Annotated in this window: 88 protein-coding genes, 5 pseudogenes and 1 riboswitch (1 of these 94 running past the window's edge); of the genes and pseudogenes, 36 read left to right on the forward strand and 57 right to left on the reverse strand. The window is 68.7% G+C overall.

Translation table 11 applies throughout. From position 1 onward, the window contains the following. Positions 1-87 carry the 5' portion of a cyclic nucleotide-binding domain-containing protein gene (locus tag YS110_15035; GenBank protein UJB65979.1) on the reverse strand. 408 nt of this gene lie to the left of the window's left edge, so 87 of the gene's 495 nt are visible here — the first part of the coding sequence; its start codon is at positions 85-87; its stop codon lies off the left edge, out of view. 127 nt (positions 88-214) lie between these two features. On the opposite strand from YS110_15035, the gene YS110_15040 reads away from it, so the two are divergent. Next, the gene (locus YS110_15040) at positions 215-751 is read left to right on the forward strand and encodes a hypothetical protein (GenBank protein UJB65980.1); all 537 of its coding nucleotides are present in this window, start codon (positions 215-217) and stop codon (positions 749-751) included. A 1-nt stretch (position 752) separates the two neighbouring features. Here YS110_15040 and YS110_15045 read toward each other — a convergent pair. From YS110_15045 to rpmH, 9 genes and pseudogenes are all read right to left on the reverse strand, one after another. Then, positions 753-990 (reverse strand): annotated as a pseudogene (locus tag YS110_15045) (DUF3387 domain-containing protein). Positions 991-1,002: 12 nt separating this feature from the next. Next, entirely contained in the window at positions 1,003-2,064 is a 1,062-nt protein-coding gene (locus tag YS110_15050; protein ID UJB65981.1) for a virulence RhuM family protein, read from the reverse strand. Then, positions 2,054-2,290, reverse strand: a pseudogene (locus YS110_15055) (SAM-dependent DNA methyltransferase). The gene YS110_15050 and the pseudogene YS110_15055 overlap by 11 nt, the downstream one beginning before the upstream one ends. A gap of 125 nt (positions 2,291-2,415) precedes the next feature. Then, a complete protein-coding gene (gene mnmE, locus YS110_15060) occupies positions 2,416-3,843 on the reverse strand; it encodes a tRNA uridine-5-carboxymethylaminomethyl(34) synthesis GTPase MnmE (GenBank protein ID UJB65982.1) in 1,428 nt (475 codons plus the stop codon). Positions 3,844-3,952: 109 nt separating this feature from the next. Beyond that, positions 3,953-5,544, reverse strand: a pseudogene (locus tag YS110_15065) (ABC transporter substrate-binding protein). Between the two features lie 210 nt (positions 5,545-5,754). Further along, entirely contained in the window at positions 5,755-7,461 is a 1,707-nt protein-coding gene (gene yidC, locus YS110_15070; GenBank protein ID UJB65983.1) for a membrane protein insertase YidC, read from the reverse strand. Then, positions 7,458-7,748 carry a membrane protein insertion efficiency factor YidD gene (gene yidD / locus YS110_15075; protein ID UJB65984.1) on the reverse strand — a complete coding sequence of 97 codons (291 nt, stop codon included), beginning with the start codon at positions 7,746-7,748 and terminating at the stop codon, positions 7,458-7,460. The genes yidC and yidD overlap by 4 nt, the downstream gene beginning before the upstream one ends. Continuing rightward, a complete protein-coding gene (locus YS110_15080) occupies positions 7,745-8,203 on the reverse strand; it encodes a ribonuclease P protein component (GenBank protein ID UJB65985.1) in 459 nt (152 codons plus the stop codon). The genes yidD and YS110_15080 overlap by 4 nt, the downstream gene beginning before the upstream one ends. Before the next feature lie 55 nt (positions 8,204-8,258). Continuing rightward, entirely contained in the window at positions 8,259-8,393 is a 135-nt protein-coding gene (gene rpmH, locus YS110_15085; protein ID UJB65986.1) for a 50S ribosomal protein L34, read from the reverse strand. A 369-nt stretch (positions 8,394-8,762) separates the two neighbouring features. Between rpmH and dnaA the strand changes: the two genes are divergently transcribed. From dnaA to YS110_15140, 11 genes and pseudogenes are all read left to right on the forward strand, one after another. Then, positions 8,763-10,142, forward strand: a complete 1,380-nt coding sequence (dnaA, locus tag YS110_15090; GenBank protein ID UJB67470.1) for a chromosomal replication initiator protein DnaA — start codon at positions 8,763-8,765, stop codon at positions 10,140-10,142. 69 nt (positions 10,143-10,211) lie between these two features. Next, entirely contained in the window at positions 10,212-11,318 is a 1,107-nt protein-coding gene (locus tag YS110_15095; protein ID UJB65987.1) for a DNA polymerase III subunit beta, read from the forward strand. A gap of 74 nt (positions 11,319-11,392) precedes the next feature. Continuing rightward, complete coding sequence (gene gyrB, locus YS110_15100) at positions 11,393-13,954, forward strand: DNA topoisomerase (ATP-hydrolyzing) subunit B (protein ID UJB65988.1); 2,562 nt, start codon at positions 11,393-11,395, stop codon at positions 13,952-13,954. 27 nt (positions 13,955-13,981) lie between these two features. Next, a complete protein-coding gene (locus tag YS110_15105; GenBank protein UJB65989.1) occupies positions 13,982-14,575 on the forward strand; it encodes an NAD(P)H-dependent oxidoreductase in 594 nt (197 codons plus the stop codon). Positions 14,576-14,715: 140 nt separating this feature from the next. Then, positions 14,716-14,933, forward strand: a pseudogene (locus YS110_15110) (GNAT family N-acetyltransferase). Positions 14,934-15,276: 343 nt separating this feature from the next. Then, on the forward strand, positions 15,277-16,197 hold the full coding sequence (locus YS110_15115) for a DUF4007 family protein (GenBank protein UJB65990.1): 921 nt from the start codon (positions 15,277-15,279) through the stop codon (positions 16,195-16,197). Between the two features lie 532 nt (positions 16,198-16,729). Continuing rightward, a complete protein-coding gene (locus tag YS110_15120) occupies positions 16,730-19,540 on the forward strand; it encodes an ATP-binding protein (GenBank protein UJB67471.1) in 2,811 nt (936 codons plus the stop codon). After that, positions 19,533-20,375, forward strand: a complete 843-nt coding sequence (locus tag YS110_15125) for a phosphoadenosine phosphosulfate reductase family protein (protein UJB65991.1) — start codon at positions 19,533-19,535, stop codon at positions 20,373-20,375. Before YS110_15120 ends, YS110_15125 begins: the two co-directional genes overlap by 8 nt. Continuing rightward, positions 20,372-21,022: a GIY-YIG nuclease family protein gene (locus tag YS110_15130; GenBank protein ID UJB65992.1), complete on the forward strand. Its 651-nt coding sequence runs from the start codon at positions 20,372-20,374 to the stop codon at positions 21,020-21,022. Before YS110_15125 ends, YS110_15130 begins: the two co-directional genes overlap by 4 nt. Position 21,023: 1 nt before the next feature. Continuing rightward, positions 21,024-23,282, forward strand: a complete 2,259-nt coding sequence (locus YS110_15135; GenBank protein UJB65993.1) for a hypothetical protein — start codon at positions 21,024-21,026, stop codon at positions 23,280-23,282. A 157-nt stretch (positions 23,283-23,439) separates the two neighbouring features. After that, the gene (locus YS110_15140; protein ID UJB65994.1) at positions 23,440-23,769 is read left to right on the forward strand and encodes a hypothetical protein; all 330 of its coding nucleotides are present in this window, start codon (positions 23,440-23,442) and stop codon (positions 23,767-23,769) included. Here the strand turns inward: YS110_15140 and YS110_15145 are convergent. Both YS110_15145 and YS110_15150 read right to left on the reverse strand, forming a co-directional pair. Beyond that, positions 23,766-24,536, reverse strand: coding sequence for a phosphatase PAP2 family protein (locus YS110_15145; protein UJB65995.1), 771 nt, complete (start codon positions 24,534-24,536; stop codon positions 23,766-23,768). The genes YS110_15140 and YS110_15145 overlap by 4 nt on opposite strands. Positions 24,537-24,597: 61 nt before the next feature. Beyond that, positions 24,598-25,944, reverse strand: coding sequence for a D-amino acid dehydrogenase (locus tag YS110_15150; GenBank protein UJB65996.1), 1,347 nt, complete (start codon positions 25,942-25,944; stop codon positions 24,598-24,600). A 78-nt stretch (positions 25,945-26,022) separates the two neighbouring features. Between YS110_15150 and YS110_15155 the strand changes: the two genes are divergently transcribed. Next, positions 26,023-26,937, forward strand: coding sequence for a LysR family transcriptional regulator ArgP (locus tag YS110_15155; protein ID UJB65997.1), 915 nt, complete (start codon positions 26,023-26,025; stop codon positions 26,935-26,937). Positions 26,938-26,973: 36 nt separating this feature from the next. On the opposite strand, the gene YS110_15160 is transcribed toward YS110_15155, so the two are convergent. The 3 genes from YS110_15160 to YS110_15170 all read right to left on the reverse strand — a co-directional run bounded on the left by YS110_15160 (position 26,974) and on the right by YS110_15170 (position 29,542). Next, positions 26,974-28,200 carry a hypothetical protein gene (locus YS110_15160; GenBank protein ID UJB65998.1) on the reverse strand — a complete coding sequence of 409 codons (1,227 nt, stop codon included), beginning with the start codon at positions 28,198-28,200 and terminating at the stop codon, positions 26,974-26,976. A 79-nt stretch (positions 28,201-28,279) separates the two neighbouring features. After that, positions 28,280-28,936: a cyclic nucleotide-binding domain-containing protein gene (locus YS110_15165; GenBank protein ID UJB67472.1), complete on the reverse strand. Its 657-nt coding sequence runs from the start codon at positions 28,934-28,936 to the stop codon at positions 28,280-28,282. 339 nt (positions 28,937-29,275) lie between these two features. Further along, positions 29,276-29,542: a midcut-by-XrtH protein gene (locus YS110_15170; GenBank protein ID UJB65999.1), complete on the reverse strand. Its 267-nt coding sequence runs from the start codon at positions 29,540-29,542 to the stop codon at positions 29,276-29,278. 110 nt (positions 29,543-29,652) lie between these two features. Here YS110_15170 and YS110_15175 point away from each other — a divergent pair, with 110 nt between their 5' ends. Continuing rightward, positions 29,653-29,892, forward strand: a complete 240-nt coding sequence (locus YS110_15175; protein ID UJB66000.1) for a hypothetical protein — start codon at positions 29,653-29,655, stop codon at positions 29,890-29,892. Here the strand turns inward: YS110_15175 and YS110_15180 are convergent. The 14 genes from YS110_15180 to YS110_15245 form a co-directional block, all read right to left on the reverse strand. Further along, positions 29,865-30,434, reverse strand: coding sequence for a midcut-by-XrtH protein (locus YS110_15180; protein UJB66001.1), 570 nt, complete (start codon positions 30,432-30,434; stop codon positions 29,865-29,867). The two genes, YS110_15175 and YS110_15180, sit on opposite strands and share 28 nt — an antisense overlap. 73 nt (positions 30,435-30,507) lie before the next feature. Then, positions 30,508-30,993: a hypothetical protein gene (locus YS110_15185; GenBank protein UJB66002.1), complete on the reverse strand. Its 486-nt coding sequence runs from the start codon at positions 30,991-30,993 to the stop codon at positions 30,508-30,510. A gap of 68 nt (positions 30,994-31,061) precedes the next feature. Further along, on the reverse strand, positions 31,062-32,066 hold the full coding sequence (locus YS110_15190; GenBank protein ID UJB66003.1) for a collagen-like protein: 1,005 nt from the start codon (positions 32,064-32,066) through the stop codon (positions 31,062-31,064). A 42-nt stretch (positions 32,067-32,108) separates the two neighbouring features. Next, the gene (locus YS110_15195) at positions 32,109-35,570 is read right to left on the reverse strand and encodes an IPTL-CTERM sorting domain-containing protein (GenBank protein UJB67473.1); all 3,462 of its coding nucleotides are present in this window, start codon (positions 35,568-35,570) and stop codon (positions 32,109-32,111) included. Between the two features lie 406 nt (positions 35,571-35,976). After that, positions 35,977-37,044, reverse strand: coding sequence for a helix-turn-helix domain-containing protein (locus tag YS110_15200; GenBank protein UJB66004.1), 1,068 nt, complete (start codon positions 37,042-37,044; stop codon positions 35,977-35,979). A 9-nt stretch (positions 37,045-37,053) separates the two neighbouring features. Next, positions 37,054-37,596: a DUF2799 domain-containing protein gene (locus tag YS110_15205; GenBank protein UJB66005.1), complete on the reverse strand. Its 543-nt coding sequence runs from the start codon at positions 37,594-37,596 to the stop codon at positions 37,054-37,056. A gap of 26 nt (positions 37,597-37,622) precedes the next feature. Further along, positions 37,623-37,949, reverse strand: a complete 327-nt coding sequence (locus tag YS110_15210; protein UJB66006.1) for a hypothetical protein — start codon at positions 37,947-37,949, stop codon at positions 37,623-37,625. Positions 37,950-37,963: 14 nt separating this feature from the next. Then, a complete protein-coding gene (locus tag YS110_15215; protein ID UJB66007.1) occupies positions 37,964-39,424 on the reverse strand; it encodes a trypsin-like peptidase domain-containing protein in 1,461 nt (486 codons plus the stop codon). Between the two features lie 234 nt (positions 39,425-39,658). Then, positions 39,659-40,081, reverse strand: a complete 423-nt coding sequence (locus tag YS110_15220) for a universal stress protein (GenBank protein ID UJB66008.1) — start codon at positions 40,079-40,081, stop codon at positions 39,659-39,661. Positions 40,082-40,107: 26 nt separating this feature from the next. Beyond that, the gene (locus tag YS110_15225; protein UJB66009.1) at positions 40,108-40,980 is read right to left on the reverse strand and encodes a metallophosphoesterase; all 873 of its coding nucleotides are present in this window, start codon (positions 40,978-40,980) and stop codon (positions 40,108-40,110) included. Positions 40,981-41,228: 248 nt separating this feature from the next. Then, positions 41,229-43,097, reverse strand: coding sequence for a phosphoenolpyruvate carboxykinase (GTP) (locus tag YS110_15230; protein ID UJB66010.1), 1,869 nt, complete (start codon positions 43,095-43,097; stop codon positions 41,229-41,231). 335 nt (positions 43,098-43,432) lie between these two features. Beyond that, positions 43,433-43,573 carry a hypothetical protein gene (locus YS110_15235; protein UJB66011.1) on the reverse strand — a complete coding sequence of 47 codons (141 nt, stop codon included), beginning with the start codon at positions 43,571-43,573 and terminating at the stop codon, positions 43,433-43,435. Positions 43,574-43,826: 253 nt separating this feature from the next. Continuing rightward, the gene (locus YS110_15240; protein UJB66012.1) at positions 43,827-45,026 is read right to left on the reverse strand and encodes a threonine ammonia-lyase; all 1,200 of its coding nucleotides are present in this window, start codon (positions 45,024-45,026) and stop codon (positions 43,827-43,829) included. Between the two features lie 47 nt (positions 45,027-45,073). Beyond that, positions 45,074-47,524 (reverse strand): TonB-dependent siderophore receptor, encoded by a 2,451-nt coding sequence (locus YS110_15245; protein UJB66013.1) that lies wholly within the window; start codon positions 47,522-47,524, stop codon positions 45,074-45,076. Between the two features lie 206 nt (positions 47,525-47,730). Here YS110_15245 and YS110_15250 point away from each other — a divergent pair, with 206 nt between their 5' ends. Continuing rightward, a complete protein-coding gene (locus YS110_15250; protein ID UJB66014.1) occupies positions 47,731-48,300 on the forward strand; it encodes a Uma2 family endonuclease in 570 nt (189 codons plus the stop codon). Positions 48,301-48,314: 14 nt separating this feature from the next. On the opposite strand, the gene YS110_15255 is transcribed toward YS110_15250, so the two are convergent. The 13 genes from YS110_15255 to YS110_15315 form a co-directional block, all read right to left on the reverse strand. Continuing rightward, a complete protein-coding gene (locus YS110_15255; GenBank protein ID UJB66015.1) occupies positions 48,315-49,265 on the reverse strand; it encodes a FecR domain-containing protein in 951 nt (316 codons plus the stop codon). After that, positions 49,255-49,764, reverse strand: a complete 510-nt coding sequence (locus YS110_15260) for a sigma-70 family RNA polymerase sigma factor (GenBank protein ID UJB66016.1) — start codon at positions 49,762-49,764, stop codon at positions 49,255-49,257. The genes YS110_15255 and YS110_15260 overlap by 11 nt, the downstream gene beginning before the upstream one ends. A gap of 68 nt (positions 49,765-49,832) precedes the next feature. Next, a complete protein-coding gene (locus YS110_15265; GenBank protein ID UJB66017.1) occupies positions 49,833-52,259 on the reverse strand; it encodes a TonB-dependent siderophore receptor in 2,427 nt (808 codons plus the stop codon). 243 nt (positions 52,260-52,502) lie between these two features. Continuing rightward, a complete protein-coding gene (locus YS110_15270) occupies positions 52,503-53,483 on the reverse strand; it encodes a FecR domain-containing protein (GenBank protein ID UJB66018.1) in 981 nt (326 codons plus the stop codon). After that, positions 53,480-53,989, reverse strand: coding sequence for a sigma-70 family RNA polymerase sigma factor (locus tag YS110_15275; protein ID UJB66019.1), 510 nt, complete (start codon positions 53,987-53,989; stop codon positions 53,480-53,482). The genes YS110_15270 and YS110_15275 overlap by 4 nt, the downstream gene beginning before the upstream one ends. A 103-nt stretch (positions 53,990-54,092) precedes the next feature. Further along, positions 54,093-56,408: a TonB-dependent siderophore receptor gene (locus YS110_15280; GenBank protein UJB67474.1), complete on the reverse strand. Its 2,316-nt coding sequence runs from the start codon at positions 56,406-56,408 to the stop codon at positions 54,093-54,095. Between the two features lie 166 nt (positions 56,409-56,574). Beyond that, positions 56,575-57,585 carry a FecR domain-containing protein gene (locus tag YS110_15285; GenBank protein UJB66020.1) on the reverse strand — a complete coding sequence of 337 codons (1,011 nt, stop codon included), beginning with the start codon at positions 57,583-57,585 and terminating at the stop codon, positions 56,575-56,577. Further along, complete coding sequence (locus tag YS110_15290; GenBank protein UJB66021.1) at positions 57,564-58,079, reverse strand: sigma-70 family RNA polymerase sigma factor; 516 nt, start codon at positions 58,077-58,079, stop codon at positions 57,564-57,566. The genes YS110_15285 and YS110_15290 overlap by 22 nt, the downstream gene beginning before the upstream one ends. A 97-nt stretch (positions 58,080-58,176) precedes the next feature. Continuing rightward, positions 58,177-60,603, reverse strand: a complete 2,427-nt coding sequence (locus YS110_15295; protein ID UJB66022.1) for a TonB-dependent siderophore receptor — start codon at positions 60,601-60,603, stop codon at positions 58,177-58,179. Positions 60,604-60,711: 108 nt separating this feature from the next. Further along, positions 60,712-61,728, reverse strand: coding sequence for a FecR domain-containing protein (locus tag YS110_15300; GenBank protein UJB66023.1), 1,017 nt, complete (start codon positions 61,726-61,728; stop codon positions 60,712-60,714). Then, positions 61,725-62,234: a sigma-70 family RNA polymerase sigma factor gene (locus YS110_15305; GenBank protein UJB66024.1), complete on the reverse strand. Its 510-nt coding sequence runs from the start codon at positions 62,232-62,234 to the stop codon at positions 61,725-61,727. Before YS110_15305 ends, YS110_15300 begins: the two co-directional genes overlap by 4 nt. 130 nt (positions 62,235-62,364) lie before the next feature. Further along, positions 62,365-63,879 carry an AMP-binding protein gene (locus YS110_15310; protein UJB66025.1) on the reverse strand — a complete coding sequence of 505 codons (1,515 nt, stop codon included), beginning with the start codon at positions 63,877-63,879 and terminating at the stop codon, positions 62,365-62,367. A 17-nt stretch (positions 63,880-63,896) separates the two neighbouring features. After that, entirely contained in the window at positions 63,897-65,567 is a 1,671-nt protein-coding gene (locus YS110_15315) for an acyl-CoA dehydrogenase family protein (protein ID UJB66026.1), read from the reverse strand. Positions 65,568-65,610: 43 nt separating this feature from the next. On the opposite strand from YS110_15315, the gene YS110_15320 reads away from it, so the two are divergent. Continuing rightward, positions 65,611-66,282 (forward strand): TetR/AcrR family transcriptional regulator, encoded by a 672-nt coding sequence (locus YS110_15320; protein ID UJB66027.1) that lies wholly within the window; start codon positions 65,611-65,613, stop codon positions 66,280-66,282. A gap of 979 nt (positions 66,283-67,261) precedes the next feature. Here YS110_15320 and norR read toward each other — a convergent pair. Next, on the reverse strand, positions 67,262-68,821 hold the full coding sequence (gene norR / locus YS110_15325) for a nitric oxide reductase transcriptional regulator NorR (protein ID UJB66028.1): 1,560 nt from the start codon (positions 68,819-68,821) through the stop codon (positions 67,262-67,264). A gap of 139 nt (positions 68,822-68,960) precedes the next feature. Between norR and YS110_15330 the strand changes: the two genes are divergently transcribed. The 5 genes from YS110_15330 (at position 68,961) to YS110_15350 (ending at position 74,055) form a co-directional block, all read left to right on the forward strand. Beyond that, positions 68,961-69,392, forward strand: a complete 432-nt coding sequence (locus YS110_15330; GenBank protein UJB66029.1) for a hemerythrin domain-containing protein — start codon at positions 68,961-68,963, stop codon at positions 69,390-69,392. Between the two features lie 180 nt (positions 69,393-69,572). Beyond that, positions 69,573-71,594: a ribonucleoside triphosphate reductase gene (locus tag YS110_15335; GenBank protein UJB66030.1), complete on the forward strand. Its 2,022-nt coding sequence runs from the start codon at positions 69,573-69,575 to the stop codon at positions 71,592-71,594. An 82-nt stretch (positions 71,595-71,676) separates the two neighbouring features. After that, the gene (locus YS110_15340; GenBank protein UJB66031.1) at positions 71,677-71,877 is read left to right on the forward strand and encodes a hypothetical protein; all 201 of its coding nucleotides are present in this window, start codon (positions 71,677-71,679) and stop codon (positions 71,875-71,877) included. A gap of 19 nt (positions 71,878-71,896) precedes the next feature. Beyond that, positions 71,897-72,559 (forward strand): anaerobic ribonucleoside-triphosphate reductase activating protein, encoded by a 663-nt coding sequence (locus YS110_15345; GenBank protein UJB67475.1) that lies wholly within the window; start codon positions 71,897-71,899, stop codon positions 72,557-72,559. Between the two features lie 326 nt (positions 72,560-72,885). Beyond that, positions 72,886-74,055 carry a prolyl oligopeptidase family serine peptidase gene (locus YS110_15350; protein UJB66032.1) on the forward strand — a complete coding sequence of 390 codons (1,170 nt, stop codon included), beginning with the start codon at positions 72,886-72,888 and terminating at the stop codon, positions 74,053-74,055. Positions 74,056-74,077: 22 nt separating this feature from the next. Here YS110_15350 and YS110_15355 read toward each other — a convergent pair whose 3' ends face one another. The 3 genes from YS110_15355 to YS110_15365 all read right to left on the reverse strand — a co-directional run bounded on the left by YS110_15355 (position 74,078) and on the right by YS110_15365 (position 77,933). Beyond that, entirely contained in the window at positions 74,078-74,665 is a 588-nt protein-coding gene (locus tag YS110_15355) for a Uma2 family endonuclease (GenBank protein UJB66033.1), read from the reverse strand. Positions 74,666-74,704: 39 nt separating this feature from the next. Further along, positions 74,705-76,561: a DNA helicase RecQ gene (recQ, locus tag YS110_15360; protein UJB66034.1), complete on the reverse strand. Its 1,857-nt coding sequence runs from the start codon at positions 76,559-76,561 to the stop codon at positions 74,705-74,707. A gap of 301 nt (positions 76,562-76,862) precedes the next feature. Continuing rightward, a complete protein-coding gene (locus tag YS110_15365) occupies positions 76,863-77,933 on the reverse strand; it encodes a linear amide C-N hydrolase (protein UJB66035.1) in 1,071 nt (356 codons plus the stop codon). A gap of 147 nt (positions 77,934-78,080) precedes the next feature. Here YS110_15365 and YS110_15370 point away from each other — a divergent pair, with 147 nt between their 5' ends. Both YS110_15370 and YS110_15375 read left to right on the forward strand, forming a co-directional pair. Beyond that, on the forward strand, positions 78,081-79,109 hold the full coding sequence (locus tag YS110_15370) for a homocysteine S-methyltransferase family protein (protein UJB66036.1): 1,029 nt from the start codon (positions 78,081-78,083) through the stop codon (positions 79,107-79,109). Positions 79,110-79,395: 286 nt separating this feature from the next. After that, entirely contained in the window at positions 79,396-80,454 is a 1,059-nt protein-coding gene (locus tag YS110_15375; protein ID UJB66037.1) for a hypothetical protein, read from the forward strand. Positions 80,455-80,523: 69 nt separating this feature from the next. Here the strand turns inward: YS110_15375 and YS110_15380 are convergent, their stop codons facing one another. The 6 genes and pseudogenes from YS110_15380 to YS110_15405 all read right to left on the reverse strand — a co-directional run bounded on the left by YS110_15380 (position 80,524) and on the right by YS110_15405 (position 90,731). After that, complete coding sequence (locus YS110_15380; protein UJB66038.1) at positions 80,524-81,828, reverse strand: Glu/Leu/Phe/Val dehydrogenase; 1,305 nt, start codon at positions 81,826-81,828, stop codon at positions 80,524-80,526. Positions 81,829-82,076: 248 nt separating this feature from the next. Further along, positions 82,077-83,687 carry a hemagglutinin gene (locus YS110_15385; GenBank protein UJB67476.1) on the reverse strand — a complete coding sequence of 537 codons (1,611 nt, stop codon included), beginning with the start codon at positions 83,685-83,687 and terminating at the stop codon, positions 82,077-82,079. Between the two features lie 114 nt (positions 83,688-83,801). Beyond that, on the reverse strand, positions 83,802-84,152 hold the full coding sequence (locus tag YS110_15390; protein ID UJB66039.1) for a DUF2149 domain-containing protein: 351 nt from the start codon (positions 84,150-84,152) through the stop codon (positions 83,802-83,804). Next, a complete protein-coding gene (locus YS110_15395) occupies positions 84,149-84,682 on the reverse strand; it encodes a MotA/TolQ/ExbB proton channel family protein (protein UJB66040.1) in 534 nt (177 codons plus the stop codon). The genes YS110_15390 and YS110_15395 overlap by 4 nt, the downstream gene beginning before the upstream one ends. Positions 84,683-84,686: 4 nt before the next feature. Further along, positions 84,687-88,760, reverse strand: coding sequence for a cobaltochelatase subunit CobN (gene cobN / locus YS110_15400; protein ID UJB66041.1), 4,074 nt, complete (start codon positions 88,758-88,760; stop codon positions 84,687-84,689). A 56-nt stretch (positions 88,761-88,816) separates the two neighbouring features. Continuing rightward, a pseudogene (locus YS110_15405) lies at positions 88,817-90,731 on the reverse strand (TonB-dependent receptor). A 256-nt stretch (positions 90,732-90,987) separates the two neighbouring features. On the opposite strand from YS110_15405, the gene YS110_15410 reads away from it, so the two are divergent. Both YS110_15410 and YS110_15415 read left to right on the forward strand, forming a co-directional pair. After that, on the forward strand, positions 90,988-93,033 hold the full coding sequence (locus tag YS110_15410) for a S8 family serine peptidase (GenBank protein UJB66042.1): 2,046 nt from the start codon (positions 90,988-90,990) through the stop codon (positions 93,031-93,033). Positions 93,034-93,043: 10 nt separating this feature from the next. Beyond that, positions 93,044-93,517, forward strand: a complete 474-nt coding sequence (locus YS110_15415) for a hypothetical protein (GenBank protein UJB66043.1) — start codon at positions 93,044-93,046, stop codon at positions 93,515-93,517. A gap of 145 nt (positions 93,518-93,662) precedes the next feature. Here YS110_15415 and ccoG read toward each other — a convergent pair whose 3' ends face one another. Together ccoG and petA are read right to left on the reverse strand one after the other, a co-directional pair. Further along, positions 93,663-95,075 (reverse strand): cytochrome c oxidase accessory protein CcoG, encoded by a 1,413-nt coding sequence (ccoG, locus tag YS110_15420; GenBank protein UJB66044.1) that lies wholly within the window; start codon positions 95,073-95,075, stop codon positions 93,663-93,665. A gap of 44 nt (positions 95,076-95,119) precedes the next feature. Then, positions 95,120-95,740 carry a ubiquinol-cytochrome c reductase iron-sulfur subunit gene (gene petA / locus YS110_15425; protein UJB66045.1) on the reverse strand — a complete coding sequence of 207 codons (621 nt, stop codon included), beginning with the start codon at positions 95,738-95,740 and terminating at the stop codon, positions 95,120-95,122. A 220-nt stretch (positions 95,741-95,960) separates the two neighbouring features. Between petA and YS110_15430 the strand changes: the two genes are divergently transcribed. Then, complete coding sequence (locus YS110_15430; GenBank protein UJB66046.1) at positions 95,961-97,289, forward strand: sigma-54-dependent Fis family transcriptional regulator; 1,329 nt, start codon at positions 95,961-95,963, stop codon at positions 97,287-97,289. A gap of 58 nt (positions 97,290-97,347) precedes the next feature. Continuing rightward, a complete protein-coding gene (locus YS110_15435; protein ID UJB66047.1) occupies positions 97,348-98,091 on the forward strand; it encodes a hypothetical protein in 744 nt (247 codons plus the stop codon). A gap of 20 nt (positions 98,092-98,111) precedes the next feature. Here the strand turns inward: YS110_15435 and YS110_15440 are convergent, their stop codons facing one another. After that, on the reverse strand, positions 98,112-99,038 hold the full coding sequence (locus YS110_15440) for a response regulator (protein UJB66048.1): 927 nt from the start codon (positions 99,036-99,038) through the stop codon (positions 98,112-98,114). Beyond that, positions 99,025-102,465: a response regulator gene (locus tag YS110_15445; GenBank protein UJB66049.1), complete on the reverse strand. Its 3,441-nt coding sequence runs from the start codon at positions 102,463-102,465 to the stop codon at positions 99,025-99,027. Before YS110_15445 ends, YS110_15440 begins: the two co-directional genes overlap by 14 nt. Before the next feature lie 197 nt (positions 102,466-102,662). Here YS110_15445 and urtA point away from each other — a divergent pair, with 197 nt between their 5' ends. From urtA to YS110_15490, 9 genes are all read left to right on the forward strand, one after another. After that, a complete protein-coding gene (gene urtA, locus YS110_15450) occupies positions 102,663-103,928 on the forward strand; it encodes an urea ABC transporter substrate-binding protein (GenBank protein UJB66050.1) in 1,266 nt (421 codons plus the stop codon). 146 nt (positions 103,929-104,074) lie between these two features. Then, on the forward strand, positions 104,075-104,989 hold the full coding sequence (urtB, locus tag YS110_15455; GenBank protein ID UJB66051.1) for an urea ABC transporter permease subunit UrtB: 915 nt from the start codon (positions 104,075-104,077) through the stop codon (positions 104,987-104,989). 49 nt (positions 104,990-105,038) lie between these two features. Continuing rightward, the gene (gene urtC / locus YS110_15460; GenBank protein UJB66052.1) at positions 105,039-106,229 is read left to right on the forward strand and encodes an urea ABC transporter permease subunit UrtC; all 1,191 of its coding nucleotides are present in this window, start codon (positions 105,039-105,041) and stop codon (positions 106,227-106,229) included. A 20-nt stretch (positions 106,230-106,249) separates the two neighbouring features. Continuing rightward, complete coding sequence (urtD, locus tag YS110_15465; protein ID UJB66053.1) at positions 106,250-106,993, forward strand: urea ABC transporter ATP-binding protein UrtD; 744 nt, start codon at positions 106,250-106,252, stop codon at positions 106,991-106,993. A 20-nt stretch (positions 106,994-107,013) separates the two neighbouring features. Then, on the forward strand, positions 107,014-107,703 hold the full coding sequence (gene urtE, locus YS110_15470; GenBank protein UJB66054.1) for an urea ABC transporter ATP-binding subunit UrtE: 690 nt from the start codon (positions 107,014-107,016) through the stop codon (positions 107,701-107,703). 33 nt (positions 107,704-107,736) lie between these two features. Continuing rightward, positions 107,737-108,966, forward strand: a complete 1,230-nt coding sequence (locus YS110_15475) for an acetamidase/formamidase family protein (protein ID UJB66055.1) — start codon at positions 107,737-107,739, stop codon at positions 108,964-108,966. Positions 108,967-108,980: 14 nt separating this feature from the next. Next, the gene (locus YS110_15480; GenBank protein UJB66056.1) at positions 108,981-109,340 is read left to right on the forward strand and encodes a zinc ribbon domain-containing protein; all 360 of its coding nucleotides are present in this window, start codon (positions 108,981-108,983) and stop codon (positions 109,338-109,340) included. Positions 109,341-109,416: 76 nt separating this feature from the next. Then, a riboswitch (S-adenosyl-L-homocysteine riboswitch) is annotated at positions 109,417-109,507 on the forward strand. A 50-nt stretch (positions 109,508-109,557) separates the two neighbouring features. Next, a complete protein-coding gene (metH, locus tag YS110_15485; protein UJB66057.1) occupies positions 109,558-112,272 on the forward strand; it encodes a methionine synthase in 2,715 nt (904 codons plus the stop codon). Between the two features lie 93 nt (positions 112,273-112,365). Then, positions 112,366-113,280: a YihY/virulence factor BrkB family protein gene (locus YS110_15490; protein ID UJB66058.1), complete on the forward strand. Its 915-nt coding sequence runs from the start codon at positions 112,366-112,368 to the stop codon at positions 113,278-113,280. Positions 113,281-113,316: 36 nt separating this feature from the next. Here YS110_15490 and YS110_15495 read toward each other — a convergent pair whose 3' ends face one another. Beyond that, complete coding sequence (locus YS110_15495) at positions 113,317-115,341, reverse strand: TonB-dependent receptor (protein UJB66059.1); 2,025 nt, start codon at positions 115,339-115,341, stop codon at positions 113,317-113,319. Positions 115,342-115,343: the final 2 nt, after the last annotated feature.

Raw genomic sequence — 115,343 nt, forward strand, 5'->3', positions numbered from 1 at the left:
CAGGCTGTCCTCGGCGTGGGCCTGGGCGATGGCGCCGATCAGGCCCTGCAGGTCGTACTGGGGGGCGGCGTGGGGCATGGCGTTCATAGAGGGCCGAAGCTAACCCCGTTGCAGGCGCGGCACAAGCGGTGCTTACCAGCCATTACACCTGCAATGTCGCGCGTTACAGGCACAATCGCGCGGCGTTTCACTTAATTCCCCTATTCCCCACACCATGTCGATCGCTTTGTCCAAGCCTTGGCCTGTGGCCCTGGCCTGTCTGCTGGCCTGTGCCGGCGCAGGCGCCGAAACCGCCAGCGAGGCGCCGTCGCGCCTGTCCGGCTGGACCTTCGGCTACGCGCCCTACACCCTGCATTACTCCGACGCCAAGAAAGAGCACGATTGGGAGCCCGACGAGCAGAAGCATTCCTACGTGTGGCTGCTGCAGGCCGAGAAGGCGCTGGACGAGCGCCACATCGCCGGCCTGGCGATTTTCAACAACTCGTTCGGGCAGTTCACGCAGTACGCGTACTACGGCTGGCAGTTCCGTCCGTTCGACAGCATGCCCCGGTTCTACGCCAAGCTCACCGGGGGCATCATCCACGGCTACAAGGAGCCGTACGAGAAGAAGATTCCGCTGAACCACAAGAGCGGCTGGGGCATCACGGCGATTCCCGCCATCGGCTACGACTTCACGCCGAACTGGGGCGCGCAGCTCAATGTGCTGGGCAACGCGGGGCTGATGTTTCAGGTGAACTACACGGTGCGCTGAGTCACTGGGCGTTCCACGTCGCCGCCAATGCCTCGGCCTGCTGCAATACCGTCTGCACCGCCGCGTCCTGCAGGTCGGGCGGATGCCGTACTTGCGCACAATGCGCTTGACCAGCACGCGCATGCGCGCACGGGCCGAATCACGGCGCGCCCAGTCCACAGAAATGTTGCCTTTGAGGCTTACCAGCAATTCGCGGGCAACTTGTCATCGCCCAGCATCTGCACGGCTGATGCGGATTTGCCTTCAACCGTCTAACTTTTCTTCGTGGAGACCACGCGCACGCGAGTTGACGTTTCCAGCCGCTTCACCTCATCCACCGCGCGATCAAAGTCGCTGCCCGTTTGCGCTTCCAAACGGCGGCATTCGGTGTCGTGCTTCTCGAATTCGGCATGGGCGTGCCGCTCGGCTAGCGCATGCGAAATCTTGCCCGCATGGGTGAGCACGTTGCGCTCATTGAATTCCAGAAAGGCGTCCAGCCGTGTGATCCAGTCCGCCATGTGCATGGTCTTTCGGCGGCGCGCCTGGTCTTCGGCGAAGTCCAGGTACATGGAGACGATGCGGTTGAGTTCGCGCAGTTCTTCTTCACCCAGGTAGTTTTTGGCGACGGTGACGTCGACTTTGCGGATGGGGCCATTGGGGGCGTTCTTCCACGTCGCCAGGCCCATGTTGGGCTGTGCGGCATCGGCGCGCAGCTTGACCAGTTCGGCGGCCGTGTGGCCATGCACGGCCCAGTGCAGCTTGTTCTGCACGGTGGCGTAGAAGTTCTGGCTCAGCTCGTGCCTCGGGTCGTAGTCGATGCTGGTGGCATAGATGTCGGTGATCTTTTGGTAGAACAGCCGCTCCGAGGCCCGGATGTCGCGGATGCGCTCCAGCAGTTCGTCGAAGTAGTCAGTGCCCAGCGTGCGCCCGGCCTTGAGGCGCTCGTCGTCGAGGGTGAAGCCTTTGGCCAGCAGTTCCGACAGGCGTGCCGTAGCCCACTGGCGAAAGGCTGTGCCCCGATGTGAGCGCACCCGGTAGCCGACGGCGAGGATAGTGTCCAGGTTGTAATGCTCCACCGTGCGGGAAACGTCCCGGCTGCCCTCGCGTTGAACTATTCGGAAACTCCGAATAGTTGTCTCCGGGCTGAGTTCGCCGTCGGTGTAGATGCCCGCCAGGTGTTCATTGATGGTTGGAACCGATACCTGATACAGCTCGGCCAGCAGGCGCTGGGACAGCCACACCGTCTGGCCTTCCAGCCGCACCTGCACATTGGCTGCACCGTTCTCATAGATGAGGATCTGGCCGGGTTGCTCGTTCGGGTCGTCAAATGCCATAGCCCAAGTGCTCCAAATTCTTGTGGATGAGCGCATCCAGCTTCGATGCCTCCACCTGCTGTTCTCGCCACAATGCCGCTAGCCGCTGCATCTTCTCGTCGAACGGCGCACCGTTGTCCTCCTGCGCCGCCGCGCCCACATGGCGCCCTGGCGTGAGCACATGGCCGTGCTTGCGCACTGCATAAAGCGGGGCGGATTTGCAGTAGCCGGGCACGTCGGCGTATTCACAGGCTGCCACCCCCGCCGCGCACCATCCACATTCGAGCCATGGGGTTCTCCCTTGTATTTGCGTCATCCGCTCAGCACGGCCAGTCATTCCGTTGCCAATGTCGTTGGCTGGGCATCCTGGGATTACTTGCCGATGCAGAAGCTGGAAAAGATCACGCCCAGCAGGTCGTCGGCGCCGAATTCCCCGGTGATGGCGCCCAGCGCGTTCTGCGCCAGGCGCAGTTCCTCGGCCAGCAGGTCGAGCGCCGGGCCGCTGCTTTCGAGCTGCGCGGCCGCTTCCATCAGGTGCGCATCGACGGCGCGCAGCGCCTCGGTGTGGCGCGCGCGCGCGATGTAGAGGCCCTCGGCCGCCGGCTGCCAGCCCGCCGCCTCCAGCAGCAGGCGGCGCAGCGTGTCCAGGCCCGCGCCGGTGCGCGCGGACAGGCGCACGGCGCCGTGGCCGGGGGCGCTGCCGGGCTGCACGCCGGGCGCGGCATCGGTCTTGTTCCACACGTCGATCACGGGCACGCCCGGCGGCAGGCGCTCGGCCAGGGCCTGGGCGATGGCGGCGTCGGCGGCCACGTAGCCGGACTGGTTCTGGCGCGTGAGGTCGTGCAGGAACAGCACGGCGTCGGCGCCAGCGATCTCGTCCCAGGCGCGCGCGATGCCGATCTTTTCCACCTCGTCGCTGCTGTCGCGCAGGCCGGCGGTGTCGATCACGTGCAGCGGCACGCCTTCGATCTGGATGGTCTGCTGCACTTTGTCGCGCGTGGTGCCGGCGATGGGCGTGACGATGGCCAGCTCGGCGCCCGCCAGGGCGTTGAGCAGCGAGCTCTTGCCGGCGTTGGGCTGGCCCGCGATCACGGCCTTGATGCCTTCGCGCAGCAGCGCGCCCTGCTGCGCGCGCTGCATCACGGTGGCCAGGGTTTGCTGCAGTTTCGATAGCTGCCCGCGCGCGTCCGCCTTGCGCAGGAAGTCGATTTCTTCCTCGGGGAAGTCGAGCGTGGCCTCGACCAGCATGCGCAGGTGCACGAGCGCGTCGCGCAGGCCGTGGATTTCCTCGGAGAACGCGCCCGAGAGCGAGCGGCCCGCGCTGCGCGCGGCGGCGGCGGTGGAGGCGTCGATCAGGTCGGCGATGGCCTCGGCCTGCGCCAGGTCGATCTTGCCGTTGAGGAAGGCGCGCTCGGTGAACTCGCCCGGCGCGGCCAGGCGCAGGCGCGGCAGCACGCCGGCCGCGGCCCCTGCGGCCCCTGTCGCGCCCTGGGCCGCTTCCAGGCAGCGCGCCAGCAGCAGCTGCAGTACCACGGGGCCGCCGTGGGCCTGCAGCTCCAGCACGTCCTCGCCGGTGTAGCTGTGCGGCGCGGGAAAGAACAGGGCCAGCCCCCGGTCGATGGGCTGGCCCTGGGCGTCGGGAAAGGGCAGGTAGTGCGCCTCGCGCGGGCGCAGCGCGCGGCCGAGCAGGGCCTGCACGAAGGGCGCGAGCCCGTGGCCCGATACGCGCACGATGCCCACGGCGCCGCGCCCCGGCGCGGTGGCGATGGCGGCGATGGGGTCGTGGTGGCGGGCAAGCATGGGCGCTATTGTGCTATTGAAAAAGAAGCTGCCAGCGCTTGCCAGAAAAGCATTTCATGGCGAAAAGTGCCTGAAACCTTTTCCTGGAAAGCGCTGGCAGCTATCGTTTTTACTTGATGGTGGTCCAGGTGGGCATCGGGCGGTCGTCCGCGCGGTGCGGGGTTTCCACGTTCTTGCGCATGGCCCAGGGGCGGATCTGGTGGTGCAGCGGGATGTAGTAGTACGCGTCCTTCACCCGCTGCAGCGCCTGCGCGAGCAGCGCGTCGCGCTTGGCGGCGTCCATCTCGACCTTGATCTGGCCGATCATGCCGTCGAGTGCGGCGTCGCTGAAGCGGCCGCCGTTGTAGTTGCCGGCCGAGGTCTTGCCGTCCTTCGTGGCCATGAGGGCTTCGAGCGAGTACAGCGCGTCGAACGTGGCCACGCCCCAGCCGAACAGGTAGGCGCTGACGTCGTTGTTCATTACGCGCGTGACGAACTGCGCCATGGGCGCGGCCTGCAGTGTGGTCTTGACGCCGATGCGCGTCCACATGGCGGTGACGGCCTGGCAGATGGCCTCGTCGTTCACGTAGCGGTCGTTGGGGCAGTCGAGCTTGAGCGCGAAGCCGTTGGGATAGCCCGCGTCGGCCAGCAGCTTCCTGGCGGCTTCGACGTCGTACTTGGCGGCGCGTTCGTCCAGCGCCTTGCTCCAGCCATGCACCATCGGGGCCACCATGGTGCCCGCGGGCACCGACAGGTTGCGCATGGTGCGGCCGTGCAGGCCGGCGGAGTCGATGGCCTGGTACAGCGCCTGGCGCACGCGCTGGTCCTTGAGCGGGTTCTTGCCGGGCGTGCCGGCGCCGGGCAGCTCGTCGCGGAACTGGTCCAGGCCCAGGTAGATGGTGCGGTTCTCGGCGCCCTCGACCAGCTTGAGATCGGCATTGGCCTTCATGCGCGCCAGGTCCTGCGGCGGCGGATCGACGACGAAGTCCACCTGGCCCGAGATCAGCGCGGCCGAGCGCGTGGCGGCGGACTTGATGGGGGTGAACACCACGGTGTCGATGTTGCCCTGCGGCTTGTCCCACCAGTTCGGGTTCTTCTTGAGCGTGACCTTCACGTCGGGCTGCCAGCCTTCCATGACGAAGGGGCCGGTGCCGTTGGCATTGCGCGAGGCGTAGTTCTCGTCCTTGGCGGCGTAGTCCTGTGACTTGGCCGCGTTGTGCTTCTCGGCCCAGGCCTTGTTCATGATGCGCGCCTCGGTCAGCTCGCGCAGCAGGATGGGGTTGGGGCCCTTGAGGAGCAGGTCCACGGTGAAGTCGTCCACCTTCCTGACTTCCTTGAGGCTCTGCACGGCGGATGTCATGTTGGACGGCGGCGTCATGGCGCGCGTGAGCGAGAACACCACGTCATCGGCGGTGAACGGCGCGCCGTCGTGGAACCGGACCCCCTTGCGCAGCGCGAAGCGCACCTGCGTGGGCGACACCTGCGTCCACTGGGTCGCCAGGGCAGGCTCGATCTGGTACTTGGCGTCGTAGCGCACCAGGCTCTCGTACACCTGCTGCAGGAAGGCGTGCGTGGTCTGGTCTGGTGGTTCTGCGCGTGCGGATCCACGGTGAGGATGTCGTTGGCGCCCGCCCAGCGCAGCGTGGCCGCGCCCGCGCTGCCGAGGCACAGGCATACCGCCGCCCCCACCATGCCCAGTTTCAAGGTCTTGCGCTGCATCATCTGCCGGCTCCTTTCGGGTTGCGTTGCCAATCGGCCATGGTACCCAAAACGGAGAAGGGCGCGCGCCCGGTGCGCAGCCTTTGATACGGGCGCGGCCCATGCCAGCGGACGCCGCGCAAGGGCCGCCCCGCCGCGCGGGCGTCGTCCCCCTTCCCGGAGCGCGCAGCGCGCAGAGAGAAGGGGGAAGCGGCGTAGCCGCTCAGGGGGTTGTCACCTGAACTTCGGCAGATTGAACTGCGGCGGCACGCCCATGCGCTTGTTGATGATCCACTGCTGGGCGATGGACAGGATGTTGTTCGTCAGCCAGTACAGCACCAGGCCGGCGGGGAAGAAGAAGAACATCACGCTGAACATCAGCGGCATGATCCACATCATCTTGGCCTGCATCGGGTCGGGCGGCGCCGGGTTCAGCGCGGTTTGCAGCAGCGAGCTGGCCGTCATCAGCAGCGGCAGGATGAAGAACGGATCGGGCGCCGAGAGGTCATGGATCCAGCCCAGCCAGGGGGCGTTGCGGATCTCCACGCTGGACAGCAGCACCCAGTACAGGGCGATGAACACGGGGATCTGGATCATGATGGGGAAGCACCCGCCCATCGGGTTGACCTTCTCCTCGCGGTAGATGCGCATCATCTCCTGCTGCATCTGCTGCGGCTTGTCCTTGAGGCGCTCGCGCATCTCCATGATCTTTGGGTTGATGGCCTTCATCTTGGCCATGCTGGCGTAGGCCTTGGCGTTGAGCCAGTAGAAGGCGATCTTCAGCAGCAGCACCAGGCCGATGATGGACCAGCCCCAGTTGCCCAGCACGCCGTGGATCTTGTCGAGCAGCCAGTACAGCGGCTTGGACAGGATGGTGAACATGCCGTAGTCCTTCACCAGCTCCAGGCCGGGGGTCAGGCTCTCCAGCGTCTTTTCCACCTGCGGGCCGGCGAACAGGCGCGCATCGACCGCCTTGGCCTGGCCCGGGGCGATCTCGCCCACAGGGGTAATCATCTGCACCCGGTAGCAGCAGTCGGGCGTTGACGCGCCAATATCGGTGGCTTCCATGTTCAATTGGCGCGGCACACCATCAGGCAGCAGCCAGGCCGAGGCGAAGTAGTGCTGCACCATGGCGATATAGCCATTGGTGGATTCAGAGGGGATATCGAACTTCTTGGCCTTGATGTCCTTGAACTCGACCTTCTGGTACTTCTTGGCCTCGGTGTAGACCGCGGGGCCGGTGAAGGTGGAGTAGAACGACGACTCGCCCGCGGGTTTGTTGCCGTCGCGCACCAGCTGCAGGTACAGCTGCGGCGACACCGCGGCCGTGCCCGTGTTCACCACCTCGTGCTTCACGGCGATGTCGTAGGCGCCACGCTTGAGGGTCCAGGTCTTGGCCAGCTTCACGCCGCCCAGGTCGGGCGACTCGAAGCGTACCTGCAGGGTGTCCTCGCCGTCCTGGAGTTCACGCGGGCCGGGCACCAGCGCCATGTTGGTCTTGTGCGTGGGGAAGGCGCCGCCGATCAGGCCGGTCTGGGCCTGGTACACGCGGCTGGCGCTGTCGTCGAACAGCACGAAGGGCTTGGCCTTGTCCTCCATCGCCGGGTACTTGAGCAGCTCGCCGTGCACCAGCGAGCCACCCTGGCCGTCGAACTCCAGGCGCAGCACGTCGGAGGTGACCGTGACGCGCTCGCGCGCCACGGGCGCCGCGGCCTTGCCGCCGGGCCCCTGGGCCGTCCCGGCGGGCGCTGCCGCCGGGGTGCTGGCGTGGGCGGCCGGCGCCGAGGCGGTGGCAGCGCCTTCGGGCGCGCTGGCCGTCACGGCGGCAGGGGAAGGGAAGAAGGTGGCCTTGTGGCCGTTGTGCACCTGCCACTTGTCCCACAGCAAGACCATGGAAAAGCCAAAAATCACCCACAGGATGGTGCGGCGAATGTCGTTCATGAAGACTTCTTTGCAGATGAAGGTTGTTGGGGGGGCGGTGTCTTGACCAGGCGCGAGAACAGCCGGGGCGGCTCCTGCGGCACGGGATCATGGCCCCCATCGCACCAGGGATGGCAGCGCACCAGGCGCCGCAGTGTGAGGTAGCTGCCCGCGGCCGCGCCATGCTGCTGCAGCGCCTGCAGCGAATACTGCGAGCACGTGGGCTCGAAGCGGCAGGCCGACCCCAGCCAGGGGCTGAGCAGCAGGCGGTAGCCGCGCACCAGCGCGATCAGCAGGGACTGCATCATGCCAGCGCCTCCGGGCGGGCTGGGTGGGCCGGATGGGCCACACGCGCCAGCAACTGCTGCAGCTCGGCGCGCACGGCCTGGCGCAGCGGCTCGGACCAGGCGCTGGGAAACTGCCGCCGGTCGAACCCGGCGCGCAGGCGCACCACGAAAGCCGCCGGCGGCAGGCGCGGCTCCAGCGCCGTGCCCAGGGCATAGACCTGGCGCTTGATGGCGTTGCGCGTGACCGCGCGGCGCGCCCAGCGCTTGGGCGCCATGGCGCCCATCCACACGCCGGGAACGCCAAACAGGGCCTGCGGCCCTTGCTCTGCAGGCAAGGAACCGGGCCCTGGCGGATGCGCGGCTGCGCTGGCGGAAACCGGAAGCACCAAGCGGTGCAAGGCGAAATGCGCTGTGCGGGAAACCACGCCCCCGGCCATGGCGGCCTGGAACTGCGCGCGCGTCTTCAGCCTGTGCATGGCAAGTGCTGCACTGGGAGCAACCCCGGCGGCAAGCCACCGGGCTGCGCGGCCATCAGACGGCCAGACGCTTGCGGCCCTTGGCGCGGCGCGCGTTGATCACGGCGCGGCCGCCGCGGGTCTTCATGCGCACCAGGAAACCGTGGGTGCGGGCGCGGCGGGTCTTGGAGGGTTGGTAAGTACGTTTCATGGTGTGGTTCCTTGAGGGTTCAGTTCCTGGCCGGCCCCGGCGCCGCCCTGGCGGTGTAATTCGTCAGGCGCCGGGCGGCCTGCGCAGCCTGTTCAGCCGCACGGCCCGCCAGGCGCAAAAACGATGGCCGGGTCATATCACCCTGAACACATTCAGGGAAACCCGCGATTGTCGCAGCGTCATCCCCGTATTGCAATACCCCCACAACCCGCCCGAGCCGGAAAATGGGCCGCCGCGGTTTGTGGATAAGTTCTTGAAAAGCTACAATCCGGCGCCTTGTCCGTTCCTCCTATCCACAATAAGAACACCTTTGCCATGACCGAGGAACTCCTCCCCGACCCCCACGCTGCCGACGCTGGCGATGCCGCCATGGGGCTGTGGGTGGCCTGCGTCGAGCAGCTGGCGCAAGACCTGCCCGAGCAGCAGTTCAACACCTGGATCAAGCCCCTCACGGCGCAGGTGGCCCCCGACTTTTCCAAGGTCACCCTGCAGGTGGCCAACCGCTTCAAGCTCGACTGGATCCGCGCGCAGTACGCCGGCCGCATCGCCGCCATCCTGGAGGGCCTGTACGGCCAGGCCGTGGCCGTGGAGTTAGTCATCGCTCAGCGCGCGAGCGTTGCCAGGACTTACGTACGCCCCGCCGCGGTGCCGCCGCCCGGCGATGCCGCGCCCGCCGCCGAGAGCCCCGCGCCCATGGCTCCGGGGGACGACGGCGCCTCGGGCGCCTTCCGCACCCGGCTCAATCCGGCGCTGACGTTCGAGACCCTGGTGGAAGGCTCGGCCAACCGCATGGCGCGCTCGGCCGCGATGCACGTGGCGGGCTCGCCCGGCCACATGTACAACCCCCTGTTCATCTATGGCGGCGTCGGCCTGGGCAAGACCCACTTGATGCACGCGGTGGGCAACAAGCTGCTGCAGGACCGGCCGGACGCCCGGGTTCTCTACATCCATGCCGAGCAGTTCGTCTCGGATGTGGTCAAGTCGTACCAGCGGCGCACGTTCGACGATTTCAAGGCGCGCTACCACTCGCTCGACCTGCTGCTGATTGACGACGTGCAGTTCTTCGCCAACAAGGACCGCACGCAGGAGGAGTTCTTCAACGCCTTCGAGGCGCTGCTGGCCAAGAAGAGCCACATCGTCATGACCTCGGACACCTACCCGAAGGGCCTGGCCAACATCCACGACCGTCTGGTCTCGCGCTTCGACTCGGGCCTGACGGTGGCGCTGGAGCCGCCCGAGCTGGAAATGCGCGTGGCCATCCTGATCAACAAGGCGCGCGCCGAGCATGCCGAGATGCCCGAGGAGGTGGCCTTCTTCGTCGCCAAGAACGTGCGCTCCAACGTGCGCGAGCTCGAAGGCGCGCTGCGCAAGATCCTGGCCTATTCGCGCTTCAACCAGAAGGAAGTCTCGATCCAGCTCGCGCGCGAGGCGCTGCGCGACCTGCTGTCGATCCAGAACCGCCAGATCAGCGTGGAGAACATCCAGAAGACCGTCGCCGACTACTACAAGATCAAGGTGGCGGACATGTACAGCAAGAAGCGCCCGGCCAGCATCGCGCGGCCGCGCCAGATCGCCATGTACCTGGCCAAGGAGCTGACGCAGAAGAGCCTGCCCGAGATCGGCGAGCTGTTCGGCGGGCGCGACCATACGACGGTGCTGCACGCGGTGCGCAAGATCGCCGCCGAGCGCCAGACCAACACCGAACTGAACCAGCAGCTGCACGTTCTGGAGCAGACGCTCAAAGGCTGACCCTCGCGGCGAGAGGGCACAATGGCAGGCTGTGCATGACCTGCACCGCACCACATACAAGAGGTTGACATGATTGTCCTGAAGGCAACACAAGACAAGGTACTCGCGGTTCTGCAATCGGTATCCGGCATCGTCGAACGCCGCCACACGCTGCCCATCCTGGCCAATGTGCTGATCCGCAAGACGGGCAACGCCCTCCAGCTCACCACGAGCGACCTGGAAATCCAGATCCGCACCACCGCCGAATTGGGCGGCGACGTGGGCGACTTCACCACCACGGTGGGCGCGCGCAAGCTCATCGACATCCTCAAGACCATGCCCGCCGACCAGACGGTGAGCCTGGAGTCGAGCCAGTCCAAGCTCATCCTCAAGGGCGGCAAGAGCCGCTTCACGCTGCAGAGCCTGCCGGCCGAGGACTTCCCGCTGGTGCAGGAGTCGCCCGCCTTCGGCCCGGCGTTCAGCGTGCCGCAGAAGGTGCTCAAGGGCCTGCTGGGCCAGGTGTCGTTCGCCATGGCGGTGCAGGACATCCGCTACTACCTCAACGGCATCCTGTTCGTGGCCGAGGGCAAGACCCTGAGCCTGGTGGCCACCGACGGCCACCGCCTGGCCTTCGCCAGCAGCGAGCTCGACGTGGAGGTGCCCAAGCAGGAAGTCATCCTGCCGCGCAAGACGGTGCTGGAGCTGCAGCGCCTGCTGTCCGACGCCGACGGCGCCATCGAGATGCAGTTCGCCAACAACCAGGCCAAGTTCTGCTTCGGCGGCATGGAGTTCGTCACCAAGCTGGTCGAGGGCAAGTTCCCCGACTACAACCGCGTGATCCCGAAGAACCACCACAACAGCGTGACCCTGGGCCGCGCGCCGCTGCTGGCCAGCCTGCAGCGCACCGCCATCATGACCAGCGACAAGTTCAAGGGCGTGCGCCTGAACATCGAGCCGGGCACGCTGCGCGTGGCGTCGAACAACGCCGAGCAGGAAGAGGCCGTGGACGAACTCGACATCGACTACGGCGGCGACGCGATCGAGATCGGCTTCAACGTCACCTATCTTCTGGACGCGCTGGCGAACATGGGCCAGGAGATGGTGAAGATCGACCTGGCCGACGGCAACAGCTCGGCTCTGGTGACGATTCCCGAGAACGACAGCTTCAAGTACGTGGTCATGCCCATGCGCATCTGACCTGATTTGCTACTGATTCAATAGCTTCCAGCGCTTGTCCCATAAGCGCTGGAGGCCATTTTGGCTATAAATCCATGACCCAAGAGAACACACCCGCCCCCGAGGGCACCGACCCCAGCAGCGGCTACGGCGAGGGCGCGATCCAGATCCTCGAAGGGCTGGAGGCGGTGCGCAAGCGCCCCGGCATGTACATCGGCGACACGTCCGATGGCACCGGCCTGCACCACCTGGTGTTCGAGGTGGTGGACAACTCCATCGACGAAGCCCTGGCCGGGCACTGCGACGACATCGTCGTCACCATCCACACCGACAACTCGATCTCCGTCACCGACAACGGCCGCGGCATTCCCACCGGCGTGAAGATGGACGACAAGCACGAGCCCAAGCGCTCGGCCGCCGAGATCGCGCTGACCGAGCTGCACGCGGGCGGCAAGTTCAACCAGAACAGCTACAAGGTCTCGGGCGGCCTGCACGGCGTGGGCGTCTCGTGCGTGAACGCGCTCAGCAAGTGGCTGCGCCTGACGGTGCGCCGCGATGGCAAGGTGCACCAGATCGAGTTCGCCAAGGGCTTCGTGCAGAACCGGCTGCTGGAGACGGTCGACGGCTTCGAGGTCTCGCCCATGAAGGTGACGGGCGCGACGGAAAAGCGCGGCACCGACGTGCACTTTCTGCCCGATACGGAAATCTTCCAGCAGAACCACGAGTTCCACTACGAGATCCTGGCCAAGCGCCTGCGCGAGCTTTCGTTCCTGAACAACGGCGTGCGCATCCGCCTCAAGGACGAACGCAGCGGCAAGGAAGACGACTTCTCCGGCGCGGGCGGCGTCAAGGGCTTCGTGGAGTTCATCAACGGCACCAAGAAGGTGCTGCACCCCACGGCCTTCCACGCGACCGGAACGCGACCGGCCGAGAGCTACGGCGGCATTCCCGGCACCGAGATCGGCGTCGAAGTCGCCATGCAGTGGAACGACGGCTACAACGAGCAGGTGCTCTGTTTCACCAACAACATCCCGCAGCGCGACGGCGGCACCCACCTGACCGGCCTGCGCGCCGCCATGACGCGCGTGATCGGCAAGTACATCGAGAGCAACGAACTGGCCAAGAAGGCCAAGGTCGAAGTCAGCGGCGACGACATGCGCGAAGGCCTGTGCTGCGTGCTGAGCGTGAAGGTGCCCGAGCCCAAGTTCAGCAGCCAGACCAAGGACAAGCTGGTCAGCAGCGAAGTGCGCGCGCCGGTGGAGGACATCGTCGCCAAGGCGCTGACCGAGTACCTAGAGGAAAAGCCGCAGGATGCCAAGATCCTCTGCGGCAAGATCGTCGAGGCCGCGCGCGCGCGCGAGGCCGCTCGCAAGGCGCGCGAGATGACGCGCCGCAAAGGCGTGCTCGACGGCATGGGCCTGCCCGGCAAGCTGGCCGACTGCCAGGAAAAAGACCCGGCGCTGTGCGAGATCTACATCGTCGAGGGCGACTCCGCAGGCGGCTCCGCCAAGCAGGGGCGCGACCGCAAGTTCCAGGCCATCCTGCCGCTGCGTGGCAAGATCCTGAACGTGGAGAAGGCGCGCTATGAGAAGCTGCTGTCCAGCAACGAAATCGTCACCCTCATCACCGCGCTGGGCACGGGTATCGGCAAGGCAGCGATCGAGTCCGGCAAGAGCGGCGCCGACGACTTCGACGTGGCCAAGCTGCGCTACCACCGCATCATCATCATGACCGACGCCGACGTGGACGGCGCGCACATCCGCACCCTGCTGCTCACGTTCTTCTACCGCCAGATGCCCGACCTCGTTGAGCGCGGCCACATCTACATCGCGCAGCCGCCGCTGTACAAGGTGAAGAACGGCAAGGAAGAGCTGTACCTGAAGGACGGCCCCGCGCTCGACCAGTACCTGCTGCGCATCGCCCTCAACCACGCCAGCGTGCACACCGGCACGGGCCAGACCCTCACCGGCGACACCCTGGCCGAGCTGGCGCGCAAGCACCAGGTGGCCGAGAGCGTGATCGCGCGCCTGTCGGCCTTCATGGACCTGGAGGCCCTGCGCGCCATCGCCGACGGCGTGGCCGTGCAGCTCGACACCGTGGAGCAGGCCGAGGCCAGCGCCATCGCCATGCAGGCCAAGCTGGCCGAACTCTCCGCCACCGGCGTGCCGCCCGAAGTGGCGGGCGAGTTCGACGCGCGCACCGACAAGCCCATCCTGCGCATCAGCCGCCGCCACCACGGCAACGTCAAGAGCAGCATCCTCACGCAGGACTTCGTGCACGGCGCCGACTACGCCGCCTTGGCCGAGGCCGCCGAAACCTTCCGCGGCCTGCTGGGCGAGGGCGCCAAGGTCACGCGCGGCGAGGGCGAGAAGGCCAAGGAAGAAAAAGTGGGCGACTTCCGCCAAGCCATGGCCTGGCTCATCTCCGAAGCCGAGCGCACCACCGCGCGCCAGCGCTACAAGGGCCTGGGCGAAATGAACCCCGAGCAGTTGTGGGAAACCACCATGGACCCCGAGGTGCGCCGCCTCTTGCGCGTGCAGATCGACGACGCCATCGAGGCCGACCGCGTGTTCACCATGCTGATGGGCGACGAGGTGGAGCCGCGCCGCGACTTCATCGAGACCAATGCGCTGCGGGCGGGCAACATTGACGTATGAGGCGTGCAGGCCGCGCTGCAGCCTGCAATGAAAGCCCTCGTTGTCATCGCCCATCCCAGCGGCGATAGCCTGTGCCATGCGCTGGCGCAGTCCGCCGTTACGGCGCTGGCCGCTGGCGGCCATGCGGTGCAAACGGAGGAGCTCTACCACGGCGGTTTCGCTCCCGCCCTCACGGCCGGTGAGCGCCACAGCTACTACGGCCCGCGCTTCGACGCCACTGCGGTGCAGGCGCAAATCGACCGCCTGCTGTGGGCCGAGGCGCTGGTGCTGGTATTCCCCACCTGGTGGTTCGGCTTTCCCGCCATCCTGAAAGGATGGTTCGACCGCGTCTGGGCGCCGGGCGTGGCCTACGACCATGCCAGCGACCTGGGCCCCATCCGGCCCCGGCTTCACCACCTCCGAAGAACGCTGGCCGTCACCACGCTGGGTTCGCCGTGGTGGGTGGACCGTTTGGTGCTCCGGCAGCCCGTGAAGCGCGTGCTGAAGACGGCGCTGCTCGGCACCTGCGCACCGGCCTGCCGCCTGGAGATGCTGTCGCTGTACCAGGCCGAGCGCCTGGCCCCGGCCCAGGTCCGGCAGTTCAGCGCCCGCATAGAGCGCACGATTGCCCGGTGGCCATAGCGCAATCTGCCGCTCGGCGAAAAGTATCCAAATACCCACACTGAGCCAGCAGCGCACGCAGAAATACATCGCGCCCGCCAGCAGCACCCTGCTTGGCTGCTGCTGGCTTCGCGCCGTGCGCCGCTGATGTTGAGCGGCCTGGGTTTGCCGACTTGCAGGCCTGCTACATCGACCAGTTCTTCGTGGTCCCGGCCTTTGCCGGCAGGGCGTGGCCCGCGCGCTCATGGCGCACCTGCATGCGCAGGCTGCGCAGCGCAGCATCGCGCGGTTGTCGGCGCACGTGAGCCTGGTGGCAGAACCCTGCTTCGCCGTCCAGGGCTTTGCCGTGGAGGCCCGCTGGGAAGTAGGGCGCACAGGCGCGCATGTCTACATCGGTTTTGCTATCAAATATGTAGCTACTTGCGCTTGCTGCATAAGGCCTAAGCCGGAAAATATTTCAAGTATTGAGAGCACCGATGCCGCCACCGCAATGAGAACTGCTTGCGCCAAGGCACTGCAAGAATGTGCCAACAGAGGCTCTCAACAAAAGCTTAATTCGCTACATGCCTGAACTTAGTGATGCTGTATAAAATCACATGCTCAAGTCGTAGTCGGCATCTTGCCTACGAGCGGTTGCCCGGCGAGGCAGAGGGCGATTTGTGGAACGCTCAACGGAGTCAACCTGATCGGGCTGGCGATATCGTCCAGTTAAACTACTTCAAATGATTCAGCTACCTACCGAAGCTCCACCGCAGTTCAGTGGGCACGAGACCTTCCCCTTGCGTCAGCTATGGCTTCGCAAGGCCTATGACGCCGTGACGCAGTTTGATGAACCCGCACCTCGATCCGTCTTTGCAGACGAAGTCGCCATCGTTCGCTTCGGGGTAGGCAAGAACATGGCTATGTCCATCCGCTTTTGGGCTACCGCCTGTGGGATTATCGAAGACGAGGGCGGATATGTGCCGACCCGCCTCGGCAATCTGCTTTTTAATAAAGAAACCGGGCTTGATAAGTATTGTGAGTGCACAGCCACCACATGGCTGATGCATTGGCAGGTCGCTAGCACGCACGAGAAGACCACAACATGGTGGTTTCTGTTCAACCACGTTGTACAACAAATCTTCGACCGCGAGTTCATCGTCAACTCACTTACCGGATTGGTGACCGAGCACAAGCTTCGCATCTCCATGGCCACACTTAAGCGGGACGTGGAGTGCTGTATCCGCAGCTATGTGCCGCGCCTCGGCGGCGACTCGCCCGAAGAGATGAGCGAACCGTTACTCGGGGAACTCGGGCTTATTCAGCAGAATGCGAAGGGCACGTTTGAGTTTCGACGTGGATCGAAGCGTTCCCTGCCTGATGGTATCTTCGCCTATGCACTGTTGGACTATTGGGAGCGCCTGCCCCACGCAGGGTCTGTCATGGCATTCGACCGCGTGGCCTATGACTACGGCTCGCCCGGTCGAGTATTCAAGCTCGACGAAAACGCAGTAGCAGACAGATTAATGGCTTTAGAGGATTTGACGAGGGGGCAAATCCAGTGGACGGAACAAGCGGGCATTCGACAGGTTACGAGAAAAGAATCCGCGCTGAAGAGCCTGACGGAATACAAATATAAGCTGCTTGAAAGTGCCTATGCGTAAGCAGACTCAACTCGTAGGCGCCGAGAAATTGATGCTTTCTGACGTCGTCACTATTTCCCGTCAGTTTCTCCGCTCAGTTCGCATCGATACGGACATTGGACGAGAAGACGCACTCTCTGGCTATATCTGCCAAGGTACGGCGATCTCTCTATTGGAAAGCATGGCCCACCAGATCACAGAGACCCGCCAGCGAGCGTTCACTTGGACTGGCCCCTACGGGGGAGGGAAGTCCTCCCTGGCGCTAATGCTGTGTTCGCTGGTCGGTGCCCAAACTGAGATCCGCACGAAAGCAAAGCAGTTACTCGGACTGCCCGAGGGTAGTCTCGTTCACAAGGTATTTGAGGCAAAGGGTGATGGCTGGCTGGTCGTGCCTGTCGTTGGGAAGCGTGCCGACGTAGCCCATGAATTGAGTGCTGCTTTGGCAAAGGCCAAGAGCCTGCCCGCAAGTCGCAAGAAGCAACCCGATGTCGTTGGTGAACTTGTCGAAGCGGCAGAACGCCATCCCCAAGGAGTTTTGGTCGTCATCGACGAATTGGGCAAGCTACTTGAGGCATCCGCTCAAGACGGCGGAGATATCTACTTCTTCCAAGAACTGGCGGAGGCGGCGAGCCGTTGTTCAGGCAAGCTTGTTATCGTCGGAATCCTGCATCAGGCTTTTGATGCTTATGCCTCGCGCCTTGGCAGGCAGTCCCGCGACGAGTGGGCCAAGGTGCAAGGCCGTTTCGTGGATATTCCGCTCGTCGCGGCTACTGACGAGGTCATCGAACTGGTCGGTAAAGCGATTAACGTGGAGAATCCACCGCCCCTCGGGGAGGCATCGAAGTTTGCGGACAGGATTGCCACTACCATCCGAACTCGGCGTCCTGGCACACCTGTAACGCTGGCGGATTCTTTACGAGCCTGCTGGCCGCTGCACCCGGTCACGGCTGCGTTGTTGGGACCCATCTCGCGACGCCGATTCGGGCAAAACGAGCGCAGCACGTTCGGCTTTCTTGCCTCTCGCGAGCCACTGGGCTTTGTCGAGTTCCTCAATGGCTATGAGGCGCAGTGGTTCCGCATGTATGGTCCCGCGCTCTATTGGGACTACTTGCGGGCCAACCTCGACCCGGCCATCGTCGCCTCTCCCGACGGACATCGTTGGGCTCAATGTTGCGACGCGGTTGAGCGCGCAGAAGCGAAAGGTACTGCCGTCCACGTTCAGTTGACCAAGACCATTGCGCTGATCGAGATGTTCCGCAACGGCTCCGGCTTGGTCGCGGAGGAGTCGATTCTGGTGGTCTCGACCCCGGGTGTGGACGGGCTACAGATTCGCAAGGCGCTTGAGGAGTTGTCCGAATGGAAGATCCTTATTGAACGGAAGCACCTTGGAGCCTGGGGCATCTTCGCCGGTTCAGACTTCGATATCGAAGGTGCCATCAATCTGGCGCGAGGAGAGATTGGCGAACCTGACCTCGAGCACATCTCTACGCTTAGTGACCTTCAGCCTGTTCTAGCCAAGCGCACTTATCAGACAACCGGGACCATGCGGTGGTTCACGCGCGGTATCGTTCGTCTGGAAGACATCGAAAAGATCGTCGAGAAGTTCTCGCTCAAGGGCGCGAGCGCAGGTGCTTTCCTCTTGTGTCTTCCCCCGCTCGGCCAGTCGGTCAAATCTGCCGAACACCGTGTGCGTTACGCCAGCAAGAACACGGCGGTTGAAACACTGCTGCTCGGCACACCCAATAACGCGGAGCGCATCATTGAACTGAGCCTTGAGCTGGCGGCTTCTGAGCGAGTGATGAAGACCAGCCCCGAACTGCATGGGGACTCTGTTGCACGTCGAGAAGTTGTCGGTCGTATTGAGGCTGTGCGTGCCGCGCTTGAAGAGGAACTGGCGGACGCTTTCGAACTCTCGAAATGGTATAGCCATGGCACGGCTATTGAGGCCAAAGGGAATACGATCCTTTCGGTCATCGCCTCCGACATTGTCGAGCAGGTCTACGACAAGGCCCCGCACATCTTCAGCGAGCTCATCAACCGAGAGGATCCGTCGAGCAATTCTGTCAAGGCTCGCAAGGATCTGATGAATCGCATGGCGAGTCATGCCCACCTTCCTAAGCTAGGTTATGAAGGCTTTTCCGCAGACGCGGGCCTGTACTACACAGTGCTGAACGATTCTGGCCTGCATTGCGCTCGCGGTCATGACGGTTGGGGCTTTGGTGGGCCGAACTTAAACGCCCGAGGCAGAACCTACGAATCCTTTTGGTGGAGAACCAATGTCGGGCTACTGACTGAAGGAAAATCACTCACCCTAAAGGAACTTTATGCCGCTTGGGCGATGCCGCCGTTTGGCATCCGGTCAGGGGTCATGCCGATCTTGTCGCTCGCGTTCTACCTGGCCAATCGGTCATCGCTAGCGCTGTACGTTAACGGCGCCTTCACACCTGATTTGACTGATGCAGTTGTCGATGAGTGGACGCTGGATCCAAGCCGCATTCGCTTCCAGCACGTAGAAGCTTCGAAGGACAAGGCCAAGTTAGTTGATGCGTTGGCGAAAACTGTCTCTGGCCGGTCGAAATCGGAGGTCGGTGCCGCGCCTTTGGATGTGGCCCGCGGATTGGTCGGGCTTGTCGTTGGACTTCCTGGCTGGACGAAGCGCACGACGACCGTCTCGTCGCAGGCGCAACAGGTTCGCGCAATGTTGCTGAAAGCGAGCGATCCGTTACGCGTTCTGTTCTCGGACTTGCCAACGTTGCTTGAGGCACAAGACCCGGCGACCTTGAACTCCCGTCTTCAGGCCGTGACCGATGAACTGTCGGGCGCTTACCACCGTATGCTGTATGGCGTACACGCGCATCTTCTCGGCGCGCTCGACCACACGGGGCGGTCGCTGGACGATTTGCGCAAACGTGCGGCCACAGTGAAGGGAATGACAGGGGATTTCAAGCTGGATGCTTTCGCCACACGGCTTGAGAGCTACGACGAGACCGACGAAACTGCCGAATCGCTCATCAGCCTCGCTGTCGACAAACCCCAAGCAGCATGGGTGGATCGCGACATTGATGCAGCGATGGCAAAACTCGCCGAGTGGGCAGTGGACTTCCGCAAGGCAGAGACGATGGCACCTCTCCGGGGCCGACCGTCAACACGCCGCGTGATCGGCGTTGTTTTTGGAGCAAGCCACGGGCAGGACGCCACTGGCTTCGTTGATATCGCTGACACAGATACCCCCGCAATTGACCGATTGGTGAAACAGTTTCTGGCCGAAGCCCAAGGCGAACGCAGGGAGGTCATCTTGGCCGCCCTGGCGGAAACCGGTGCCATGCTGGTCAAGCAACAGGTTAAGGAGCACAAGAATGGCTGAACGTCATGTCCTGGGTCTATCCGGCGGCAAGGACAGTGCGGCGCTGGCCGTGTACATGAGCCTGAACCATCCTGAGATTCCTCTGGAGTATTACTTCACCGACACCGGCAAAGAGCTGCCGGAGGTCTACGAGTTCCTGGGGAGGCTTGAGGGGTTCGTCGGTCGCAAGATTCACTACCTCAATCCGCACCGCGACTTCGACTTCTGGCTTCGAACTTACAACAACTATCTTCCGTCACCGAAAACTCGTTGGTGCACAAGGAAGTTGAAGCTAGAGCCCTTCAAGATGTGGATTCGACCATCCCTGGAGGCGGGCGACACCGTCTACAGCTACGTAGCCATCCGCGCCGACGAAGAGCACCGTGAAGGTATGGTCGCTCAACATAAGAACCTCATCGTCAAGATGCCGTTCCGTGAGCACGGCATCGACAAGCCAGGCATATTTGAGCTTCTCGAAGGTTCTGGTCTTGGCCTGCCGAAGTATTACGACTGGCGGTCGCGCTCAGGATGCACTTTTTGCTTTTTCCAGCAAAAGATTGAATGGGTGCGTTTGAGAGAAAACCATCCAGAAGCTTTTGAGGCTGCCAAGGCCTACGAAAAGAACGCCCTTGAGCATGGGTCGCCATTTACCTGGAGCCAGGGCGAGCCGTTGACAGACCTGGAGAAGCCCGAGCGAGTGGCCGAAATCATGACCGATTTCGAGATTCGCAAGCAGCGCGAGCTGGCTCGCCGCAAACCCAATCCGCTCCGCATCATTCCTATCGAGCCGATTGACATTGATGATCTCTACCTCGAAGACGAGGGCGGCGGTGCCTGCCTCGTTTGCCACAAATGAAAGCTCCCGCAGGCCGCTCCCTTACTTGGTCGGAGATTGATTTGGCACCCGAAACGCCAGGGATCTACGCTTGGTACTCCCGTCTTGTCATCTCGAAGGCGGACATTGACGCGGTCATCAAGCGCATCTATGAGGCGAAGCGGCAAGGTGAAGCACAGTCGCGGGCTGAGGTTGAATACGCGCTCGACCAATTCATCTTCAGTCCATATCGGGAGACTCCGTACCAGGTTGCCTTGCGCGGGCAACTGAAGCCGAAGTTCAGCGGTGAAGTCATGCATGAACCCAGCAAGTCCGAGTCGCTCGTGGGTCGGCTGGTGTCGAACCCTGATCGCTTCCGAACCGTCGCCGAAGTGCTGAAGACTGCTGCACCTTGGTTTACGGCACCCCTCTACATTGGCATGGCTATCAACCTTCGTAGCCGACTGAGGCAACATCGGAACAAAATCGTCGAACTGCGGGATTTGCAGGGGCAAGGCTCCATCGACGACGTTATCGAGGCCGGGTTCGCCAACCAGGTTGTTGCTCGGAATTTCGACCCAACCAATTTGTTCGTGCATATTGCCGAAGTCAATGTTGACACCGGCGAGCACAACGACCTCGAGAACATTCTCAATCGAATCAACTACCCCATCTTTGGGAGGAACTGATATGGCAACGCTGATCAGCGGCGGCAAAAGTGCGCTCGACGTACACCTGAATGGAACCATCGGGACGTTCCGGGTGAGTTCCGACGACGGGAAGTCGGCCGGCGTGGAAGTCCGATACCTCCTGACGCACGTCACGCTCTCCGAAAAGGCGGGGCAGGCGCAATTGCTGAACATGCTGGCTCCAGTCAGAGAGGTATTTGACTTGAAGCAGCTTGGCTTCGACGAAATCATGCAAAGGGACATCGACGATGCCCGGGTTTCCTTGGAGCTGATTCCCTATCTGCTGGACACCTCCACGTCCGGCCTCATCAAGCTCTTCCCGCCCATCGTCGCCGTTGCACTGCCGCTAAAACCGAACAGCCGCGTCCCCGACATCAACTACCGCAAGGTAGAGCGCACGGAAGTCGAGTCGTCGGAACACCCTGGCGTCAAGGATCACCGCATCACCGCCGGCGCGGTGGGCGAAGAGCAGTTCGAGTTCTTCCAGCACTACCGTAACGGTGCCCCTCTGCCAGAGGGGGCTCAACTGAGGCTGGCCCGGGACAACTGCACATTGGCCATCGTCGATGGACAGCACCGTGCGATGGCGCTGCTTGCACTGTATCGGAACTTGACTGGCGGATGGTCGGATGCCAAACGCAGTCCATACGAGGGCTATTACAAGGTCTGGCCCGAAAAGGAAATCCGTTCCTACAACCTGAATGAGCTACAGCTTCCGGTTCTGATCTGCACCTTCCCCCAGCTTGATGGGACGATGTCGCAAGACATTGACGTAGTGAGGGCTGCACGCAGGGTATTCCTGACCCTTAACAAAACCGCGAAGAAGGTCTCTGACTCTCGCAACAAGCTGCTCAACGACCAAGACATCGTCGCCGAATGCCTTCGGACGACGCTGTCACACATCAAGGCGCTTGATGTCAAGGATGACACCGGTCTGCGTATCTGGAACGTCGAACTCGATCAAGAAGGCGACCGAGTCAAGATCGTTAGCGATGCAGCCTTTAGCGGTGTCAGTCACCTGTATCACCTGACCGAGCAACTACTCATGAATGTCCATGCGCGAGGGATTGAGGCTCGCCCCAAGGTGGGAGCTCCCCGCAAGCGGCTGGATGAAGCGTATGAGCGACTGGGACTGAAGGATGAACTGACCACTGATCAACGTTCGGTGAACACCCGAACGAACTACTCCGACGAAATTGCGGACGTCTTCAAGAAGCGGTGGGAAGCGTTGTACGTCCCCATTATCGACCGCGTTTTCGGCAAGCTCCATCCATACGCTGCTTTCGCTCGCGCGACCATCAATTTGAACCAGGAACTCGTCGGTAAGCGAGATGCTGAACTCGAAAAGATGCTATTCGATGGTCAGGCCACGTCGCGCACGTTCGACGACTTTCGCGAAGGGCTGAACCGCCGCGTTCAAGACAAGGAACCCAATTGGACGACTCCTGAAATCAAGGAGACGCTCGCTCGGGTCAATGGGTTGATGACAAGCCGGAAGGCGATGGTCGAATCCATGAAAGCGACCAGGGCGTTGTTTCTGCTGGACTCTATGTCCGGTCCGGCAAAGAAAGAGGTCATTATCGAGGGGGTCGTTGCGAAACCAGTGCGGGACGCCATCGACCGCATGTTTAGCGATGTATTCTCAACGGTCGCTTTCCAGACGGCGGTGGTATGCACATATGCCGAAGCCATCCAGATCGCGTTCGGTAGCGTACAGCATTCAACGCTTAAGCTGCTTGATGAGTACATCGAGGCCGTCAATGATTTGCTGAGGCCGAAGAATATTAGCAATCTGAAGGCACTGCTGCATACCTTCGAAGGTGCATTGGTAACTGAGCCCGAAATCAAGTTGACCAGCGGCGGACCAACTTTCCGCAATATCGTTTTGCCCGGCGAATTGCAGCCCGCAGAATGGCCAAAATATCGCTATCTCTTGTTGGAACTCTGGAAACCAAGCGCTACTGAATTGAAAGTCGTCGTAGATGGCGACCGGATCCGCGCCCGGTCGACAGTGGCGCACTCGCTTTACCGTCGCCGGCTTGCGAGGTACTGTGAGGACAACCGTATCGACGAAACAAGCCTCACGCTCGAAATAAAAACTGAAATCCTAACCAGGGCGAAGGCGATGTATGAGGAATTCCTTACGACAATCGCTGGGAAAAAGGTGACGTTGGATAAGTCACTTTTCGAACAGTCTTCGGTGGGTACGGAAATTTCCACCGGCGATGTAGGTGAGGACGAAGCAGCCACAGACGAATAGTTCGATTGACGGAGAATGCACATCTTCGCTTACTTGCCTGGGCCTACTTTTGGGCAACGCGCATTGCATTGTTGAAACCTTCTATTTGAAGCGCTGAAAACGCCGATGCCCGCGAGCACGTTGCTCACTACGCCGCTGTGCGCCCCACATTCTGCTGGTGGAAAACGAACGCTGCCTGCACCAGTTGCCCCAACCGCTGGCGGATACCATTGCTGTGCTGGGCAGCGGTCTGGATCTGAACTGGCTGGCCGCGCGTTGCCACCTGCCCGGCCTGCACGCGCTGCTGATGGATCGCGCCACGTTCGATGCCCACCAGCACCTGGCCGTGGCTGAGCCGGTACAGGCCCCCGCGCCGCCGCCTGGTCTGCTGTTGCCGGAAGAGGCAGCGCTGGATCAGCACCTGCGCGCGCTGGAGCGGGAGCGGCTGGAGCAGGAATTCCTGCCTGCAGCGTACACTTGCCGCGCGTTTCGCGCCGGGCTGCCCTAAAGCTGGCGCCGCTGCGCATGGCGCAGCCCCAGGATGCACAGCCCCAGCCACACCGATCCGCTGGCCAGCCCGGCCAGCACGTCGCTGGCGTAGTGCACCTGCAGCAGCACCCGGCTGCACGCGCCCGTCCAGGCCAGCCAGGCGGCGCCGAGCAGGGCGGGCATGTGCCAGGCCGGCGGCGCCAGGCGCAGCGCCACGTAGGCCAGCATGCCGTAGGCCGCCAGCGTGCCCGAGGCGTGGCCGCTGGGAAAGCTGTAGCCGGTTTCGTTGACGATGCCATGCAGGTGCGGCGGGCGCGCGCGCTCGAACAGGTGCTTGAGCCCCTTGTTCAGCAACGCGTTGCCCACCACCGCCGCCACCCAGGCCAGGGCCAGCAGGCGCTCGCGCCGCCACAGCAGCCAGGCACCCACGGCGGCCACCAGCGCCACCACCACGGGCGGGTTGCCGGCCCAGGTGGGCACGGTGGCCCAGTGCAGCAGCGTGGTGCTGGCCTGCGCCTGCAGCGTGCGGGCCAGGGCGGCGTCGAAGTGGGTGATGCCGGCGCCTGCCGCCACCTGCGTGGCCAGCAGCGTGAACAGGGCCAGGGCGGGCAGGGCGCAGCACAGGGCCCAATGGCGCGCGCCCAGGGTGCGGCGCTGGCGCCACCGGGCGCCCAGCCAGCCGGCCAGGGCGAGCGCCAGGGCCAGGCCCAGCAGCCACAGCACCAGGGCGTGCTGGCCTGCGGCGGCGCCCAGGGCGCTGGCGGTGTCGGAAAAGCGAGGATCCATGGCGGCCGTTGTGTCTTGCTCGGGCCGCGATGGTAATGCGCCCCGGGGCGCTGGCCCGTGTTCAGGCCGCCACGGGCTCGGTGTGGCGGCGCTGGCGCCCTTCGCCCAGGAAGTCGAAGGCCATGGCCGGGCGCTCGCCGCTGATCAGCTCGGCCATGGCCTTGCCCGAGCCGGCGCCGTGCGTCCAGCCCAGCGTGCCGTGGCCGGCGTTGACCCACAGCCGGCCCACGCGCGTGCGGCCGATGAAAGGGATGTTGGTCGGCGTGGCCGGGCGCAGGCCGGTCCAGTACTGCGGGTCGCCGCCTTCCTCGGGCGTGCGCGTGTCGCACACGCCGGGCAGGATGGTTTCGATGCGGCGCGACAGCATGTGGCAGCGCGCGCGCGCCAGGGGGCTGTCCAGCGTCAGGTCCCAGCCGTTGAGCTCGATGGTGCCGGCCACGCGCAGGACGTTGCCCAGGCGGCTCATGGCGATCTTCTTGCCGTCGTCGATGGCCGAGACCATGGGCGCGGCCTCGGGGCGCAGCAGCGGGAAGGTGGCGCTGTAGCCCTTGCCCGGGTAGATGGGCAGATCCACGCCCACGCTGCGCAGCAGCGGCGCGCTGTAGCTGCCGCAGGCCACCACCACGGCGTCGGCCTGGAGGTTCTGGGTTTTGGGGTCTTTTTGGCCTCCAGCGCTTTCCTGGCAAGCGCGAACAGCTACCGATTCGATAGCGCCACCGGCCTGGTTCAGGCGCACGATGTCATGGCTCCAGAGGAACTGCGCGCCGCGCTCGGCGCAGCGGCGTGCCAGCTGCTGCGTGAACACGCGCGCATCGCCGCTCTCGTCGGTGCTGGTGTAGGTGCCGCCGGTGATGTGCGCGCCATAGGCCTGGAACGCGGGCTCGATCTGGAACAGCTCCTCGCGGCTCACCAGGCGGCGCTGCACGCCGTAGCGGCGCATCACTTCCACGGCGCGGCCCGCGTCCTCGAACGACTTCTGGTCGGTGTAGAAGTGGGCGATGCCGCGCTCCAGCCGGTGGTATTCGATGCCCGTGGCGCGCACCACGTCCTTGAGCGCGGCGTGGCTGTAGGCGCCCAGCGCCACGAGCTGCGCCACGTTGCGCTCGAACGCCGCGTCGTTGCACTGCGCCAGGAACTGCAGGCACCAGCGCCATTGCTGCGGATCCAGCTGCGGGCGAAACAGCAGCGGCGCTTCCTTGTCGAACATCCACTTGAGCGCCTTCCACGGCGCCTCGCGGTTGGCCCAGGGCTCGCAGTAGCTCACCGAGATCTGCGCCGCGTTGGCGAAGCTGGTCTCCTGCGCCGCATCGCCCTGGCGATCGACGACGATGACTTCGTGGCCGCGCTCCAACAGGTGCCACGCGGTGCTGATGCCGATGATGCCGGCGCCGAGGACGATGGTTTTCATGCCGCGCAGTGTGCGCCGCGTTGCGCTTTTTCAAAAGCAAAATTAAACTCTTTGGCAAATCATCAGATGTATTAATAAATGAGTGCCTACGATCCCGCCGCGCTGGAGTGCCTTGCCGCCATCGTCGAGGAGGGCGGCTTCGAGCGCGCGGCGCAGCGCCTGAACGTCACCCAGTCCGCCGTGTCGCAGCGCCTGCGCGCGCTGGAGGCGCAGGTCGGCTCGGTGCTCATCGTGCGCACGCGCCCGCTGCGGCCCACCAACGCGGGGCAACTGCTGCTCAAGCACACCAAGCAGCTGCGCCTGCTGCGCGCCGACCTGGAGCGCGACCTGCAGGAGCTGGCGCCCAGCGCCCCGGGCGCCACGCGCGAGGACGAGCGCATCGCCATCGCCATCAACGCCGACAGCATCGCCACCTGGGCGCTCGACGCGCTGGGCGACCTGGTGCGCCAGCGCCTGCCGCTGGAGATCATTGCCGACGACCAGGACTTCACCCAGGAATGGCTGCGCTCGGGCCAGGTGCTGGGCTGCGTCACCACGCTGGCGCAGGCGCTGCGCGGCTGCAAGGTGGTGCCGCTGGGCGCCATGCGCTATGTCGCCGTGGCCGAGCGCGGCTACGCCGCGCAGCACCTGCCGCAGGGGCTGACGGCGCACAACTTCCGCAGCGTGCCGTTCCTCTCGTTCAACCGCAAGGACGACATGCCGGCGGAATTCATCGCGCGTGGCTTCGGCCTCAAGCGCGTGGCGCTGCACCACGTCTACGTGCCCAGCTCCGAAGGCCAGGTGCGCGCCGTGCTGGCGGGCTGGGGCGCGGGCGTGGTGCCCGAGCTGCTGGCGCGCGCGGCGCTGGCCGACGGGCGCCTGGTGGACCTGGCGCCCGGGCGCTGGCTGCCGATCCAGCTCTACTGGCACTGCTGGAACCTGGAGTCGGCCGTGCTGGACGCGCTCACCGCCGCGTTGAAGGCGGCGGCGCGCGGCGCGCTGGACGAAGGGTGATGGCCGCGCCGCCGTGGCGCGGCGCGCGGCACACCCTCAGCCGCCCGCGCCCAGCCAGCGCAGCAGCGCGGCAATCACCAGCGCGTTGGCCGTGTCGGGGAACAGCGACGCCGCCAGCGTGAACGCCAGCATGGCGCGCGGCGCATCGCCATAGGCGGTTTGCAGCCGCCGCATCACCGCCAGGCCGATCGGCATGGCCCCGATGCCGAAGCCGATGAAGCCGCCGCAGGCCACCGCGCCTTCGTGCCCGCGCCCGAACAGCACATAGACCAGCCCGATGCCGATGGCGCAGGTGATCGCCGCCTGCACCAGCGCGCCGGACAGCAGCAGCGGCAGGTGTTCGGCCAGCTCCGCCCAGTCCAGCGTGAGCATCGCCATCGCCAGGAACACGCGCAGCGCCACCGTGCCCACGAGGTCGCTGGCCTGCGTGTCGAACGGGCGGCGCAGCAGGTCGGCGGCGTTGGTCAGCGCCACGGCGGCGAGCAGCACCACGAGGAACGTGGGCACCTGCCAGCCCGCCGCGTGGCCCAGCCACGCCGTCAGACCTGGCCCCGCCGCCACGCACACCAGCAGCCCCAGCAGCGGGGGCAGCCAGCGGTCGGACGAGAACGGCGCGCCGCGCACGGGCGCGGCGGCGTCGTGGGCGTCGGGCATGGTGTCCTGGCCTCCTGCCCGCGCTGCGGGCGCGGGGTGCGTGGCGCTCGCCGCCTGCCCGCGCATCAGCCACGCTGCCACCGGCCCGGCCAGCAGGCTGCCCAGCACCAGCCCCAGCGTGGCGCCACCCAGCCCCACCTCCAGCGCGCCCGCCACCGGCACGGCGCTGGCCCAGGCCGTGGCCGTGCCGTGCCCGCCGATGTAGGCCGCGCTGCCCACGAACAGCCCCAGCGCCGCAGGCTGGCCGAACGCCTTGGCCAGCAGCAGCCCCGCGGCGTTCTGCGCCACGATCGCCAGCAGCACGGCCAGGCAGATCACCAGCGCGCCCTTGCCCGCCTTCGCCAGTCGCCCCAGGTGCGCGCCAAAGCCCAGCGAGGCGAAGAACACCAGCAGCAGCACGCCGCGCGGCTCCGGGGCCAGCCGCACGTCGGCCACCCCGCCCGCGCGCAGCAGCGTCAGCAGCACCGACAGCAGCAGCCCTGCCGACACCGAGGGCGGAATGTTGGCGCGCTCCAGCGCCGGCCAGACGCGGTGCAGGCGCATGCCCAGCAAGATGGTCGCCACGGCGGCCGCCAGCGTCCAGGCCGAATCGAGGTGGAAAGTGCTCATGGGGGCGAGACTACCGCATGGCGGGGCCTGGCCTTGCCGCGCGCGGCCGGGCGCTGCTGGCGGCCTGGAGTGCTCGGTGCTATGACGCCGGGCGCGGCTGGCTGGCCGCCAGGCTGGCGCTCACGGCGCGCAGGCGCTGCGACAGCTTGCGTGCCAGCAGGGCCGCGAGGCTGGCGGCCAGGCGCGGCTCGTGGACCAGCATCTCGTCCATGGCCGGGGCGTCGAGCACGGCCAGCTCGCAGTCGGCCAGCGTGGTGCAGGCCGAGTGGCGCAGGCCGCCGTCGAGCAGCGACATTTCGCCCATGATGTCGCCGGGGCGCAACTGCGCCAGGTGCAGGCACTCACCCCAGGGCTGGGTGCGGTTGACCGACATGTCGCCCGCGAGCAGCACGGCCATGAAGTCGCCGCGCTCGTCCTGGCGGATGACTTCGCACTGCGGGCCCACGCGCACCAGGGAGAAGAAACGCACCATGTGCTGCACGGCGTCGGCGTCGAGCAGCGCCATGTGCCGGTTGCCGGCCCACAGCGCCTGGAGCCGCGCGGCCACGCCGTCGGCGGGCAGGCGGCGCGCGCCGATCTCCACCGCGCGCGCCTCCCAGGGCGCGAAGGGCGCGTTGCCCTGCGCGTCCGGGTTGGTGAAGGCCGCGCTGAACAAGACCGAGTCGCCGCCTTCTGGCGCGCCATGGGGCGCATGGGGGTCGGCGGCGGGCCGCAGAGGGCGCAGCAGGTGGCGCAAGGGGGTGTTCACAAGTCCTCCGTTTCTCGCCGGGGATTCCTGGCAGGTATGAAGGGCGAAAGTCTAGGCGTCCCTGGCACGGGTGTCCATCGCGCAAATGGGTGAGGCGCCAGTTTGTGCATGCATGCGATGTCGCGTGACTGCTCGCGTTGCGTGTTGCCTCGTTCGGTTGGCAGACGGCGCAGTCCACAGTGCATGAAACCTGTGCACCCCAAGCGCTGGTCGCCTTGCCGGGGCCGCTCCGCCTCGCCGGGCTGGCGGCGCCCCCTCTCGGAGTGCGCAGCGTGCAGAGCGAGGGGGCAAGGCGCTGAAGGCAACCCGGGCGGTGTTTCATTGCGATCACTGGGGGGTGCTCAAGCCCATGGAGCAGGTGGCGTCAGGCTGCAGCACCATGCCCGGCTTGCAGGTGTCTGCGTCGTCTGGGTCCAGCAGGCGGTAGCCTCGGATGTCGGTCGTGCGGATCTGCTGGGGCTTGCCCGATGTGTTGTGCAAGGTGTGGCGGTAGTAGTAATCGCCCCAGTCCAGCGCGGCCTGCCACAGCAGTTGCGCCGTACCACCGCCCGGTTGGTCGAGTGCCGCGGTGTCATCGTCGGCGCTGACACTCATGCCGATTTGCGCCAAGGCCAGCCTGTACAAGCACTTCGCTGGCAAGGACGATCTGTGCACCGCCGCGATGCTGCGCGCGGTGGAGCGCCTGCGCACCCTACCAGGCGGCCATGCGCGAGGTGCAGGCCCGCGCGCTCGGCTGGATCGCCGAGGCCCAGGCCGCGGGCCATCTGCGGTGTGACCTGCCGGCCGAGGTGGCGCTGTGCGTGCTGCTGGCGCGCTCGGCTGACCCGCTTCCGGGCCTGCTGCGCGAGCGCGGCCACGCGGACGCGCAGATCATCGACTGGGCCATGGATACCTGCCTGCAGAGTCTGGCCACCGCTCAGTGCGGCTTGCTCACCAGCAGATAGCAGCTTTCCCCCGCCGGCAGCACCAGTCCGGCCGTGCAGCGCGGCGTGTCCATGGGCGCCCGGTCGGTGTGGCCCGGCGTGAGGGCGATGCCCGTGATGCGCAGCGGCCGGCCGGTGGTGTTGCCTACCTCGTATCCGCACATGAAGTCGGCGAAGTGGCTGTCCAGCGCGGCGCAATAGGGGATGTCCGCCGTTCCTCCGGCGGGGTTGTCCAGCAGCACGTCGCCGGGTGCCGTGGGCTGCGCCTCCACCTGGCCGCTCCAGCCTGCCGCCAGCAGCAGCGCGGCGGCCAGCAGCCCCGGCCCGGCCAGCGCCAGGCAGGCCAGGCGGCCGCGCGCCGCGCGCCAGGCCAGCGGCGCCAGCAGCAGTGAAAGCAGCAGCACGCCCCACTGCGTCAGCGTGGGCACCGGCTGCGCGGCCGCCAGGCCGGCATAGGTGATGGCGCCCACCGGGGGCTGCGCCTGGGCCCAGGCGGCGGGCGTGCAGGCGGCACTGGCCAGCAAGGCGGCCGTGGAGCGAAGGGTGTAGAGAGTCCGTTTCATGACAGGTCCTAGGTAGGTTGTAAATCAATAGGAAGGCAAGGAGAGGGGCGGGTGTCTTGCGTGCATGGAGCGGTCAACGGGAGGAAGGTGTTTTGCGCGCCCGGCCCGCCAGCGCGGGCACGGCCAGTGCCAGCAGCGCCAGCGCCCACGGCTCCAGCGCGGGCACGGGCACGGGCGTGGAAGCGGGTGCGCCGCCCAGGGGCACGGGGCCTGCCCGGCCGGCCACGGGGCAGCCGGGGCTGGCGGTGCGCAGCACCTGAGCGCCGCCGCTGGCGCTGACCTGGCCTGCGGCGGTCCATTGGCCGGCCAGTTCCAGCCGGGCGCCGTCCAGGTCCAGCAGCGCCCCGGCCTGTGTGGCCACGTCGCGCGCCGCCGCCAGCGTGGCGCCCGTGCCCAGGTGCAAGGCGCCGCCGTTGGCCACGTCCGCGCAGCCGAGCGACACGGCGCCGCTGCCCAGCGCGGCCTCTGCGCCGGGCGGCAGCACCCACGCGGCGCTGGCGGGCAGGGCGGCCAGCAGCATGAGCAGCCCGGCCAGGGCAGGGGGTGTTCGTGGAGACATGGGATTCCTTTTTTGATAGCTGCCAGCGCTTGCCAAACAAGCGCTGGAGGCCGATTGGGCTTGCACGGCTAACGGTTGATGCAGGTGATGAAGACGCGCCCGAAGTCACCGAGATCCCAGTTGCCCGAGGGCGGCGGGGCAATCGCCGCGATCCAGCCTAGGTAGATCTCGGGCGGGGTGCCGAGCAATGGGTAGCTCGGCGCGCACCGCAGCAGGCGGGCGTTCTGGTTGCTTACATCGCAGTTGCCGGCAATGGCGTGCTTGCCGGCGGGGCACTGCCCGGCGACGTAGGTCAAGACGCCCGGCGGCAAAGTGGTGGGCGTGATCCGGTGCTCCACTATCTCCAGCCCCGAGAAGCCAGCAGGGCCTTGCGAACCGGTGGCGCCCGTGTCGCCCTTCGGCCCCATGGGTCCGGTGGCGCCCTGCGCGCCGTCCGCGCCTGTGGGGCCTGCCGGGCCCGGCTGTCCAGCAGCACCGGCTAGGCCTGCCGGTCCCTGCGCGCCGCTAGCGCCCGTGTCCCCCTTTGGCCCTGCGGGGCCCGCCGGGCCCGGCTGTCCAGCAGCGCCGGCCGGGCCTACCGGTCCCTGCGCGCCGCTAGCGCCCGTGTCCCCCTTTGGCCCTGCGGGGCCCGCCGGGCCCGGCTGTCCAGCAGCGCCGGCCGGGCCTACCGGTCCCTGCGCGCCGCTAGCGCCCGTGTCCCCCCTTGGCCCTGCGGGGCCCGCAGGGCCCGTGCTGCCTGTGCTGCCCTGCGGCCCGATGGGGCCAGGGTCGCCTTGCGGGCCTTGGGCTCCGGGGTCGCCCTTCGGCCCCACGGCGGCCAGCGGGTCGCAGCGGGTCAGCGTGCCGGCCGCGTCGTGGCACACGGCGCCGGTGGCCGTGGCCAGGGTGGCGGGTAGCGCGGGCAGGCGCACCTCGCCCGTGGGCAGCACGGCCAGCGCGGGCGCGCCCGGGGCGGAGTGGATGACCACGCCGCCCCCCGCAGCGGGCGTGAAGCTCATGTCCGCCGCGCCCACAGGCGCTGCGGCCAGCAGCAGGGCGGCAAGATGGCTCCGGAATAGGGTTGTTTTTTGCATGAAATATTCCTCCAGCGCTTGTCTGGCAAGCGCGAGCAGCTATCAAAAAAGATGCTTTCTGCGCCCGGCCAGCAAAGCCAGCGCCGCCGCCAGCAGCGCCAGTGCCCAGGTGGACAGGATGGGAATGGGCTGGGCGCCGTGCGGCGCGGCCAGCAGCACGGGCAGGCCGGGGTCGGTGATGCGGCCATCGGCGGCGCCGTCGCTGTCGCCGTCGCCGCCATCGGTCAACGTCAAAGTCACCTGCGTGCGGTCGGCCGAGAAAACGGCGCCCGGCAGCGCGTACCAATGCGGCTGCGTGCAGGCTGTAGAGCCCGTGCAGCCGAGGCCTTCACGGCTGGGGCCGTATTTGAGATAGACGGCGCCTGCGGGCGCGGGCTCGGTGAACGTCACTGTGACCTGCGCCGGGCCGTTGCCGCCGTCCAGCATCAGCGCCAGCGGGGCGTGCGCGGTGTGCGCGCCGGGCGGCAGCGGCGCGGGCAGGGTGGCGGTGAAGGCCGCGCTGGCGATCTGCCAGCCGCCATGCACTTGCACCATGCCCGTACCCGTGCCCGCGTTGGCCCAGGGCGCGCTGCACTGCTGCGCCGTGCCGCCGTGTTCACCCGCGCATTCCCAGCCGTACTGGCCGTTGGCCGACAGGACGCTGCCCGGCGTGCCCGTGGCGCACAGGTGGGTGGTGGGCACCGTGACGGCTGGGGCGTCGGCCGCCGCGCCGCAGGTGGCATCGATGGGGTCCCGCACGAATGTGGCCGAGACGCTGCGCGCTGCGGTCACACTGGCCATCGCGCATGCGCCGCTACCCGAGCAATCGCCCGTCCATTCGGAGAAGTGGTAGCCGCCGTCCGCCGTGGCGGTGCAGTGGGCGTCTTGCCCGTGGGTGACGGGGTTGGGCGTGCAGGTCACCGTGCCGTTGCTGGCATGGGTGGTGATGGCATAGGTGTTGAGCGCGAAGCTGGCCGACACGCTGCGCGGGCCGGTCACGTCCCACAGGGTGCATGCGCCGCTGCCCGTGCAGTCGCCCGACCAGCCGGTGAAGTGGAAGTTGTCATGCGCCGTGGCCGTGCAGGCGGCGGCTTGCCCGTGGGTGACGGGGTTGGGCGTGCAAGTCGCCGTGCCATTGGCGGTGTGGATGGCGATGGGATAGACGTTGAGCGCAAAGCTGGCCGAGACGCTGCGCGGCCCGGTCACGTTGGTGAGCTGGCACACACCAGTGCCTGAGCAATCGCCCGACCAGCCGGTGAAGTGGTAACCCGCGTCGGGCGTGGCGGTGCAGCTTGCGTCCTGCCCATGGTTGATGGGGTTGGGTGCGCAGGTGACCGTGCCGTTGGCGGCGACGGGGGTGATGCTGATGGGGTAGGTGTTGAGCGCAAAGGTGGCGCTCACGCTGCGCGGGCTGGTCACGTTGGTGAGCTGGCACACACCAGTGCCTGAGCAATCGCCCGACCAGCCGGTGAAGTGGTAACCCGCATCGGGCGTGGCGGTACAGCTCGCGCTTTGCCCATGGGGCACGGGGTTGGGGCTGCACGCCACGCTGCCACCGGTGGCAGCGGGAGTGGCGATGGCGTAGGTGTTCAGAGCGAAGGTGGCCGACACGCTGCGCGGCCCGGTCACATTGGTGAGCTGGCATGAGCCCGTGCCCGAGCAATCGCCTGTCCAGCCGGTGAAGTGGTAGCCCGCATCGGGCGTGGCGGTGCAGCTTGCATCCTGCCCATGGTTGACGGGGGTGGGCGAGCAGGTGACCGTGCCGTTGGCGGCGGCGAGGGTGGCGATGGCGTGGGTGTTGGGCGTGAAGGTGGCTGAGACGGTGTGCGACGCGGTCACGTTGGTGAGCTGGCATGAGCCCGTGCCCGAGCAATCGCCCGACCAACTGGTGAAGTGGTAGCCCGCATCGGGCGTGGCGGTGCAGCTTGCGTCCTGCCCATGGGTGACGGGGTTGGGCGAGCAGGTGACCGTGCCGTTGGCGGCGGCGGGGGTGATGCTGATGGGGTAGGTGTTGAGCGCAAAGGTGGCGCTCACGCTGCGCGGCCCGGTCACGTTATGGAGCATGCACGCAGTAGCAGTGCCTGCGCAATCGCCCGACCAACTGGTGAAGTGATGGCCTGCATCGGGTGTCGCGATGCAGATCGTGTCTTGCCCATGGGGCACGGGGTTGGACGTGCAGTACACGCTGCCGCCGGTGGCAGTGGGGGTGGCGATGGGGTAGGTGGTTTGCGCAAAGGTGGCGCTCACGCTGCGCGGGCTGGTCACGTTGGTGAGCTGGCATGCGCCCGTGCCCGAGCAATCGCCTGCCCAGCCGGTGAAGTGGTAGCCCGTATCGGGCGTGGCGGTGCAGCTTGCATTCTGGCCGCGGGGCACAGGGTTGGGCGTGCACGCCACACTGCCGCCGGTGGTGGAGGTGGTGGCGATGGCGTAGGTAATGGGTGTCGAGTGGGCCGAGACGGTGGTCGGGCCGAAAACCAGGGGCATGCAAGCCCCCGTGCCGTTGCATGCACCGCCCCAGCCGCTGAAGGGGCGGGCGACAGGGTCGGATACCGTGGCCGTGCAGACGGTGGTGAAGCCATAGGTCACGGGGTTGGGGGTGCATTGCGCGCTGGCGATGCCCTCATCCATATTGACTGTCACCGTGTATTGGCGCGGCGCCTGGCAGGCAGCCGTGGTGCCGCCGTGGGTGCCTGCGCAATTCCAGCGGAAGGCATCGGACGTGGCAAATTGGTTGGTGGGCGAACCGGCGCTGCACAAGTTAGTGGGCCAGTTGAGTGAGGGCGCCGTGTCGCCGCATGCGCCGTTGGCGGGCGGCGGGGTGAAGCTGGCGCTGACGGTGCATGGCCCGGTAATGGCTGCGGTGGTGTAGGTGCTGCCCGAGAGCGCGCCCCCGCAGCCGCTGGCCTGGGCCGTGTAGCCTGGCGGAATGGTGAGCGTGAAGCTGGCCTGTTGCCCTGCGGTCACTTCGCGCCCGGGCTCAATGCCGCCGCCGCCCGTGGCCTGGGTGGTGACGAAGTGGGCACGGGGCGCAGAGCATTCCGGTGACGGGTTGCCGCCGTATTCGCCCTGGCACTGCCAGGCAAAGCGGTACTCCTCTCCCCAAAGACCGTTCGCCGTACCTATGCTGCACAGCGAGGCCCCCTCCGGCGCGTAGCGCAAAGGCGTGCTGCCGCTGGCGCTGCCGCAAACGCCATCCAGTTGCACAGACGCGCCGTTGACCGCCATGCCGAGGGACGTTTGGGGCTCGGCGACCCAGTTCGGGTTGTGGCTGGCACCCGAATACCAGGTCAGCCCGTCGTTGTTGACGTTCGTGATCTGAAGGCGAATCTTGCTCCAGCCCGTGCTGCGCATTACCACCCAGGCGAAGTCGCCCGCCGCAACGACGCGGTTGCCCGTGAACACGCGCCGGCCCGGGGTGGTTGCATCGGGGGTGAAGGGGGCGCAGGTACCCATAAACGGCGTGTTGGCACTGGCGCTGGTTGCGCACACTTGCAGCTCGAAGCCGTCGAACTGGTCCAAGTCCATCGTCACCTGGTTGATGCGCAGCGACTCGGTGCCGATGGGGATGCGGTTGGCCACCCACAGGTTGGTGTTGTACTGGGACGTAAAAGTGATGAGCCACGGGTCATTGGCCGCATTCAGGTTGTCGAACACCGTGACTGCGCCAGCAGACACTGAAGCCGCCGCTGTCAGTAGTAGCGTGGCAATCCGAAGGGCAAAGGGTTTCATGGGCGTGTGGTCCGGAGGGCAATACGCGATCCATCGCACCGGCGTTGCACATGAAAAACGCCCGTAGCGCTTTTGTATCAAGCGCTAGCAGCTATCTTTATGGAAGCCGTGCGGCACGGGGGGATGCGCACTGCCGGCCATCTTGCGGGCGCGAAGCCCTGGCGGCTTGACTGTGCGTTCGCGCAGCGCTTGACTGGGCGTTTCAGACGTGCAGGCTGAGCAGCCAGTCGGCGTACTCGACCGACGCGGTTGTGGAGGGCGTGGGCGGCGCCATGCCGGTGGCGCGCGCTGCCTCGGCCATGGCGCGCACGTCGCTGGGGGGGTGGCCGAATGTGCTGCGGAAGACGCGGCTGAAGTGCGCCTCGCTGGAAAAGCCCAGGCGCGTGGCCACGTCGGCCACGCGCAGGCGGCGGTAGGCCGGGTTGCTGAGGGTCTGGAATGCGCGCTGCAGCCGCCGCTGCAGCACGTAGCGCGCCACGCCGCCGAGCGGCTCGAAGAGTTGGTAGAGCCGGTGGCGCGAGATGTCAAAGGCTTGGCAGAGCGCCTCGGGCGTGAGCGGCGCGCCCAGGTGGCGCGCGATGTGGCGCTGGATGCGCCCCAACGTGACGGCCTCTATGCCACCCTGGGCCTCGGCCAGCGTGCGCTGGCTGGGGCGCAGGCAGGCTGCCAGCATGTGGGTGGTGACACGCACCACGTCGTCAGCCTGCGCCATGCCGATGGTGGGCAGGCGCCGGTGCAGTGCTGCCAGGTGGTCGGCCAGCAGGCCGCCGAACACGCTACCCGCGCGCAGCACGCAGCCGTGCAGCCGTGCGGCGTCGGTGCCCACCACGGCGCCGAAGGCGGCGTCGCCCAGTGCGCGCGGCACGATCAGCGAGAGCACGTGCGACTTTTGCGCCACGGTGTGCTGGGTGCGCGCCATGTCGAAGAACACCACGTCCCCAGGGGCTACGCGCAGGTCGTCGTCGCTGCCGTGCTGGCCGACGAAGCCGCCTTCGCGGTACCACTGCACGAGGTAGTGGTCCAGCCCGTCATGCGCAGCGCGGGCGCTGCTGCGCGCGAAGCGCTGGGCGCCGAAGTGCAGGTCACCCAGCAGCAATTGGCCCAGATGCGTGGCGTGCACGCTGGCGTGAAAGCCCTCCAGCGTGTCGCGCGCCAGCGGCGCGGTGTCGAACAGCACCGAGATGCTGGCGCGCCACGCCTCAAAGCGGTTGGCGCCGCCAGGCCCGGCGGTGGCGAAGAAGGTGGCTGGCAGCGGTTCGGCAGGTGCCATGGCAGGGGCTCAGTACCCCTGGCGCAGGCGCCATTCGGCCCGGTCGAGGTCGTCGCGGGCGTTGCGCAGGCGCCAGTCCATGTCACGCAATTGCTCGCGCAGGCGCTTGCGCTGGTTGTCGTCCTTGGTGTTGTCCAGCTCGCGCTGCTTGTTGCCCTGCTCGGTTTGCAGGCGGCGCAGGGTCTGCTCGGCGTCCCAGGCGGTGCGGCCGTCGCGGTAGCGCGCCAGGAAGCCCATTTCCAGCTCGGGCGGGCAGGAGTTGTGGTAAGTCTTGCCGTCGCGGCCCCAGCGCACGCCGTTGGCGGGGGTGCAGAACTGGCCGATGCCCTGGTTCCAGCCCTCCCAGTACATCGATTCGGAAGGCCGCACGCCGGCCTCGGCGCAGGCCTCGCGGATATCGCCCAGGTGCGTGCGCGGCTGGCCGGCCAGTGCGTCGCGGTAGCCCTGGTCGCGCCAGTTGGCCGTGCGGCATTCCTCGGCGCTCATGGTGGCGCAGCCCGCCAGCACGAGCGCGGCGGCCAGGGGAGCGAGGCGGGTGAGGGTGCGGCGCATGGTGGTGTTTCCTTGGTCAAACGGGGTCAAAAGCTGGAGAGTTCGAGGATTTCCTGCCCCATCAGCAGGCATTGGCCGGGGCTGGCCGCGTAGAGCATGCGCATGCGGTAGTTGGCTTTGTAGACGTGGCCGATGACTTCGAGCACGTGCAGCTTCTGCGCCTTGTTGGCGGGGTTGGCCAGCGGCGGCAGGGCCCTGGCCTGCGGCTCGACGGCGGCGCGGTCGTCGCCTTCGCTGTGCCAGGCGAGCAGTTTCTGCGCCTGGGCCAGGGCCTCCTTGGCGCAGGGGGGCTCGGCGGCCAGGCTGGTGCCGGAGGCGCCGAGCAGGACGAGGGCTGCAAGGGTGGTTTTCATGGGGTGGCGGCGGTTCAGGGGTTGAGCCATTTGGACAGCGCGTTGCGGTACGACACGTCGAAGCGGCCGTAGTCGTCCGTGCCCTGGGGGTTGTCGCAGCTCGACGAGCCGCGGAACAGCTGGCCGACCACGTAGCGCTTGCCCTGCAGCGTCAGGAATGCGGCGGAGCCGCTGCTGCCTTGTTCGACCACGCCCTGCTGCCACGACAGGCGGATGAAGTTGGCGTCGGTGGTGCTGCCGGTCTGGCACAGCTCGCCGCCGTTGGGGCAGTTCTGGTAGCTGCCGAGCGTGCCCAGGCTGATCTTTTGCCGGTCGCCTGCGGGGTGGTGCACGGCCACGAGCGGCGTGCCGGTGGCCGCCGGCGTGCCGAAGTACGAGCCTGCATAGACCGCGCCCGCGGGCGGTGCGTCGTTCAGGCGCAGCAGGCTCACGTCGGTATTGGCGTTCGCGCTCAGCAGCGTGGCGCCGCCGGTCAGTTGCCGGGTGGCGGGGTTGGTGTTCGGCGTGCCGCAGGCGCTGGCGCGGTAGAACCAGTCGGTGACGAGCGAGGAGGCCTCGGACTGGGTGGAGATGCAGTGGTTGGCGGTCAGGAAGTGGGGCGTGCCGGAGCTGCGCGCGTCGTTCAGCAGCGTGCCGGTGCACCAGTAGGATTTGCCATTGCTGCGTGTGTACGACATGCGTGCCACGGCGCGGCTCTGGTCGAGGTATTCAGGGGTGCAGATGGCATCGCGGTTGCAGGCACCCGCGTCGCCGGCTGCCTTGGTGGTGGAGGCCGCGGCGCTCTCCCAGTGCGCGGGGGCGATGGTGTAGTGCGACAGGCGCGGCACGGCGACCTGCACGGCGGCGGGGCTGGCACCTGCGGGGATTTCTATTTCCAGCGTCGTCTCGGGCGCGGCGAAGTCGGGGCTCCACCAAGTGTGCGCCTCGGCATCGCTGGCGCCGCCTTCGGCGTTGCGCTGGGCCATGGCCTGGAGCTGGGCGGCGCTGATTTGCGCTGCCGCGCCGTCCGTGCCGTAGCTGCGCAGCACGGCGCCTGCGGGCAGGGCCTGCACCCACACGCCCAGGCGCACGCCGTAGGCGCCGGGCGAGACGAAGCGCAACGCGGCCACTTGCGTGCCCTGCGCCGTGGGCTGCCACTGCAGCAGCGCGGCGGTGGCGCTGGCGCTGGCGGTGGCGGCCACGTCGCGCGGCTGGCCGACTTGCAGGGGCTGGCCGCTCTTTGGCGCGGCGGGCGCGCTCTTTGGCGCGGCGAAGGGCGGCAGCGCCACGGTGCGCGCGCTCTGGGCCACGGGCTGGACGCTGGCGGGGTCGGTGGTGGCCGCGGCCTTGCCGGCGCTGGGGTCGTAGGGCTCGATCCGGTCGAGCGTGCCCGGCGGCGTTGGCGTGGGGCTGTCGGAGGAGCCGCCGCCGCAGGCAGCAAGGATCAACGGCAGGCAAGCGCCGCCAAGAATGCGGGCGGCAGTGGAAGAGCGCATGGGGAATGCCTTTCGTGCAACAAGGTAGTGAGCGCTGCGATTGTCCGGAAGGCGTGGGGAAAGGCGCAAGTTCTAAATGGCCGCTCGCACCTCGGCCGTGTCGGTACACGGCAAGGGTAGAGGCGACCCCCTCCCCCGCGAATCTGAGCAAATCTGAGCACGCAGAAAAAAGGATTTGGAGCCAAATCGGCCCCAAACCCTTGCTGAGCGAGCGCTGGCAGCTATGGTTTTTGGTTAGCGCACCAGCAGCACCGGCACCTGGCAGCTCGCCAGCACCTGCGTGCTGACGGAGCCCATCACCAGCTTGCCCAGCGCGCCGTGGCCCTGGGTGCCCATCATGATGAGGTCGAACCCGCCGGCCTCGGCCACCTTGGCGATGGTCTCGCCCGCCGGGCCCACCTTCACCAGGGTGGTGAAGTGGATGTCGTGGCGCTTGAGGTACTTGTCCACGGGGCCGAGCACCTTCTCGCCCTGCTCGGCGTAGTACTGGTCCACCACGGCCTTGCCCAGCGCGGCGCGCGCGCGCGGGGGCAGCGGGGTCTGCACGGTCAGCGCGGTGTATTCGTGCGTGCCGGCCATGAGCTCCTCGTGCGTGGTCAGGTAGGCCAGCATCTTCTTGGTGTAGGGGCTGCCGTCGATGGCGAGCAGGATCTTCATGGCGGATCTCCTCAGTTGCGATGCGGCTATGTTAGCGGGGCCGCGTCCAGCGCCACCGTTTCCTCGGGCATGAAGCGCGCCTGCTCGCCCTTGCGCGCGTAGCCCAGCGGGTTGGCCACGACATGGCAGCGCCAGGGCGTGCCGTCGGCATGCCGGCCCTGCGCCACGTAGTCGCTGGGCGCGTGCAGGTGGCCGTGCAGCCACAGCCGGGCGTGGGGCAGCAGCTCGTCGAGCGCGTTGCAGAAGCCCGCCGTGCCGGGCACCAGGCCGTAGCGCGGGTCGGCGCTCTGCAGGCTGGGCGCGAAATGCGTCACCACCACCGTGGGGCCGTCGAAGGGCGCTGCCAGCGCCGCGCGCAGCCACGCCTGGCACGTCAGCGCCTGGGCGCGCATGGGCTCGGCCAGGAAGGGGGCGCCGCCGCGTGTGCCGCCGGTCTTGCGCAGGTAGTAGTTGGCCGCGCGGTAGGCCTTCTCGCGCTGCGCGTGCAGCCGCGTGGCGTCGGTGCAGCCGGCATGCACGGCCAGCGCGTCGAAGTCGGTCCACAGCGTGGTGCCGACGAAGCGCACGCCACCGAGCTCCACGCTTTCGCGCTCCAGCCAGACCAGGCCCAGGCGTTCGCAGGTGGCGCGCAGGCGCGCGTGCGCGGCGTCGAAGTCCTGCGCGTCGTACTCGTGGTTGCCGGGCACGAACAGCACCGGCACGGGCCAGCCCGCGCCGCCCTGCGCGCGCGGCAGCGGGGAAAAGCGCGCCAGCCCGAAGTCCTCGTCGGCCAGCAGCGAGCCCGCCTGGTACGAGCCGATGTCGCCCGCCAGCACCAGCACGTCGGCGCCTGGCGCATGGCGCGGCTGGAACTGCGGGTGGACTTCGAGGTGCAGGTCGGACAGGAGCTGGATCTTCATGGCCCCGACTATAAAGAAAAACCGCCCGAAGGCGGCTTGCAGAAAGCGCTGACAGCTATCAAAAAATGAGTGAAGCCATGCGTTCCCCGGGTCGGGCAATTACTCAGGGCGCTGCGCTTGAAGCTGCCGCGGCCCAGGCGAGGGCAGCCGCGCAAGGGCCGCCCCGCCGCGCTGGCTGCGTCCCCCTGCCCGCAGTGCGCAGCACTGCGAGAGCGGGGGGAAGCCGCGCAGCGGCTCAGGGGGGGGCGTCAAGCAGCCAGGCGCTTTTCCAGGGCGGCCTGGGTGTCCAGCAGCGCTTGCGGCAGGTGGTAGGCCAGCTTGTCGAAGTGCTCGGTGTGCAGCTTGAACTCATCGGCCCACGCGGCCTTGTCGATGCTGGTCACGGTGGCGAACTGCTGGGCCGTGAAGTCCAGGCCCTTCCAGTTGATCTCGGCATACGCCGGGGCCACGCCGAACATCGTGTCCTGGCCCTGGGCCTGGCCTTCGATGCGGTCGATCATCCACTTGAGCACGCGCATGTTCTCGCCGTAGCCGGGCCAGACGAACTTGCCCGCTTCGTCCTTGCGGAACCAGTTCACGCAGTAGATGCGCGGCAGCGTGGCGCCCTGCGCCTGCAGCTTGGCGCCGAGGTCGAGCCAGTGCTGGAAGTAGTCGCTCATGTTGTAGCCCATGAAGGGCAGCATGGCGAACGGGTCGCGGCGCACCACGCCCTGCGCGCCGAAGGCGGCGGCGGTGGTCTCGCTGCCCATGGTGGCGGCCATGTACACGCCCTCGGTCCAGGTGCGCGCCTCGGTCACCAGCGGCACGGTGGTGGAGCGGCGGCCGCCGAAGATGAAGGCGTCGATCTTCACGCCCTTGGGGTCGTCCCAGGCGTCGTCCAGCGCCGGGTTGTTGGTGGCGGCGACGGTGAAGCGCGCGTTGGGGTGCGCGGCCTTGGCGCCGGTTTCCTTGGCGATCTGCGGCGTCCAGTCGCGGCCCTGCCAGTCGATCAGGTGGTCGGGCAGCTTGCCGTCGTCCTTCTCCAGGCCTTCCCACCACACGTCGCCGTCATCGGTCAGCGCGACGTTGGTGAAGATCACGTCCTTGTCCAGGCTGGCCATACAGTTGGGGTTGGTGAGCGTGTTGGTGCCGGGGGCCACGCCGAAGTAGCCGGCCTCGGGGTTGATGGCGCGCAGGCTGCCGTCGGCCTGGGGCTTGACCCAGGCGATGTCGTCGCCGATGGTGGTGACCTTCCAGCCCGCGAAGCCGGCCGGCGGCACGAGCATGGAGAAGTTGGTCTTGCCGCAGGCGCTGGGGAAGGCGCCGGCCACGTGGTACTTCTTGCCCTCGGGCGAGGTCACGCCCAGGATCAGCATGTGCTCGGCCAGCCAGCCCTGGTCGCGGCCCATGGTCGAGGCGATGCGCAGCGCCAGGCACTTCTTGCCCAGCAGCGCGTTGCCGCCGTAGCCCGAGCCGTAGCTCCAGATCTCGCGCGTCTCGGGGTAGTGCACGATGTACTTGGTGGCCGGGTTGCAGGGCCAGCTGGTCTGGTCCTTCTCGCCAGCGGCCAGCGGTGCGCCCACGGTGTGCATGCAGGGCACGAACTCGCCGTCCACGCCCAGCACGTCGTATACGGCCTTGCCCATGCGGGTCATCAGCTTCTGGTTCACGGCCACGTAGGCGCTGTCGGTCAGCTCCACGCCGATGTGGGCGATGTCGCTGCCCAGCGGGCCCATGGAGAACGGCACCACGTACATGGTGCGGCCGGCCATGCAGCCGTCGAACAGCGGCTGCAGCGTGGCGCGCATCTCGGCCGGGTCCTTCCAGTTGTTGGTCGGGCCCGCGTCTTCCTGCCTGGCCGAGCAGATGAAGGTGCGGTCCTCCACGCGCGCCACGTCCGACGGGTCGGAGCAAGCCAGGAAGCTGCCCGGGCGCTTGGCGGGGTTGAGCTTCTTGAAGGTGCCAGCCTGAACCAGCAGCTGGCACAGGCGGTCGTACTCTTCCTGCGAGCCGTCGCACCACTGGATCTGGGCGGGCTTGCACAGGGCGGCCATATCGGCCACCCAGGCGATCAGCTTGGCATTCTTGACGTAGGCGGGGGCCTGGATGTCCAGGCCTTGCATCGTGGGTGCGTTCATCGGAGCGTCCTCAAGTTGAAAAACCATCTTTTCAAAGGAAGCGAACCGGCGGCGCGCAAGGAATGCGGCCGGTGCGGGAGCTGCCCGGCGCTGCTTTTGAAAAAATGGCTCGGGAGATTCAGTCGGCGGCCGCGCGGGGTGGTGGCGGCTTGCCATGGGGCGGCGGATTGCGCCCGGGGCTGCCGACTGGGGTGTCGATTTTATGAAACCGACCCGGAACTGTGTTACCACAAGGTGGTAAATTCATGCAAACGATGCATAACTTTATGTTTGATTGTGCATGGGGTGCAAAAAAAGCCCCGGCGGCCGGGGCGGTGCGGAACGCGGGCGGGTGTTCACGCCATGTTCACGGCAATGAAGGCCAGCAGGAAGATCATGACTGCGCCAAAGGCCGGCAGCACGAGAGGCACGACGTCGATCACGTCCTCGAGCGGGTCGGTCGCGTGGGCCTCGGTGGCGGGAGGAGTCTGGGACATGGCTTTCTCCAGTCGTTCAACGTGAAACCATTCTAGGGCGCGCGCCCCGGGCGTGCCATTGGCGCTTTCACCCAGCCCGGCCGCGTTTTCTCAGAGCGTGTTCACGATCTCGCGCGAAGGGGTGCGGGATGCGGATCGGGATGGGCTGCTAGGCGCAAACCGCAGCAATAGCCTTGCTATTGCGAGGATTTGCAACAACGCAGACCGCCCGATTCCGCGCCTGCACACCCGCGGGGAGATCGTGAACACGCTCTCAGTGCGCCTCGGCCTGCATGCCCGCCGCGCGCAGGGCGGCCAGCACCTCTTCCACATGGGCCTTGCCGCGCGTCTGCAGCACCAGGTCGATCTCCACGTTCTGCGCCGCGAGCATGGTGAAGGCGCGCTGGTGGTGCACTTCCTCGATGTTGGCGCCCGCCGCCGCCACCGTGGCGGTGATCTGCGCCAGCACGCCGGGCACGTCGCGCGCGCTGACCTGGATGCGCGCCAGCCTGCCCGAGCGCACCATGCCGCGCTCGATGATGGCGGCCAGCAGCAGCGGGTCGATGTTGCCGCCCGACAGCACCAGCCCCACCTTCCGGCCCGCGAAGCGCGCGGGGTGGCGCACCAGCGCCGCCAGCCCGGCGGCGCCCGCGCCCTCGACCAGCGTCTTCTCGATCTCCAGCAGCATCAGCACGGCCTGCTCGATGTCGCCTTCGTCCACCAGCAGCAGGTCGTCCACCAGGCGCGCCACCACCTCCTGGGTGATCTTGCCTGGCGTGCCCACGGCAATGCCCTCGGCAATGGTGGCGGTGCCCATGGGGTGGCGCGTGCCCTGCACGGCGTTGACCATGGAGGGAAAGCGCTGGGTCTGCACGCCCACCACCTCGATCCCCGGCTTCAAGGCCTTGGCCGCGGTGGCCACGCCCGCGATGAGGCCGCCGCCGCCCACGGAGACCACGAGCACGTCCAGCCCGGGCTGCTCGCGCAGCATCTCCAGCGCCAGCGTGCCCTGGCCCGCGGCGATGGCCTCGTCGTCGTAGGGGTGCACGAAGGTCAGGCCCTGTGCCTCGGCCAGCTGGTAGGCGTGCTGGCGCGCCTCCTCCAGCGTGTCGCCGTGCAGCACCACTTCGGCCCCGAAGCCGCGCGTGCGCTCCACCTTCACGCCGGGCGTGAAGCGCGGCATCACGATCACCGCACGCACGCCCAGGCGCTGCGCGTGGTAGGCCACGCCCTGCGCGTGGTTGCCCGCGCTCATGGCCACCACGCCGCGCGCGCGCTCTTCAGGTGAGAGTTGCGCCAGCCGGTTGCAGGCGCCGCGCTCCTTGAACGAAGCGGTGAACTGCAGGTTCTCGAACTTGAGGAACACCTGCGCGCCGACGATCTGCGAGAGCGTCTTGGATTCGACGCAGGGTGTTTCGAGCACCTGGCCGCGCAGGCGGGCGGCGGCGTCCTGGATGGTCTGGAGCGTGAGCATGCGGCATTGTGGCGCATGGGCTACCACGCCCCCAGTCCCGCCAGACGTCAATCGAACTTGTAGTGGAGCGTCACGCGGAAGCTGCGCGGCGCGCCGTAGATGTTGTAGTAGCCGCCGTCGTACAGCTCGGTCAGGTAGGTGCGGTCGAACAGGTTGTCGATGTCGAAGCTGACGCTGGCGTTGCGGTTGATGCGGTAGCCCAGCCTGGCGGATACGACGGCATGGCTGCCTTGCTGCACGCGTTCGGAGTCGTGCAGTCCGCTTTGCGCGATCACGCCGCCGCCCACCGTCCACCCGGAGAGCGCGCTGGCGTCCGCCGCGTCGGCAAACCGGTATTGCGCCCACAGCTTGAGCAGGTGCCGGGGGTTGCGGTAGGCATCGACTCGCTGGCCTACCCTGGCCGGATCGGCGTCAGTCAGGTAGATGCTGCGGTTGTTCGTGTAGCTCGCCGACAGGTTCAGACCGGGCATCGGTGTGCCCGAGACCTCGGCCTCGAAGCCGCGGCTCTGGATCTTGCCGGCGGCGGTGGAGCAGCGGCCCGACCAACTGTCGGAGCAGACGTGCGCCGGGTCCATGTCGTCCATGGCGCGGTTCTCGTCGCGCAGCTGGAAGACGGCCAGCGATGCGTTCAGCCGGTCGTTCAGGAAGGAGCCCTTGACGCCCAGCTCCACCTGCCCGCCGACGCGCGGCTTGAGCATCGCGCCCGTGTGGTCGCGCGCGCTTTGCGGCACGAAGATTTCCGCATAGCTGCCGTAGAGCGACAGGTGTTGGCTCACGTCCCACACCACGCCTGCGTAGGGCGTGAACTCGCCGCTGGCCTTCTGGCCGTCCACCCACGGCGTGGTGTAGCGGCTGCGCGAGCGGTACTCATAGTGCGAATACCGGCCGCCCAGAATCACGGCCAGCGGCTCCTGCACGCGCAGCCGCACGTTGCCGTAGAAGCCGGACTGCCGCGTGTCGGTGGCGTAGCCATAGGAGTTCCATTCGGCCCGCGATCCGCCCCAGTCGTGCTGGCGCAGGATGTCGCCGCCGGTGAAGACCGTCGAATAGCGCCGGTCGTTGTTCGACTGGCCGACGCTGTGGTTGTAGCCCAGGCTGGCCTCATGCCGCCGCCCCAGCCACTGGAAGGGGCCGGACACGTTGAAATCCATGTAGCGGTAGTCCTGCGTGGGCGCCGAATGCGACGCCTCGCCGTCGGCCAGACCCGTCACCGGATCGGCGAAGCCATAGCCGTACACACCCGCCCAGGTCATCTTCTCCTTGCGCTGGCCCAGCGCGGCCTTGGCGCGCCAGCCGTTGCCGAAGCGGTGCTCGTAGTCCAGCAGAACCTCGGTGATGTTCTGCGCGGAATCCACATCGGTCACGCCGACGAAGGTTCTGCGCCCGGGGAGCGTGCCGTCGCTGTAGCGCGGCAGGCCCCAGAAGGCGTTGCCCCGGTTCCGCATGTGCGTGACCGACAGCCCCGCCGTGCCGTCGGGGCTGGGGTCCAGCTCCAGGATGCCGTAGAGCACCTGGCGCTTTTCGTGCGCTGCCTCGTAGAACTGGTCTTTGTCCTGCAGCACCGCCACGGCGCGGCCGCGCAGCGTGCCATCGGCGTTCAGGGGGCCGCCCGCGTCCAACTCGGCGCGCGCGTTGTTCCAGGAGCCGTAGGACAGATTGCCCGAGAGGGCGAAGCCGTTCGCCGGCCGCTTGCGCACCAGGTTGATCGAGCCGCCCGGTTCGCCGCTGCCCGCGAACAGGCCCGAAGGGCCGCGCACCATCTCCACGCGGTCGTAGAGGGCCGGGTCCAGGCGGAACAGGCCCGACCCCGCGGCCGGGATGCCGTCCACCTGCGTGCTGACCTCGAAGCCGCGCGCCATGATGCGCCCTTCGTTCGTGTAGCCGTCCAGCCGCACGCCCGCCATCTGGGTGTAGGCCGCGTCCAGCCGCGTGATGCCCTGGTCGTCCATCTGCTCGCGCGTCAGCACCGAGATGGACTGCGGGATCTCGCGCAGCGAATGGGCGCCCTTGAAGAGCGTTGCCGCCTGCGCGGCATAGGTGCCCGTGCCCTCGCTGGTGGCCGAGCGCTCGGCCTCGGCGGTCACGCGCACCTCCGCCAGCGAAGCGGCGCCAGCGCCGGTGGACGGCCGGGCCTCGGGCACGCGCCGCAGCGTATAGGCGCCGCCCGGGCCGGCCGTGGCCTCCAGACCCGTACCGGCCAGCAGCGCGGCCAGCGCCTGCGCCACGGTCAGGCTGCCGCTGGCGCCGTGTGTCTGCACGCCCGCGACGAGTTCGGGCGTGAAGGTGATGAGCGCGCCCGACTCGCGCCCCAGCCGGTTCAGCGCAGGGCCGAGCGGCCCGGCGGGAATGGCGTAGCTGCGGGCGGCGGCTGGGGCCGGCTGGGCCAGGGCAGTGCGCGGCAGGGCCGCGAAGGCGGCGCACGCGGCCAGGCAGGCGCACAGCAGGCGCGCGGCAAAGGCGGTGCCGCGTGGCGCGACGGGGAATGGGGGGTGGTGCATGGTGCCTCTCGGATGCTGGGTTGATGGATGGTTCCGCAAGGCTTGACACGCAGGGCGGCGCGAATGGCCGCCTTTTTGGGTATTCATGATGAAATTGGCCTCCAGCGCTTGTCCAGCAAGCGCTGACAGCTATGAAATCGGGAGTTTCTGGCGTTGCCTGAGCCGAGTGCTGATAATGGCCGCTTCCTTTTTTGGGATGCACCGCGATGGCACAGCTCCTCATGACTGCCGCTGACTATCTGGCCTGGGAGCAGGCCCAGACCGAGCGCCATGAGTACATAGACGGCCAGTTACGTGCCAGGATGCCTGTCGAGGATCGGCACGTGACGGTGGCGGGCAATCTGGCTATCGCCTTGCGCCAGCACCTGCGCGGCACGCCGTGCAGGGTCTACATGAGCGCCATGCATCTGCATGTGCCCGTCTTCAACGCCTACTTTTTCCCCGATGTGATGGTGACCTGCGACGCAGGCGACCACGCAAGCCGCCTGTCCAAATCGGCCCCGGTGCTGGTGGCCGAGGTGCTGTCGCCCAGCACGGCGCACTACGACGCGGGCGCCAAATTCGCCCACTACCGCCAGATCGCCAGCCTGTGCGAGTACGTGCTCATCGACATCGACCGGCGCAGCGCCGACGTATACCGCAAGGGGGCGGACGGCCTGTGGGTGCTGCACCCGTTCATCGGCGGCCAGGACGTTGAACTGGCGAGCGTCGGGCTGACGCTGCCCGCCGCCGAGCTGTTCGCCGACCTCGAAGGCGACGGCGAGGCGGCGCAGTAGCCGCCACCAGCCATCTATCCCCGCCGCTCCACCACCACCCACCAGCGCGTGCGGCTGCGCACCTGCACGGGCAGCGAGAGCGTGAGCGCAGCCAGCACGCGGTCGGTGTCGGCCAGCGGGTAGGTGCCCGACACGCGCAGGTCTGCCGCGTCGGGTGCGCAGCGCAGCACGCCGGGACGGTGGCGGCCCAGTTCGGCAAGGAAATCGGGCAGGGGCATGCCGTCGGCCACCAGCATGCCGTCGGCCCAGGCGGCGGCGCCGTCCTGCAGCGGCGCGGGCGGGCTGGCGGCGGTGGCGGTAAAGCGGCTCTGTTCCCCGGCCGACAGGCGCTGCGCGGCGTGCGGGGCGTGCATGGGGGTGAGTTCCACCGCGCCCTCCAGCACGGCCACGGCGGTCTGGCCGCCCTGCTGGCGCACGGTGAAGCGCGTGCCGATGGCGCGCACCGTGCCCTCGGCGGTGCGTACGCGCAGGGGGCGTCGGGCGGCGTCCGGTGCGCTGCGCACGAGGATCTCGCCCGCGCGCAGCACGATCAGGCGCTCGGCGGCGCTGTAGCGCACGTCCACGGCGCTGGCGGTGTTGAGCTGGATCCGCGTGCCGTCGGCCAGCACGGTCTCGCGACGCTCGCCGGTGGCGGTGGAGAGGTCGGCGGCCAGTTGCTGCCAGGTGCTGGTCTGCCGTGCGGCCAGCAGCCCGCCCGCGCCGGCCGTCAGCAGCACGGCCAGCCGCACCGCATGGCGGCGGCCCAGGCCGGGCGCGGCCAGCGTTTGCAGGGCCAGGGGCGTGGGCACGCTGCGCAGTTGCCCGTCCACCTCGGCGATGCGCTGCCAGGCGCGCGCGTGCAGCGGGTCGGCGGCCAGCCAAGCCTGCCATTGCTGGCGGGCGCCTTCGTCGTCGCCGCCGTCCAGCGCCAGCAGCCAGTGCACGGCGGCGCGGGCGACGTGCGGGGGGATGGGTTCAGTCGGCATGGTGGAAGTAGCAGCGCTCGGCCGCCGCCGCCAGGTGCCGGCGCACGCTGGTGCGCGAAATGCCCAGCTGCGCCGCGATCTGCTCCTGCGTCAGCTCCTCCAGCCGCCACAGCAGGAAGGCCTTGCGCGCCGCCACGGGCAGGCCGTCCAGCAGGCGGTCGATGGCGCACAGCGTCTCCAGCACCATCAGGCGCGCGTCGGGCGGGGGCGCCACGGGCTCGGGCAGGGTGGCGAGCGCGTCAAGATAGGCCCGCTCGATCTGCCGGCGCCGCAGGTGGTTGGCCAGCAGGCGCTGGGCGATGGTGGTCAGGTAGGCGCGCGGCTCGGCCAGCGTGTCCGGCGGCTGGCCGCGCGCGGTGAGCACGCGCACGAAGGTGCTCTGCGCGAGGTCCGCCGCGTCCCACGCGCAGCCCAGCTTGCGCCGCAGCCGCGCCACCAGCCAGCCGTGGTGCTGCAGGTACAGGGCCTGGGTGGCCTCGGCTTGGGAGGGGGCGGGCATGGTGGATGCGCATCAATTGAGAATTAATCGCATTTTATGGCCCGGACTGCCGCTCCTGCCCGCGGCCGTCAGAACTTGTAGTTCATCGCCAGCGTGACGCTGCGCGGCTCGCCCCAGGTGTAGCTGCTGTAGGTGCTGAAGATGGAGTAGTACTTCGTGTCCAGCAGGTTGTTGACGTGCAGGCTCACCGAGAGGTGCCTGCCGAATTCGTAGCGCGCCGAGGCATCGAGCAGCCAGTAGGCCTTGGCCACGGCATCAGCCGTTGCGCCGGTGAGCACGTTGGTGACTGCGCCCCAGGTCTTGCTCTGCCAGCGCGCGCCGCCGCCCAGGGTCAGCCCCGGCAGCAGCGAGGGCTTGTAGCTGGCGTGGAGGGTGAAGACGTTTTCCGGCGTCAGCGTGGCGACTTTCTGGCCCTGCCGGCGCGAAATCTTGTGGCTGAACCCGGCATGCACCTGCCATCGCGGCGCGGGCCGGCCGGCCACTTCCAGCTCGTAGCCCCGGGTCTTCACGCCCTGGGTGGCGCGGGCGGCCGAGCTGCCGGACGGCGTGGTCTCGCCGGTGTACTCGGGGTAGTTGTCCTGGCCGAGCTGGAAGTAGGCGGCGCTGGCCTGCAGGCGGCCGTCGAGGAACGCGCCTTTCAGGCCCAGCTCCTTGTTCTGGCCTTCCAGGGGGGCGAGCGTCACGCCCTCCGGGGTCTGCGCGGACTGGGGCTTGTAGATCGTGGTGTAGCTGGCGTAGGCGGAAAGCTGCGGGCCCAGGTCGTACACCACGCCCAGGTAGGGCACGGCGACGCCGGATTTGCGGGTGGCGTCGTCCCGGTAGTCAAGTACCCGGCCGCCGGTGATGAGCTTGAGGTCGTCGCGCGGGTTCCAGCGCGCGGTGGCGTAGAGGCCGCTTTCGCGCGTCGTGGCGTCGGAGCGCAGGAAGTAGATCCACGCGGGCGCGGGGATGTCGCCATTCCAGGCGTAGTAGTCGGGCACGCGGCGGTCGTAGTCCGGCGGGCGGATCGACATGTCGCTGCCCCACTGGCGGTGCGAGGCGCTCGCGCCCAGCACCAGCTCGTGCCGGCGCCCGAACAGCGTGAACGGGCCGCTGGCGTGGACATCGAGCGCGTCGCTGGTGGTCTGGCCGTCGTACCAGGTCGGCCCCGTCAGGCTCACGCCGGAGCCGTCGAGCGGGTTGGGGTTGCCGTTGGCCGCGGCGGCCACCCGCGCGTCGTAGCCGTTGGTCTGGCGGTTGAGCTGCAGCTTGGCGACCCAATCGTTGCCGAAGGCATGCTCCAGCGTGGCGAAGGCCGTCCGGGTGTACTGCTGCCAGCTGCTCCAGCGGGCGCCGTTGTTGAACGAGCGCGGCATGTCGTTGAACTGGCCGTGGGCGTTGTAGAGCGGAATGCCGCCCCAGGTGTTGCCTTGGGGGTCGTTGTCCTGGTAGTCGGCCCCCACGGTCAGCAGCGTGCCCGGCGCCAGGTCGGCTTCCAGGATGCCGTAGAGCACCGAGGTCTTGCGCCGGTAGTGGTCCAGGTGGGAATGCCTGTCCTGGTACGCCGCCACGGCCCGGCCGCGCAGGCTGCCGCTGGCGTTGAGCGGGCCGCCCACGTCGAGCTGGGCGCGGTGGTTCTGCCACGAGCCGGCGCCCAGCGATGCCTCGCCCTGGAATTGGCGCGTGGGCTTCTTGCGCACCAGATTGATCGTGGCGCCCGGGTCGCCGGTGCCTGTCAGCAAACCGGTCGCGCCCTTGAGCACCTCCACGCGGTCGTAGATCGCCATGTCGCTGAGCGTCTGCCCCGCCGAATAGGCCGAGTCGCGCGTGACGGGAATGCCGTCGTACTGGAAGTTCTGGATGGCGAAGCCGCGCGCATAGAACTCGATGCGCTCGCTGTCGTTGGTCACGATGCTCACGCCCGGCGTCAGCCCCATGACCTTGTCGATCGAGGTCAGGTTGAAGTCGTCCATCTCCTGGCGCGTGACCACGCTGATGGACTGCGGCGTCTCGCCCGGCGTCAGCACCAGCCGCGTGGCGGTGGCGATGGCGCCCGGTGTGTAGCTGCCCGTGCCCTCGGTGATCTCGCCGAGCTGGTTGGCCGCGACCGTGACCTCGGGGAGCGTTTCTGCCACGGGCGCCGCGGCGGGCGCGGTGCGCAGCACGTAGCTGCCCCGGGATTGGGCCACCGCCTGCAGCCCCGTGCCGCGCAGCAAGGCATCCAGCCCGCTGCGCGCGGTGTGGCTGCCCTGCAGGCCGGGGCTGCGCAGGCCCTGCACCTGGTTCTGGGTGAAGGACAGCAGCAGGCCGGCGTCGCGCCCGAAGCGGTTGAGCGCATCCTCCAGCGGACCCGCGGGAATGGCGTAGTTGTGCGCCGCCTCGGCCGTGGGCAGCGCGGCGGGTACCTGGGCATGCAGGCTGCCGCCCAGGCCGGCGCAGGCCAGCGCCAGCACGAGGGCGCGGCAGGCCCAGGCCTGCGGGTGGAGCGGAAAACGGGGGGTGGAAAGAGGGGCCATGGTGGTCAGGAGGGAAGAAAGGGGCAGGGCGCATGCGCGCCGGGTGGACGCGGCGCAGGGCCGCACTCCCCTTCCATGTCCCGCGAGTTACCAAAACAGCCCACCGCGCACGGAATTTTTTCGCAATGGCGAGTGTCGCTATCAAAAAAGAGAGCTGCTCGCGCTTGCCAGTCGCAGAATCCAAAAGGTTTTGATCTCAAAAACCAGGAATAGCAAGCGCGGGTAGCTCTCTTTTTTGCAGCGTCACCGGGGCGCGGCCTCGGCCACCACCTCCTGCCGCCCCCACCAGCGCGCGAGCGTGCGCACCCGCAGCCCGGGCAGGGCGCCGAGCGCGGCCAGCACGCGCGGCACGTCGTCGAGCGGGTAGGTGCCCGACACCCGCAGGTGCGCCACCTCGGGCGCGCAGACCAGCCGCGCCGCGCTGTAGGGCTGCAGCGCGGCCAGCAGGTCGGGCAGCGGCAGGCCGCGTGCGACCAGCATGCCCTCGGTCCAGGCCGTGCTGTCCTCGTGCACGGCGGCCGGGGCCGACACGCCCTGCGCTTGCAGCGTGGCCTGCCGGCCCGCGGGCAGCACCAGCGCGCCGGCGTCGCCGTCGCGCGGCGTCAGGCGCACGGCGCCCTCGAACACGCCGACCCAGGCCTCGCCCCCGGCCAGCGCGCGCACGGCGAAGCGCGTGCCCAGGGCCAGGGCCTCGCCGGCGGCGGTCTGCACGGCGAAGCCGCGCGCGGGCTGGTGGCTGTCGGGCGCGGTGGTGATGAGCACCTCGCCCTCCAGCAGGCGCAGGCGGCGCAGCCGGGGGCCGTAGCCGATGTCGAGCGCGCTGGCGCCGTTGAGCACGAGCTGCGTGCCGTCTTCCAGCACCAGGCGGCGGCGCTCGCCGCGCGCCGTGCGCACGTCGGCCACCCAGGTGCGCCAGGGCGTGCGCTGCTCCAACTGCCAGGCTACGCCCGCGCCGAAGGCCAGCACGGCCAGCGTCTGCGCCACGCGGCGGCGCGCCGGGCCGCGCGGCGCCAGCGCCGCGCGCGCGATGGCCGCCTGCTGCGGCGCGGCCAGGCCCGCCAGTTGTGCGTTCACGGCGGCGATGCGCTGCCACGCCTGCTCGTGCAGCGCATCGGCCGCGCGCCAGGCCTGCCATGCGCGCCGCTGGGGCTCGGGCAGGTCACCGTCCTGCAGCAGCAGCCACCATTCGACGGCGCGGCGCGCCACCTCGGGTGGCACCGTCACGGCGCCACCGCGAAGTAGCAGCGCATGCCCGCCTGCACCAGGTAGCGCTTGACGGTGGTGAGCGATACGCCGAGCGCGCGGGCGATGTCGGCCTGCTTCATGCCGTCGAGCTGGGCCATCAGGAACGCGCGCCGCACGGGCGCGGGCAGGCCGTCGAGCAGGCGGTCGATTTCGTCCAGCGCCTCCAGCAGCAGCGCGCGCTCCTCGGGCGACAGCGCGGCGGCCTGCGGCGCCTGGGCCAGCGCCTCCAGGTAGGCGCGCTCCAGCTGCTGGCGCCGGTAGTGGTTGGCTACCACGCGCTGCGCCACCGTGGTCAGGAAGGCGCGCGGCTCGCGCGCCAGCACGGGCTCCTCGCGCGCCAGCAGGCGCACGAAGGTGTCGTGCGCCAGGTCGGCCGCCTGGTGCGCATCGCCGAGCTTCTTGCGCAGCCAGCCCTGCAGCCAGCCGTGGTGGTCGGTGTAGAGGGTGGCGATTTCGCGGTGGAGGGGGCTGTGGGCGGAGGGCATGGCGGTTCCCGGCGTGACTGCGGGACTGCTGGCCCACAATAAAACAAGAATCATTCTTATTCTATTGGGACCGCTAGCGGCCACCCGGAACCCGCGGCAGTGCTTACCAGTAGTACTTGAAGCTCAGGGTCGCCTCGCGGTCCACGCCACGGAAGATGCCCGCGTAGTAGGTCTTGTTGAACAGGTTGTTGACGTTCAGCGCGATGCGGTACCGGGGCGTCTCGTAGGCCACGGCCAGATCGGCCAAGGTTACGGCGTCATTGAAGTTCAGGCTGCCGTCGGACGCGACGTTGTAGGGTGAACGTCCCTTGTAGCGCAGGCCGCCCGCGACCATCAGGCCTGGCACCGCGTGCGGTCGGTAGTCCAGCCAGACGCTGGCCATGTGGCGTGTGGTTTGCAGGGTCTGACGACCGATTTCCGCAGCGCGCGTGCTCTGCGTGGTGCGCGGATCAAGGTAGGTGTAGCTGGCAAGGGCACTGAGCTCGCGTGTCAGGCCTGTACGCCCCTCCAGTTCCACGCCGGTGGACCGCACCTCGCCGGTCTGGATGCTGAAACGCGGGTGGTCCGGGTCCTGCGTGGTCACGTTCGTCTGGCGCAGGTCGAACACCGAAGCCGTGAGCAGCGTGCTGCTGCCTGCGGGCTGGTATTTCACGCCCACCTCGTACTGCTTGCCACGGCGCGGTGCGAACGCGCTGCCGTCATAGGCCAGGCCCGTGGTGGGGTCGAAGGACGTGGCGTAGCTGGCGTACGGCGCCCAGCCGCTGTCGAACTGGTAGAGCACACCCGCGCTGCCCGTGTTGGCGCTGTCGGACATACGCGGCTGGGTCGTGCTGCCTTGCGTGGTGCGGGCCGTGTCGTGGCGCAGGCTCAGGTTGGCGATCCAGCGGTTCCACTGGAACTGGTTGAGCGTATAGATGCCCGTCTGGCGCAGGGTGGAACGGCTGTCCTCCAGCTCGGGCATGGCAATGGCCTGGCCGTAGACCGGATGGTTCAGGTCCAGGTTGGGCACGTCCCAGCCAAAACCCAGGCCACCGCGCTCCTTGTAGCGGTTGTGGTCCAGGCCCACGACCAGGCGGTGCTGAACCGCGTCCCAGCGCAGATCCTTCTGCGCGCGGCTGTCCACGGCCAGGGTGGTGCCCTTGGTGCGCTGGGCCAGGTTGGCGCGCGAGATGCTGCGGCCGTCAGCCAGCACATCCATGGCGTAGATATGGCGGTAGTCGATGTCGATGGTGGAGTAGCGCAGGTTCTGCGTCAGCTGCCAGCCGCTGTCGGTCTGGTGGCCCAGCTCATAGCCCAGCGATTTCGTGTCGCGGTCGAAGCGGTCGAAGGCCGGATCGCCGGCCGTCAGGCGTGCAGACACGTCCTTGATTTGCGGGTAGGTGAACAGGCTGGGCCACCAGGACTTTGGGGTGCCGCGTTCGCGCGAGTAGCTGCCCAGCACGGTCAATTGGGTCTGGCCTGAGAGCCTCCAGCGCAGCGACGGGGCAACCGAGATACGGTCGTCGCGCGCGCCCACGGTGCGGCCGTCGCTGTCACGGCCCTTGAGATTGAGGCGGTAGAGCACGTCGCCTGCCTCGTCCAGCGCACCGCCCAGGTCAGCGGTGAGCTGTGCGCGGTGGTAGCGGCCATAGGACACGCCCACATTGTTCACATGGTCGGCTTCGGGCCGCTTCGACACTACGTTGACCACCCCGCCCGGTCGGCCCTGTCCGAAGAGCACCGAGGCCGGGCCCTTGATCACCTCGATGCTTTCGAGCTCATCGATCTCGTCGTTCCACGAACCATAGGTGCCGGCCGCGAACTGGCGCAGGCCATCCTTGTAATAGGAGCTCCCGTCGCTGAAGCCGCGGATGATGGCGCCGGTCATGCGCACATCGGCGCTGGTGACCTCGGTGGACACGCCGGCCGTATACGACAGCGCTTGCTCGATGCTCTTCGGCGCCTGGGTCTTGAGCTGCTCCTGGCTCACGATGGAGATGGAACGCGGCGTTTCCATCAGCGTGGTGCCCAGCTTGGTGCCCGAGGCGCGGCTTTGAGCGGCATACAGACCTTCCGCCGCATCGCGCTGCGAGGTGACGGTGACCGTCGACAAGGTGGCGGTGTTGGCGGCAGCCGCGGATGGCTGCAACGCGGGCGCAGGCGCCAGCACATAGCCGCCCTGCCCTGCCGCCTGCGCCTGCAGGCCGGAGCCTGCGAGCAGCCGCTCCAGCGCCCCGCGCACCGTGTAGCGGCCCTGCAGCCCCGCCGTGCGCTTGCCCTGCACCAGCGCGGGCGGCGCGCTCACGCTCACGCCCGCATCGGCGGCAAAGGCCGTCAGCGCCCCGGCCAGCGGCCCCGGCGGCACCTGGAACTGGCGCTGCGCCGCCTGCTGGGCCTGGGCCGTGCGCGGCAGGGCCGTGGCCGCGAGGCCCACGGTCATCAGCACGGCCAGGCCGGCCTGGGTGATGGGATGAAGGGGAAAAGGTGCGCTGGGCTGAGAGGCCATGGTCTGTGTTTCCTTCGGAAAATGCCGGTCGATGAAATTGCTTGCCATCGAACAGGACACGCTCCGAAGCGCAAAGGGGCCAAAGCCGAGCGGGTTTTTTTCAGCGCCCCGCGTCCACTGGCGCGACCGTGGCCCAGTAGCGCGTGCGGTACAGCACCTGCACGGGCAGCAGATGCACCAGGTTGCCGAGCACGGCGTCGGTGTCCCCGAGCTGGAAGGCGCCCGTGATGCGCAGCCCGGCCACGGCCGGGTCGCAGTGCAGCCAGCCCTGCCGGTAGCGCGCGAGTTCGGCCACGAAGTCGCCCAGCCGCATGTCGTCCACGGCCAGCACGCCGCGCGCCCACTGGGCGGCACCGGCGGGCGCGGGCTCGGCGGGCGCTGCCTCCCATGGGTCGAACCAGGCCTGCTGGCCGGCCTGCAGCCGCCGCGTGGCCGTGCCCGCGCGCGGGGCCACTTCCACGGCGCCCTGCAGCACGGCGACCTGGCTGCGCGCGGCCTCCAGCCGCACGGCGAAGCGCGTGCCGATGGCGCGCACGCGGCCCTGCGAGGTGTCCACGGCCAAGGGGCGGGAAGGCGCCATGGGGTCGGGGGCGGTTTCGATATAAATCGCCCCTGAACGCAGGCGCAGCAAGCGCTGGGTGCTATCGAATTCGATGTCCACCGCGCTGGCCGTGTCGAGCACGATGCGGCTGCCGTCGGCCAGCCGCCATTCGCGCCGCTCGCCCGTGGCCGTGGCATGCGTGGCCGTCCACTGCGGCGTGGCGCGCCAGGCCAGCCAGCCGGCCGGTGCCGCCGCCAGCAGCAGTGCCAGCGCGCGCACGGCCTCGCGCCGGCCGGCGCGGCGCCGGGCGCGGCCCAGCGCCGGCGCGCCGAGCGCGGCAGGCACGCTGGCGGCCTGCTGGCTCACGGCCAGGGCGCGCTGCCAGGCCGACTCGTGGATGCCGGCCTGCTGGCGCCAGGCCTCGAAGGCGCGGTGGTCGGCCTCGCTGGCCTCGCCCGAGTGCAGCAGCACGAACCATTCGGCCGCCTGCAGCGCCACCTCGCGCGACAGCGGCGCGGCCGGCGGCAGGGGGATGGAAGCGGCGCGGCTCATGGCGCCAGCAGAATGCATTCGGCCATGGCCTGGGCCATGTAGCGCTTGACCGAGCGCAGGCCCATGCCCAGCTCCTCGGCGATGGCCGCATAGGCCAGCCCCTCGACCTGGGACAGGATGAAGACCGCGCGCACCTTGGGCGGCAGGCCGTCGAGCATGGCGTCGATTTCCTGCAGCGCCTGCAGGATCGCCAGTTGCTGCTCGGGCGACGGCGCCTGGGGCGCGGGCAGCGCGGCCAGCGCCTGCAGGTAGGCCTGCTCCAGCGACTGGCGGCGCAGGTGGTTGAGCAGCAGCCGCCGCGCTACCGTGGCCAGGTAGGCGCGCGGCTCGCGCAGCGGCGCTTCGGCTGGCGCAGACGGCGCGGTGAGCAGGCGCACGAAGGTGTCCTGCGCCAGATCGGCCGCGTCGCCGGCATGGCCGAGCCGGCGCTGCAGCCATCCGAGCAGCCAGCCATGGTGGTCGGCATAGAGCGCGGCGACTTCGCGGTGGTGAACGGTTTCGGCGGCGGGCATGGTGCGGGCAGGCGGGGCGGGAATGGATACAAAATGATATCAATTCTCATTTGTGCGCGCATTGCACACCTGGCATTGCCCGGACGCCCGTGCCGGGTCAGAAGTCGTAGCGCATGCCCACGTTCACGCTGCGCGGCGCGCCCCAGGTGTAGTACAGGCCGATGGCGCTGAATTGGGTCATTCCGGCCAGGTACTGCCGGTCCAGCGCGTTGTTCACGTTCAGGCTGAACGACAGGTGCTTGTCGGCCTGGTAGCGCGCCATCAGGTCGAGCAGCGCATAGCTGTCCTGCGCCAGCGTGGCAGCGCTGTTGCCGATCTCCGTCTTGCCTTGCCAGCGCGTGGAGGCGCCCACGGTCAACCCGCGTAGCGCGCCGCCGCCGAAGCGGTAGGTGCTGCCCAGCTTGAACTGGTACTGGGGGTATTGGCTGGCGTTGCCGAGCGAACTGTTCTGCTGCACCAGGCTGCCCTGCGCCTGCCAGCCGTGCGCCAGCTCGCCCGACAGTTCCAGCTCCCAGCCGCGCCGCGTGGCGCTCGATACGGCGCGGTAGGCCGTGTCGCCGCCGGGCGTGAGGCCGCCGCTTTCCTCGGCGGTGTTGCGGGTCTTCATCCAGAAGTGGCTGATGCTGGCGTTCAGGCGCTTGTCGAGGAATTCGCCCTTGGCGCCGATTTCGTAGGTATTGCCCTGCTCCGGGGACAGCGTGTGGCCCTGCTCGTCCTGCGCGGTCTGCGGCTGGAAGATGTTGGCGTAGCTCGCATACAGCGACACGTTCGGATGCGCCGCGTAAACCAGCCCGGCATAGGGCGTGAGCACGACGTTTTCCTGCATGTCCCAGTTCCACCAGTAGGGCGTGCTGTCGTGCTCCTCGTACCGGGTCACGCGCAGCCCCGCGATCAGCTGCAGCGGGTCGGCCACGCGGAACCGTCCCGCGGCATACACGTAGCGCTGCTTCTGGCTGAAGCGGTTGTCGCCATAGACCCAGTTGCCGGTGTCGGGCTGGGGCAGCGCGCCGCCGCCCTGGGCAAAGCGCGTGCCCAGGTCTGCGAGGGGAACCGGCGGCGCACTGTTGGTAGGCATCTGCACACTGCCGCGAAAGCGCGAGATGCCTGTGCCCGCCAGCAGCTCGTGCGTGCGGCCCAGCAGGTCGAAGGTGCCTGTGACGTCCAGGTTCACCGTCCAGTTGTCGTTCTTCATGTCGCGCCAGTGGCCGAAGTTCGCCCGGTCCCGGTCGTACAGGAAGCCCGCGACCATGTCGTCCATGCCCGCATGCTGGTGCGAGAACTTGAGCGTGGCCGTCCAGTCGCTTGCCAGGCGCTGCTCCAGGCTGCCGAAAAGGTTGAGCGCATTCTGTTCGTACCCGCCCCAGGGCGCGCCGGTGTTGAACGAGCGTGGCATCCACGGCACTTCTGCACCCGCGCGGGTGTAGCGCTGGATCGGCTGCGTGGTGCCAATGCCGTGCGCCTCGCGCTGGCGGTAGGTCAGGCCGAGGTTGAGCAGCGTGCCGGGCGCCAGATCGGCCTCCAGCGCGCCGAACAGCATCCTGCTGCTGCTTTTCTCGTTGTCGCGGAAACCGCCGGCGTCCATGCCGGACGCCACCAGCCGCCCGCGCAGCGTGCCCGCCGCGTTCAGCGGCCCGCCCACGTCGGCCTGAACGCGGTAGTTGTCCCAACTGCCGGCGCTGGCGCGCACGCTGGCCTGGAAGTCGCGCGTGGGCCGCTTGCGCACCATGTTGACGGTGGCGCCGTAGTTGCCCTTGCCGACCACCAGGCCCGATGAGCCCTTGAGCACCTCGATGCGGTCCATCTCCGCCATGTCGTCGAGCGAGAACAAGGTGCTGGTGAGGTAGTACCAGCCGCTGGTGACCTGGGCCATGCCGTCGGTCTGCAGGTTGACGCTGGTGCCGCGCGCCTGGAAGTCGGTGGCGTTGTTCTGGCGGTACACGCCGATGCCGGGCGTCTGCTCCAGTACGTCGGTTAGCGTCTCCAGCTTGAAGTCGTCCATGCGCTGGCGCGTCATCACGCTGACGGACTGCGGCGTCTCGCGCAGCGACAGGCCCAGGCCCGTGGCCGTGCGGCTGGGGCCGGTCTGCGTGTAGCTGCCCGTGCCTTCGGTGGTGCCGTCATGGCGCACGGCCGCCGCGGCCACGGTGACGGTGGCCAGCGCCACGGCGGCGCCGTCCCCGTCGCCGGCCGGCGCGGCCTGCAGCGTGTAGCCCCCGCCCTCGCGCGCCACGGCGCGCAGCCCGGTGCCTTCGAGCAGCCGCGCAAAGCCCTGGGCCACGCCGTGGCTGCCTTGCAGGCCCGGGGTGCGCAGCCCGTTGGTCTGCGTGGGCGTGAACGACAGGCTCACGCCCGCCTGCCCGGCGAAGGCCGAGAGCGCTGGGGCCAGCGGGCCGGCGGGAATGGCGTAGCTGCGCGCGGCCTGCTGCGCCTGCGGCTGGGCCATGGCGCCCGGCGGCAGGGCGCTGGCGGCCAGCAGGCAGGCCAGCGCCACGGGGCACAGGGCGGGAGGGGTGGTGCGGTTCATGGGCGGATTCCTCGTCGGTGATGCGGTGGATGTGAGCCCCGGAGCGGGGCGGTCCACTGCTTGCCGGACGAGGCGGGGCCAAAGTGCCAGCCTGGCGCAAAAAAACTGTCAGCCGGCGTCGCGCGGTGCCACGGTGACCCACCAGCGCGTGCGCAGCAGCACCTGCACGGGCAGGGTTTCGCGCAGCAGGGCGAGCACGTAGTCGGTGTCGGCGAGCTGGAAGGCGCCCGAGATGCGCAAATCCGCCACCTCGGGCGCGCAGCGCACCACGCCGGGGCGGTAGCGCGCCAGCTCGGCCAGAAAGGCGTCCAGGCGCATGCCGTCGGCGTACAGCACGCCGTGCAGCCAGCCGGGCGCGCCGTCCGGCGCGGCCAGCGGCAGCAGCGCGTTGGATGCGGGCGGCGCGGCCCCGGCGGCGCCGAGGACGGTGTGCTGGCCTGCGTCCACGATCAGCGGCGCGCCGCCGCCGCGCGGCGTGGCCTCCACGCGGTGCTCCAGCACGGTGAGCCGGGTGCGCGCGGCGCTGCCATCGTCCTCGATGCGCACGACGAAGCGCGTGCCCAGCGCGCGCAGGCGGCCCTGGGGCGTCTCGACGATGAAGGGGCGGTGCGCGCCCGGCGCGTCGGGCGCGGTGCGCACGTACACCTCGCCCCGGTGCAGGCGCACCAGGCGCTGCGCATCGCTCCAGGCCACGTCCAGCGCGGTGGCGGTGTTCAGGGTGAGGCGGCTGCCGTCGGCCAGCACGGCTTCGCGGCGTTCGCCGGTGGCCGTGGCGTAGTCGGCGGTCCAGCCCTGCCAGGGCGCGTGGCGCCAGCCCAGCCAGGCGGCGGGCGCGGCCACGCCCAGCGCCGCCAGGGTGCGCAGCACGGCGCGGCGGCTGGCGTGCGTGGCGGGGCGCATGGTGGGGCGCGTGAGCACGGGCACGCCCAGCGCGGGCGGCACGGCGCCGAACTGGCGCGCCAGGCGCTCGGCCTTCTGCCAGGCGGCCTCGTGCGCGGGGTGCGCGGCGCGCCAGCGCGCGCAGGCGGCGAAGTCGGCGGCGCCTGCGTTGCCCGAGTGCAGGCGCACCAGCCACTGGGCCGCCGCGCGGATGACGGCCGGGTCGGGCGCCACCGGCGCGCTCATTCCATCAGCGTCAGGCACAGCTCGAACCCCTGCGCCATGTAGCGCTTGACGGTGCGCTCGCTCACGCCCACCTGGGCCGCGATCTGCGCGTAGCCCAGGCCCTGCAGTTGCGAGAGCACGAACACCTCGCGTGCCTTGGGTGCCAGGCGGCCGAGCAGGTCGTCGAGCTGCTGCAGCGCCTGGCGAATGGCGAGCGCGTCCTCGGGCGCGGGGGCGTGCGCCTCGGGCAGCGCGGCGAGGGTGTCGAGCCAGGCCTGCTCCAGCGAGCGGCGGCGCCAGTGGTCGTGCAGCAGGCCGCGCGCGATGGTGGCGAGGTAGGCGCGCGGCGCGCGCAACCCGGGCAGCACCTCGGGTTTGAGCAGCACGCGCACGAAGGTGTCGTGCGCCAGGTCGGCCGCGCCGTCCGGGCAGCGCAGGCGGCGGTGCAGCAGGGCCAGCAGCCAGCCGTGGTGCTCCCGGTACAGGGCGTGCACGGGATGGGCGGCAGTGCTGGGCGGGGCGTGCATGGCAGGCAATCAATGAGAATTAATCGCATTCTACAGATTGCCTGCATGCACCTACCCTGCCGGGTGCTGTCAAAATCAGGAGCGCCTGGCGCTTGCCCCATAAGGGCTGGAGGCCATTTTGACCTGAACTTCAGGCCGGCGCGCCGCGCAGCAGGTACTTCTGCAGCTTGCCCGTGGGGGTGCGCGGCAGCGCGTCCGCGAAGGCGAATTCGCGCGGGATCTTGTAGCGCGCCAAGCGCGGCGCGAGGTAGGCGGCCAGCGCCTCGGGCGTGGGCGCCTCGCCGGGGCGTGGCACGATGCGGGCCACCACGGTCTCGCCCCATTCGGGGTGCGGCCGGCCGAACACGGCCACGTCGGCCACGCCGGGGTGGCTGGCGAGCGCGTCCTCGACTTCCTTGGAGTACACGTTCTCGCCGCCCGTGACGATCATGTCCTTCATGCGGTCCACGATGAAGAGGTAGCCCGCGCCGTCCAGCCGCGCCAGGTCGCCACTCCTGTACCAGCCGCCGGGCGCGAACGCGGCGCGCGTGGCCTCGGGGTCGTCCAGGTAGCCGGCCATGGCGCTGGCGCAGCGCAGCCAGATCTCGCCGGTCTCGCCCGGGGCGGCGTCGGTGCCGTCGGGCTTGACCACGCGCAGGTCCACGCCGGGCAGGGCCACGCGGCCGATGGAGCCGGCGCGCTCCACCTGCTCCTCGGGGTACAGCGTGGTGCCCACGGGGCCGGTCTCGGTCATGCCGTAGACCTGGTAGAAGCGTTCGCTGCGGTAGGCCGCCGCGAGCTGGCGCGCCGTCTCGGCGCCGATGGGGCCGCCGCCGTAGACCCAGGCGCGCACGCTGGAGAGGTCGTAGCGCGCGAAGTCGGGCACGCGCTGCAGCGGCGCGAGGTACGACACCGGCGCACCGAAGTACAGCGTCACGCCCTCGTCCTGCACCGTCTGCAGGAAGTGCTGCGGGTGGTATTCGCGCAGCAGCACCACGGTGCCGCCCATGTAGAGCGTGGCGCCGAACCAGTTGTTCAGCGGCGATGAGTGCCAGATCGGCATGGCGATGAGCGTGCGTTCCTCGCGCGTGACCGACAGCGCCAGCGCCGCCGTGATGGCCGCCAGCGCCACGCCCTGGTGGCTGTGCAGGCAGCCCTTGGGCTGGCCCGTGGTGCCCGAGGTGTAGAGCACCTCGGCGATGGCGCCGGGCGCGGGCGGCGCGTCGTCCTGCGCCAGCGGCGCGGCGGCGGCGCGCGCGGCGTCGAAGTCGAGCACGTCGGGCACCGAGCCCTCGGTGCACAGGCGCCGGGCGGGGCTGTCCACGCCGGCCAGCACCGGGGCCAGGGCGGCGTCGAACAGCACGGCGCGCGCGCCGCTGTGGCGCAGGATGTACTGCACCTCGGGCGCCTGCAGCTTGTGGTTCACGGGCACCACGGCCGCGCCCAGGCGCCAGGCGCCGAGCAGGGCATCGACGAAGCCCGGTGTGTTGAAGCACATCAGCGCCACGCGGTCGCCCGCGCCCACGCCGCAGGACTGCAGCACGGCGGCGGCCTGGCGCGAGCGCCGCTGCATCCCGGCGTAGGTGATGGAGGCGCCCGCATGGCGCAAGAAGGGCTTGTGCGGCGTCTTGCGCGCCGCGCTGTCGAAGGCACAGAGGAGGTCCATGGCGGTTGCTCCCGGTGTCAGGCGGCCAGCGCGCGTGCCAGCAGTGCATCGACGGCGATGGCGCGCGTGTCCAGCGCGCCCACCACGCGGCCCGCGTCGGCGTCACCGAAGCGCGAGGCGATGAAGGCATCGGCCACGGCGGCGGGCGCATGGCGGCGCAGCAGCGCGGCCTGGGCCACCAGCACCAGGCGCTGCGCGAGCACGCGCGCCAGGGCTTCGAGCTGCGCGGGCGGCTGGGCCAGCAGGCCGCGCAGCGACTGCAGCGTGGCCAGCAGGCGCGGCTCGCCCGCGGCGGCGTCGGCCAGGTCGGCGAACAGCGCCTGCGCCGCCTCGGGCTCGCGCGCGATGGCGCGCAGCACGTCCAGGCACATCACGTTGCCCGAGCCTTCCCAGATGGAGTTGACGGGCGACTCGCGGAACAGGCGCGCGACGACGCTGGTGTCCACGTAGCCGTTGCCGCCCAGCACCTCCATGGCCTCGCCCGTGCATTCCACGCCGCGCTTGCACACCCAGAACTTGGCGGCGGGCGTGAGGATGCGCTTGTACGCGCGCTGCACGGGGTCGGCTTCGTCCTCGTAGGCCTCGGCCAGGCGCAGCGCTAGCGCCATGGCGGCTTCGCTCTCCAGCGCCAGGTCGGCCAGCACGGCGCGCATCAGCGGCTGTTCGGCCAGGCGCTTGCCGAACACCTCGCGCTGGCGCGCGTAGGCGATGGCCTGCACCAGCGCCTGGCGCAGGATGGCGGCGCTGCCCAGCACGCAGTTCAGGCGGGTGTACGTGGCCATCTCGATGATGGTGGGAATGCCCCGGCCTTCCTCGCCCATGAGGATGCCCCAGGCGTCCTGGAACTCGACCTCGCTGCTCGAATTGCTGCGGTTGCCCACCTTGTCCTTGAGGCGCTGCACGTTCACGGCGTTCTTGCTGCCGTCGGGGCGCCAGCGCGGCACGAAGAAGCAGGCCAAATTGGAAGAGGATGGCCCGCCCGCGCCGGTGCGCGCCACCACCAGATGCGCATCGCACATCGGCGCCGAGAAGAACCACTTGTGGCCGCGCAGCAGGTATTCGCCGCCGCGCCCGCCCGCGCCGATGGGCGTGGCCACCGTGGTGTTGGCGCGCACGTCCGAGCCGCCCTGCTTCTCGGTCATGCCCATGCCGAGCCAGAGCGATGTTTTCCGCGCCAGCGGCAGGTCGCGCGCGTCGTAGGCCGGGCTCAGCAGCTGCGCCTGCAGCTGTGCCCACAGCGCCGGTTCCTTCTGCAGCACGGGGATGCTGGCCGTGGTCATGGTGGCCGGGCACAGCGTGCCCTGCTCCACCTGGCCGTGCAGGTAGAAGCCCGCGGCCCAGGCGGCCCAGCGGCCCTTGCGGGTGTCGGCGAAGGGCTGCCCGATCAGGCCCTGGCCACGGTACATTTCCATGAGCGCATGCCAGCTCGGGTGGAACTCCACCTGGTCGATGCGGCGCCCGCGTGCGTCGAAGCCGTGCAGCGTGGGCAGGTGGCGGTTGGCCTCCTCGGCCAGGCGCCAGGTGGCGGCGTCGCCCAGGCGCGCGGCGTACTGCGTGAGCGCGGGCAGGGCCCAGCCGGCGTCGGCGCGCTGCAGCGCCTCGGCCAGGGCCGGGTCGGCCGTGAGCAGGTTGATGCCCGTGGGCTCTTCCACCTGGTTGAAAACGGTGTGGGTGTTCCAGTCGGCCATGGGGGCTTGTCTCCTTGTGTGGTGAAAGGAAAGTCTAGGAAAAATGGCCTCGCGAGGTGTTCGGGTTTCAACGCCGCCGCAGGACGCGCCGCAGATCCGCCGCCGCCCGCGCCAGTCGCGCGCCCAGGCGAGCGCGCAGGCGCTGCAGGATGCGTTTGTTCGGGTTTTGCTCGAACGCGGCTACGAGAAAACCACCATCCGCGAGGTGGCGGCCGTGGCCGGCGTCGGCGTGGGCACGTTCTACGAATACTTCGGCAACATGCGCGCGCTGGCGGCGCTGTGCATCCACCAGCGCGTGAAGGCGCTGGCCGATGCGGGGCAGGCCGCCGTCGATGCCGCGCGCGGGCGGCCGCTGGCGCGGGTGCTGGACGCGCAGCTCGACGTGCAGGTGGGCCAGGTGATGGCCGAGGCGCCGGTGTGGGCGGCGCTGTTTCTGGTGGAGCGCCAGGTGTCCACGCCGCAGGCCTTTCGCAAGCACTACGAGGCCTACGTGGCGCTGTGGCAGCGCACGCTGGAGGCGGCGGCCGGCGCGCCGCACGATGCGGCAGGGGCGGCGCGGCTGCTGCACGCCATGACCTACGGCTGGGTCTCGCAGTCGCTGCTGGCGCAGGGGCCGTGGGTCGACGCGGCGGCGCTGCGCGCGCAGCTCGGTCAGGCCGTGCAGGCCTATGCGGCCACGCTGCAGTCCGGGCCGGCTGCGGCAGCGGACTCCTGAAAGAAGAGCTGCCAGCGCTTGCTGGACAAGCGTTTGAGGCCGATTTGGCTTGTAATCGTTGAGGGCACTCACGGCCCATTTTCATAGCGCGTTACGCAATGCTTGCGCGGCTTTGCGGCTATTTGGGTGCGCTGGCAGCTCTCTTTTTTTTAGTGTTTTTGTGGGGTTGCTTCCCGGAGCCGGGACTCGCCCCGGCGGGCGAGGTACTTTCTTGCTGCGCGGCAAGAAAGTACCCAAAGAAACGCGCCCCGCAGTCTGCGACCCCTTCGCTTCGCTACGGGGCAAACCTGGGGCGAGACGCTGGCGGGGTGCGCTGCGGAACTCGCTACGCGCTGCGCGCTTCGCTCAAACAACCGCAGCGAGTCAGACCACGAAGCATGCGCGACTTCGCGCATGCCACCCCACCACCGCCTCGCCCCAGGCGCAGCCTGAAAGGGGGTGGAGACCGACACGGGCCATCGCTGCGCTCGGCCCCCAACACGCAGGCGCTACGCGCCGCGCGCGCCAGGCCGAGCGCAGCGATGGCCCGTGTCGTCTTCAAACCCCTTCTGGCCGTACCGAGGAGCGCAGGGCGTGGGGCGGGCGCGTGTGCCGAAGGACACACGCGCTTCGTGAACTGACTTGCCGCGTCTGTTTGAACGCAGCGCCGCAGGCGCGCAGTGAGTTACGCGGCACCGCCCCGCGCCCGAGCACCGCAGGCTGCCCCGGAGCGCAGCGCAGGGGATACGGGCAGCAGGGGCGTGCTTCTTTTGCTTCCTTTTCTTGCACGAGCAAGAAAAGGGAGTCGCCCGCCGGGGCGAGTCCCGGCCTCTCCCCTCAACCCCCCGGCAGAAGATCAAAAAAGAGAGCTGCCAGCGCAGTCCCCACAAGCCCTTGAGCCCCAAAACAGCTGGAAAACCGCGTGGATATTGCGCGACCCGCTATGAAAAGATGTGTGCATGCACAAGCCCGTAGCGTGTAGCGCTGCGAGAGGGGGCCTTCACTTCATCCCCAGCCGCCGGGCGAGCTTGTGCAGGTTGCTCGCATCCACGTCCAGCGCCCGCGCCGCGCGGGCCCAGTTGCCGTCGTGGCGCGCCAGCGCGGCGCGGAGGACGGCGCGCTGGCAGGCGTCCACGGCATCGCGCAGCGGGCCCTCGGCGGCGGGCGCCGCATCGCCGGCGAGCGGCGGCGGCTCCGGCGGGGCCGCACCGTGCTGGTCCGGGTCCAGGTCGAGCAGCGCGGGCTCCAGCGTCACGATGTCGTTGCGCCCGGCGCCCCGGCTCAGGGCCTTGAGCGCGGCGCGGCTGATGACGTGCTCCAGCTCGCGCACGTTGCCGGGCCAGGGGTAGCGCTGCAGCGCCGCCTGCGCGGCGGCCGACAGGCGCAGGCTGCGCAGGCCCAGGCGCGCGCGGTTCAGCTCCAGGAAGCGCCCGGCGAGCAGCAGCACGTCGGCGCCGCGCTCGCGCAGCGGCGGGATCGGCACCGGGTATACCGACAGCCGGTGGTACAGGTCGGCGCGGAAGGCGCCGCTGGCCACCTGCTCGCGCAGCGGGCGATTGGTGGCGGCGAGCACGCGCACGTCCACGCGCCGGGGGCGGTCGGCGCCCAGGCGCTGGATCTCGCCGTTCTGCAGTGTGCGCAGCAGCTTGGCCTGCACGGCCAGCGGCAGCTCGCCCACTTCGTCGAGGAACAGCGTGCCGCCCTCGGCGGCCTCGAAGCGGCCGGGCCGGTCGGCCATGGCGCCGGAGAACGCGCCGCGCACGTGGCCGAACAGCTCGCTTTCGGCCAGCGTCTCGGGCAGCGCGGCGCAGTTCACGTGCACCAGCGGCTTGCCGCGGCGCGGCGAGTGGCGGTGCAGCCAGCGCGCGAACAGCTCCTTGCCCACGCCGGTCTCGCCTAGCAGCAGCACCGGCAGCGCCGAGCTGGCAACCACGCGCAGCTCGTGCAGCAACTGCGTCAGCGCCGGGCTCTGGCCGACGATCTCGGCATCGGGGTCGGCGGTGGGCGCCGCCCCTTCGGCGGGCGCGGTGGCGCGGGCCGGGGGCGCCAGGCGCAGCGCCTGCACCTCGCGCTCCAACTGCGCCATGCGCACCGCCGCTTCGGCCAGGCGCGCGCAGTGCGCCAGCGCGGCGCGCTCGGGCGCGCCGAAGGTGCCGGTGCGCAGCGCGTCGAGCGTGAGCACGCCCCAGGGGCGCTCGTCCACCCACAGCGCCACGCCCATGCAGTCGTGCACCGGCAGCGGGGCGCCCACCAGGGTGTCGAGCAGGCCGTCGTAGGGGTCGGGCAGGGTGCTGTCGTGGTCGAAGCACACTACCTCGCGCCGCGCCAGGATGGCCGCCAGGCGCGGGTGCTGGCGTACGGCGAAGCGCCGCCCCAGCGCCTCGGGCACCAGGCCGTCCATGGCCACGGGGCGCAGGTGCTCCTCCTCCAGCCGCAGCAGCACCACGGCACCGCAGCGGAAGTGCGTGCGCAACTGGCTGGCCAGGCGCTGCAGGCGCTCGGCGGGCGGGTGCGCAGCGGCCAGGTCGGCCAGCAGGGCGGGGTCGATCAGGGTATTCATGACCGTACAAGGTTAAAACAACCGCGAATGCATGGGGTGGTAAATACCCTATGCGTGCCAAGTGCTTGATTCCCAAGGCGGCCAGGCCTGGCCCGGGGCTTGCATCCACCCAGGGCACCAACTCTGTGAAGGAAGCACCATGAACATCGACAAATTCAAGCACCAGCACGTGGACATCCTGCGGCGCATCGCCGCCCTGCGCGAGCTGACCCATGCGGGCGTGGCGCGCAATGCCGAGGCCATCGCCCAGGGCATCGTGGCCATGAGCTCGGTCATCAAGCTGCACCTGTCCGTGGAGGACCAGGCGCTGTACCCGGCGCTGCAGCGCGGCGACGACGCCGCGCTGGCGCGCCTGGGGCAGCGCTTCCAGGTGGAGATGGGGCCGATCGCCGCCGCCTTCGACCAGTTCGCGCGGCGCTGGAACACCGCGCAGCGCCTGCGCGAGGACGAGGCCGCGTTCCGCGCCGCCGCCAACGACGTGCTGCGCCGCGTGCACGAGCGCATGCGCCACGAAGACCGCGATTTCTACCCGCGTGTGGAAGCCCAGCATGCCGAGGCGGCGGCCTGCTGACGCTTCTCGCTCCGTTTTCCTCTCCCTGCCTCAGGTTTGCGCCGGCCTTGTGCCGGCGTTTTTTTACCGACTGAAACACTGGGTCTTTGTGCTGGGTCAAAAGGGGTGAATAACTACCTATAGTGTTCCGATGGTCTGTTGCACACTACAGGTAGTGTTTTACCTGAAGGAGCAAGCCGCATGTCCTCCCCCCTGGCCACCCTGCCGCGCGACGTGATCCAGCGCGACGGCGCCCGCGCCGCGTTCGACGCCCACCGCATCCGCTCGGCCATCGCGCGCGCCGGCAGCGCCACCGGCGAATTCGGCGAGGACGAGGCGCAGCTGCTCACCGCCCAGGCCACCAAGGTGCTGGTCCACCGCTTTCGCGGCGAGGCGCCGGCCATCGAGCAGATCCAGGACGTGGTGGAGCAGACGCTGATCGCCGCCAACCACCTGCAGACCGCGCGCGCCTACATGGCCTACCGCCAGCGCCACGCCACGCTGCGCGCCGACCGGCAGACGCTGGTGCACGTCGAAAGCTCCATCAACGAATACCTGACGCGCGCCGACTGGCGCGTGAACGCCAACGCCAACCAGGGCTATTCGCTCGGCGGGCTGATCCTCAACGTGGCGGGGAAGGTGACGGCCAACTACTGGCTCTCGCACGTCTACGCGCCCGAGATCGGCGAGGCGCACCGCAATGGCGACATCCACATCCACGACCTCGACATGCTGAGCGGCTACTGCGCGGGCTGGTCGCTGCGCACGCTCTTGCACGAGGGGCTGAACGGCGTGCCGGGCAAGGTCGAGGCGGGGCCGCCCAAGCACATGAGTTCCGCCGTGGGGCAGATCGTGAACTTCCTCGGCACGCTGCAGAACGAGTGGGCGGGCGCGCAGGCGTTCTCCTCGTTCGACACCTACATGGCGCCCTTCGTGCGCAAGGACGGCATGGACTATGCCGCCGTGCGCCAGTGCATCCAGGAGCTGGTCTACAACCTCAACGTGCCCTCGCGCTGGGGCACGCAGACGCCGTTCACCAACCTCACCTTCGACTGGACCTGCCCCGAGGACCTGCGCGAGCAGGTGCCCGTGATCGGCGGCGTGGAAATGCCCTTCTGCTACGGCGAGCTGCAGGCCGAGATGGACGTGATCAACCGCGCCTACATCGACGTGATGACCACGGGCGACGCCAAGGGCCGCGTGTTCACCTTCCCCATTCCCACCTACAACATCACGCCCGACTTCCCGTGGGAGAGCGAGAACGCCGCCGCGCTGTTCGACATGACGGCCAAGTACGGCCTGCCGTATTTCCAGAACTTCATCAACTCCGAGCTTTCGCCGAACATGGTGCGCTCCATGTGCTGCCGCCTGCAGCTCGACCTGCGCGAGCTGCTCAAGCGCGGCAACGGCCTTTTCGGCAGCGCGGAGCAGACGGGCAGCCTGGGCGTGGTTACCGTGAACTGCGCGCGGCTGGGCTACCTGCACGCGGGCGATGAGGCGGGCCTGTTCGCGGCGCTGGATCGCCTGCTCGAACTCGGCAAGCAGAGCCTGGAAGTCAAGCGCAAGCTGATCCAGCGCCTGATGGACCAGGGCCTGTTCCCCTACACCAAGCGCTACCTGGGCACGCTGCGCAACCACTTCTCCACGCTGGGCGTGAACGGCATCAACGAGATGGTGCGCAACTTCACGCACGATGCGCACGACATCACCAGCGAATGGGGCCACGCCTTCGCCGTGCGCCTGCTCGACCACGTGCGCGAGCGCATGACGGCCTTCCAGGAGGAAACCGGCCATCTCTACAACCTGGAGGCCACGCCCGCCGAAGGCACCACCTACCGCTTCGCCAAGGAAGACAGGAAGCGCTGGCCCGCCATCCTGCAGGCCGGCACCGCCGAGCAGCCCTACTACACGAATTCGTCGCAACTGCCCGTGGGCTACACCAGCGACCCGTTCGACGCGCTGCAGCGCCAGGAAGCCTTGCAAGGCAAGTACACCGGTGGCACCGTGCTGCACCTTTACATGGGCGAGCGCATCTCCAGCGGCGCCGCCTGCCGCGAGCTGGTCAAGCGCGCGCTGACCAACTTCCGCCTGCCCTACATCACCGTCACGCCCACGTTCTCCATCTGCCCGACGCACGGCTACCTCGCGGGCGAGCACCAGTTCTGCCCCACGTGCGATGAAGAGCGGCTGGCGGCCAAGCGCCGGCGCCTGCTCGCGGCTTGAAGCCAAATCGGCCTCCAGCCCTTACCCATCAAGCGCAAGCAGCTATCAAAACCGTAGTTTCCAACCCCCCAAGGAGTTCACCATGAGCCATTTCTCCACCACCGAACAAACCGCCCTGGCCGCCGTGCAGCTCACCGACGACGAGCGCCAGCCCTGCGAGGTCTGGACGCGCGTCATGGGCTACCACCGCCCCGTGGCCAGCTTCAACACCGGCAAGCAGGGCGAGCACAACGAGCGCCAGTTCTTCGCCGAGCCCGCACGTGGCTGCAGCTACCACTGCTGAGGCCCTGCCTGCATCCAGGCTGCGCATCGGCGGCCTGACGCCGCTCACCACCATCGACTTCCCCGGCAAGCTGGCGGCCGTGGTGTTCTGCCAGGGCTGCCCCTGGCGCTGCGGCTACTGCCACAACCCCGGCCTGCTCGACGCCACCCAGCCCGGCGCGCTGGACTGGGACGATGTGCTGGCCCTGCTGCGCCAGCGGCGCGGCCTGCTCGATGGCGTGGTGTTCTCGGGCGGCGAGCCGCTGGCGCAATCCGGCCTGCCCGATGCGCTGGCGCAGGTGCGCGCGCTGGGCTACGCCACCGCGCTGCACACCGGCGGCATGTACCCCGAACGCCTGGCCGCCGCGCTGCCGCTGCTCGACTGGGTGGGGCTGGACGTGAAGGCCCCCTGGGCGCGCATGCCCGCCATCACCGGCACGCCCGGCAGCGGCGCGCGGGTGCGCGCCTCGCTGGCGCTGCTGCTGGCCAGCGGCGTGGCGCACGAGTGCCGCACCACCTGGCACCCCGGCCTGTATCCCGTGGAGGAATTACAGGCCCTGGGCGAAGAACTGCAGCACCTGGGCCTGCGCCACTGGGTGCTGCAGCCCTGCGAAGACGCGCGCGCGCCCGGCAGCGCCCATGCTGCCCGGCAGGCGCTGGCGCAGCCCCTGCCTGGGCTGGCAGGGGCCGTGGTGCGGGGCTAAGCCTGGAAACGGCAGTTGACCGCTTGCCATTTTCACAAGGGCCGCATGGATAGTGACATTCGCTGCTTCGTTGCCGTTCGCCTGCGGGGTGAACCACGCTACGCGCCCGCCAGCGCCGCGCTCGCCGCGCCATGCGGCGTTGCTCCTCCTTGCGGGCAGGAGCCCGCCGCGTCGTCGCGCCTTGCCTGGCACGCCGATCACGGCACTGGCGAACGCGTTCAACTGCCGTTTCCAGGCTGAACGTCTGTCAACGATCTTTTCCAGCCGCCATGCCGCGCGGGCGCGGGCCTTATCCTCGCCGGTCTGTCGTGCGAAGGAGAAGACGTATGCAATGGCGCGCAATGCCCCTGGCACTGGGGATGCTGGCGTTGGCCCTGGCCGGCTGCGGCGGTGGCGGCGGCTCCACGCCGCTGCCGCCCGCACCCCCGCCGCCCCAGGTGGGGCAATTGCTGTCGGTCCAGAGCCTGGCCGGGATCGGTGTGGACGCCTTCACCGCCGCCGTGGCCGCGGGCACCAGCCGGATTCCGCCGCTGCAGCCGCGCTACGGCGTCTCCACCTACCGCCTGACCTACCTGACGCAGGATGCCGACGGCGCGCTCGTCGAAGCCTCCGGCCTCGTGGCCGTGCCGCAAAAGGCGGCGGGCGCGGCGGCCAGTCCGGTGCTGGGCTACCAGCACGCCACCACGTTCGCCAATGCCGATGCGCCCTCGCTCAACCTGGCGCCGAGCGAGCCGCCGCTGGTGCTGGCCTCGCTGGGCTACATCGTCGTCGCGGCGGACTACGTGGGCTTTGCGCACAGCAACGCCGCGGCCCACCCCTACCTGCAGTCGCAGGCCACGGCGCGTGCCGTGCTCGACATGCTCGATGCCGCGCAGCAGTGGCGCCGCGCCGCCCGCGTGGCCGACAACGGCCAGCTGTACCTGCTGGGCTATTCCGAGGGCGGCTACGCCACCATGGCCGCGCAGCGCGAAATGGAGCGCACGCGCAGCGCGCTGCTGCCGCAGCTGCGCGCTGCCCTGCCCGCCGCCGGCCCCTTCGACATGCAGGTGACCCTGGACACGCAGCTCGACCGCGTGCGCGACGAGTACCCCGCCATCGGCTGGATGCTCAGTCCCGGCACGCTGCGCCACCTGGGCGCCTCGGTGCGCGCCGAAGTGCGCCGCCTGCTGCTGCGCGCGCTGGTGCCGGGCGACGCCGACGTGCGCTACGACGCGCGTTTCCTCGACACCTACCTGGCCGACGACCAGGAGACGCTGCGCGCGCAAAGCAGCGTGCACTGGGGCTGGACGCCGAGCGCGCCGGTGTACCTGTTCCATGGCCGTGACGACGCCACCGTGCCCTTCGCCGCCTCGCTGTCGGCCTACGACACCCTGCGCGCCAGCGGTGGCGCGCCGGTCAGCCTGCGCGAATGCAGCAGTGCCGTGCCCAGCGGCCACACCGCCTGCGTGCCAGAGTACTTCGGCTATGCGCTGGCGGTGATGGGCACGCCGCCCTGACGCGCCGCGGCCGCGCGCGGTTTCAGGGGTGCGCGCTGGTGCGGGCCAGCGCTACGTCCTCGTACAGCGCCTGCAGCGGCAACTGCAGGCTGACGCTGGCGAATTCGACCTGCTGGTCCACGGCGTCGAACGGGTAGAGCACCCAGCGGCCGGCGTCGTCGCGGCGGAACAGATCGACGCTCAGGCGCTCGCTGTCGATGAGCACGTACTCGCGCAGGCCGGGCAGCTTGCGGTAGGCGGCGAACTTCGCGCCCCGGTCGTAGGCGCTGGTGGAGGGCGAGAGCACTTCCACCACCAGGCTCGGGGCGCTCTTGTAGTGGCTCTGCGCGCGGTCGGCGGCGGCGCAGGTGACGAACACGTCGGGATAGAAAAAGGCGTTGTCCTCTTCCACGCGCAGCTTCATGTCGGAGATGAATACGCTGCAGGGGCCGCCGCGCAGGTGGCCGCGCAGGGCCATGTACAGATTGCCCGCGATCGTCACATGCGCGTCGGAGGCGCCGGACATGGCGAACACTTCGCCGTCGAAGTATTCGTTCTTGCCGGGCTGGCCGGCCTCCCATGCGAGGTAGGCATCGGCATCGAAGCGGGGTTGGCATGCGGGCAAGGTCATGGCGGGCTCCAGGGCATCGGCGCATTGAACCACAGCGCGCTACCCCTGCACCACCCGCAGCACTTCCGCCCCGTAGGCTTCGAGCTTCTTCGCCCCCATGCCGCTGATGCCCTGCAGGTCTTCCAGCGTGGCCGGGTTGCGCTCGGCGATGGCCGCCAGCGTGGCGTCGTGGAAGATCACGTAGGCCGGCAGGTTGTGCGCGCGCGCCACCTCGGCGCGCCAGGCCTTCAGGTTGATGAAGCGCACCTGCGCGTCCGCGCCCAGGTTGGCGGCGGCCACGGGCGGCGCGGCGGCGCGGCGCGCCTTCTTCGGCGCGGCGTGGGCCGAGGCCTCGCGCAGCATCACGGTCTGCTCGCCGCGCAGCACCGGGCGCGAGCCGTGCGAAAGCGTCAGCGTGTCGAAGCTGTGGCCGTTCTCCATGGCCACGCGGTGCACGCCCACGGCGCCCACGGCCAGCAACTGGCGCAGCACGCCGCGCAGCTGCGCCTCGGAATACTGCGCGCCGAGGTTGAAGGTGGAGAGCTTGTCGTGCCCGAACTGGCGCACCTTGTCGGTGAGCTTGCCGCGCACGATGTCCATCAGGTGGCCCACGCCGAAGGTCAGGCCGCTGGCCTCGTGCACGCGGTAGATGGTGGACAGCAGCTTGCGCGCGGCGTCGGTGCCGTCCCACACCGCCGGGGGGGCGATGCAGTTGTCGCAGTTGCCGCAGGGTTTCGAGGTTTCGCCGAAGTAGGAAAGCAGGCGCTGGCGGCGGCAGTCGGTGGCCTCGGCCAGGGCCAGCAGGGCGTCGAGCTTGGCGCGCATCACGGCCTTGAACTCCTCGCCCGCCTCGCCGTCGTCGATCATGCGGCGCTGGTTCACCACGTCCTGCAGGCCATAGACCATCCAGGCGTCGGCGGGCAGGCCGTCGCGCCCGGCGCGGCCGGTTTCCTGGTAGTAGCCCTCGATGTTCTTGGGCATGTCCACGTGGGCGACGAAGCGCACGTCCGGCTTGTCGATGCCCATGCCGAAGGCGATGGTCGCCACCACCACCACGCCGTCCTCGCGCAGGAAGCGGTCCTGGTGCGCCTGGCGCGTGTCGGCGGGCAGGCCGGCGTGGTAGGGCAGGGCGTCGATGCCGGCCTGCGCCAGCGCCTCGGCCATTTCCTCGACGCGCTTGCGCGACTGGCAATAGACCACGCCCGCGTCGCCCAGGTGCTCGCGCTCGATGAAGCGCAGCAACTGCGCCAGCGGCTCCTTCTTCTCCTCGATGCGGTAACGGATGTTGGGCCGGTCGAAGCTGCTGAGGAACAGGCGCGCGCCCTGCAGCCGCAGCCCTTCGACGATGTCGGCGCGCGTCAGTTCGTCGGCCGTGGCCGTGAGCGCGACGCGCGGCACGCCCGGGTAGCGCTCGTGCAGGATGGACAGCTGCCGGTACTCGGGGCGGAAGTCGTGGCCCCACTGGCTCACGCAGTGCGCTTCGTCGATGGCGAACAGGCCGAGCTGCCCGCGCGCGTGCAGGTCGTCGAGCAGGCCGAGGAAGCGCTCGGTCGTCACGCGCTCGGGCGCGGCGTACAGCAGCGTGATCTCGCCGCGCGCCAGGCGCCGCTCCACGTCCAGCGTCTGCTGCCAGTCGAGCGTGGAGTTGAGGAAGGCCGCGTCCACCCCGGCTTCGTGCAGCGCGCCCACCTGGTCGTGCATCAGCGCGATCAGCGGCGACACCACCACGGTGACGCCGCGCCCCGCGTCGCGCCGCACGATGGCCGGCACCTGGTAGCACAGGCTCTTGCCGCCGCCCGTGGGCATGAGCACCAGCGCGTCGCCGCCCGCGATGACGTGCTCCACGATGGCCTCCTGCGGGCCGCGGAACTGCGCGTAGCCAAAGACATCGTGGAGGACGGAATGCGCTGGAGACACAGGGATGCTCTATCTTTGATAGCTGGTAGCGCTTGGCTGGCAAGCGCTGGAGGCCGATTTTGCCCGCAATGCCGGGGCGGCGTGCGCGCGGTGGCGCAACTGCGTATTGTGGGTGCGTATTGTGCGCGCACACCCCAGGCCGCCACACGCCACCCGCAGTCCATGAAACCGGCGCGGCCCATGCGCGGGCCACCGCGCAAGGGCCGCCCCGCCGCGCTGGTGGCGTCCCCCCGCCCGCATGGCGCAGCCATGCGAGAGCGGGGGGAAGCGGCGCAGCCGCTCAGGGGGGTGTTGTTTTGCCTCAGAGCCCCAGGAACTTGAACGGCGCCGCCGGCCGGAACGCGCGCGTGGCGTCGCCCGCGAAGGCGTGGCGCTGGTCCGGGCCCAGGTCGAGCTGCAGCACCTTGCCGCTTTCGGCGCTGAAGTCCACGGCCTTGAGATCGACCCAGAAGGTGTTGAGCGTGAGGGCCGACTCGAAGAAGTACAGCTTGCGCTGGTGGTCGAAGACGGTGCGCCAGCGGGTCGAGGAGATGTTGGGCTGCCCGGGCGTGCTGATGCCGTAGGGCACCGAGACGTTGCGGATCACGCTGAAGATGCTGGCCAGCGCCTTGTCCGGGTCCGGGTCCTTCGGGATGGCGTTGACGTAGAACGCGGCCCGGGCGAAGCGGTCGGCCGCGCGGTTGGTGCCCGGCAGCATGGTGGTGCCGCCGATCTGCTGCCAGTAGGCGTTCAGCGCCAGCTGCTGCTCGAACACCGGCGAGTTGGTCATCACCTGGTAGCTGCGGCTGTGGTGGATCACCTGGCGCCCGCCGATGTACTCGACGATGGCGCTGTCGCCGCTGGCGTCCGACATCGACAGGTGCAGCGTGGTCAGGCGGCTCTCGCCCGGCACGTTGTCGGTCACCAGGGTGAAGGGCTGCTGCTCCAGCGCCGCCACGGCCTCCTGGACGGTGGCGAAGTTGTCCAGCACGTACTGCGCCCAGGCCGCGATGGTCAGCCCGGGCTTGCTCTGCGCATCGAAATGCGGGTACTGCGACTCGGCCAGCCACAGCAGGTTGGCGTGCAGCCCGGCCTCGTTCACGCCGTCGGTGGTGGACACGTCGTAGCCCGAGGTGACGACGCTGCCGTAGCGCGAGGTCCAGCGCAGCGAGTTCGGGCCGACCTCGCCGCTGCGCGCCATGCCGCGCGGCAGCACCCACAGGTTGCTGGTGATGTCGCTCTTCCAGTCCATCGAGCGCGCCGTGACCACCTGGCCGTTGGCGCCGTGGTAGACCAAACGCGTGCAGGCCCAGGCGGTGGACAGCGCCGCGAGTCCGGCCAGGCCCGCCAGCAATGCGCCGCGCAGGGACCGGGAAAGGGAAAATGGCTGCATCGGAAACACCTTTCATGCCAGGGTTGAGAGGAAACCGGCGCCATCATGCGCCCTTTGGCGGGCAACCGCGCGGTATCCGCACGCGCGCGGCTGGAAAATGCGCGGCCCGCCAGGAGCCCGGGGCCCGGCTTTCTACAATCGCCCCCCATGACCCTGCCGACCTACACCCGCGCCCAGCAGCTCCCCGCCATCCTGCGCGAGCGCATCGCCATCCTCGACGGTGCCATGGGCACGATGATCCAGCGCTTCAAGCTCACCGAGGCGCAGTACCGGGGCGCGCGCTTCGCCGACTTCCCGCGCGACGTGAAGGGCAACAACGAGCTGCTGTCGCTCACGCGGCCCGACGTGATCCGCGACATCCACGAGGGCTACCTGGCCGCGGGCGCCGACCTGATCGAGACCAACACCTTCGGCGCCACCACCATCGCGCAGGACGACTACCACATGGCCGGCCTGGCCTATGAGATGAACCTGGAAAGCGCCAAACTGGCGCGCGCGGCCTGCGACAAGTTCTCCACGCCGGACAAGCCGCGCTTCGTCGCCGGCGCGCTCGGCCCCACGCCCAAGACCGCCAGCATCAGCCCCGACGTGAACGACCCCGGCGCGCGCAACGTGACCTTCGAGCAGCTGCGCGCCGCCTACCTGGAACAGACGCTGGCGCTGATCGAGGGCGGGTCGGACGTGATCCTGGTCGAGACCATCTTCGACACGCTCAACGCCAAGGCCGCGCTGTTCGCCGTCGATGAAGCCTTCGAGCAGACCGGCGAATGCCTGCCCATCATGGTCAGCGGCACCGTCACCGACGCCTCGGGCCGCATCCTCAGCGGCCAGACCGTCACCGCCTTCTGGCACAGCGTGCGCCACGCGAATCCGCTCACCATCGGCCTGAACTGCGCGCTGGGCGCGGCGCTGATGCGTCCCTACATCCAGGAACTGGCCAAGGCCGCGCAGGGCACCTTCATCAGCTGCTACCCCAACGCCGGCCTGCCCAACCCTATGAGCGACACCGGCTTCGACGAAACGCCCGAAGTCACCAGCCGCCTGGTGCACGAGTTCGCCGCCGAGGGCCTGGTCAACGTGCTGGGCGGCTGCTGCGGCACCACGCCTGACCACATCGCCGCGATCGCCCAGGCCGTGCAGGGCGTCAAGACCCGGCCGCTGTTCTACCGTGAGTGAAAGAGCACCCCCTGAGGCGCTTCGCGCCTTCCCCCTCTCTCGCAGCGCTGCGCGCTGCGGGAGGGGGACGCAGCCCTCGCTGCGGGGCGGCCCTTGCTCGGCTGCCCGCGCTTGGGCCGCGCCGGTTGCATGGGTGGCGCGCAGCGCAATGGACTGATGTTGATAAAAAAACGCTGCAAGGCGCACCAGGCAAGCGCAGGCAGCTATTGTTTTTGAAAGAGACTGGTCATGTCGGCGCGCGCGCCGCAGAATGCGGGGCGATACCGCCCCTGCCGCCCGCGCCGCCATGTCCGTGAACCTGCCCCCCGTCCCGCAGCCGCCCGCCCTGGTGCTGGCCGAGGCTGCGCTGCAGCGCCAGAACGCCCTGCTGGGCGCCAGCCGCGACACGCCGCTGCCCGCGCCCAGCGCGCCGGCCGCGCCAGCGCCCGCTGCGGCACCGGCCCAGGCCCCGCAGCCCCCGGCGCCGCAGGTGCCCGACCAGGTCAGCCTGTCCGCCCAGGCGCGCGCCAGCCTGCTGGCCAGTGGCTCTGGCGAGGCGGGCACGCCGCGCCCGCCCGGCGCGGCGCCCGGTGCGGCCGCACAGCCGTCGCTGGCCACGCCACCAGGCCGCCCCGCGCTGCCGCAGGGCGCCGCCGCGCCCGTGCTGCCGCCCTGGCCGGCCACGGGCGTGGGCGCGCCGCTGCGTGCCATGGTGTCCATGCTGGTGCAGCAGCTCACGGCGCCGGTGCAGCCGCAGCGCGTGCTGGCCGTGCAGCCCTGGCCCGCGGCGCTGCTGCCGCAGGTCGATGGCGAGCACGCATCCCCCGATCTGCCGCCGTTGCAGACCTGGCTGGTGCGCCAGGGCGTGGTGCAGACCGAGCAGGGCCCGCGCGGCTTCGCCCTCACGCTGCGCGTGCCCCAGCCCTGGCTGCAGGCCCAGCCGCAGGCGCCCACGGCCGCTCCGGCCGCCGCCCCGGGCGGCGGCGCGCCGCTCGCGGCCGCGTTCGCGGGCAAGCCCGAGGCCTTGCAGTCGGGCACCTGGGCACTGGTGCTGCAGCCGGCCACGCCCGCTGCCGCGCGTGCCAGCGCGCTGCTGACGCTGGACTTCCAGCCCCTGGCCCAGCCCGCGCTCTACGGCCGCGAACTGCTGCAGGCGCGCAGCGACCCCTGGCTGCTCATGGCCGCGCTGCAGGCCAGCGGCCAGTTGCCCAAGGACGAAGAGCTGGTGCGCGAGCATGAGGCGCAGCTGTGCCAGTCGCACGGCTGCCCCTACGCCGGGCGCGCGCCGTGCGAGCAGCCGTTCTGCCTGGCGCTGCGCACGGTGCTGCCCGCCGACGCGGTCGATCCACAGCCGCCCGTGGCGTGACGCAAGGGCTCCTGCTTTGATAGCTGCCAGCGCTTGCCAGGCAAGCGCTGGAGGCTGATTTGGCTTGTATTACGGGTACAGTCCGCGCACTTCGCGCGCGTGCAGGATGCGCTTGCACGCGACGATGAAGGTGGCCGTGCGCAGGCTCACCTTGTTCTCCTGTGCCACCTGCCAGATGGCGGCGAAGGCGTTCTGCATGATGTGCACCAGGCGGGCGTTGATTTCGTCCTCGGTCCAGAAGAAGCTGGAGAAATCCTGCACCCACTCGAAGTAGCTCACCGTCACGCCGCCGGCGTTGGCGATCACGTCGGGCAGCACCAGCACGCCCTTGTCGTGCAGGATGTCGTCGGCCTCGGGGGTGGTGGGGCCGTTGGCGCCTTCGATGACCATGCGCGCCTGGATGCGCGCTGCGTTGTCCTTGGTGATCTGGCCTTCGAGCGCGGCGGGAATCAGGATGTCGCAGGCCACGCCCCAGAATGCGTCGTCGGCCATGTGCTCGCCGCCGGCGAAGCCGCCCACGCCGCCCTGCGCCTTCACGTGGGCCAGCAGCGCGGGCACGTCCAGCCCGCTGGCGTTGTGCACGGTGCCGGTGTGGTCCTGCACGGCCACCACCTTGGCGCCCGCGTCGGCGAACAGCTTGCCCGCCGTGCCGCCCACGTTGCCGAAGCCCTGCACGGCCACGCGCGCGCCCTCGATCGCCAGGCCGGTGAGCTTGGCGGCCTCCACGCCCACGGTGAACACGCCGCGCCCCGTGGCCTCGATGCGGCCCAGCGAGCCGCCGATGTCCACCGGCTTGCCCGTGACCACGCCGGTGGCGGTGGCGCCCACGTTCATGGAGTAGGTGTCCATCATCCAGGCCATGACCTGGCCGTTGGTGTTCACGTCGGGTGCCGGAATGTCCTTGGTCGGGCCGATGAGCAGGCCGATCTCGCTGGTGTAGCGGCGCGTCAGGCGCTCCAGCTCACCCGTGGACAGGGTCTTGGGGTTGACGCGGATGCCGCCCTTGGCGCCGCCGTAGGGCACGTTCACGGCCGCGTTCTTCACCGACATCCAGGCCGACAGGGCCATCACCTCGGACAGCGTCACGTCCTGGTGGAAGCGCACGCCGCCCTTGCCCGGGCCGCGGCTCAGGTTGTGCTGCACGCGGTAGCCCTCGAAGTGGGCGATGGTGCCGTTGTCCAGCTCGATCGGCACGTCCACGATCAGCGCGCGCTTGGGGCGCTTGAGCGTTTCCACCCAGCGCGCGAGGCTGCCCAGGTAGGGCGTGACGCGGTCCACCTGCTGCAGGTAGATGCCCCAGGGGCCGAGGTTGTGGGGGTCGAGGTAGGAAGGCAGCGGGTGTGCCGCCGTGGCGATGCCGGACGGGTTCGACATGAAGAAGTCTCCTTGTGGAAGTCAAGCCGCGCAGCTTACTCCCCGGTTTTTGCGCTGTCCAAGGCGGCTGTGTTTGGCCGGCATGCGGCGCGTGCATAGGCCCTTTGCCCGGCAGGGGCACTTTCATGCTCCTGAAACGAGAGCTGCTTGCGCTTGGTGGGTAAGGTCTGGAGGCGTTTTTCCCTTGAAATGCCGCGGCCATGAAAAACGGCCCCCGAAGGGGCCGTGGATCCATCTTGCGCAGCCCTTTACTGCACCACCACCGTGAGCGTGGCCCCTTGCGGCACGCTCAGCTGTTCCTGGTACACGCCCTTGTCGTTGGCCTGGCGCGTGAGCGGGAAGTGGCCGTGGCCCGCGAGGGTGGGCGGCACCGCGTCGGGCAGCTGGCGCACCTTGGCGTAGTCCGGGCCGTTGATGCCCACGAGCGTGAAGCCGCTGGCATCGTTGCGCAGCGGATAGCCATACCCCTGCGGGCTGGCGGCGCCGGGCAGCAGCGCGATGCTGGCACCCCAGCGCGGCAGTGTGCCGGCCAGGCCGGGGCCGCCGGCGGTGGTGATGGCGTTGTCCAGCACCGTCCACGAATCGGTGGAGGAGGTGTTCTTCAGCATTTGCTGGTAGAAGCCCACGCCGTACTGGCGCAGCAGGTAGGCGCCGTACGAGCCGACCACGTTGTAGCCGAAGCAGGTGCTGCCCGTGCTCCATTCGGTCGGGTCGCAGTTGAAGCCCGAACGGGCAAGCCATGCGGGCATGTGCTCGTCGCGTGCGGTGTTGTAGCCGGGGGTGATGCGCTCGCCCAGCACGTCTTCGACCATCACGGCGGACATTTCCTCCAGGAAGGTGTCGAAGCCATACGACATGCCGCGCAGCACCCGGCGCTGGTAGAAGTTGACCATGTGCACGAACTCGTGCGCCAGCGTGCTGATCTGCACGTCCATGCCCCTGGCCAGGTCCAGGTACACCGTTTCCGTGTCCATGTAGAACGACAGGGACTCGTTGCTGTACTTGAGCTGCCCGATGCTGGGGTTGGCCTGCAGGTTGTTGAGCGACCAGAAGTAGCCCAGCAGGCCATACGGCTTGCCGTCGGGCACGAAGTTCACGAACACGATGTCGATGGGCTGCTCGGCGGCGATCAGGTTGTTGTAGCCGTGGGCGCCCCAGGGCTGGCCCGCCAGGCCGGTGACCAGGCCGTACACGGAGTTGGCCGGGCGGGCAAAGCGCTCCATGAAGGTGTCGAGCATGGCATCGGTCATCTTGCCCGCGCCGGCTTCCGCGTCTTCGAGCCACAGGTTGATGACGCGCCCGTCGGCAAAGGTCTTCTGCCGCTTGAGCGTGGCGGTGCGCTGCTCCATCCCGTTGTCCGCGTCGATGTACCAGGTACGCTGTGCGCCCACGGCCGCCTTGGTGGTGGCGGCCTTGGCCTGGCCGGCGCCGGCCTTGCCCAGGTGGGCGGCCGCGTCGAACTGGCGCACGGCCTCGGGGATCTGGTTGCGGTGCGCGTGCGCATCGCTGTCCTGCTGCGCCTTGGCCGTGGTGGCGGGTGTCAGCGTCAGGGCCGGCATCTGCACGCCGGACGCGTTGGGGTTGGTGTAGACCAGTGTCACGGCGCGCTGGCCCACGTTCTCCAGCGCCACGGGAATGCTGGCTTCCTTCTCGCCGCTGTTGGTGTAGCTCCACACGCCCACGCCCTCGCCGCTGTAGCGGGTGTTGCTGGCGGCGCCGCAGAAGGCGCCGCTGCAGGCGGCCGTGAGCGCCGAGACGGGGGCGGGCGGGGTGGGGTCGCTGCCGCCACCGCCGCCGCCGCAGGCGGTGGCCAGCAAGCCCAGGGCGACGATGGATGCGCCGTGGCGCACGCGCTGCATGTTCATCACAAGACCTCCCGAGAAAATGATGCGATGGCCCTTGCACGGTGCGGGCCATCGCCATGTGACCGGGGCGACTATAACGGGGCCCCGCAGCGCGCGGCCGAGGATTTCTCAGCGGGGCGTGGCTGTGGGGGCGGGCGCGGCGCCCGGCTCCGGCACGTAGACCATGGAGCCGTCCTTGAGCTTGTACGCCACGCCCGCCTTGGCGCCCTGGCCCTCGCCGATCTCGCCGCTGGCCTTGTAGTGCTCGATCTTCTGGCCGTCCTTGACGATGACCTCCATGTTCTCCTTGCCCGGGTTCTTGATGACGGTGACCTGCTCGGCGCTGAACGGGTTGGCCGGGCTCTGCGCCACGGCCAGCAGCAGCGCGGCGATGATGACCAGGAACACGTCGATCAGGTTCACCACCGAGAGGATGGGATCGTCCCCCTCGTTCTCGTCCATCAGGCGCAGGTGCTTCATGCCGTGGCCTCCGTCAGCGGGGCCAGCCCCTCGGCATGGGCCGGCGGGGCCGGGGCCATGTCCTGCTCGATGGCGGCCAGGTCGGCGGCGTACCAGCGCTTGCGCACGTTCACCACGGTGAAGCTGATGGCCGCCGCCAGCAGCGCCAGGATCACCGCCGAGAACGCCACCATCAGGCTGCGCGACACGTCGGCGAGCTGCCCGTCGGCCAGCGCCTTGAGCGCCGGGCCCATGGGGATCATGGTCGCCACCAGGCCCAGCATGGGCGCCACGCGCGTGGCGATGCGCGCGAACTCCAGGCGCTTGACGGCCAGCGTCTCCAGCTCCACCACCGTGATGCCGGGCCGCGCCGCGCGCGCGGCCCGCAGCTCGAAGCCCGCCGCCTGCCCGCGCAGGCGCGCCACGGCCTGCCAGGCGAAGGCGCCCAGCGCGTAGAAGGCGTGCGCGAACAGCGCGGCGATGGCGATGAGCACGGGGTAGAGGAAGAGCTGGCTGATGTCGTACATCGCCACTTCGATGGGGGTGTTCATGGTTTCAGGCTCCTTGCAAGATGAGTCGGTGGGCGGCGGCGCGCTGGCGCCAGGCGCCGCCAAGGGTGAGGGCCGCCAGCAGCAGGCCGAAGGCCAGGTTGCGCAGCGGCGCGCCGGGCGGCGGCGCGTCGTCCGGCGGCGTCACGGGCTGCATCAGCAGGCCCGAGACGGGCGGCGGCGGGGCCGGTTCGGGTTCCGGCTGCGCCGCTTCCGCGGCGGGTTCGGGCGGTGGCGCGCTGTCGGCCGCGGGCGGCGCGGTGGCGGCGGGCCGGGCGGCGGCGGGCGCGTCCAGCCCGTAGCCCGCGCCGGGCTGCGCCTTGGCGCCGACCAGGGCGGCGAAGGCGGCGTTGTCGGTGCGCACGTCGAAGCGCCGCGCCAGATCGCGCCAGCGCTCCTTCAGCTCGCGCAGCGTGGCCGCGTCGGTCTGCCAGTAGCCCTGGCGCGCGGCTTCCAGCATGCGCTCCATGGTCTGCGCCAGCGCGTGCGGGTTGTTCCGCTCGAACCACTGGCGCAGGCCGAGCTGGTGCTTGTCGCGCACGTAGACGTCGGCCATCTCCTGCCACTGGTCGTCGCGCACGATCTCGCGCGCCGTCGCCGTCCAGCCCCAGAAGTTGTTGGTGGCGTCCAGCACCTGCAGCGTGCCGGCGTAGCCTTCCTTCATCAGCCCCTGGATGTAGCCGGGGTGGAACTGGCGCGTGGCCAGCTCCTTTGACAGGAACTGCGCCGCGCCCTCCACGCGCCCGGCGCCGCTGCCGCGCAGGTTGCTGATGTACAGCTCGGGCGCCTTGCCGTCGAGATGCCGCACCGCCAGCGAGATGCCGCCCAGGTACTGGAACGGGTCGTCGGTGGTGAGCATGCCGTAGAGGTTGGAGCTGCGCGAGAGCACCGCGCCCTCGGTGCCGCGCAGGTGCTCGGCGTACAGGTTCACGCCAGCGCTGCCGCCCTTTCCATCCTTCGTGCCCGCCACGCCGGCGCTGCCCCACTGCTTCTCGTCGGGGCCGTAGGCGAACTGCATTTTCGACAGGTAGAGCTGCGCCAGCTTGCGGTCGCCTTCGTCCTTGCCCTTCCAGGTATCGGTGGCCAGCGTGGCGTCGTCCAGGCCGGTGCCGTAGCGCCCGCTCTCGGACGAGAAGATGCGCGTGGCGCCGGCCTGCTCGGCGGCCTGCGCATCGGCGCCGCGCGCCACGAGCTGCTGCGCGATGCGGCGCGCGTTGGCGGCCACGGGGTTGTCGGCCTCGTTGGCGCGCGCGGCCAGCAGCGCCGCCTGGGCGAGCTGCTTCATCACGTTCGGGAAGTGGTCGCGGTACAGCCCGGTGGCCGACAGCACCACGTCCACGCGCGGGCGGCCCAGCGCCTCGCGCGGCACCAGCTGCACGCCGGTCACGCGTCCGCCTTCGTCCCACACCGGCTCCACGCCCAGGAGCCACAGCGCCTGCGCTTCGAGCAGGCCCTGGTGGCGCATGGTTTCGACCGACCACAGGCTGAACGTGAGCTTGCCCGGCTGGCGCCCGCGCAGGCGCAGGTGTTCGGCCAGCAGGTTGTCGGCGGCCTGCTTGCCGGCCTCCCACGCCTGTTTGGTGGGCACGCGCGAGGGGTCGAAGCCGTACAGGTTGCGGCCCGTGGGGTAGGCGTCGGGGTTCTTGATCGGGTCGCCGCCGTAGGAGGTGCCGATGTGCCGCCCCGCCAGCACCGCCAGCAGGCCGCGCATTTCGCCCTGCGCGCCCAGGCTGTCGTGGTACTGGCGCGCCTGCGCCAGCGCGTCGCGCAGGGCCGGGGGCAGGCCGTCCAGCGGCGCGTTGCCGATCACGTGGCGTTGCAGCAGCTGGTAGGGCGCGGTCTGCGCCAGTTGGTCCCAGGGGCCGACCAGGGCTTCGTCCAGGTCCTGCGCGGGCACGCCGGCGTGGCGCGCGGCGGCTTCCCAGAACGGGTGGCCGAGCATGAGCAGCACCGTGCCCAGGCGGTGCAGTTCCTCGGGCGCCTGGCCCAGGGTGTGCAGGCCCTGGGGCTGCGCGGTCTGCGCCAGTTCGTGCAGGTGGGTGTGCAGTTCCTGCACGAAGGCGGCGAAGTCGGCCTGCACGCGCGCCTCGGTCCAGCCCATGTCGGCGATCACGCGCTCGGCGCGCGCGGCGGCCAGCAGGTCGGCGGCCAGGCGTTCCTTGACGGCGCCTTCGTCCTGCGCCTGCCACTGGTGCAGCAGGTCGTGCATGTGCGTCAGCGCGGCGTGCAGCCCGCCGGGGGCGAAGGGCGGCGTCTGGTGGCTCACGATCACCGCGCGGCCGCGCCGCTTGGCCTGCGTGGCCTCGCCGATGTTGTCGGCGATGTAGGGGTAGGCCACCGGCAGGTCGCCCAGCGCGAGCAGCGGCGCGTCGTGCACCGACAGGCCACGCTCCTTGCCCGGCAGCCATTCCTGTGTGCCGTGCGTGCCGAAGTGCACCAGCGCGTCTGCCTGCTGCTGCGCGCGCAGCCACAGGTAGGTGGCCAGGTAGTGGTGCGGCGGCAGCGCGGTGGTGGAGTGGTAGATGGCCTTCTCCTTGTCCTGCCCCGGCTGGCCGCGCCCGGGCTGCGGCAGCAGCGTGACGTGGCCGAGCTGCAGGCGCGGAATGACGAAGAACGCCTCGCCGCCCTGGCGCAGCACCATGGGCGATTGCTCGGGCTCGCCGCCGGCGGCGCGCAGCGCGGCCTGCGTCTCGGCCGGCAGCTGGTTCAGCCAGGCGCGGTAGCGTGCCACGGGCAGGCGCGCGGCCAGGCCGTCCTGCAGCAGGGATGGGAGCAGGCCCTCGCGGTAGTTGGGCGCCAGCAGGCGCTGCAGCAGGCCGGTGAGCATGGTTTCGTCGGGCACCTCGGTGGCGTAGCCCTCGGCCTGCAGGCCGGCGAGCGTGCTGCGCAGGCTGCGCGGCACGTTCAGGAACGAGGCGCTGAGATTCTTCTCGCCTGCCGGGTAGTTCCAGAACATCACGGCCACGCGCTTGTCGGCATTGGGCTTGCGCTGCAGCTGCGCCAGGCGCAGCGCCTTGGCCACCACGGCCTGGGCCTGCGCGGCGATGGGCACCACCTGGTCGTCGCTCTTGCGCGTGGCGGCGGCCACCTGGATGTCGATCACGCCCGCGTACTCGGGCTGGGCCAGGTAGAAGGGCACGTCCATCAGCGCCACGCCGTGCGGGTCGGCGGCCCAGTCGGCCTCGCCGCCGCGGCGGTAGGGCATGGCCTGCAGCACGGGGATGCCCAGGGCGCTGAACTCGCGCCGCCGGTCCTCGCCGCTGAGCATGATCTGCGTGGTGATGAGCACGTCGGCCAGCGGCGCGCCGCTGCCCGCCGGCTGCAGCAGCCGGGTGAAGCTGCTCGGGTCCATCATGGGCGTGTAGAACGGCAGCGCCACGGCACCGCCGGCCTCGATGCGCGCGATCAGGTCGTCGATGAAATCGGTCTGCATCGACGCGATGTACTGCTGGTGCAGCGCGATGCCGATGACGGGCGGGCGCTGGCCCGGCGCGGTGCCCGCGGGCACGCCCTTCCAGCGCAGGTAGTCCTGCGCCTTGGCGAACACCAGGCCGGGCGCGCCCGGGTGGTACACGGCGGCCTTGGGGAACACGATGGGCGCGGGCAGCGCGGGTTCGGGCTGGCCGCGCAGCTGCGCCGCCAGCAGGGCGAAGAAGCCCTCGAAGTTCTGCCGCCCGCCGTTGGCGTAGTAGGCCACCAGGCGCCGCCCCACGGACTCGGGCAGGCCGCCGCCCCAGGCGGGCTGCTGGTCGTACAGCCAGGCGTGCGGCGCCTTGAGCGCGGGCAGCGCGCCCGCCAGGTGCTCGCGCACGGCGTCCTGCAGGTAGCTGTCGATGAACACCGCGTCATGCCCGCGCCACAGCCCGGCGTCGGCGTTGCGCGGCAACTGGTGCAGGTAGCGCACCTGCACGCTCAGGCCGTGCGGCCGGGCGATCTCGGCGAGCTGGCGGAACTTGCCCGCGGGCACGTTGCCGGTGGCGATGAACAGCAGCGACAGCGCGGGCTGGGCCGGGGCCTGCTGCGCCAGGGCGGTGCCCCAGCACAGCGCGAAGAGCAGGAAATGCAGCAATTTCTTTAGCATCGAATATGCCTCCAACGCTTGCCAGGAAAGCGCTGGCAGCTATCAAGTCGGGAGTCCTAGAAGTCCAGGCGGGCGTTCACGAACAGGCGCCGCCCTTGCTCGGCGTAGCCGAAGCCGGGCGACTTTTCCGCCAGGCGCAGGTCGCCGATGTTCTGCAGGCCGGTGCGCAGGTGCAGCGTGCGCCCGCCGCCCATGCTCCAGGCGCGGCCCAGGCTGGCGTTCCACAGCGTGTAGGCCGGCAGGCGTTCGCCGCTGCTGGTCTGGCTGCCGGTGTAGTCCAGGCCCAGTTGCGCCTGCCAGCCGGCCACGCGCCATGCCAGGCGCGAGGAGGCGCTGGTGCGCGGGCGGTCGGACAGCGCCTCGCCCGTGGTCTTGTCGCGCGTGCGCAGCAGCGTGGCGTCGGTGCTCCACTGCAGCGCGGGCGTCACGTCCCAGGCCACGCCGGCCTCCAGGCCCTGGATGCGCGCGGCGTCCACGTTGTCGTACAGGTAGATGCGGCGCGAGCCTTCCTGCTTGACGAGGCGGTAGGTGATGAGCTGCTTCACGTCGGTGTGGAAGAACGTGGCGCGCAGCGCCAGACCCGGCAGAGCCTGCCAGTCGGCGCCGATCTCGAAGGCGTTCGAGGTCTCGGGCCTGATGCTGGCGTTGCCCATGAAGGTATGCGGCCCTTCGGCCCCCACGTAGTTGGGCGAGATCTGCTTCAGCGTGGGCGCCTTGAACGCGTGGCCGTAGCCGCCCTTGACGACCAGTTGCGGGCTGGCTTCCCACACCAGGTAGGCGCGCGGGCTGATTTCGGAGCCGAAGATCTCGTGGTGGTCGGCGCGCAGCCCCAGCGTGGCCAGCAGGTTCTTGCCGAGGGCGAATTCGTCCTGCGCGAACAGCGCCTTGTGCGTGGCGTTGTCGCTGCCATTCTTCAGCCCGGCGTTGACCAGTTCCTCGTTGCGCCACTCGCCGCCGAAGGTGACCTGGTGCGCTCCCCAGCGCGTGGTGGCGTGGCCGTCGACCACGTTGTCGCGCATGTCCTGCGGGCGGGTGGGGGCCACGCCATTGGTGCGTTCGTTGCGCACGTTCATTTCGCTGCGGTAGGCACGCACCTGGGCGCGCCAGCCGTCCCATTCGCCCTTCCAGCCGGCATGGGCCTGGCGGCGCGTGAGGTCGTAGCGGTTCTCGTAGGCTGCCTTGGCGCTGTTCACATCGTCGTACAGGCGCTGCTCCTTGCCGTCCACGGCGCCCAGCTCCAGCGTGTGGCCAGGGGCCAGCCGCCATTCGGCGTTCAGGCCCAGGCTGCGCGGGCGGCTGCCTTCGAGTTCGCTGACGCGCGGGTCCGCCGCCTCGGCCACGGTGCCGCGGTAGCCGCCCTCGGCCTGCACCGACAGGCGCACGCGCTCGCCCAGCGGCGTACAGCGAGGCGCGCGCGGCATGCGCCGCGCTGTCGGACTGTGCCGGCAGCGTGCCCGCCAGGCCCAGCGAGCCGGTCCAGCGGTCGCCGGGCTTTTTCGGGATCAGGTTGACCACGCCGCCCAGCGCCTCGGAGCCGTACAGCGCCGACAGCGGGCCGCGGATGACCTCCACGCGCTCGATGGCCGAGATGGGCAGCCAGCCGTACTGGTAGTCCGAGTGGCCGATCACGTCGTCGCTGGCGCTGATGCGCCGTCCGTCGATCAGCGTCAGCGTGTGCTTGCCCTCCAGGCCGCGCAGCGCCAGCGTCTTGCGCCCGCCCACCTGGCGCGCGCTGAACGTGATGCCGGGCGTATCGCGCACGGCGTCCAGCAGGTCGGCGGCGTTGCGCTCGGCGAGCGCTTCGGCGGTGATGACGGTGACGCTGGCGGGCGCGGTGCGCGCATCCTGTTCGGTCATCGTGGCCGTGATGGTGACGGCGGGCAGGGGCTGCGGCGCGGCTTCTTGCGCGAGCGCGGGCAGGGCGAACATGGCCGCCAGGGCGGCGGCGCGGGTCAGGGCTGGGGCGGGCATGGGGGTTCTTGCAGGCAGGCAGAACCGCGGTGGCTGGACGCGCGAAGGCGTGGGCTGGGCGGGTACGGGATGCGGATAAATTAAAAGAAGTAGGAACAATTCGTATTATGAATTATTGTGGCTTTGCCCTCCCGGAGGGGTGATCTGCATCAACTCCCCACGTGCAACAAAAAACTTGACCCTGCAACAGCGCCCGGTAACCTGCCGCTCCATCGCCCTCGGAGGCGATTCTTGATCCAGCAGAAAAGGAGCAGTAATGCGTCATACAACAAAGCCAGGCCGCGCCGCGCGGCGCCTGCGCATCGGGCTGATGCCGCTGGTGGCGGCGGCCATGGTGGCCTGCGGCGGAGACGGCGGTTCGGACCCCGCCCCCACCCCCACGTGCCCTGAAACCGGCCCCTACGCCTGCAAGAGCGGCGAGACGGAGCCGCTCTACACCTTCCAGTGGGCGCTGAACTACCTGCAGAGCTACTTCCAGGGCAAGGCAGACGAGGCGGCCTTTGGCGGTGGCATCGACCTGAACGTGGAGCCCGTGCACCGCCAGGGCATCAAGGGCCAGGGCGTGAACGTGCTGGTGATCGACACCGGCGTGGACCTGGGCCACGAAGACCTGCTGGCCAACGCCGACTACGACATGTCGTGGAACTTCCTGACCGGGCAGAACGACCCCAGCCCGCTGCTCACCCCCAAGAAGGAAGCGCACGGCACCAACGTGGCGGGCATGATCGGCGCGGCGCAGAACGGCAAGGGCGTGATGGGCATGGCGCCGCTGGCCAGGCTCGGCGGTGTGCCGCTGATCGATACGGGCGGGGACGTCACCGAGGAAAACTTCCTGGATGCCTATGGCGGCGCTGCCTGGTCGCGCAAGGCGCATGTGATCAACGGCTCCTACGGCGGCGACGCCGACGCGGCGCCTTACGGCGATGCCGATCAGGCGGCGGTGCGCGGGCTCAAGGCGCTGCGCGACGGCAAGGGCATCGTGTTCGTCAAGTCGGCGGGCAACGAATTCGACGCTGTCGGTCTGAGTGAAGACACGTCTGCCGACTGCGGCGTCCTGGCCGGCGCCTACGGCTGCGTGAACTCCGGCAATGACACGACGAACCTGGAGCCCAACGTCATCGTCACCGCCGCGCTCAACGCCAAGGGCCAGGCTTCGAGCTACAGCAGCACCGGCCCGGTGCTGTGGATCACCGGCATGGGCGGGGAGTACGCCAGTGCAGGCCAGTACGGCGAGCTGTCCCGCCTCGGCGCCGAGCAGATCGCCCAGGGCCGCGCGGGCGATGGGCCGACCATCTTTTCCACCGACATCCGCTCCTGCACCGAGGGCTACAGCCGCAGCGACGCCAATCCCGAGAAAACCAACGCCTTCATGCGCGGCGTGAGCGAGCGCGTGCCCGGGGTGAAGGACAACCCGAACTGCGACTACAGCACCATGAACGGCACCTCGTCCGCCGCGCCCACCATCAGCGGCGTGGTGGCGCTCATGCTCAGTGCCAACCCGGCGCTGACCTGGCGCGACGTGCGCGACATCCTGCGCCAGTCGGCGCGCGTGGTGGACGAAGGCTACGAAAAGCGCACGCGCAGCTTCCGCGCCCCGCGCCAGGACAAGCCGCACGCCGGCCTGTTCGACCTGCAGGCCAACGCCCTGCTGCCCCAGGCCGCCGACAAGAGCCAGATCGCCCCCGGCGCCACCCAGGTGCCGGTGGAGCTGGGCTGGCAGACCAACGCGGCGGGCTACCGCTACTCCAACTGGTACGGCTTCGGCGTGCCTGACGCCGCCAAGGCCGTCGAGCTGGCGCAGCTCTACAAGAAGGAGCCGGCACGCAGCCGCAGCGCGCAGCAGGCCGTGCCGGAGTTCACCGCCGTGGCCGACCTGAAGGGCTTCGAGTACCAGAAGGTCAGCCTGCTGGGCACCTTCCAGGGCAGCGGCCAGACCGTGGACCAGTTCCAGGTGCGCCTGACGGGCGCCGCGCTGTGCCTGGGCTCGCTGGGCATCGCGGTGGAGTCGCCCTCGGGCACCAAGTCGCTGCTGAAGATGCCGCTCGATCACTTCGCGCACCCGCTGCGCGCCGTGGCCGCGTTCACCGGCTATGGCCTGGGCAGCTATGCCTTCCACGGGGAAAATGCCCAGGGCACCTGGAAAATCTACGCCGTGGCATCCAACCCGCGCCTGAACCCCGCCGACTGGAGCGCCGCCGACGGCTGGAGCACCGCCACCACCACCTGCGCCGCCGCCCCCGCCGACGGCGCCACCGCCCCGCAAGCCACGCTGCAAGTGCAGGCGCGGGTTATCGCTCAGTGAGGAGTCTTCGATGCAATTGCGTTTCCAACCCTACGTGCTGGCGCTGTGCGCCTGCGTCTGCATGAGCGCCCAGGCGCAAACCGCCCCCGCCCTGGCGCCCGGCCAGCAGCTGAATGCGCAGCAGCTCCAGGCCATGGGCCCGCTGCAGAGCGTGGACATCGGCGGGCAGAAGTACCGCGTGCTGCCGGCGCAGAAAGCCGGCGGCGATGGCCGCGCCTCCTACCTGGTGGACGCCAGCGGCAAGGTCGGCCGCACCTTCCACGAGGTGCTCATCGTCGGCCTGCCCACGGCGCAGGTGCGCCAGCAGCTCGGCGCCAGCCTGTCGCAGGCCCAGGCGGTGAAGTACTACGAGCACACCCAGACCACGCTGCTGCGCTACGCCACGCTGGAGCAGGCCGCGGCCGCGCAGGCGCAGATCAGCGCGGCCCTGCCGGGCGCCACGGTGCACCTGCCGGTGCGCTTCAGCCAGCCGCAGCTGCATTGATGCATCTGAGTTGCTCTTGTCTTGATAGCTGCTTGCGCTTGATGGGCAAGGGCTGGAGCCCGATTTCTATCGGATTCCATAAAAAAGCGGCTGCCAGCGCTCACCCCTTTGCGCGCTGGCAGCCGTAAGAAACCCTTGCGGCGCTTTACCGGGGCACCAGGAACACCGACTTCTCGGTCACATGCGCCGCGCCTTGTACCGCCTGCACCTCGAAGTGCACCGTGTGCGAGCCCTCGGCGGCGCTGCCGTAGGGAATGCGCAGCAGCACCGGCACCCAGCGCGACTCGGCGGGGCCGATCTCCACCTCGGGCTCCGATGCCACCGTCAGCCCCTCCAGCCCGCTGGCGCCGATGCGGTAGCGCTGCGGCGCCTCGGTGGCGTTCATGATCTGCAGGCGGTACACGTTCTCCAGCTGGCCGCCCGCCACCAGGCGCGAGAGCGCGGCGCGGTCGCGCACCACGTCCACCTTCAGCGGCACGCGCAGACTCAGGCTGGTGAGCAGCGCCACGCTCAGGCCCAGCAGCACCGTGGTGTAGAACAGCACGCGCGGGCGCAGCACGCGGCGCACCATCTGCGCGCTGCTCCAGCGCTGGAGCATGCCGTTCTGCGTGGCGTAGCGGATCAGGCCGCGCGGGTAGCTCACCTTGTCCATCACGCTGTTGCAGGCGTCCACGCACAGGCCGCAGCCGATGCACTCGTACTGCAGGCCGTTGCGGATGTCGATGCCCGTGGGGCACACCTGCACGCACAGCGAGCAGTCGATGCAGTCGCCCAGGCCGGCGGCCTTCGGGTCCACCTTCTTGCTGCGCGCGCCGCGCGGCTCGCCGCGCTCGGTGTCGTAGGTGACGATGAGCGTGTCCTTGTCGAACATGGCGCTCTGGAAGCGCGCGTACGGGCACATGTACTTGCACACCTGCTCGCGCATGTGGCCGGCGAAGCCGTAGGTGGCGAAGCTGTAGAAGAACACCCAGAACAGCTGCCAGGTGCCCTGCAGCGCCATGATTTCGCCGCCGAGCTGGCGGATGGGCACGAAGAAGCCCACGAAGGTGAAGCCCGTCCACAGCGCCACGACGATCCAGGCGATCTGCTTCAGGCCCTTGCGCCAGAGCTTCTCCCACGAGGTCCAGGGCGCCTTGTCCAGCCGCATGCGCGTGCTGCGGTCGCCCTCGATGCGGTTCTCCAGCCACATGAAGATCTCGGTATAGACCGTCTGCGGGCACGAGAAGCCGCACCACAGCCGCCCGGCCACGGCGGTGAACAGGAACAGCGACAGCGCCGAGATGATGAGCAGGCCCGTGAGGTAGATGAAATCCTGCGGGTACAGCACCAGCCCGAACAGGTAGAAGCGCCGCGCGCCCAAGTCGAACAGCACCATCTGGCGCTCGCCCCACTGCAGCCACGGCAGGCCGTAGAACACCAGCTGCGTGAGGAACACCAGCACCCAGCGCCAGCGGTTGAACACGCCGTCGATGGCGCGCGGGTAGACCTTGTTCTTGGCCTGGTACAGGGGAATGAACTTGCCTTGGGGTGGCTGCTGCTGGGGGGCGGGTGTTGTCATGGTGGGCTTGGTGTTGTTATGGGGGCGAAAGCAGGGGAAGCGCGTCAGCCTTGGGCGTCTTCCCCGATGAGCAGCCGCGTGGCGCTCAGGAACTGGTGCGGCGGAACCTCCAGGTTCGTCGGGGCGGGCTTGTTGCGGTACACCCTGCCGGCATTGTCGAAGGTGGAGCCGTGGCAGGGGCAGAAAAACCCACCGTCCCAGTCGGCGCCCAGGTTGCCCAGCGCGCCGCCCGCCGGCACCTGCGTGGGCGAGCAGCCCAGGTGCGTGCAGATGCCCACGGCCACGAAGATCTCGGGCTGGATCGAGCGGTGCGCGTTGCGCGCGTAGGCGGGCTGCTGGTCCTTGTTCGACGCGGGGTCGGCCAGCGCCGCGTCGTGCTGCGCCAGCGCCTGCAGCATCTCGGGCGTGCGCCGCAGGATCCACACCGGCTTGCCGCGCCACTCCACCGTCACCATCTCTCCGGGCGCCAGGGTGCTGATGTCCACCTCCACCGCCGCGCCCTGCGCGCGGGCGCGCTCGCTCGGCGCGAAGCTGGAGGCGAACGGCACCGCCGCCGCCACGGCGGCCACGGCGCCCGCGGCGGCGGTGGCCTGGATCATGGTGCGCCGCTCGGCATCGGTGGCACGGGGGGCAGCGGGCGGTGGCGGGAGGGCATGGGCGGTCATGGCGTATTCCTTGGGTCGTCGAACAGTCCCTTGCTTCAACTCAAGACTCGTGCCAGCCTGGCCGGTGCCACGGCACGGCAAAAAAGCCATGCCCAGCAACGGCTTGCGCCCCTGGTGGCACACGCCGGTGACAGGGATGGTGTCAAAATGGCGGCAACTGCTGCCATGAACGGCACTCCATGGCAGTGCCACCACGCCACGCGCCGCCGCGCCCGCCCGCATGCACCCGTCCCCGCCCCTGCCCGAAACCATGACCGCCTGGCTCGAATCGCTGCCCGAGCCGCACATCCTGTTCGACCGGCACTACCGCATCCTCGCCGCCAACGCCGCCTACCTGCGCCAGTACGGCCAGGGGCGGCCCGTGCTGGGGCGCACCTGCCACGAGGTCTCGCACCACTCCAGCGTGCCCTGCGACCAGGCGGGCGAGAGCTGCCCGCTGGCGCGCGCGCTGCAAAGCCGCCAGCGCGAGCGCGTGCTGCACCTGCACCACACGCGCAGCGGCGAGGACTACGTGCAGATCGAACTGCTGCCGCTGCGCGGCCCGGGCGGGCAACTGCAGTACTTCCTGGAGAAGATGGAGCCGCTGCCCATCTCCAGCGGCTGCGGCGCGGCGGGCGGCGCGCAGGGCATGATCGGGCGCAGCCCGGCGTTCCAGGCGGTGCGCGAGCTGATCGCGCGCGTCGGCCCCTCGCAGGCCAGCGTGCTGCTGCTGGGCGAATCGGGCACCGGCAAGGAGCTGGCCGCGCGCGCCGTGCACGAGGCCAGCACCCGCGCCGCGCGCGCGCTCGTGGTGGTCGATTGCGCCAGCCTGCCCGAGACCCTGTTCGAGAGCGAGCTCTTCGGCCATGAGAAGGGCGCCTTCACCGGCGCGCACGCCGCGCGCGCCGGGCTGGTCGAGGCCGCGCACGGCGGCACGCTGTTCCTCGACGAAGTGGGCGACATTCCGCTGTCCATGCAGGTCAAGCTGCTGCGCCTGCTCGAAGGCGGCACCTACCGGCGCGTGGGCCAGACCGAGCTGCGCCGCGCCGACATCCGCCTCGTGGCCGCCACCCACCGCGACCTGCGCGCCATGGTGCGCGAGGGGCGCTTCCGCCAGGACCTGTACTACCGCCTCAGCACCTTCCCCATCCAGCTGCCCGCGCTGCGCGAGCGCGCGCAGGACATACCGCTGCTGGCCGAGTCGCTGCTGCAGCGCGTGGCGCCCGGGCGCCGCCTCACGCTCGCGCCCGCGGCGCTGCGCTGCCTGGCGCAGCACCCGTTCCCGGGCAACGTGCGCGAGCTGCGCAACGTGCTGGAGCGCGCCGCGCTGCTGGCCGACGGCGACACCCTCACCGCCCCCGCCGTGGCGCGCGCGCTGTCGTTCGACCAGGGCGCGCGCGCGCCCGAGCCCCCTGGCGGCGCCGCGCCCGGCGCCGACCTGCGCAGCCTGGAGGCGGCGGCCCTGCGCAGCGCGCTGCAAACCCCGGGCCGCACGCGCCGCGAACTGGCGCAGGCCCTGGGCATCAGCCCGCGCACCCTCTACCGCAAGCTGCGTGCGCTGCAGCTTTGATAGCTGCTGGCGCTTTCTGGCAAAGGGCTGGGGCGGTTTTTTGCTGATAATGGCCGCCATGCCCCGCCGCCCCCGCTCCTGCGCCCCCGCCGCCAGCACCGTGCTGGCCCTGGCGCTGCTGGGCGCCTGCGCTGCGCCCGCGCCCACGCACAAGGGCGAGGTCCAGGGCGCCGAGGCCAGCACGCAGGAGTGGGGCCAGTCGGACATCAACCGCGTCGCCACCATCGCCATGCGCGAGAATCTGCAGGCCCTGTACCGCCTGGCCGACAAGCTCTACCGCCGCAACCCCGCCGAATGGCGCAAGGGCGGCGCGCCGGGCCGCGACGAGGCCGTGGTGCGCCTGCGCGCCGCCATCGAGCAGCGCAGCGGCTGGGCGCCGCTGCAGCAGCGCCGCGACATCGACGCGCTGGCCCTGGCCCTGTCGCCCGAGTACGCCGACGACCGCGTGGCCGCCTTCATCCACGCCGTGGCCGACATGCTGATCGCCGCGCACGGCGGCAAGACCGAGTTCTTCCTCATCGACGGGCTGGACGCGCAGCACCTCTACAACGCCGCGCGCAACCTGGAGACGGCGGTGTGGATGCTGGCGCAGCGCCGCAACGCCCGGGGCGGCCCGCTGCTGCTGGCCGACGAAATCAACGCCCAGGAGCGCAACCTGAGCTACGAGCGCGAGTTCGGCAAGATCATCGCGCGGCTGGACTTGCTGGCCCAGGTCACCACCGAGAAGTACCGCCGCGCCGTCATCGGCTATGTGCAGGGGCTGGCGGGGGGCACGTTTTTGCAGTTCCTGCCGGTGCGGTAGCTGCCGGGGTCCCGCCCTCGTCACTCCGCCCGGGGGGCTGCTGTCAGCAATTGGCCGGCAATGGCCGCGGCGGCGGTGCGCGTTTCCACGCCGAGTTTTTCGAAGATGTGCTCCAGGTGCTTGTTGACCGTGCGCGGGCTCATACCCAGGATGTCGGCGATGTCGCGGTTGGTCTTGCCCTTGCTCAACCATGAGAGCACCTCGGTCTCGCGCGGCGTGAGCGCGGCCTGCTGCAGCGTGCGTGCGGCTTTGGCCTGGGGCGTCGCGTGGCTGAGCAGCAAGATGGATTCCCCCAGGCCGCTGGCGCCCATGTGGCGTGCCAGCAGCTGCTGGCCGTTGGCCAGGGCAAGGGTTCGCTGGCCTTCCTCGCGGGCCTGCGCCAGCCAGGCGTCGGCGCTGTCCTGGACAAACGCGTCTTCCAGCCAGCGTGAGGCCTGGGGGGAGCGCCAGGCGACTCGGTTCAGGCTGTCCAGAACCACGACCCCCAGGCCCGCGACATCGACAGCTTCCTGGGCCTGGCGCGCTGTTCGGGCATTGCGCACATGGGTGGCCAGGCGCGCCAGGACCTCAGGAATGCGCAGGGGCTTGACCACGTAGTCCACCCCGCCAGCAGCGAAGCCTTCCACGATCTGCGCGGTTTCCGACAGCCCGGTCATGAAGACCACCGGCACATGGGCCCAGGGCGGAGTGGCTTTGAGATGGCGGCACAGCGTGAACCCATCCATGCCGGGCATGACGGCATCCAGCAGCACGCCATCTGGCACGGTGAGGCTGAAGCGTTGCAGGGCTTCCTCGGCATCGCGTGCCGAGAGCACGGTGTAGCCCTCCGCCGCCAGGGCATCGCACAGCATGCGCAGGCTGTCCAGCGCGTCGTCCACCACCAGGATGACATGGGCGGTGCGAGGGGTGGTGCTGCCGGGGGGCAGCAGGGGCTCATTCCTGGGCATCGGTATCTTCTTCCTCGGGGGACGGGAGCAGGCGCAGCAGGCCTTCGAAATCGAACCGGTCCGCGCAGGCCTGCAGTGCGGGCCACAGCAGTGTTTGCTGGGGAAAGGCCTGGCGGGCCTGCTGCACGCGCGCACGCAAGGCCGCACCTTGCCCCAGGCGCGCCAGCCGCACCAGGTCTTCGTACAGCGCGGCGGGCAAGGGGGCCGGCCTTGCGGGGGGCGGGGCAGGGGCCGGCAGTGCCGGCGCCATCGGGCGGTTGTCGCACACCCACTCCAGCTGTAGTACGCGCTCCAGGGTTTGCAGTAGCTCGGATTCGATCACCGGCTTGGCGACGAATCCCTGGCACTGGGCGCTGGACAGGCGTGCGGGCTCGTTGTCGAACAAGTTGGCTGAAACGAACACCACGGGCAACTGGCTGGCTGACCAGCGCGTGCGCAGCAGGGCTGCGGTTTGCCAGCCATCCAGGTCGTCCATGCTGATGTCCAGCAGAACCAGGTCCGGGTGGGCCTGCTCCACGGTCTCGAGGCATTCGCGCCCGCTGGCGGCCTCCCGGATGTCAAAGCCCAGCGGCACCAGCAGGCCTGCCAGGAGCTGGCGCTGCAGCGGCTGGTCATCCACTACCAGCAACGTGCGCCGTGGGGCCAGGTAGCCAATGACCGCGTGCAGCGGCGATGTTGTTTTGGGGGGCTCCCAGGCGGCGTCGGGCGCGATGTCCGGAAGGTAGAGCCGCACGCTGAAGCTGCTGCCCTCGCCTGGCGTACTGCAGAGCGTGAGCTGGCCGCCCATGAGCTCGGTCAGCAGGTGCGTGATGGTCAGGCCCAGGCCCGTGCCCGCATCGCTGATGCGCCGCCCGGCGCTGCCGCGCTCGAAGGGAACGAAGATGCGCTCCATGTCTTGTGGTTCGATACCGATGCCCGTGTCGATGACCTCAATGCGTGCGACATGGGTGCGAAAGTCCATGCGCAGCCGCACTTCGCCGCGCAAGGTGAAGCGCACCGCGTTGGACAGCAGGTTGATCAGGATCTGGCGCAGCCGCTTGGCATCCGCGCGTACCCAGCGCGGCATGCTTCCCAGGGTTTCCATGGTGAATCCCAGTCCTTTGGCCTGGGCCTGGGGGCGCATCATGGCCTCGATGCTGTCTATCAGTTCCGGCAGGGGTAGCGGGGCGAGGTCCAGGCGCAGGCGGCCTGCCTCGATACGCGCCAGCTCCAGCGATCCGTCAATCAGCGCACGCAAGTGGTGTCCGCTTTGTTGGATGGTCGAGAGCGTCTCGCGCACCGGACTGCCTACCTCGGGGTTTTTTAGCAGGATCTGGGTGTAGCCCAAGATGCTGTTGAGGGGGGAGCGCAGCTCGTGCGTCATGCCAGCGACGTACCGGGTCTTGGCCTGGCTGGCCTGCTCGGCAAATTCCTTGGCCGATTGCAGCTCGGCATCGGTGCGTTTGTGTGCCGCGATTTCCTGCAGCAGCAACTGGGTTTGGCGCTCCGACTCGTCCTGGGCCATGCGCCGGCTGTCCGTGCTCAAAACCACCCACCAGGCCACTACTGCGGACAACAGCGCCAGAAGGGCAAACACCTTGAGGAAGGGCAGGCGCAGCGTGTCCGCTGGGGTGTGCAGGCTTTCCTGCATGTAGACCACGCTGACCAGAAAGGCCATGACAGCGCACAGCGACAGCATGACCACCAGGTATTTCCCGATACGGAAGTTGATCGGGTTGGACCAACGTGGCGGCAGCACAAGGGCGGCCAGGATGCGCAACTGGTCACCCGCGCGCGAGCCGGGTTTGCAGCGGTCATGGCAGCGGGACTCGAGGGTGCAGCACAGGGAGCAAATGGCGGCACCGTAGGCGGGGCAGCGTGCCATGTCTTCGGACTCGAAACGGTTCTGGCACACCGCGCATTGCACCATTTCGCCCGCGGGCCATTGGCCTGCATCCGAGCGTGCGATGTAGTAGCGGCCGCCCGTCGCCCAGGCCAGCAGCGGCGCCAGGACCATCGAAAGGCCTAGCGCAATGAAGGGCGAAAATGCAGCCGCCGTCGCGCCGAGCAAACCGGCGTGGGCACTGCAGGCGACGCCTGCGGCCACCAGCATGGCGCCCATGCCGACCGGGTTGAAGTCGTAGAGATACGCGCGGCGGAACTCGATGCCGGGTGGCGACAGGCCCAGGGGCTTGTTGATGACCAGATCCGCCACCAGGGCGCCCACCCAGGCAATGGCGACGTTGCTGTAGATTGCCAGCACTTTTTCCAGTGCCCCAAATACGCCCAGGCTCATGAGCAGCGTGGCGATGAGCACATTGAAAATCAGCCAGACCACCCGCCCCGGATGGCTGCGTGTGAGGCGTGCGAATACGTTGGACCAGGCCAGCGAGCCCGCGTAGGCGTTGGTGAGATTGATCTTCACCTGGGAAACCACGACGTACACCACGGTGACGGCGACGGCCAGTCCGGGCGGGCCCAGGGTGTGCATGACCTGCTGGAAGCCCGCCAGGTACATTTGCGTGGGCTCCATGGTGCGGGCCACATCCACCTCCAGCTGCAGGGCCGCAAATCCCAGGAAAGCGCCCCCCGCCATCTTGAGCATGCCCATAACGATCCACCCAGGCCCGGCAACCAGCACCGCGCCCCACCAGCGCAGCCGGTTGGCGTGCGTGCGTGGCGGCAGGAAGCGCAGGAAGTCCACCTGTTCACCAATTTGCACGACCAGGGCAAAGATCACGGCTGCTGCCGCGCCGAACATCAGTGGATCGAACTGGCTGCTCCCCGAGCGCAGGCCCGATAGCCCGGCGAAGTCGCGGTACAGCTGCGGCTGGGTCAATGCGATCCAGGCAAAGGGCAGCAGCAGCAGGAACAGCCACAGCGGCTGGGTCCAGGCCTGAAGACGGGAGATCAGCGTGATGCCGCGCATGGCCAGCGGGATGATGATCAGCGAGGACAGCACATAGCACCACGCCAGCGGCCAGTCCACGAGCATCTGCAGTGCCAGCGCCATGATGGCTGCTTCCAGGGCAAAGAGGATGAAGGTGAACACCGCGTAGATCAGCGAGGTGATGGTTGACCCCAGGTAGCCGAACCCCGCGCCGCGCGTGAGCAAGTCCATGTCCAGCCCGTGGCGCGCGGCATAGACGGCGATGGGAAAGCTGGTAAGAAAGATGATCAGCCCGACCACCAGGATGGCCCACATGGCGTTGGCAAAGCCGTAGTTCAGCGCGATGGCCCCGCCGATGGCTTCAAGCGCCAGGAACGACAAAGAGCCGAACGCGGTGTTCGCCACGCGCAGTTCACTCCAGCGGCGAAAGCTCCGCGGGGTGTAGCGCAGTGCGTAGTCCTCCATGGACTCGTCGGCAACCCAGGCGTTGTATTCGCGCCGGAAGCGAAAGATGGTTTGCGGTGCGGCCGAGGCGTTTGGGGGACTGGCGGATTGCATGGGAGCGCACAAGCAAAAACCGTGCGTACCCCATGCCCGAGAGCGGTTGCCGGCAGGGCGAAGGATCTCGGGGCTACGTCAATTGACGTATGGGCAGAGGCAAGGGTTGTTCCTAATCTTGGCACCAACGCGGGGACACACCGTCACCGCAGTGAGCTGACCCTGACCACCAACCCCCTCTTTACAGGAGCGTTACCATGAGCCATCCCTCGGATCCCCGCCCCCCCGTCTGCGCTGTGCCGGAATTGGGCCGCCGCCGCGTGCTGCAGGCGCTTGGCGCCGCCTCGGTGGCGGGCCTTCCAACCTGGTCTTTCGCCCAGGCCACGGCCCAGGTCAACACCACCAAGCTGGCTGTGACGGACACCGAAGTCGTCGTCGGCCAGCTGCACTCGGCCACGGGCACGATGGCCATCTCCGAGACGGGCTCCATCCAGGCCGAGCAACTGGCCATTGACCAAATCAACGCCATGGGCGGCGTGCTGGGCCGCAAGATCCGCGTGATCAAGGAGGACGGTGCTTCCGACTGGCCGACCTTTGCCGAAAAGTCCAAGAAGCTGCTGATCAACGATCGCTGCGCAGCCATCTTCGGCTGCTGGACCAGTGCCTCGCGCAAGGCCGTGCTGCCTGTGTTCGAGAAGGAAAACGGCCTGCTGTACTACCCCACCTTCTATGAAGGCCTGGAGCAGTCCAAGAACGTGATCTACACCGGCCAGGAGGCTACGCAGCAGATCCTGTACAGCCTGGATTGGGCCAAGGCCGAGAAGAAGGCCAAGACCTTCTTCCTGATCGGCTCGGACTACATCTGGCCGCGTACCTCGATGAAGATCGCGCGCAAGCACATCGAGAACTTCCAGAAGGGCAAGGTCGTCGGCGAGGAGTACTACCCGCTGGGCAGCACCAACTTTGGCTCGCTGATGAACAAGATCAAGCTGCAAAAGCCGGATTGCATCTTTGTGGCGGTGGTGGGCGGCTCGAACGTGGCTTTCTACAAGGCGCTCAAGGCTGCGGGCATCACGGGCGACAAGCAATTGCTGGTCACGCTGTCGGTGACGGAGGACGAGATGACCGGCGTGGGCGGCGAAAACTTCGCCGGCTTCTATGCCTCGATGAAGTACTTCCAATCGCTGGACAACGAGAACAACCAGAAGTTCGTGGCTGCCTTCAAGGCCAAGTACGGCCCCAATGCGGTCATCGGCGACGTGACCCAGGCCGCCTATCTCGGGCCCTGGCTGTGGAAGGCCGCGGTGGAGAAGGCCAAGAGCTTTGACGTGGACAAGGTGGTGGCCGCATCGCCCGGCATTGAACTCAAGACGGCTCCGGAAGGCTACGTGAAGGTGGATGCCAACCACCATCTTTGGAGCAAGTCGCGCATTGCCGTAGGCCAGACCGATGGGACGTTCAAGGTGGTCTCTGAGTCTCCTGGGCTCATCAAACCAGATCCCTTCCCCAAGGGTTACCAATAAGCAATTTCTGAGCGGAAGGCGCTGCGCCATTGAGGGGGCGGGGCCTTTGCGCGAGGTCGCGCGTGCCCGGCATGTGGCGTCTGGGCCGTGCCGCCGCATTGGCGAATTCCCCATTTTTCGACAGGCTTGCACGCGGGAGCTGCACCATGAGTTTTTCCGACATGATGAACATTGGCCTGATGCAGGGCTTCGCGGGGCTGAGCCTGTTCGCCGTGCTGCTGCTGATGGGGCTGGGGCTGGCCATCATCTTTGGCCAGATGGGCGTGATCAACATGGCGCATGGCGAATTCATGACCATTGGCGCCTACACCATCTACCTGGGCTCGACCCTCACGGCGCAGCACGTGCCGGACTTCATGCCCTATTACTTTGTGTTCGCCATCGTGGCGGCATTCGCCTTGGCGTTTGCCGCGGGCTGGCTCGTGGAGTGGGGGCTGATCCGCCATCTCTACAAGCGCCCGCTGGACACGCTGCTGGCCACCTGGGGCGTGAGCCTGGCGCTGCAGCAGTGCTTTCGCACCTTCATCGGCCCCAAGGAGGTCAGCCCCACGCTGCCCGACTGGCTGATGGGTTCGTGGGCGCCTTCGGAAGGCCTGGACATTCCCATCAACGGCCTGTTCGTGCTGGCGCTGACCGCAGTGGTCACGGTGGGCGTGCTGATCGCGCTGCACAAGAGCCGCTGGGGCCTGCGGGTGCGCGCCACGGTGAGCAACCGCGTGATGGCCAATGCCATCGGCATCGACACCAAGAAGACCGACCGCCTGACCTTCGCCATCGGCTGCGGCATCGCGGGCGTGGCCGGCGCGGCCTTTACCACCATCGGCTCCACCGGCCCCACCTCGGGCTCGCTGTACATCGTGGACGCCTTCCTGGTCGTCACCTTCGGCGGCGCGGCCAGCCTGCTGGGCACCGTGGTCTCGGCCTTCGGTATCGCCCAGACGCAGTCCATCACGGAGTTCTTCATGGCCGGCTCCATGGCCAAGGTGATCACGCTGTCCCTGATCGTGCTCATCCTGATGATGCGTCCGCAAGGGCTGTTCGCCTCCAAGGTTCGCCGCTGACCCGGCGCCGCCCCTCGATTTCCTCCCCTGAGTTCACCGGAGTCCTTCCATGCAAGCCCTCAAAGCCTGGATACAGCGCTACCAGCTCGCCAGCCTGGTGCTGCTCACCGTCCTGCTGGCGGTGGTGCTGCCCCTGGCGCTGGATATCTTCCGCCTCAACCTGGTCGGCAAGTACCTGACCTATGCCTTCGTTGCCATCGGCCTGGTCATGGTCTGGGGCTATGGCGGCGTGCTCAGCCTGGGCCAGGGCGTGTTCTTCGGCCTGGGCGGCTACGCCATGGCCATGTTCCTCAAGCTGGAGGCATCCGACCCCGTCAGTACCGCCATCCAGTCGACGCCTGGCATTCCCGACTTCATGGACTGGAACCAGTTGACCGAGCTGCCCGCGTTCTGGGTGCCGTTCAAGAGCCTGCCGTTCTCGCTGGCCGCCGTCATCGCCGTGCCCATGCTGCTGGCCTGGGTGGTGAGTTTCGCCATGTTCAAGCGCCGCGTGGGCGGGGTGTACTTCGCCATCATCACGCAGGCCGTGGCGCTGATTCTCACCGTGCTCATCATTGGCCAACAGGGCTACACGGGCGGCGTCAATGGCATGACCGACCTGAAGACCCTGTGGGGCTGGGACACGCGCACCGACAGCGCCAAGTACATCCTCTATTACGTGTGCGTGGCCCTGCTGATCGGCGCCATCCTGCTGTGCCGCTGGATCCAGACCGGAAAGGTCGGCACGCTGCTGCTGGCCATGCGCGACAAGGAAGACCGCGTGCGCTTTTCCGGCTACGACGTGGCCAACTTCAAGGTCTTCGTGTTCTGCCTGGCCGCCGCGCTGTCGGGTGTGGGCGGGGCCATGTTCACGCTGCAGGTGGGCTTCATGTCGCCCAGCTTCGTGGGCATCGTGCCTTCCATCGAAATGGTCATCTACGCCGCCGTGGGTGGGCGCATGAGCCTGGTGGGGGCTGTGTACGGCACGCTGCTGGTCAACGCGGGCAAGACCTACTTCTCGGAGAGCTTCCCCGACCTGTGGCTGTTCCTCATGGCGGGTCTGTTCATCGGCGTGACCATGGCTTTCCCGATGGGCCTGGCCGGGCTGTGGGAAAGCCGCATCGTGCCCTGGTGGAACAGCCGCCGCAAAGGAGCTCAGAAGGTGGCGGCCTCCGCGGCTGCCGCCGTGCACGCACCCCTTCCCGCAGCCGCCAAGCCGTCGTCCGTCCGGGCCGAAGGCATGGGTCGCCAGGGCGCCTGACCCCCACGCTGGAGCACACCATGAGCAATACCGACTTCACGCTGGCCGTGGAAGACCTCACGGTCTCCTTCGACGGGTTCAAGGCCATCGACGCGCTGAACCTGTACATCGACAAGAACGAGCTGCGCGTCATCATCGGCCCCAACGGCGCGGGCAAGACCACGCTGCTGGATCTGATCTGCGGCAAGACGCGCGCCACCGCCGGCAGCATCAAGTTCAAGAACGAGGAGCTGACGCGCATGGCCGAGTACCAGCGCGTGCGCCTGGGGATCGGGCGCAAGTTCCAGACGCCGTCCATCTACGAGAACCTCTCGGTCTTCCAGAACCTGGAGGTCTCCTACCCCGAGGGCCGCTCCGTGTTCGGCGCGCTGGCTTTCAAATGCACCGATGCCGTGCGCGAGCGCGTGCAGGCCGTGGCCGCCGACATCGGCCTGGCCGAGCGTCTGGACACCGAGGCCGGCCTGCTCAGCCATGGCCAGAAGCAGTGGCTGGAGATCGGCATGCTGCTCATGCAGGAGCCCGAGCTGCTGATGCTGGACGAGCCCATCGCCGGCATGAGCGCCCGCGAGCGCGAGCTGACGGCCGAGCTGCTGCAGCGTATCTGCAAGAACCGCTCCGTCATCGTCATCGAGCACGACATGGAGTTCGTGGCGCGCATCGCCCACAAGGTCACTGTCATGCACCAGGGAAAGATCCTCGCCGAGGGCTCCATGGAGAAGGTGCAGGCCGACCCCAAGGTCATCGACGTTTACCTCGGCCACTAGGGCACGTTCAAGGAGTTCACATGCTGCAAGTCAAGGATCTGTACGTGGCCTATGGCCAGAGCGAGGCGCTGCACGGCATCTCCTTCGAGGGCCGTGAGAACGAAACCGTGGCCATCATGGGCCGCAACGGCATGGGCAAGACCACGCTGTTCAAGAGCCTGATGGGTGTCATGCCGGCCAAAAGTGGCCGCATTACCGTGGCGGGCCAGGATGTGACGAAGGATGAGAGCTTCCGCCGCGTAGCCAAGGGCATCGCCTATGTGCCCCAGGGACGCATGATCTTTCCCACGCTGAGCGTGGAGGAAAACATCCAGACCGGCCTGGAGAACGCCAAGTCGCGCCGGGTTCCCGACGAGATCTATGCGCTGTTCCCCGTGCTGTGGGAAATGCGCGGGCGCAAGGGCGGCAACCTGTCGGGCGGGCAGCAGCAGCAGCTGGCGATTGCCCGAGCCCTGGTCACCGACCCGAAGGTGCTGCTGCTCGATGAGCCCACCGAGGGCATCCAGCCTTCCATCATCAAAGACATCGCCAAGGCGCTCAACGAGATCCGCAAGCTGCGCCGCATCACCATCGTGGTGAGCGAACAGGTGCTCTCGTTTGCCATGGATGTGGCCGACCGGCTGTTCGTCATCGAAGGGGGGCGTCTGGTGCACGAAACCCTCCGCGCCGATACGGACGAGCAACGCATCAAGTCCTATCTCTCTGTCTGATCCCTTCCCCACCGCCATCGCAAGGAGTACACCATGGCCGAAACCCTGATCAAGGTCGATCTGAACCAGTCCCCCTATGACAACCCGCAGGTGCACAACCGTTGGCACCCAGACATTCCCATGGCAGTCTGGGTGGAGCCAGGCGCGGAATTCAAGCTGGAAACCTACGACTGGACCGGCGGCGCCATCAAGAACAACGACAGCGCCGAGGACGTGCGCGACGTGGATCTGTCCACCGTCCACTTTCTGTCCGGCCCGGTGGGCGTCAAGGGGGCCGAGCCCGGCGACCTGCTGGTCGTGGATCTGCTCGACATCGGCGCGCGTGACGACAGCCTGTGGGGCTTCAACGGCTTTTTCTCCAAGCAGAACGGCGGCGGTTTCCTGGACGAGCATTTCCCGCTGGCCCAGAAGTCCATCTGGGACTTCCACGGCATGTTCACCAAGAGCCGCCACATCCCCGGCGTCAACTTCGCCGGCCTCATCCACCCCGGCCTCATTGGCTGCCTGCCCGACCCCCAGATGCTGGCGGCCTGGAATGAGCGCGAGACCGGCCTGATCGCCACCGATCCCCAGCGCATCCCGGGCCTGGCCAACCCGCCCAAGGCCGACACCGCCCACATGGGCCAGATGCAGGGCGAGGCCCGCGCCAAGGCCGCTGCCGAGGGCGCGCGCACCGTGCCGCCGCGCGAGCATGGCGGCAACTGCGACATCAAGGATCTGTCGCGCGGCTCGCGCGTGTTCTTCCCGGTCTATGTGGACGGCGCGGGCCTGAGCGTCGGCGACCTGCACTTCAGCCAGGGCGATGGCGAGATTACCTTCTGCGGCGCCATCGAAATGGCGGGCTGGGTGCACATGAAGGTCAACCTGATCAAGGGCGGCATGGCCAAGTACGGCATCAAGAACCCCATCTTCAAGCCCAGCCCCATGACGCCCAACTACAAGGACTATCTGATCTTTGAAGGCATCTCGGTGGACGAGAAGGGCAAACAGCACTATCTGGACGTGACCGTGGCCTACCGCCAGGCTTGTCTGAATGCCATCGAGTACCTGAAGAAGTTCGGCTACAGCGGCGCCCAGGCCTATTCGCTGCTTGGAACGGCCCCGGTGCAAGGCCATATCAGCGGGGTGGTGGACGTGCCGAACGCCTGTGCGACCTTGTGGCTGCCTACGGAGATCTTCGACTTCGACATCAACCCGACGGCCGAGGGGCCGCAGAAGATCATCACCGGCGGCGTGGATCTGCCCATCGCTCCCGACAAGTAAACAGGATGCTGCCCATGCCCACCTACGATTACCACTGCGATGCCTGTGGCGGCTTCGATGCGCTGCGCAGTCTTGCGCAGCGCAACGAGCCTGCGCCTTGCCCCTCGTGCGCCGCGGCTTCGCCCCGTGTGTTTGTGAGCGCGCCGCGCCTGGCCTGCACCAGTGCGGAACAGCGCCGCGCGCACGACACCAATGAGCGTGCGCGGCACGAGCCCAAGCGCTCGCGGGACGTGGCCCAGGGGAGCTATGGGCGCATGCGCCACCCTTCGGGCTGTGGCTGCTGTTCAGGCGCCAGCAAGCGGGGAGGGACGGTTACGGCGCCCAATGGGGCCAAGACCTTCCCCACCAAGCGGCCATGGATGATCAGCCACTGAGAACGTGAACACGTTCTGAGTTCGCGGGGCTGCTGCGCGCGGGCCTGCATGCCAGGTTGCTCCCGGTAGAATCTCGGCGCCCGAGGAGCGTTGCAGCGGCCCCCGCCCAATGGGGAGATCGTCAGGCTCGGGCGCCGGATTCGCTTTCCTAACGACGCTCACCTGAACCCCTTTGTGCCGCGCAGGTGAGCTTATGTCCGTTATTGCCATTCCCCCCATGAAACTCTCCGGCCTGGAGCCCGTGTTCATCGGCGAGGGCAGCCTGTTCGTCAACGTGGGCGAGCGCACCAACGTCACAGGCTCCAAGGCGTTCGCGCGCATGATCCTGAACGACCAGTACGAGGAAGCCCTCTCGGTGGCGCGCCAGCAGGTGGAGAACGGCGCGCAGGTCATCGACGTGAACATGGACGAGGCCATGCTCGACAGCAAGGCCGCGATGGTGCGCTTTCTCAACCTCATCGCCTCCGAGCCCGACATTGCCAAGGTGCCGGTGATGGTGGACAGCTCCAAGTGGGAGGTGATCGAGGCCGGGCTGCGCTGCCTGCAGGGCAAGGGCATCGTCAACTCCATCTCCATGAAGGAGGGCGTCGACAAGTTCAAGCACGAGGCCAGGCTCATCAAGCGCTACGGCGCGGCCGTGGTGGTGATGGCGTTCGACGAGCAGGGCCAGGCCGACACCTATGCGCGCAAGACCGAGATCTGCGAGCGCGCGTACCGCATCCTGGTCGATGAGGTGGGCTTCCCGCCCGAGGACATCATCTTCGACCCGAACATCTTCGCCGTGGCCACCGGCATCGAGGAGCACGCCAACTACGCGGTCGATTTCATCGAGGCGGTGCGCTGGATCAAGCAGCACCTGCCGGGCGCGAAGATTTCCGGCGGCGTGTCGAATGTGAGCTTCTCGTTCCGCGGCAACGAGCCGGTGCGCGAGGCCATCCACACCGTGTTCCTGTACCACGCCATCCAGGCGGGCATGGACATGGGCATCGTCAACGCCGGCATGGTCGGCGTCTACGACGACCTGGAGCCCACGCTGCGTGAGCGCGTGGAGGACGTGGTGCTGAACCGCCGCCCCGACGCGGCCGAGCGCCTGCTGGAGATCGCCGAGGCCGCCAAGGGTGCCGCCAAGGACGACAGCAAGAAGCTCGAATGGCGCGGTACGCCCGAGGCGCCCCGGCCCGTGGGCGAGCGCCTGTCGCACGCGCTGGTGCACGGTATCACCGACTTCATCGTCGAAGACACCGAGGAGGCCTACCAGGCCATCGTGGTCAAGGGCGGCGGGCGCCCGCTGCACGTGATCGAGGGCCCGCTGATGGACGGCATGAACATCGTCGGCGACCTGTTCGGCGCCGGCAAGATGTTCCTGCCCCAGGTGGTGAAAAGCGCGCGCGTGATGAAGCAGGCCGTGGCCCACCTGATCCCCTACATCGAGGAAGAGAAGCGCCAGCAGGAGGCCGCGGGCCTGGACGTGTCGAGCAAGGGCAAGATCGTCATCGCCACCGTCAAGGGCGACGTGCACGACATCGGCAAGAACATCGTCACCGTGGTCCTGCAGTGCAACAACTTCGAGGTCATCAACATGGGCGTGATGGTGCCCTGCCATGAAATATTGGCGCGCGCCAAGTCGGAGAACGCGGACATCATCGGCCTGTCCGGCCTCATCACGCCCAGCCTCGAAGAGATGCAGTACGTCGCCGGCGAGATGGACAAGGACGACTACTTCCGCATCAAGAAGATCCCGCTGCTCATCGGCGGCGCCACCTGCTCACGCGTGCACACCGCCGTGAAGATCGCGCCGCACTACGACGGCCCCGTGGTCTACGTGCCCGACGCCTCGCGCAGCGTGAGCGTGGCGCAGAGCCTGCTGGGCGAGGGCAAGGCCGCCTACCTGGCCGAAGTCGAGGCCGACTACGAGAAGGTGCGCGAGCTGCACGCCAGGAAGAAGAAAACCCCGCTGTGGCCGCTGGTGCAGGCGCGCGCCAACGCCACCGTGGTGGACTTCGCCCGCTTCACGCCCACCGTGCCGCGCGCGCTCGGGCGGCGCGTGTTCAAGAACTTCGACCTGGCCGAGATCGCACGGTACATCGACTGGGGGCCGTTCTTCCAGACCTGGGACCTGGCCGGGCCGTTCCCCGCCATCCTCGACGACGAGATCGTGGGCGAGGAGGCGCGCAAGGTCTTCGCCGACGGCCAGGCCATGCTGAAGAAGATCATCGAAGGCCGCTGGCTGCAGGCCAACGGCGTGATGGGCCTGTTCCCCGCCAACCGCGTGGGCGACGACATCGTGTTCTATGCCGACGAATCGCGCACCGAGGTGCTGATGACCTGGTACGGCCTGCGCCAGCAGACCGAGAAGCAGGCCATCGACGGCGTGATGCGCCCGAGCCGCTGCCTGGCCGACTTCGTCGCGCCCAGGGAGTCGGGCATGGCCGACTACGCGGGCCTGTTCGCCGTCACCGCGGGCATCGGCGCCGAGAAGAAGGAAAAGGAATTCCTCGATGCGCTGGACGACTACAGCAGCATCATGTTCAAGGGCCTGGCCGACCGCCTGGCCGAAGCCTTCGCCGAATGCCTGCACGAGCGCGTGCGCAAGGACCTGTGGGGCTACTGCGCCGATGAGCACCTGGGCAACGACGACCTCATCCACGAGAAGTACCAGGGCATACGCCCCGCGCCCGGCTACCCCGCCTGCCCCGACCACACGGCCAAGGAAGCGCTGTTCCGCGTGCTCCAGGCCGAGGACATCGGCATGGGCCTGACCGACAGCCTGGCCATGTTCCCCGCGTCGAGCGTCAGCGGCTTCTACCTGGCGCACCCCGAGGCGACGTACTTCAACGTCGGCCAGATCGGCGAGGACCAGCTCCAGGACATGGCCGCGCGCCGTGGCATGGACCTGGAAACATTGCGCCGCCGCCTCGCGCCGAACCTCTGATTGCTACTGAAAATGAAGCTGCCAGCGCTTGCCAGGCAAGCGCTGGAGCCCGATTCGGCTTGTAATGCACGCAGCCCCGGCACAATCGGGGCCATGCCCACATCCTTCTTCTGCGCCGCACGCGCGCTGCTGCAATCCCAGGCCACGCTTTTCCTGCGCGCCGTGCGCATGTGGCTCGACGCCGACGGCCTGCGCATGAGCGCGGCCATGTCGTTCTACGGCATGCTCAGCCTGGCGCCGCTGCTGCTGGTGCTGGTGGGCGTGCTGGGCTGGTGGATCGACAAGGCGTACCTGGAGACCAACCTCATCGACCAGGTGCGCGGCGTGATGGGCGAGCGCGGCGCCGAGGTGGTGCGCCTGGCGCTGGCCAGCGCCAAGGCGCCGGGCGAGGGGCGCCTGGCGTCCATCGCGGGCTTCGTGCTGCTGCTGTCGGGCGCCACCGGCGTGTTCGTGGAGCTGCAGTCGGCGCTGGAGCGCCTGTGGACCGGCGGCAAGCCCGTGCACGAGGACAAGGCCTGGTGGCGCATGGCCACGCTGCGGCTGCGCGGGCTGGCCTACGTGCTGGTCATCGGCTTTCTGCTGCTGGTGTCGCTGGTGCTGTCCACGGTCATCAACGTGCTGGCCACCTGGGCCAGCGCCTTGCTGCCGTTCGGCACGGGCACGGTGCTGCGCGTGGTCAACGAATCGGTGGCGCTCGGGGTGGCGGTGCTGCTGTTCGTGGGGCTCATGCGCATCGGCAGCGGCCCCAAGCCGCCGCTGTCGTGCCTGGTGTTCGGCGCGGCCGTGGGCGCGCTGCTGTTCAGCGTGGGCAAGCAGGCGCTGGCGCTGTACCTCTCCACGGCGGCGGTGGTGTCGGCCTACGGCGCGGCGGGCTCGCTCGTGGTGCTGCTGATGTGGATCTACTTCTCCTCGGCGGTGCTACTGTTCTCGGCGAGCTGCGCGCGGGCGCTGCACGTGTCGCGCGCGGGCGCCGCCGGCACCAGCGCCAGCCCGCCGCGCCAGGCGTAGCCGCCGTGCCCGCCGGGGAACGCGCGGCGGCGCCGGTCAGAAGGCGGCATGCAGGGCGAGGTAGTAGCGGCGGCCGTCCTCGTTGAAGTCGGCCGCGGTGGTGCGGTCGAAGGTCTTGTTTGCCAGGTTCAGGATGCCGGCGCGCAGCGTCAGCGCGTCGGTCATGCGCCAGCCCAGGGCCAGGTCGGCGATGGCGTAGCCGCCCTTCTGCGCCTCGTTCCAGCCGACGCTGACGTACTGCGCGCTGTGGTAGCGCAGGCTGCCGCTCGCGGTGAGCTGCGGCGTGGCGCGCCAGTCGGCGCCCAGGTTGACGACGTGGCGCGGGCGGTAGGTCAGCGGCACGGGCTCGGCGCCGCTGGTGTTCTTGGCGTCGGTGAAGGTGTAGTTGGCGCGCAGGCTGAGGGCCTTCGCCGGGTCGGCGCGCCAGCTTGCCTCCAGCCCGCGCGAGCGCACGCGCGCGATGTTCTGGTAGCGGAAGATGGGCCGCCCGTCGGGCAGGAAGCCCACGAAGTTGTCGTAGCTGGGCGCCAGCGCCCGGTCGGCCGTGCGGTTGGTGATGTCGATCATGTTCTTCAGCGCGGTGTTGAAGAACGTCAGCCCGCCCGAGTGGATGCCGTGCGCGAACTGCAGGCCCAGCTCCTGGCTGGTGCCGGTCTCGGGCTTGAGTTCGCGGCTGCCCACGATGTAGCAGCCCGCGGTGGCGCTGCCGCACGAGACCGATCCCCAGTTGGGGCTGCCCTGCAGCAGCGTGGGCGCGCGGAAGGCCCGCGCCACGCCGCCCTTGAGGGTGAGGGCATCGCTCAGGTGGTAGACCACGTAGGCGCGCGGGCTGTGGTGGCCGCCGAAGTTCTCGTGGTGGTCGAAGCGGTTGCCCAGCGTGAGGGCGAGCCGGTCGGTGATGCGGATTTCGTCCTCGGCGAACAGCGCCCATTGCTGGATGGAGGTTTCGGGCGTGCCGCTCGCGCCCGGCGTGCCGGGCTGGCCGCTCAGGTTGGCGGGGTCGCGCAGCTTTTCCTTGCGCGTCTCGAAGCCGGCGGTGACGAGCTGGTTGCCCCAGGCAATGGGTACCACGGCCTTGCCGTTCAGGCTGATGGTGTGGGCCTTGTTCGGGTTCACCTGGCCGTCGATCATGCCGGTCAGGTTGCGGATTTCGTCGGTGGCGAAGGTCAGCTCGGTGTTGCCGAAGCCCCAGCGGCCCTTGTGGCGCAGCGAAAAGGCGTCGCGCTCCATGAGGTAGCCTGCGTGGTCGCGGCGGCTCGTGTCCACGTCGGCCACGAGGCTCTGGCGCGTGTCGGGCGTGAACGAGAGCTGCGCGCCGAAGAGCTGGTTGCGGATGTGCTGCAGGCCCGTCTGGCGCGTGCCGTTGGCCGCCGCCGAGTTGACGGCGCTGTCGGCATCGCGCTGGTCGTAGGCGCCGGTGAGCTTGAGGCCCAGCGTGTCCGTCAGCATCGGGCCGGCGAGCGAGAAGCCCGCCAGCCGGCTGGCGCCCGCCTCGCGGTTTTCCTGCACCACGCCCTCCACGCGCGCCGAGCCGCGCCACTGCTTGCCCACGGGCCGCGTGATGATGTTGACCACGCCGCCAATGGCGTCCGAGCCGTAGAGCGAGGACATGGGGCCGCGCACGATCTCGATGCGCTCGATCTCATCCGCCGGCACCCAGCCGGTGTCGTAGTCGTTGCCGCGGAACATGGCGCTGGTGGCGTTCACGCGCTTGCCGTCGATCAGCATCAGCGTGTAGGCCGCGCCCAGGCCGCGCAGCTGCACGCCGGGCACCAGGTTGCCGCTGCGGGAGAGCGTCACGCCCTCCACCGTGCCCAGCAGCTCGGCCAGCTCCTGCACCGGGCGCCTTTCCAGGTCTTCGCGCGTGATGACCGAGACGCTCGCGGGCGCGTCGCGCAGTTCCTGCTCGCCGCCCGAGGCGGTGACCACCACGGTGGACAGCGCGGCGGCATCCTCGGCATGCGCGCCCGCGGCGCCGAAGGCCAGCGCCAGCGCCGCGCACAGGGCGCGCGGCCGGGAGGCGGGAGAAGGGGGGGAAAGGGACGAAGGGGCGGTGCGCATGG

The sequence above is a fragment of the Acidovorax sp. YS12 genome, from assembly GCA_021496925.1.
Taxonomy (GTDB): Bacteria; Pseudomonadota; Gammaproteobacteria; order Burkholderiales; family Burkholderiaceae_C; genus Paenacidovorax.

What these genes read in the sequence shown, in the direction of transcription:
- YS110_15040 (UJB65980.1), top strand. Translation starts at nt 215, where the DNA reads ATGTCGATCGCTTTGTCCAAGCCTTGGCCTGTGGCCCTGGCCTGTCTG.
- YS110_15050 (UJB65981.1), bottom strand. Translation starts at nt 2,064, where the DNA reads ATGGCATTTGACGACCCGAACGAGCAACCCGGCCAGATCCTCATCTAT.
- mnmE (UJB65982.1), bottom strand. Translation starts at nt 3,843, where the DNA reads ATGCTTGCCCGCCACCACGACCCCATCGCCGCCATCGCCACCGCGCCG.
- yidC (UJB65983.1), bottom strand. Translation starts at nt 7,461, where the DNA reads ATGAACGACATTCGCCGCACCATCCTGTGGGTGATTTTTGGCTTTTCC.
- yidD (UJB65984.1), bottom strand. Translation starts at nt 7,748, where the DNA reads ATGATGCAGTCCCTGCTGATCGCGCTGGTGCGCGGCTACCGCCTGCTG.
- YS110_15080 (UJB65985.1), bottom strand. Translation starts at nt 8,203, where the DNA reads ATGCACAGGCTGAAGACGCGCGCGCAGTTCCAGGCCGCCATGGCCGGG.
- rpmH (UJB65986.1), bottom strand. Translation starts at nt 8,393, where the DNA reads ATGAAACGTACTTACCAACCCTCCAAGACCCGCCGCGCCCGCACCCAC.
- dnaA (UJB67470.1), top strand. Translation starts at nt 8,763, where the DNA reads ATGGGGCTGTGGGTGGCCTGCGTCGAGCAGCTGGCGCAAGACCTGCCC.
- YS110_15095 (UJB65987.1), top strand. Translation starts at nt 10,212, where the DNA reads ATGATTGTCCTGAAGGCAACACAAGACAAGGTACTCGCGGTTCTGCAA.
- gyrB (UJB65988.1), top strand. Translation starts at nt 11,393, where the DNA reads ATGACCCAAGAGAACACACCCGCCCCCGAGGGCACCGACCCCAGCAGC.
- YS110_15105 (UJB65989.1), top strand. Translation starts at nt 13,982, where the DNA reads ATGAAAGCCCTCGTTGTCATCGCCCATCCCAGCGGCGATAGCCTGTGC.
- YS110_15115 (UJB65990.1), top strand. Translation starts at nt 15,277, where the DNA reads ATGATTCAGCTACCTACCGAAGCTCCACCGCAGTTCAGTGGGCACGAG.
- YS110_15125 (UJB65991.1), top strand. Translation starts at nt 19,533, where the DNA reads ATGGCTGAACGTCATGTCCTGGGTCTATCCGGCGGCAAGGACAGTGCG.
- YS110_15130 (UJB65992.1), top strand. Translation starts at nt 20,372, where the DNA reads ATGAAAGCTCCCGCAGGCCGCTCCCTTACTTGGTCGGAGATTGATTTG.
- YS110_15135 (UJB65993.1), top strand. Translation starts at nt 21,024, where the DNA reads ATGGCAACGCTGATCAGCGGCGGCAAAAGTGCGCTCGACGTACACCTG.
- YS110_15145 (UJB65995.1), bottom strand. Translation starts at nt 24,536, where the DNA reads ATGGATCCTCGCTTTTCCGACACCGCCAGCGCCCTGGGCGCCGCCGCA.
- YS110_15150 (UJB65996.1), bottom strand. Translation starts at nt 25,944, where the DNA reads ATGAAAACCATCGTCCTCGGCGCCGGCATCATCGGCATCAGCACCGCG.
- YS110_15155 (UJB65997.1), top strand. Translation starts at nt 26,023, where the DNA reads ATGAGTGCCTACGATCCCGCCGCGCTGGAGTGCCTTGCCGCCATCGTC.
- YS110_15160 (UJB65998.1), bottom strand. Translation starts at nt 28,200, where the DNA reads ATGAGCACTTTCCACCTCGATTCGGCCTGGACGCTGGCGGCCGCCGTG.
- YS110_15170 (UJB65999.1), bottom strand. Translation starts at nt 29,542, where the DNA reads ATGAGTGTCAGCGCCGACGATGACACCGCGGCACTCGACCAACCGGGC.
- YS110_15175 (UJB66000.1), top strand. Translation starts at nt 29,653, where the DNA reads ATGCGCGAGGTGCAGGCCCGCGCGCTCGGCTGGATCGCCGAGGCCCAG.
- YS110_15180 (UJB66001.1), bottom strand. Translation starts at nt 30,434, where the DNA reads ATGAAACGGACTCTCTACACCCTTCGCTCCACGGCCGCCTTGCTGGCC.
- YS110_15185 (UJB66002.1), bottom strand. Translation starts at nt 30,993, where the DNA reads ATGTCTCCACGAACACCCCCTGCCCTGGCCGGGCTGCTCATGCTGCTG.
- YS110_15190 (UJB66003.1), bottom strand. Translation starts at nt 32,066, where the DNA reads ATGCAAAAAACAACCCTATTCCGGAGCCATCTTGCCGCCCTGCTGCTG.
- YS110_15195 (UJB67473.1), bottom strand. Translation starts at nt 35,570, where the DNA reads ATGGACTTGGACCAGTTCGACGGCTTCGAGCTGCAAGTGTGCGCAACC.
- YS110_15200 (UJB66004.1), bottom strand. Translation starts at nt 37,044, where the DNA reads ATGGCACCTGCCGAACCGCTGCCAGCCACCTTCTTCGCCACCGCCGGG.
- YS110_15205 (UJB66005.1), bottom strand. Translation starts at nt 37,596, where the DNA reads ATGCGCCGCACCCTCACCCGCCTCGCTCCCCTGGCCGCCGCGCTCGTG.
- YS110_15210 (UJB66006.1), bottom strand. Translation starts at nt 37,949, where the DNA reads ATGAAAACCACCCTTGCAGCCCTCGTCCTGCTCGGCGCCTCCGGCACC.
- YS110_15215 (UJB66007.1), bottom strand. Translation starts at nt 39,424, where the DNA reads ATGCGCTCTTCCACTGCCGCCCGCATTCTTGGCGGCGCTTGCCTGCCG.
- YS110_15220 (UJB66008.1), bottom strand. Translation starts at nt 40,081, where the DNA reads ATGAAGATCCTGCTCGCCATCGACGGCAGCCCCTACACCAAGAAGATG.
- YS110_15225 (UJB66009.1), bottom strand. Translation starts at nt 40,980, where the DNA reads ATGAAGATCCAGCTCCTGTCCGACCTGCACCTCGAAGTCCACCCGCAG.
- YS110_15230 (UJB66010.1), bottom strand. Translation starts at nt 43,097, where the DNA reads ATGAACGCACCCACGATGCAAGGCCTGGACATCCAGGCCCCCGCCTAC.
- YS110_15235 (UJB66011.1), bottom strand. Translation starts at nt 43,573, where the DNA reads ATGTCCCAGACTCCTCCCGCCACCGAGGCCCACGCGACCGACCCGCTC.
- YS110_15240 (UJB66012.1), bottom strand. Translation starts at nt 45,026, where the DNA reads ATGCTCACGCTCCAGACCATCCAGGACGCCGCCGCCCGCCTGCGCGGC.
- YS110_15245 (UJB66013.1), bottom strand. Translation starts at nt 47,524, where the DNA reads ATGCACCACCCCCCATTCCCCGTCGCGCCACGCGGCACCGCCTTTGCC.
- YS110_15250 (UJB66014.1), top strand. Translation starts at nt 47,731, where the DNA reads ATGGCACAGCTCCTCATGACTGCCGCTGACTATCTGGCCTGGGAGCAG.
- YS110_15255 (UJB66015.1), bottom strand. Translation starts at nt 49,265, where the DNA reads ATGCCGACTGAACCCATCCCCCCGCACGTCGCCCGCGCCGCCGTGCAC.
- YS110_15260 (UJB66016.1), bottom strand. Translation starts at nt 49,764, where the DNA reads ATGCCCGCCCCCTCCCAAGCCGAGGCCACCCAGGCCCTGTACCTGCAG.
- YS110_15265 (UJB66017.1), bottom strand. Translation starts at nt 52,259, where the DNA reads ATGGCCCCTCTTTCCACCCCCCGTTTTCCGCTCCACCCGCAGGCCTGG.
- YS110_15275 (UJB66019.1), bottom strand. Translation starts at nt 53,989, where the DNA reads ATGCCCTCCGCCCACAGCCCCCTCCACCGCGAAATCGCCACCCTCTAC.
- YS110_15280 (UJB67474.1), bottom strand. Translation starts at nt 56,408, where the DNA reads ATGACCGTGGGCCTCGCGGCCACGGCCCTGCCGCGCACGGCCCAGGCC.
- YS110_15285 (UJB66020.1), bottom strand. Translation starts at nt 57,585, where the DNA reads ATGCATTCTGCTGGCGCCATGAGCCGCGCCGCTTCCATCCCCCTGCCG.
- YS110_15290 (UJB66021.1), bottom strand. Translation starts at nt 58,079, where the DNA reads ATGCCCGCCGCCGAAACCGTTCACCACCGCGAAGTCGCCGCGCTCTAT.
- YS110_15295 (UJB66022.1), bottom strand. Translation starts at nt 60,603, where the DNA reads ATGAACCGCACCACCCCTCCCGCCCTGTGCCCCGTGGCGCTGGCCTGC.
- YS110_15300 (UJB66023.1), bottom strand. Translation starts at nt 61,728, where the DNA reads ATGAGCGCGCCGGTGGCGCCCGACCCGGCCGTCATCCGCGCGGCGGCC.
- YS110_15305 (UJB66024.1), bottom strand. Translation starts at nt 62,234, where the DNA reads ATGCACGCCCCGCCCAGCACTGCCGCCCATCCCGTGCACGCCCTGTAC.
- YS110_15310 (UJB66025.1), bottom strand. Translation starts at nt 63,879, where the DNA reads ATGGACCTCCTCTGTGCCTTCGACAGCGCGGCGCGCAAGACGCCGCAC.
- YS110_15315 (UJB66026.1), bottom strand. Translation starts at nt 65,567, where the DNA reads ATGGCCGACTGGAACACCCACACCGTTTTCAACCAGGTGGAAGAGCCC.
- YS110_15320 (UJB66027.1), top strand. Translation starts at nt 65,611, where the DNA reads ATGGCCTCGCGAGGTGTTCGGGTTTCAACGCCGCCGCAGGACGCGCCG.
- norR (UJB66028.1), bottom strand. Translation starts at nt 68,821, where the DNA reads ATGAATACCCTGATCGACCCCGCCCTGCTGGCCGACCTGGCCGCTGCG.
- YS110_15330 (UJB66029.1), top strand. Translation starts at nt 68,961, where the DNA reads ATGAACATCGACAAATTCAAGCACCAGCACGTGGACATCCTGCGGCGC.
- YS110_15335 (UJB66030.1), top strand. Translation starts at nt 69,573, where the DNA reads ATGTCCTCCCCCCTGGCCACCCTGCCGCGCGACGTGATCCAGCGCGAC.
- YS110_15340 (UJB66031.1), top strand. Translation starts at nt 71,677, where the DNA reads ATGAGCCATTTCTCCACCACCGAACAAACCGCCCTGGCCGCCGTGCAG.
- YS110_15350 (UJB66032.1), top strand. Translation starts at nt 72,886, where the DNA reads ATGCAATGGCGCGCAATGCCCCTGGCACTGGGGATGCTGGCGTTGGCC.
- YS110_15355 (UJB66033.1), bottom strand. Translation starts at nt 74,665, where the DNA reads ATGACCTTGCCCGCATGCCAACCCCGCTTCGATGCCGATGCCTACCTC.
- YS110_15365 (UJB66035.1), bottom strand. Translation starts at nt 77,933, where the DNA reads ATGCAGCCATTTTCCCTTTCCCGGTCCCTGCGCGGCGCATTGCTGGCG.
- YS110_15370 (UJB66036.1), top strand. Translation starts at nt 78,081, where the DNA reads ATGACCCTGCCGACCTACACCCGCGCCCAGCAGCTCCCCGCCATCCTG.
- YS110_15375 (UJB66037.1), top strand. Translation starts at nt 79,396, where the DNA reads ATGTCCGTGAACCTGCCCCCCGTCCCGCAGCCGCCCGCCCTGGTGCTG.
- YS110_15380 (UJB66038.1), bottom strand. Translation starts at nt 81,828, where the DNA reads ATGTCGAACCCGTCCGGCATCGCCACGGCGGCACACCCGCTGCCTTCC.
- YS110_15385 (UJB67476.1), bottom strand. Translation starts at nt 83,687, where the DNA reads ATGCAGCGCGTGCGCCACGGCGCATCCATCGTCGCCCTGGGCTTGCTG.
- YS110_15390 (UJB66039.1), bottom strand. Translation starts at nt 84,152, where the DNA reads ATGAAGCACCTGCGCCTGATGGACGAGAACGAGGGGGACGATCCCATC.
- YS110_15395 (UJB66040.1), bottom strand. Translation starts at nt 84,682, where the DNA reads ATGAACACCCCCATCGAAGTGGCGATGTACGACATCAGCCAGCTCTTC.
- cobN (UJB66041.1), bottom strand. Translation starts at nt 88,760, where the DNA reads ATGCTAAAGAAATTGCTGCATTTCCTGCTCTTCGCGCTGTGCTGGGGC.
- YS110_15410 (UJB66042.1), top strand. Translation starts at nt 90,988, where the DNA reads ATGCGTCATACAACAAAGCCAGGCCGCGCCGCGCGGCGCCTGCGCATC.
- YS110_15415 (UJB66043.1), top strand. Translation starts at nt 93,044, where the DNA reads ATGCAATTGCGTTTCCAACCCTACGTGCTGGCGCTGTGCGCCTGCGTC.
- ccoG (UJB66044.1), bottom strand. Translation starts at nt 95,075, where the DNA reads ATGACAACACCCGCCCCCCAGCAGCAGCCACCCCAAGGCAAGTTCATT.
- petA (UJB66045.1), bottom strand. Translation starts at nt 95,740, where the DNA reads ATGACCGCCCATGCCCTCCCGCCACCGCCCGCTGCCCCCCGTGCCACC.
- YS110_15430 (UJB66046.1), top strand. Translation starts at nt 95,961, where the DNA reads ATGCACCCGTCCCCGCCCCTGCCCGAAACCATGACCGCCTGGCTCGAA.
- YS110_15435 (UJB66047.1), top strand. Translation starts at nt 97,348, where the DNA reads ATGCCCCGCCGCCCCCGCTCCTGCGCCCCCGCCGCCAGCACCGTGCTG.
- YS110_15440 (UJB66048.1), bottom strand. Translation starts at nt 99,038, where the DNA reads ATGCCCAGGAATGAGCCCCTGCTGCCCCCCGGCAGCACCACCCCTCGC.
- YS110_15445 (UJB66049.1), bottom strand. Translation starts at nt 102,465, where the DNA reads ATGCAATCCGCCAGTCCCCCAAACGCCTCGGCCGCACCGCAAACCATC.
- urtA (UJB66050.1), top strand. Translation starts at nt 102,663, where the DNA reads ATGAGCCATCCCTCGGATCCCCGCCCCCCCGTCTGCGCTGTGCCGGAA.
- urtB (UJB66051.1), top strand. Translation starts at nt 104,075, where the DNA reads ATGAGTTTTTCCGACATGATGAACATTGGCCTGATGCAGGGCTTCGCG.
- urtC (UJB66052.1), top strand. Translation starts at nt 105,039, where the DNA reads ATGCAAGCCCTCAAAGCCTGGATACAGCGCTACCAGCTCGCCAGCCTG.
- urtD (UJB66053.1), top strand. Translation starts at nt 106,250, where the DNA reads ATGAGCAATACCGACTTCACGCTGGCCGTGGAAGACCTCACGGTCTCC.
- urtE (UJB66054.1), top strand. Translation starts at nt 107,014, where the DNA reads ATGCTGCAAGTCAAGGATCTGTACGTGGCCTATGGCCAGAGCGAGGCG.
- YS110_15475 (UJB66055.1), top strand. Translation starts at nt 107,737, where the DNA reads ATGGCCGAAACCCTGATCAAGGTCGATCTGAACCAGTCCCCCTATGAC.
- YS110_15480 (UJB66056.1), top strand. Translation starts at nt 108,981, where the DNA reads ATGCCCACCTACGATTACCACTGCGATGCCTGTGGCGGCTTCGATGCG.
- metH (UJB66057.1), top strand. Translation starts at nt 109,558, where the DNA reads ATGAAACTCTCCGGCCTGGAGCCCGTGTTCATCGGCGAGGGCAGCCTG.
- YS110_15490 (UJB66058.1), top strand. Translation starts at nt 112,366, where the DNA reads ATGCCCACATCCTTCTTCTGCGCCGCACGCGCGCTGCTGCAATCCCAG.
- YS110_15495 (UJB66059.1), bottom strand. Translation starts at nt 115,341, where the DNA reads ATGCGCACCGCCCCTTCGTCCCTTTCCCCCCCTTCTCCCGCCTCCCGG.